This is a genomic window from Niallia sp. Kr1 (assembly GCF_050389805.1).
GTDB lineage: Bacteria > Bacillota > Bacilli > Bacillales > Cytobacillaceae > Bacillus_BD.
This window is the reverse complement of sequence record NZ_CP130945.1, coordinates 1,630,172-1,745,514: the sequence shown is the minus strand read 5'-3', so window position 1 is coordinate 1,745,514 and position 115,343 is coordinate 1,630,172. Positions and strand designations below refer to the sequence as shown.

Here is a 115,343-nt window from a genome sequence, read left to right as displayed (position 1 = left end):
CTGATTCTCTACTTTTTCTGCTAACATGATTACATTCTCTCCTATAAAAATAGTAAATATATTTCTTCTTTTTCATCTAATAGATCTGTTGAATCTTCTCCAGAGGTATGAAAACTTAACAAATCATATCAAAACACAATGCGCTTTATTCTGATAAAGCGGTAAAACAATACAGTCATTGTATCCTATTAAATTTATCTAGACAAGATGTTATTGTAGAAAAACTTTCCAAAGCTGATGTGTTTTCTTTAGATGGGAGATCATTTATAAAAATGAATTTGCTTTTCACCATGCTTTATTTAAATCATTTATTGAATAATCTTGCTCGTTATCTTAAATAAATCTTTTCACATGCTTATTTGATTAATCTGGTTGCCCTATTTTATTATTGTTGACCTTTACGAAAAAGAACGGTTAATATGATGTATAAAAATAGATTTATAGGAAGTAGAGTATTTTTACGGATGTTTAACAGAATTAGAAAGTATGGGATAAAATGAAGAATTACGATATTATATTTTTCGATATAGATGACACGCTTTTTGATTTTACTAAAGCGGAGCAAGAAGCTTTTAATAAAGTCTTTAATCAATACAATTTATTAAATAACTTAAAGCTATACGAGAAGAGTTACCAAGAAATTAGTAACATGTTGTGGAGAGAATTAGAAAATGGAAAAATGAGCCTTGTTGAACTAGGTTCTGAAAGGTTTAGGAGATTATTTATAGCACACGGACTTGACATTGACGGAGATGTATTCAATCAGGATTATTTAACATTACTTAAAGAACTAACGCACCTTGTTCAAGGTGCTGAAAAAGTCATTCGTGCTCTTTCACATAAACGCTTGGGCATTATTACGAACGGGTTTACAGATGTTCAAACATCAAGAATTAACAATTCCCCGTTAAAAGGTCTATTTGAACATATCATTATTTCAGAATCCACTCGTTTCCAAAAACCACAAACCGAAATTTTTGATTTTGCTTTTAGCAAGCTGCGGATCACAGAAAAATCCAACGTATTAATGGTGGGAGATTCCTTAACTTCTGATATTCAAGGCGGAATGAACTATGGAATTGATACCTGTTGGTTCAATCCGAGATACAAGGAAAATCATACATCGTCGATAAAACCTACATACGAAATAAATAAACTAGAAAGCTTACTAGAGATAATAAAATAGTGCATACAGGGACGGTTCTGACATTTCATTTTTGGGTGCTAACAGTAAGTATTTGGGTTTGGATTTTGTGCCATCCCCTATTCACAAAATGAAACACTAGAACCGTCCCCCTTGTTTTCCCCTTGTTTTATAAAGTTTGGGAGATCTTGATTTCTTTGGCTTTCTTTAGCTCCCTTAATATTCCTTTGATAAACTCTTCTTGATCCTCACTGATACTAAAATCCATAAGACGAAACTCAAAATGAGCAATACGTCTATCCAACTCCTCTAAAGAAAGGTTAACGGTATTTTTCATAAAACCTACAACTCCTCTTTTTATCTTATTTATCAACAAACATAAAACATAGATTAACAAAATTGGGCAGTTTCTTCATAGATTTCAAGCACAGAAAGTGACACTAATTCCACTTGTTCTACATCCCGCTTCTTAATTTCACAATTTCCATTGTCATATAGCCATCTAATCGTATATTTTTCTCCATTAAATATCACGGGTGTACCAATCTTCATCAATATTCACCTCTTATATGTACATGTTTTATTTACACATATGTTAAAACAATTTTTAGATTTAAAGATGTAACATTTATCACAAAAAAATATAATAATCAGATTTATATGTAAATTCATTCTTTTTACACAGGACATGCTAACTATGAAGATATAAAGAAAACTTTTACAGGTAGCCTTATATGCCCATTGAAAAGATTGGAAGATTCGGGACCACTGAAAAAGTCTATACTCAAAATAAATGCAAGCACTCAAGTTTTCCCTTCTCCTTTTTCTTTAACTACATACAGTAATGGTTTAACAGTAATCTTATTTAAATCATTAAGGCTATTAACCTTACTACCCTTCTGTATAATTACTTATACTAATTATACATTAGCCGTATTCTCCATCATTCCTATAATATTCGTCTACAAAAAGCGTATGTTTGTTGCATACGCTTTTACTCATAGTACATAAATCCAGTAGATAAATATGGAACTTTCTAATATCTCGCACGATTGTCCATTACAAAAAATTAGGATTTGCATATTGTTATAGTAGGATATCCTCTGGTATCCGTTTTATAAACAGGAGGTGTTAATTATGTCAGATCATGGACATGGAATGGGAATGGGGTTTGCTTTGATTGTAGTATTATTCATTCTCCTTATCATTGTAGGAGTTTCTTTTGTTGGAGGCGGTTATTAATTAATATTGCTTGATAATTACAACATTCTTTCTAAAAGGAAGTGATAAAATAAATGAATCCAATGATGAGATACCGAGGCGAACCGGTTGAAGTAAGAATGCGTAACGGTAGAGTATATCGGGGAGTAATTAGTGGAGATCCACCTCGAGGAGGTTTCTTCTTGATATCAGGCTTCAGAAGAAGATTTGTACCCTTTGTAGCAGTCATTTTCGTCTTTTCATTTCGATTAAGAAGACGTATTTTTTAAATTACCCTCAAAACCCTTCTTTAAGTTTTTCAAGACCTAAATCGTAAAAAGTCAAAAAAATAGAAGTTGATGTATATTAGTTTATCTAATATGTATCAACCTCTTTCTTTTTGTTCAACAAACGCACCCGTTCGTATAAAAAAGATAACCTATAAACCTTCTTTAACTAACACTTGATTAAATTGTTCTTGAAACGCCTCTAATTTTCTTTTGTCTTTTAAGATAATTTCAATTTCCTAATTTTAAATATATTTTCTAAAGGGTTTTATTAAAGATAAATAAATTCTTTTTTAATTCCTTATACCAATCTTTTGACTTAATAACTTGAATTTTATTATTGAATAAACTATTTTTCTTAGAAGGGAGCCAATTCGATTAATCCTTCAAAAAGTCCTAAAAGGACAGCTTTTAATAAATCAATAACTTCCATTTTGTATTCCCTTATGATTTCTAATTACATAAGAATATCAAGGAAGTGTAAAGGTTATAATCGAAGTAACTTACAGAATGAGAACAAATCTTACATTTTTGTCTCAATTACCTATCCATAAATAATAACCATTCCACAATCTTGCTCTGAAAATGAAAAAAGGGCACTATCCTTATTACAGAAAGGTATCCAATTGCAGAAGATCCAAAAGTTTTTTATAAAATATTGTTAGATGATAACTTTTACAAGTTTGAACAAATTGATTGAAAGAACATATCGTTTCGAAGAGCATTCATTCTTAAAATACTTTCCTGCTATAAATACGGATCGAGAACATCCATGAAAGAATGTAGAGACATCCAACCGCTAGCAAGATTCCCACATACAACAGTGAATTTTCAGAAGAAAGGACCATGATCATTCCTTCTCTTACTCTATCATTAAAATTAGGGATAAATGTATTGACCACCACAATATAAAGGACAAACAAAGCCCCGAGAACAAACATTAAATATTGACTTTTAAATAGATAAGAAAATGGAAATGCAAGTGAAATAAACAGCGCAACCATACTGATGATCATCAATAGTGGTTCCCATTGGATGATTTCTCTATGAATGAGTAAATTCCCTAAAAAAATAGTCAGCACAACCAGGAAAGTAAAAACACCTGCACTCATATATTTTGAACTGACGATTTCTTTTCGAGTATAAGGCAAAGAATTCAATAGGAGATGGATAGAGGATTTTTCATCCATTGAAAAGCTTTGCATAATGATGGCCATACAAAATAAAACACCCACGAAGATAGAAGAAGAACCTAAAGATAAATAGATCAATAACAAAGGGATCATAATTATTAATGTATTTTTCTGTAATGCAATATCTTTACGAATGAGATTGAACATATTGATCTTCTCCCTTCTTGGTATATAGCATAATATCTTCAAGGGTTGGCTTCTCCAACATAACCGTATCGCCAAAGACCCTTAACGTACGCTGCTTATTTGTCGTTAATGCTTCAAATCCATGTTTACTTTTTCGAATCCCGATAAATTCTCGTTCTGTATCACGGTCTAATAGATTACTTTCTCCTTTTACAATCGCATATTCTTCTTCAATTTTATAATTTTCTTTTGTAAAAATATGTTCTCCATTATGAATAAAGGTAATATAATCCGCAATTCGATCTAAGTCTGTTGTAATATGCGTCGAGAAGAAAATCGTTCTTTCCCCATCCTGCATGAGATCTCGAAGAACATCTAACAGCTCTCTACGAAAAATGGGGTCTAATCCCGATGTTGGTTCATCCATAATAATTAACTCAGGATGATGAGATAACGCAATGGCTAATGAAGCCTTCATCATCATTCCTTTTGAAAAAGTTTTTAGCTTTTTCTTTAATGGTAGTTCGAACCGATCTACATAATCATTGAATAGAGAATCGTCCCATCTTTTATAGCTTGGTTTTATGATTTTTTTAATATCTGATAAGGAAATAGTTTCATAAAAAACATTATGATCAAACACAAAGCCAATTCGTTGTTTGATTTCTTTTTCATTCTTCTTATAATTCATACCAAAAATGGTAACCTCTCCGCTATCTGGTTGTAATAAATTCATAATCAACTTGATGGTTGTGGATTTTCCTGCTCCATTTCCGCCAATAAATCCTGTAACAAAGCCTTTCTTAACTGAGACTGATAAATCTTTCAGTTCAAATCCTTTGAACGCCTTATTTACATGTTGGAGTTCAATTACGTTTTCCATCATTGGTCCTCCTTATATAGCATAGTAAGTAATTCCTGTAATTCGGTTAATTCTACTCCTATTTCTTTACTATTTTGGATTGCCGCCATTAACTGTTCTTCGATGACTTTCATTTTCCGTTCCAGAATCATTTCATTATTTTGTTCAGACACAAACGACCCTTTTCCGACGATTGAGAAAATAAACCCATTTTTCTCAAGCTCTTCATACGCCCGTTTGGTTGTGATCACACTTATATCTAAGTCTTTGGCTAATTGCCGCATAGAGGGTAACGCCTCTCCTGCTTTTAGTTCATTCGTCAAAATCTGCTTCTTTATTTGCATATAAATCTGCTCATAAAGGGGTTCTTTCGAAGTATTGGAAATGATTATATGCATGCCGCATCCCTCTTCTAATAAATAATGTATATATACTTTATATACATTATACACAGTTTTTATGTGAATGACAATATTTTCTTTGCAATATATATTGTTTTAATAACAATAAAAAACCCTACTCCATTTAGAAGTAGAGGTTTATTAGTGTATTTCATTTTTATACATTGATTTAGGACTTTGATGTTGCTTATATCGTATTGAATCCTTAATTTTGATCATTAAACGGGGAAATATAGCTTAAATTAAAGATTACTTAAAAGTACCCTTCAATCTTGTTTCGTGGCAAATAGAGTGTTTTATTAATCGCGCATGGCTCCTGCTTCACGGGAAGTCATTGCACCTTGTCCTTCGCTTACATCTTTTTGAATTTGCTTTTTTACTTTTTGTGCATCCGTTCCAGCAAATCCTGGTTTCATAATAGAACTTACATTTTCAGTGGATTGATGATCTTCTTGTTGCATACGAATCCGCCTCCATATATTGTTTAACAATCTTATTATTCACAAAATCATTCGATATATCCCTGGTGTCACTTTAGGTGATCATCCCCGCTGATTTTAAAAGGATTTGACTAAATTCTAAGAAAATCACTTAGTTAAATCTATCGTTTAATAGCCCTTTAAAACGCAGTCGTTCCTCTTTATCCCTTAGCAATTTTCTAACCATCTTTCTCGATGAAAAATATTGCCTGATTTCTTTATCTCCATCTATTAATTTAAGTAAATAAGCGCTGATCCTTGCTACAGGAAAGCGCCCTTGGAATGGTTTCCTTATTTTATTTTCCCTTTTAAAGCGTTAAGATCCCTTTGAATGATTCTAATATGATGTGCTTCATGTATAGCTAAAAGTTGAATAGCTTGAATAAGATTTGGATAGTTCGCTACAGGGTCCAAAAAGAAGATATGTCCTGCGATATCTTCATCAATATCCTCCACTAGTTTCCATACTTTTGAAGTTTCATTGATTAGAAGTTGATTCAATTCATTAAAATCCATCGTATGATAAATTTTATTTGGTGGATTCAAAATAAATGGCGACTTCATCCCTCTCCCATGTTTTTCTTTATACTCCTTATAAATATCATGTATATAACAATCGTATGGTTTATTTCTCGTCATTCGTGCATATAACTTGGTACACGGTATGGTAATGATTGCTGCAACTCGCAACATTTTTGTAATAAGAAATAAATGATAAAGGGATTCTCCAATCGACCATTTATTTTCTACAGGTCTTTCCCATAATTGTGCCCTTGATAATGGTTGAAGTGTCGGAAGAAGATTGTCTCTTTGTTGTTTTAGTGTTATAAAGTGGGTTCTCATGATTTGAGATTTCATCGTGTACCTCCCATTTTTCTAAATCTCATGTTTAACTACTACATTCAACCTGTATTAATTCAACCTTCGCCTTACCAGTTCCTTCTTCATTTTGATAATCTGATTCTTATATGAAACAAACGCTTCCTTTATTTAGAAATGCGCCATTAATGGAATAACTAAAATAGGATCTCCATCCTAAAATAACTTAGATCCTTTTTTCACCTACGCTACCTTAGCGTTAAAGTACATTATTTCACTCGATCCTCAATTATAGTATGTATTTTAGTTTTATTAACAAAAAAACTACCTGAGAATTAAGTGATGATTTAATCTTGACTGATATAAACGAATCAATAATATTAGCCTTAATCCATCATACCTTTATAGAAAAAGGTTCACATAGTGAAACAAAATATTGATTTATTGATACAACATTACTTATTAATTAGAAAGAGGGCTTTATCATGACAAAACAAGTACGACTAGGCAAATCAAATTTACATGTGAATCCAATCGGTTTAGGGACAAATGCTGGGGGGGCATAATTTATTTCCAAACGTAGATGAGGAAACAGGCAAACAATTAGTTCGTACTGCCCTTGATAATGGGATCAACTTTTTAGACACAGCCTATTTATATGGTCCTGGTCGCTCAGAAGAACTTTTAGGTGAAGTCGTAAAAGAAAGTGGAAAACGAGGAGACTTCATTATCGCAACGAAGGTCTCTCCAAAATTTGTTGATAAGCAAATGTTGAACGATAATTCTCCTACTTTTTTACGTGCAGAGGTAGAAATTGGTCATATTTTTTCATAAGGAAAGGATGAGAAGGAAAGGTATATCATACTTTTCCTTTTCCTTCACGGATAAAATTTTACCGTTATTGCTATCTTTTAAAAAAGTCCCCTTCAAATCCATTCAGAATTAGACAAGAACATAGAGAGCCGAATGGCTCTTAGTCATTATTTCACAAGCCCTGCTCTCAATTGATTAACGTTTGATTCTAAATAGGCCTTCAAACAAGTTAGCATAAAGACCCATCCTTCTTTATTATCCAAAATTTGGCTTATAAAATCAGCGTCATTTTCATTAAATCCTTCTTCCTTAACTTCAACAATGGTACTAGAATCATCTAACTCAATAAGAGTGATCGTAACGGTATGTCCTTCCCCATTTGCACCCCATTGAAACACAATTCTCCTATTTCGCTCTATTTCTTTTACTTCCATAGGAACCTCAGCATTGTATTCATTATACATTAACGTAATTTTCTTTCCCCGCTCCCAACGTTCAGAACTAGAAGAAAACCAAAAGTTCCCAATTTTTGCAGGATCAACAAAAGCTTCAAACACTTCATTTACAGACTTAGATATTTTCATTTTGGTAAGGTTATTCATATTAGAGTCCCTCTTTCACACATGTTTTTTCTTGTCTAATTATGTGAATTACCTTTCTAAATTGCAAATTTTTAAGTACATTACTTCACAATATCATCTAAATTTAAACATGAATTTTCCGAAGTCGTTATTCAATTATTGCCCAATACAAGTTTTTATTCTCTTCAACCAACCCCGTTAGAATAAATAAGGTCAGTCCCCCAACATGATCATGCATTAATCCAATGGAGATACTGACCTTATTTAAACTAATAACTAAGACCTGTTATTGGAATGAGTCCAAATACATCGAAATGATAGGTCCGAACTCAGTCTTTTCTGTCAGTTCAATTTCAAGGAAGAATAAACAAACCTCTATTTGAACAGAAACACACTTCGTTCATTCTCTACATCCTTAGCGTGACGGTTTTGGTGGTTGGCAAACATCACATTTACGCTGATGGTTATTTTTAAATTTCGTAAATGGTTTTTCAAATTGGTTCCCACATGCACATTTAAATAATAATTTTTGCGAAAAACCGTGATATTCCGTCGTTAGCAACTTACTTTCTGAATTTTTCTCTACAAATTCTCTAATTTTATCGATCGTCCATCGTTTATTCATTTCTTACACCTCTATGTTTTTTTCATTATGGGGCGGCTTACCTTGACACCCTCCTTTAAATGACGAACTAGTCCTCATCATCTTAAGCTCCTCATTATACCACGAAAATAGTTGACGGTTTTGAGCAGTCCATTAATTTAATAAACGGAAAATCTCTATGTGCAACATCCATCATTTTTTTAAAATAGATATCTACATCCTGATCACTCGGATTTCTATTGTATAGTATATAATAGATGAAAATGAATTCAAAAACGAATAACCATAATAAAACCTTTAAAACGGGGAAAGAAGAAGTAGAATTTTCATCATGTGGTTTTGACATACACATGAGAGACAAATAGAATAGTAGAATATAATCGATCAAATACATGTGGACTTCGCCACGACAGAACGAAAGCAGTAACATCTTTACACAAATGTATGTCTTAGCTAGCGGGATGAACCAGAGAGGAGCGGAAAAATATATAATGAAAGAATCTGAACTGTTTGGACCCGTAAAGAAGTTTTTATTAGAACAAGGCTGCACCGATATTTATGGAGAAGTCATGAATTGTGATGTATTGGGAATTAACGGGGACATCAACTATATTGTAGAAATGAAAACATCCTTAACATTTAAATTAATTGACCAAGCCCTTAAACGAGTTCGGTTAGGTCAATATGTGTATATCGCCATTCCTAAGCGGAAACAGGCCATTCCGAGATGTGTGAAGGAAATTTTAACTTCATACAAGATTGGATTGATTCAAGTTGGGAAACGGAAAACGATGATCTCCATCCCTGCTCAATATAATTCCCTCGCCGATAAAAGAAAAGCGTATCAACGTATCCGCAGACAGATACGAGAACACCATGAAACTCAAGTAGGTGGCGTGAAAAAAGGAGAAGGTGTCACTTCCTATTCGATTACCATTGACAAAATAAAAGCGTATATGCGTACCAGAGAGGGAGAGTGGGTGACCGTAGACGAAATACTGGAACATTGTGAAACCCATTATCGAAATCCTAAAGCTAGTGTCATGGCAACGTTAAAGGAAAAATGGAATCAAAACTGGTGTGAAACCAAACTAGAAAACCGAAGAAGGTATTTTCGTATAAAGTGAAACGTGGGGACGGTTCTCACGTTTCACTTTTTATTTAAAGCTATGTATGTCAGGTTTGAGTTTATCAAGTAATTAATTTCTTGAATAATAAATAGATTCCCAAATAGGAGGATTCTTATGCTCAAAGACAAAGATATGTAATTAAGCATCTATCATTCATTTCTTTTCGTATAGCAGGGAAATATCATGCAATAAAGGCACAATTCTATTTCAGAAATGTGCCCGATTTTGGAAAAACCATCCAAACTAAAGGTTCGTTTTAATATTATTAATAAAAAACCAGTTATTCCACAAAGTTTTCCACTTCTTGAAGAGTTGGCAAGGCGCTGATTCCGCCTTTTTTCGTTGTTGTTAAGGCTCCACTTGCATTTGCAAACAACAATAATTCGTTTGCATGCTCTTCTACATATGTTTTAAGATTCATTATACTCACATGATTTCTTAATAAAACAAATAGGAAACCACCGATAAAAGCATCTCCGGCCCCTGTTGTATCTATTACGTTTACTTTGTAACCCTCATGAAAAAACACCTTGTCCTTTGTTAAAACAGATGCCCCTTTTCCTCCCTGGGTATATACAACCACCTCAACATCCCCTTGAAATAAGGATTGCAAAGCTTTCTTTTCATCAGAAATACCTGTTATAAATTCAAGTTCTTCATCCGAAATCTTTACAATATGGGCTGATGGGATAAATTCCAAAATAGTATCACGACATTCCTGTTCTTTTTTCCACAACGGTAAACGCACATTTGGGTCAAAACTGATAATTCCTTGCTTTGATTTGATCAGGTCTATGGCTTTTTTATGTGCATATTTCATTGGAGATTCTACCAAATCAACAGAACAAAAATGGAGATAAGCTCCTTTTTCAAAAATAGTTGAATCCAAATCCTCTGCTTTATAGAGCATATCTGCAGATGGGTTACGGTAAAAAGAAAAATCACGCTCCCCATTTTCTTTAAGGGACACAAATGCTAGAGCAGTATTGGCTTCATCGGTTCGAATAATATGGTCAGTACGAACGCCTGCCTGCTGAAGTTTTTCTACTAAAAAGTCACCGAAAGCATCCTTACCTAATTTTGAAATCATCCATGCTTCCTCACCATATTTGGCAACGGCTGCTGCTACATTTGCCGGAGCACCACCCGGAGCTCTTTCAAAAGAAATAACATCTTTTAAAGCAACCCCCTTTTCATGGGGAATAAAATCAATGAGTACTTCTCCTATGGAAAAAAACTTTCCCATCCCATCACCTCCAACATGATACTACCTTTTGAATAAAATACATTCAATTGTTTGGCAGATTTCCACTAGTCTTTTAATGCATCTTGAGGAGATAAACCAGTATAAGCCATGATAGTGTTCTCTGATCATTTGGATTAGATACTTTGACCCGTATACGTAAAGGGCTTAAGTTCCCACTTGGTTATATTCATTTCAACATGATCTCCAAAAAACTGAATCGTTTCATTCTCTGAATCAGGGAAATAACGGGCCGTAAATACCTCTTCCCCATCATTAATAAAAATTTCTATCGAAGATCGATCCATAAAAACATGGAGTTTATCCAAATCGGAAAGCTTGCATCTTCTTATTTCGTGGCCACCCGTCTTAATATTTCTTCTTTGCAAACGAATTTCTTCCCTTTCCGGTTCATAGGTTAAAACCGCTTCATTACGAAATGAAATCCCAAACTTGTTTCCTTCTATTTTTAAAAAATCAACAATTAATTCCAATGCTTTTCCTTTTATCCCTTGTATTTCGATGTTCTGATTCTCTGTTAAATTTACGTGGTTAACCTTGAGCCTCTCTTTTCGAAGTCCTTTTAATTCTTCCAACGGTTTTTGATAAAGTTTTCCTTTTCTCAGCTCCAACTCTCTCGGAATGGTCAATGCATGAACCCAATGATGGTTAATTGTTGGATGATACGGTTCCATATCATCTGTGATCCCCATCCACCCGTAAAGAATCGTTCTTCCTGATGCATCCTTAAAGGTTTGTGGAGCATAGAAGTCGAATCCGCGATCAAGTTCGACAAAAGGTCCGTGCTGAAATTGAACATGATCATAATCCATTTTTCCCACAAAATATCCCGATTGAAATACATTATGATAGAAGTGTCCAGATGGCTCTAACCCTTGAGGAGAAACCAATAATAAATCCTGACCATTTAGGTGAATCAAATCTGGGCATTCCCACATATAGCCAAAATCATTTAATCCATTCATATCCGCTCCGGCAATTCGTCCGGCTTCCTTCCAGTGATACAAATCCTTGGATTGAAAAATAACGGCAGTTCCTTTTTCATCCAATGTTTGAGCGCCTACAATCATATACCAATCATCATCATGTTTCCAAACCTTTGGATCACGAAAATGGGCTGTATACCCTTCCGGAAGCTCTAAAACTGGCCCCTTTTTTTCAAAATGAATGCCATCATCAGAAATTGCCATACATTGATAGGTTTCCCGATCTCCATTTTCTTTTTTGACATTCCCTGTATAAAAGAGATAAAGTTTCCCAGCCCATTCCACTGCACTTCCAGAATAACAGCCATTTTTTTCATACCATTCGCTTGGGGCCAAAGCGACGGACTCCTTCTTCCAATGAATCAGATCCTTTGATGAGTAATGCCCCCAGAATTTCGAACCATGTGTTGTATCAAATGGATTCCACTGAAAAAACACATGATACACATCGTTGTATTGAATTAAACCGTTGGGGTCGTTCAATAATCCAACAGGAGGCATAAGGTGAAAGGTTAATCGATAAGGATCTTTCTCAACCTGTTCCTCGTATTTTTTCACTTCTTCGTAAGCTTTATGAATCAGGTGAGCTTCTCTTTCTGTCATAATCACACCCCTATGTTGTCAGTTTTGCTATAAAAGGAAAGAAGGTGTCCGAAAATGTCCGGTTCAACTGTACACACAATATCTAGAATGATAAGGTTCTCTAGAAATTTTGTCGTAGTACCTGACTTATTGTTTAGGACACCTCTTTTGAACAAGCTTATTGCTCTATTTCTTTTTTTTCTTTATCGGAAAAACCAAACATCCAAGTTAGAACGAATGCTGATCCAATTGCAATCAGGTTTACTAAAATATACGGTAATAATTGTCCATTTAAATAAAGAAGAGTTCCTGGAATCACGGTTACCGCCATCCCAGTTGCTTTCAGTTGTAGAAGAGAAGCCACAAACCCTCCTGCTGCACCGCCAATAAGCCCCATAATAAATGGTTTTCCGTATCGTAAATTCACTCCAAAAATAGCAGGCTCCGTAATCCCCAAAAATGCTGAAAATGCAGATGGGAAGGAAAGTGCTTTTAATTTAGCTGATTTTGTTTTTAGTGCTACCGCTAAAGTGGCACCGCCTTGTGCAGCAACGGCACAAGTAACAATGGCATTGTAAGGATTGCTTTGATATTGGGCTAACAATTGTATTTCCAACATATTAAACACATGATGAACCCCTGTAATGACAATCAGTTGGTTTAGTCCGCCGATCAAAATCCCACTAATTCCAAACGGCCATGAAAGGACATTGGTTACAACATCTAGCAAGCCATTTTCAACCGCATGGAACACGGGTCCAATCACAAGTAAGGCGACAATGATCATCACAAGTAATGTTAAGAAAGGAGTAACAATTAAGTCCAGTGATTCTGGTACACGTTTTCTAATCGCTCTTTCTAGCTTTGCCCCAAGAATACCCGAAATGAAAGCTGGTAACACAGAAGCTTGGTAACCAACTACCGGAATAAAATCAAAAAAGTAAATCGGTGTTACGTCGCCACCTGCTACAGACCATGCATTTGGCAGCGAAGGACTAACCAGCATTAAGCCAAGAACCAGACCAATAATCGGAGTCCCGCCGAATACCCTGAATGTGGACCAGGCAACTAGAGCAGGAAGGAAAATAAAGGCTGTGTCAGTAAGAACCTGGGTAAACAAGATAAAATTTTGAGATATATCGGCTGGTGTAAGTCCCAATAGAGCCAAGATTTGTTCCTGCATAATTAATCCGCGAAGTCCCATAAATAAACCGGTTGCTACAAGAACAGGGATGATCGGAACAAAGACATCTCCAAATGTACGAATCGCTCGTTGAAATCTGGAACCACTCTTAACCGCTTCTTTTTTCTGATCTGATGTGGACAGGGTACTAAGTCCTAAATTGGAAACTTCCTCATAAATTTTATTTACCGTTCCAGTTCCAAAAATAATCTGGTACTGTCCTGAATTAAAGAAGGCTCCTTTTACTTTTTGGATATTTTCAATTTGTTCCTGATTAATTTTTTCCTTATCGTCCACGATGATTCGAAGACGGGTTGCACAATGGGCAATGGAATGAATGTTTTCTTGCCCACCGACAGCCTCGATGACTTCTTCAGCAATTTTTCGATTTTCGGTCATTTTGTTCACCTCTGTTTTAATGTGGTTGGTTATCCATAGGTATACCCTACTTAACCTTAATAATGAGTAATAATAAAAAGATAGTACTAAAGAATATGGAATCGATTCCCTATCTTCCAAAAAAATATAAGTTCGTTAATATGGAATCGATTACATCTTTTCTTAAATAATTTTGTTAAATCTATGGAATCGATTCCTTACAAGAAAAAATAATATGTAATCGATCCTCTCAATGATGTGGAATCGATTACATAACAAATTATATACGATCTCGTTCAATAAGTCTATATGAAATTGTATGAATCACTTCATCGAAATTTTCCCCATTTATCTGTTCTAAAATGAAAGAAGCTGCCCTTCGTCCTGCATCTTCAATTGAAAAATCAATGGTTGTAATTGCGGGTGTTATAAATCTTGATAACTCGGAAGCTCCCATTCCTGCAACGGCTACCCTTCTAGGAACTTCCACTCCTCTTTCTTTCAAAAACTCGAGGGCGCCTATTGCAAGTCGGTCTGTGACAGCTAGCACGGCTGTTGGTTTGTCAACAGAGGAATCCCAAATATCGTTCATACATGTACTTCCAGATGCTACATCAAAAATTCCTTTTTGGACCCAGCTGTCTTCAACCGTTATATCGTTTTCCTTCATTGCATCAAGATAACCTTTTTTACGAAAATAGCCTACAGAACGGTCCTTTTCATCTACACCGATAAAAGCAATATTTTTATGTCCTTTTTGTATCAAATATTGAACCATTTCCTTTGTGGCATGATAATCATCAAACAGAACATTAACCAAACCTGGAATATACTGTCCAACCGTGACAAATGGGATGTTTAATTGGTTAATCTCCTCCACCAAAGATTGGTTAACATTCGTTGCAGAAAGGATAATTCCATCCACATGTCTGCCTTTTAGCAATCTTAGAAATTCAATCTCCTTTTCGGCTTCCAAATTCGTAATCGTCAAGAGAATTTGATATCCTTGCTTCGCTAAAACATCATCTATTCCATTCACTAAGCGACTGGAGGTTTCTGTACTTATCTTTGGAAGAATCACCCCAATTACTTTTGTCTTTTTCGTTCTTAGCGATTTTGCATTTTCACTTGGTACATATCCCGTTTCTTTAATTATTTTTAATACTCTATTTCTCGCCTCTTCGCTCACGTAACCCGAATTATTGATTACCCTGGATACAGTAGTTCGAGAAACATTCGCTCTTTCAGCAATTTCCTTGATCGTAATCATCATTGACCCCTTTAAAATAAATGAACTTTACTTTCATGTTTTCTAATTTATATATTTACTACTAAATGATTTCCTCGCCTGTATTTTCTATTTTACCATAAATGTAACGTGGATTTGAGGGACAGGTCGAAGCCACTGAAAAAAGCACTTTTTTATGAAGGGTTTTTGGATCTTCAAACACAATTTTTACGGGAAATAATATTTCCTGATAGACATATTATCAAAATGAGAAAAACATTAAAATTAATCCCTTTTAAAGGGATAGTATGGCTGCTATCCTCTTTAAATTTACCGCGAATGCGGTTAGTTTTGCTTGTAACTCCATGCTTAAATGATCGTACCCTTTGGCACGACCTAGCCCGTGGAAATTCTTCATCTCACCTTTTTTCACTCTTGGCAAGACCATTCCTTATATTTTTCTTTAAATTCGTCTGTCTTTTGTTGTTGGCTATACCCGTAGAATTCCGGTGTATTGAGTCCTATCGTTAATATTCTACCAACGGAATTGCCTGACTTTATACATTGGTCTTTAATGGACAATTACTACAGGTTTCCTTTTCAAAATAGTATTTATAATGCTCTTTTCCGTCCTTTCTTTTTTATACACTTTTCTATAAGTTTTATTTCCTTGGCGCAAAACCATTCATCAGAATCTTTATTGTAACTGAATAAATCCTCATCAATCCTATACGCCATCTCACTTACTGGTATGTATGCTTTTGCTTTATTTTCTTTAATTTTATCAAGGATTGTTCTTCTAAAATAGGTTTTATCTCCAAATACTTCTCCTACAGTTAACCCACTTTTCTTAGTTAATTCTAATAATAATGAGGTCTTCCTCAATCCAATTATGTAGAAATTGCTTCATCATCTCACCCATGGTGGTGTACGAACTTTCTTCTAATTTTATCCCTAGTTTGTTTCGGCGGAATTTGGTTAACAGACTTGGATGAGGTAAATCATCCTCAGGATTAATCCCTAATGTAAAAGTAACATCTTCACTATAAGCTCAGGTACTTTAGCTGGTCGACCATATTTACTAGCATAAGTTTCTCGTAAAATGTCATTAATAAAACTAAAATCAAGTCCTTCTTTTAATATTTTAAGAATATGATTTCAGGAATTTTGTTATATAATATTGAATAGAGGGCTCCCTCTCTATCTTAAAAAAAACCCAATACCAAAATACCATTAAGCAAGATTTAACCCACACTCAATCTGATACGGTACCGGTAGAACTAGTCTACGATGGAAAGATCCTACACAAAAACTTTTCAAAACAAAATACCTACGATGATACTTGGTTCATGAATGAAATAAAAAAGGGAACCTTACCGTTTTGGATATCTCGTATGCTGTCGTAGCAACAAAAGGACGTGAAACATGGGGAAACATGGGGACGGTTCTCGCGTTTCATTATTTTCCAAATCTTAGGATGGTTAGTTTGATTGTTGAAGCATTATAGCTTGTCCCCTATTTTCCTATCTTTCTGCTTTTCCCAGAATGAAAACCAGATCCGTCGCGTGTTTTTAGACATCTAAAAAGGAAGTTGATTTACTATATCTAGTAGGGAATCAACTTCCTTTATATTCATATCCTTTTATCTTTGTGACAGTGAACGGTTTATTGTATCAATCCCTTTTCTTGTAGAAAATTCTTCGCTACTTCGGAAGGACTGATTCCTTCAACATTAACTCGATAATTCATCTTTCTCATCTCATCATCCGTCACTTTTCCGGCTAATTGATTTAAGGCTTCCACGATTTCAGGATATTTTTCAACAGTTTCTTTTCTTAACAAGGGAGCTCCTTGGTAGGGTGGGAATAGATTTTTATCATCCTGTAATACGTTAAGGTTATATTGCTGTAACTCGCTATCTGTCGAATAGGCATCCACTAAATTAATTTCACCTGATTCAACTGCTACATAACGTAGTTTAGGTTCCATTGTGATGAGATTGGGAAACTGAATCCCATAAAGAGATTGAATCCCTCGATACCCATCTTCCCGATCTGAAAATTCCAGTGTAAAGCCCGCTTTTACTTCGGATTCAATGCTCTTTAGATCAGATATCTTTTCTAGTTGATATTGATGTGCAAGTTCTTGGGTTACAGCTAATGTATAGGTGTTGTTATATTGCATCGGTTCCAACATGACAAGACTAAACTGTTCCAACAGTCCCTCTTTTGCTTGTTGATAGACTTCTTCACGATCGTTACTTTTCGCTGTTTCCTTTAAAAATTCAGAAATAGCTGTTCCCGTAAATTCTGGATAGAGATCAATACTCCCTGATTGCAAAGCATTGAAAACAAAGGACGTTTTCCCAAGACCTGGTTTTAGTTCCACGTTTAGATCGGTTTCTTCTTCGATCAGTAATTTATACATATTGATTAAGATTTCAGGCTCCGCCCCTAATTTCCCGGCAATGACAATTTCTTTATCTTGATTGGATAATAGAGGAGTGACAATGATGACTAGAGCGAAAAATGCAATGCCTCCGATTGTGAATAAAGCCTTCTTAAAGGATAGATGTTCAAATTTTTTAAGGAGAAAATCAAATACGATCGCTAATATTGCAGCAGGTATCGCTCCTAGCAGAATGAGATTGGTATCATTTCTGTCAATCCCAAGCAATATCAGATCCCCTAATCCACCAGCCCCAATTAATGCTGCAAGAGTGGCTGTCCCAATAATTAAAACCATGGCCGTACGAATTCCGGCCATCATGACCGGCATCGCAAGAGGGATTTCTACTTTTATGAGCCTTCTCTTTGTATTCATTCCCATCGCACGAGCTGCTTCAATTAAGGAAGGGTCTACTTCTTTGATCCCTGTATATGTATTTCTTAAAATCGGGAGCAAGGCATAAGCAACTAGTGCGATGGTAGCTGGAACTTTTCCGATCCCAAAAAGTGGAATGAGGATTCCTAAAAGAGCTAATGAAGGGATCGTTTGCAGTACCGCTGTTATGCCGATAATCCCATCCGCGATCTTTTCTCTTTTTGTCAGAAAAATACCTAGAGGAATCGCGATAAGGGCCGCTAACAAGATCGCAATGAATGAAATTTGGATATGCTCGATGATCGCACCGAATAGTTCCCCTTTTCTTTCTTCGAAAACATTTATGAAGTTACTCATTTGCGATCCCTCTTTTCTGCAGCCTTGTAGACAAATACTGGATAATCCTTTGTCTATTAATCATGCCGATGATTTCACCATCTTGTTCAACGGCTAGTTGATCCTCATCTGATAGTTTTTCGAGTAGTTCTTTTAGTGGAGCGGATACCGAAACGGTTATTGAACTCTCAGTCGTTCTTGTGTCATCAATTGGCAGAAGAAACTTCCCTAGATTCATCTCTTCTCCCCTAAAAGAGTTATCTCCTACAAATTGTTTAACAAATTCGTTAGCAGGTTGATGCATCAGTTCTTGAGGGGTCCCTACTTGAACGATTTTCCCATCCTTCATGATACAAATCCGATCGGCTAGTTTGAGAGCCTCCTGCATATCATGGGTGACAAATACTGTTGTCTTTTTGAGCTCTTTCTTTAAAAATAGCAAATCGTCTTGTAGTTTTTCACGACTAATCGGATCCAAGGCACTAAAAGGTTCGTCCATTAAGATGATCCCTGGATTCGCTGCAAGTGCCCGAATTACGCCGACCCTTTGCTGTTCACCACCCGATAATTGGCTTGGTTTTCTGTCGCTATAAGTATTCGGGTCTAAGCCTACCACTTCCATCAGTTCATGGGCTCTTTGCTTCATCTTCTCTTTTGACCATTTTTTCATTTCAGGAACAACAGTTATGTTCTCCTCAATCGTCATATGCGGAAAAAGAGCAATCTGTTGTAAAACATATCCGATATTCCATCTTAAATCATGGATGTCGTACTCGTTTATTTCTTTGCCATCAATGAAAATCATGCCATCTGATAACGGGAGCAACCTGTTCATCATTTTTAATGTGGTTGTCTTCCCACATCCGCTTGGCCCAATAATGACAAAAAATTCTCCTCTATGAATCTCCAAATCTAATCCTTCAACTGCAACAGTACCGTCATCGTAACGTTTCGTTACCTTTTCAAATTTGATCATCACATGTTACCCCTTACCTTTATTTACCCTGAACAAGCTTGAACGATGTCTGTTGCCAATACGGAATCGTTCCACCCCATCACAGGTTTAAAACCTTATTTAGTTAGAATAACATAGGAGAATGAAAATTTCGTATATTGTGCCTTCAATAAAAAAGGTGTAGGTCTAATTTTGGCAACAAATCTATATAGGTATCTACACAGTCTTTTAGGTAGTACCTACATATATTATAGAAGGGCTTTAGGATCTATCAAAAAACGTTTAACATGAATGAGGACTCCGTTGATTTCCACGCAGCTCAATACAGCCAAACTGAGAAAAAATCATGAGTCCTAACGAATATCGAAAATATGATCGTATGCTATTCATAAAAATTTTTTTTTTTAAAACCATGGAGGTTGGGTATGACTAATTTTTATTCCTTTCGCGGGACTGTCACAATGATTAGTGATTTTTTTTCAGGTCAAAACGGAGAAGGAGAAGGCTGTTATCAATTAATAACCGTGGAGAATGGATCGGGAGCAATCGTAAATTTCGTGGCTTCACCCACTACTTACATTGTAAACCATGAAATGGTATCCGTAGGAGATCTTGTTACTGGATATTACGACGGAGATAAACCTACTATACTTATTTACCCTCCACAATATCAAGCACTCGTTATAGTTAGAGAAAATCAGAATCAGAATGTCAAAGTAGACTTTTTTAATGGTCAGTTAGTGAGTAGCGATGGACAATTACGTTTAAATCTTTCCCCCTATACGAGAACCGTATTAACAAATGGGCAACTCTTTACAAGAAATCCAGCGAACCGAGATCTAATTGTCATCTATGGTCCCACCACTCAAAGTATCCCCGCACAAACCACACCCTATCAAATCATCGTCTTGTGTTCATAATCATCTCCATTTGAAAAGCCTCATTAGTTTCCATCAACACAAAAAACTCGTCCGGTTATTGGCGAGTTTTTTAATGGCTTTTTGGGGACCAGTGACCTTGTATGATCATTGCATCAAAAAAAGGGTATTCACTGACTACAATTTGTCCTTCAGACTTGAACAGTAGGGGTTCCCAAACGGTTTAAATATGGATTTCAATTAACAATTGTGAAAGTTGGGAAAAGAAATAAGTGAAACGCTCAGAACCGTCCCCCTGTTTCATAACAATTACATAACCGATTAACGTGTAGGATGTAAATTTCGTTTTCCATTCATGAACCTCCTTCCATCATCATCGTCACAGGGGTATCCCGAGAGAAATATTCACGCAAACTTCCATAAATGGATCAGGCTTTTCGAAGTGTACGTCGTGAGCGGTGTTTTCGATTATTATTAACTTTTTATAAGGACTGTCGATGATTTCCATATATTCTTCAACTAACGAGTAAGGGGTTATGTAATCAAATTGGCCCGTTAAAAAATAAACGGGGATTTCTACTTTTTTCACTTGCTCTTTAAAGTTTATCTTGACTATTTCGCTCCTAAAATGTTTTGTCAGGTAATGGATCCCTTTTAGCCAATGATAAATATCTTTAATTCTATAATGCTTAGACGTTATCATTTCTTTTATATCATTCCATAAATTCATCCTTTGTTGATAGCGAAAGCCGCCATATTGATCGAGAACTTTTCGAAACTGTGCGGTCTTTTTTAGGGAAGGATAAGGTGGGGAACCAAGTCTTACTAACGTTTGATAATTGGAACGATGATGATATAATTTTGATTGTTGGAGTGCATAATCGTATCCTCTTCCTTCTCCCTCTTCTAAATCAATAACCTGACCAATTCCAAGATAACACTGAAATAACTCTGGATATTTTTCAACCGCCAAAAGACCAATAATGGTCCCCCAAGAATGCCCGACTAAAAAGATTTTATCTTTGTTAAACCGTTTTAATAACAGCTGGGATAATACTTTAATATCTTCCACATATTGATTGATCGTCAACTTCCGATTCAAAGATTTTTTATTGTAGCTTTTTCCTGAACCTCTTTGGTCCCAATCCACCACAATGAAATCCTCTTCTAATTTCTCAAAATAACGATCGACACAATAAATTTGTGCAGCCCCTGGACCACCGTGTAAAAATAGCAGAATCGGTTTATCCTCATTTTTCGTTCGAACATAAATCCACTGTTGGGAACCATTTATGTCAACCGCTTCTAATGTCTTCATTTCATCCATCCCCTATGAATCAATTAATCTTTTTTTATTTTACCATAGGATATACATTCGAGGCATCACAGTGACTGGCATGACCGATACTCTTTCCGATAAAAAGAAGTCAGTCCTCACTTGTTAACCGAAACTGACCTCAAAAAAGTAAATCACCGACTACATATAGATGGTTTGCTTTTAAAAAACATTCTTTATTTAATCCCTTGGAACCTTTTTGGACGTTAATGTTAATAAATTAACTTACTGCCCTTGGCGATACATAGACCGAATTGTTTCTAGATCCCTTATAAACAGGTTAATTTCTTCTTGGCTCAACATGATCGGAATTTGATCATTTAACGTAATGATTTGACCATCTATGTCGTTCCGGTGCTTCATTAAATAATCATAAAGACTTTTTATTTGGCTTTCTTTAATCGTTGATTGGGTGGTAAGTGATTTTACTCCTTGTAATGAAAATTCGTTCATATGTTCATCAAACTCTCCTGAAATAATGTTCCCCGTCAGCAACATGTGATCACTCCTAAACAACATATTCGTGCTGTTAGTTTAACCCAAAATTTAATCGGCAAGTCACAGGGGCTTTTCGATTAACTCATCCCTTTTGAAGATATTCCTTGCAAATAAGAACCCATCAAAAATCACGAATGGGAGCTAATTTTTATTTTTTCATTAGATGAAATTAAAATGTAAATATCATGTAACAACAATGCCGTTGTAGTCAGGGGTTTTTGAGTATAAACTCTAACTATTAGAGGAGTGGATTTATTGAAAACAGTATCCGTCAATAAGCTAAAATTTAAGAAAAAATTATCTATGATTGAGCAATACGTAATCAAAGATTTCCTATATCAATGGATCGGTCAACCATCAGAAGGATTAGATGAGATTCTACCACTTGATTACACAGAAGATGTGTTTGCAAAGATGGAGGCAAGTCTGGAAACACCCTTCCTTGTTAATGGGAATGAACATTTAAGATATGCGACAATAACTGAAGATGATCAATTTGTCTTAGGCGTTTTAAATTGGAATCAAGAGTTAGAGCATCGATTCATTTATTTATAGACAAGCCACAGGGACTTTTTGGTTAGCAACCGCCTATATCGAAGAATGGAGAGATTAGAAGCTTTCCTTTATCCCGCTACCACTTATTTTTTTCTTTCGTTACCAATCAAAATAAACTGTAATGCACAAAAAGGGAACGAATGACTCTCATACGTTCCCTTAGACATGTTTACATTCCTTAAAAATTATACTTACCTCGGCAAATTTGCTCCCAGACTAGACCGTAGTTTGTACAGAAGGGATTATTTTCCATTGACATCTGGGTATCCTCCAAAGGCTTTAAATCCATTGAATTCAGCAAAGCTTTTTATCTAGTGCTTTAATATTACACCAAATACCGAAACCACATTTACAAAATGGTGGGGCCAGCAACCTGTCACTATGTCCATTCTGTTATCATTTCTTTTCCCTGGTCCTCCTTATAATTTGAATATGATATATAACCAAGGAAATGATATGAATACTAAATGGTAAGAAAATCATTCCAAGTATAAACCATCTACATGTTAATACACACGTAAGGAGAATGAAAATGGATATTACGTTAATTTGGCAAGCGATTCTTATCTTTGTGATAGGAACGTTATTTTAAGAATCAGTGGAAGGAGATCGATATCTCAAATGACGATTCCCCAAACTGTTATCATGATAGCGATTGGTACACTTCTTATTCAGCCTGTTACTGGAAAGGGATTTTGGACGACATTTGGTGTAGCCATCACATTGGTACTAAGTCTAATTCTGACGGAATACATTTTATTAAAATTTGATGGAGCTGAGACTGCCATTACTGGTAAAGCTGTTCCGGTTATTGAGAATGGTTTTAAATGAAAAAAATTTAAGAAAACTCCGGCTAACCGTCGATAAATTAGAAGAACGACTCCGCCAAATTGGGATTTCTTCCATTAGTGATGTTGAATTCGCTACACTTGAAACGAGTGGATAATTGGGATATACGTAAAAAAAAAGAAAACAACCTGCAACAAAAGAGGATATTCAAAACCTCATTCAATTGATTGAAAAAGGTCATCTCATGTCGCAAACAATCAAACAACCAAACGGGACAATATCTTCACTGAAACGTTGCGTAAAGATTCTTCTCATATACCCAAACATTTACAATAATGCATAATGTGAAACTTCCATGAATTCCGTATCCATTTATAAATATTCTTGGATCGCTCGTATTGCTTACAATTTTTCATCATTTTTCGGCTTCAAAAATGAGCCTATAGAGTGACCGATACACCATAACAAAACAAGTTACCTTTTTTGGTAACTTGTTTGGAGCTGGTCCATTACGGTTGTTTCTAGGAAGTCCATTCAGAATATCTTATTACTTAAAAAGATAGCATCCCACTATACAATTAACACAATTGAGAAAAGTCGTATGAATTGATTAGAGATAAAGCCGACAATCCCTAATACCCATCTGGATGATCGGCTTTATCTCTATTTCTCTAAATACATTAGATCATAAATATTGTTAAAATTTTAATTACTTTCACTTTCATGTTCGTGTTCATGTTCTTGTTCGTGTTCATGTTCGTGTTCCAAGGATTCTTCTCTAAATCCCCAGAACATGTCCCACGGTCCCCTCCATGGTCCTCGTCTATTCGTTCCATGTTCTATATCGGACTCATGTCTTGTATGTTTGTTTATAATTTTAACTGTGTCAGCGTGTATCACTAAATCCTTCACCTTTATGACCCTTTTTTCATCCTCCACCAAAATCACTCCTTTTATTAAATTTCTTATGAAACTAGAAAATTTTCATTGCTCATTATTATGTCGTTTCATATAAATTGGATGTAAACCCATTTCCATTACCATTTTTATATTTTCGAATCTTTATTTCGTTCCTTAACTTGTGCTGAGTATATATATCACTACAAAAGGTTACTTAAAAGTAACCTTTAAATTACAAAATTTTCCCTTATTTATAAAATCAGTTGAGTTTAACATCAAGCTGTACCAACGATAATGAGAAATAATACGACGGTTAGTGCAATTCAACTGCCTACACGATAACCACCGTAACTGGCTCCATAACCAAATCGTCCAAAGCCCATCATGATCCTCATAACCTAATTTATTAAGAATCTAGTAACCATATCCACCAACCCAAGATGCTCCTACAATAATAAGGAGAATAAATAATACTACTATTAAGGCAAAACCAGCACCGTAGCCACCAACTGCTCCACTCATTTATATTCACCCCCCTTTTACAGTCAATCTATGTTATTTTGTTAATGTTTGAAATGGACAATAACCCACATGATTTTTTGCCATCCTAAGTTTTTTCAAAAAACATCCTAATCAAGAAAGGCAGAGAGAGGTTTCTATTCACAGCATACATGATTAGACCGTTGGGATAAGGCAAACTTTATTTAACAATATTAGCTTAAATACCATACAAATATTTTCTAAAAATAGTGATTTCCCTGTAGTAAAAAAACTTTTCAGTTAGGCTCTTTTGTATAGACCATAAACATAGTCTTCAGTCTTTTTTAAAGGTTCTTTTGATATTGTTCATTTATTTCTAAAAATAACGAGTATATTTCACGGAAAAACAATCCTAGATTGTTTTCCTATAGTAAAATTCCGGGTTTGCCATGGGGGAATGTTTAAAGAGTTCTGGGCAATCAGATATATTTCAATCAACATCAAATGTTGAAGTCATATCATAAGATTCTAAATCATTAACAGTCAGATAAGACTTTTTTAATCCTTCACGTTTTATATTTTTAATTAAATCCGAATAAGTAGCAAAATGGTGTTGGTTCATATATTGACAGTATGAGGTATACTAATTGATTTCTTCGTGAGAAGGTCGAGATCGTACTACTTATATAAACGCAACGAACACCTATTCCACTCCTCGATACAGTCTAGTATAATTTATGCTCTCTCGTCTGGTTGTTAAACTTATTTTAAAAGAAAAAAAGGGAACGAATGACTTCCACTCGTTCCCTAAAATATATTCAACTTTTTAAAATCAATCTGCTCCGTCGACATTACGTGTATATAATCCCCTAGATATGCACAGGTTAAAAATAACGTGGGAATAAGATATTATTCTCCAAGTGAACATGCATAAAGGTATCGCCTTCTAGCATTTCTAAACGCTTATAAACAAGGCGGTATGTGCCGCAACCATCTACAGGTGGTGTAAAATCGTTCGTGATTTCACGGAGTTGCTTTAAAATATCTCCAGCATGATCGTGTTCTTTTTCAAGCTCACGAATTTCTTCAATAATTTCTTCTTTATTCTCTATTTGAGGATTCGCTTCTAATGTCAGAATATGCGGGAAGCTTGTTGCTTCTTCTTTTCCTGTATGCTCTAGTAATTCCTGTTTAAGTTCTTTAAATAATTCTTGGACTTTTAATAATTCTGGATGACCTCCACCATGTACTCTTGCCACTTTGGTTACATAGGGACTTAATGCATGTAATTCCTCATCCAATGGGCGATGGTAACGCTCAATAATATGTTGAATAATCTCTTCAGAAGAGCTGTTTGTCCAAACCGCTACATCATCGCTTTGATCTGCGTTTTCATTGGCATTGTTTAATTCTTGAACAAGCTCATCTAGTTGAACAGGTTTTCCACTAACAGCTGTTGATAATGGAGTATTGCCTCCACAACAAAAATCAATTCTGTATTTTTTAAATATATCACTCGTCTTAGGCGCTATATTGACGATATCCTTAACTAAACTATTGGTTGTAAATGTTACACTCATTTTTATTTTTCCTCCTTTAAAGCTCATTAACTCTATATTCATCATATAAGAATTTTCCAGTGACCATGGTGACATATATCACATTTAAGACATCAATATAAAAAGAAGCAGAACTATATTATGGGATTGCTTTACTCCCATTAGGATTGATTAACCATTTATTTAGCTGGTTTTAGTACTCATAGAAGGATTAATCTAATAAATAATTGGATATTGATATTTTATATAAGATATTTAGGAGGATGAAATGAAAAAACAAATAAAAGTTGTCGCCGCTATTATCGAAAATGAACAAAATGAGATCTTATGTGCACTTCGGTCACCTTCTATGTCGAATCCTAATAGATGGGAATTTCCAGGGGGGAAGGTGAAAAAGGATGAAGATCTTTATTCAGCGATTAAACGAGAAATATCGGAAGAGCTCGGGTGTAAAGTAGAAACACATCATGAAATCTTCCATGATCACATCCACGAGTATGATGAAATTTTGGTCGATCTGATTTGTATTAAATGTAGAGTTGTCGAAGGCTACCCAAAGGTCCATGAACACTCCAAAATCATTTGGCTCAAACGAGAAAACATTGATTCTTTAAAATGGGCACCTGCTGATTTACCTGCAGTAAAACAATTAATAAACGAAAAAGAATGAAACGCCGGAACGGTTCTAGTGTTTCATTTTTTTATAAATTCTAAAATGTTCCGATTTCATGGAAAGTTTTTAGAAGCTTAATCCTTTAATTAGCTGTTTTCTTTTTTTGAGGACTGTTACCTTTCTTGATCCAAAATGAAACACGAGAATTCCTGCATCTCTCTTGACCCAAAATGAAACACGAGAACCGTCCCCCTGTTTCAACGTTGTTCTCTAAACTTGAATTTTCTTCTTCTCATGCCAATATTCTTATACTTTTAACCAGATATTTATCACATAGTTAGTTTTTCTTAAGCCATTATATAAAAGAACTACACATTCAAAAGGAGTGAGTTACATGAAAAAAGGGTTGATGTTGGTAGGTGCAACAGTTTTATCGTTATCCCTTACAGGTTGTGGCGGAGATGATAACGCAGCAGGTATAAACAACAATGGTAATAACCAATCAAACGAAGTTAGACCGATTGCGAACTACAATAATAACAACAATAATAACAATGACCGCAACCTTAGAATTTCGGATCGTGCTGAACGGCAAGTTGAGCGTTTAAATGAAGTCGATGATGCACATGTCATCATTTCAAACAACAATGCCTATGTAACGGTTAGGTTAGCTAACGACAAGAATACGAATAATCGTACAAACAATGCAAATATGAACACAAACAATAACAACACTAGAGGCACAGGAAACTTTTTAGAAAATGGAACAGTTAATCAAAATGGAAATGATGGCATCATAAATGGTCGAGGAGATGCCGGAACTCGTGATAATAGAACATCAGATCCAGGTACGGCTGATAATGCCCGTATTCGTACCAATAATGATAACGATGGATTAGGAACTAGAAACAATATGAATAACACGAATACTAGAGGAAATGGAACGAACTATAGCGAGGTATCTAATTCGTTTGAGCAAAAAATAGCAGACCAGGTGCGTCAAGCAGACAAAAACATTCACAACGTGTATGTTTCTGTAAACCCTGACTTGTACAATCGAATGAATACGTTTGCGGATGATATCCGCACCAATCGAAATCGAGATGGCTTATTTGATGATTTCAGTAATACCATTAATGACTTTTTTGGAAGAGGCAATACTCAATAAAAGCTTCCTCAATGTAGTGGAGATTCAACAAAAAAGCCCCTTTTTACTAGTAGCGTCAGAATCATAAAAATTCTGACGCTTCTATTAATAAAAAGTAAGTCCTTTCGGCATTAAATGAATAAGAAGAAAAACGCCTTAAACTTCCTATTCTCTACGCTTATCTAACTTTTTTTGGTATTCAGGGACAATCCTAATATCCCTATTCATCTAAATTTATGGAGTACGCTGTCCCCTATTTTTTCCATGTTTCCGGAAGAAGCTGTCGGTATGGTTGCTGTAAAAAGCGATCGTCAATGAGGACGATCGTTCCGTGGTCTTTTTCAGAACGAATCAACCTTCCCCCTGCTTGAAGCACCTTATTCATCCCTGGAAAGACGTATGCGTAGTGATAGCCATTTTTCCCTTGCTTGTTAAAATAATCCTTGATCAAATTCCGTTCAAAACCAATTTGCGGTAACCCTACCCCTACAACAATTACGCCATTCAAACGGTCACCAATTAAATCAATCCCCTCCGAAAAGATTCCACCGAGGACCGCAAAGCCCAGTAATGTATCTTTTGAATTTGGCTGAAAGGCAGCTAAAAAGGCTTCTCGTTCTTCTTCGGTCATCCCTGTCTGTTGAATCAGTGTTTGGATTTCAGGATTTTCTTGTTTAAACAAATCGTAGACGGTCAGTAAATACTGATAAGACGGGAAAAAGATTAAATAATGACCAGGACGATGACGAAGCAATGAGGTTATGATCGAAACGATCTTGGCCTTTGTGTGATCTCGATCTCGGTATCGGGTAGACAATGGTTCAATGAACACTTCTGTTTGTTCCGAGGAAAAGGGTGATGGAAGGGAAAGGACATAATCCACCTCTTGTCCACCTAGGATATCTTGATAATACGGAAGAGGCGAAAGCGTTGCTGAGAAAAAAATCTTAGATCGATACCCTTTCCCCATTTTCTTAAGAGGCTCCGCTGGATTGATGCAAAATAATTTAATATGGATATCATTTCGCTCTTTCTCCCCGTATATGAGATAAGAATCATCCAGAAGGTCAGTAATTTTTAAAAAATTCTTCACTTCGTAATATGCATCCAATAACTGAGCGGATGGATCTGTTTTTAAAGCCAGTTCAGTAACCTCCATAAAAGAAAGGAGTAACTGCTTTAGATGGTCGTCTAATTCATCCAAGACAAACTCATGTTGTTCTTTCTCTTTTTTTAAAGCGATGAACCATGCATTGATTCGATGAGCAGAAACATAGATCGATTCATTTGTTCCTTTATAATCTTTCTTTAATTGAAGAAATGTCCTTTTATGTAAGGTAGCAGAGAACATGTCACGACCTCGGTCAACCAAATTATGTGCCTCATCGACCAGTAAAACGGTCGACTTCTTTTGTTCCTCGATTAGCCGTTTCAATGATACACGCGGGTCAAAAATATAATTATAATCACAAATGACTGCATCCACTTCATAGGCAAGGTCAATCGAAAATTCAAACGGACAGATTCTATGCTTTCGGGCATACGTTTCCACCACTTCACGAGTGATTCCCTGTTCATTTTTTAAAATATCGAGAATGGCTTCATTGATTCGATCGTAATAGCCATTTGCATATTCACAAACCTCTTTTTGGCAAATCGTTTCATCCTTAAAACAAACCTTATCCTTAGCTGTTATCGTGATTGTCTTGAAACAAAGACCACTCTGTCGCATTTTCGTGAATGCTTCCTCTGCCGTAGTTCGGGTGATGGTTTTCGCCGTTAGGTAAAAAATACGATTGGAATGACCTTCTCCGATTGCTTTTACAGATGGAAAGAGCGTCGAAATCGTTTTGCCAATTCCAGTTGGAGCTTGAGTAAACAGACTTTTTTCGTCAAGTATGGACTTATACACAACCCCTGCTAATTTCCGCTGCCCAGCACGGTAGGATTCAAACGGAAAAGGAAGTTCTTTTATGCGATCATTTCGCTGGATGAGATGTTCCTGTTTTTGGATCGCAAAAGGTGCATACCCTTCTATCATTTCGAAGGCAAAACGCTCTAACTCTGGAAAAGAGAATGTCTTTTGATAATATATTTTTTCATCTGATTCAACGTGAACATACGTTAGCTGAACCGTCATATCGCTAAATTCATGGTCCTTCGAATAGATATAGGCATACATTTTGGCTTGTGCCCAATGCACGGGATACCCCTCACCCTGTTCGTCGAAAGTTTGTGAAAATGACTTAATTTCATCCACAATGACTTCATCTTCACGAAACAAAAGCCCATCACAGCGACCTTCTATGACGAAGGTAAGTGAATGATAGGGAATTTCAGTCCGCAGGTAAACCTCTTTCTCGTCTGTTTCTTGATACGTTTTTTGGATTTTTTGGTGTATCCTTGTCCCCTCTACTAAAGTGGATGGGGAGTGAAAACGGGAATCAATGCTACCGCTTCGGTATACATATTCAACAAGCGTCCGTACGGAAAGATGTATATCATTTCCCATAAAATCCCCCCTTTCATCTTTTAGCAAACAGGGGGACGGTTCCTTTTGTTCCCCTAATTTTTACCATTTTATTTGAATTTAAAAAAAGTAGAGAAACACAAGAACCGTCCCGGTGTTTCCACTTATTTTTCTAAATACCCCTTTAACGCATCCAAATCTTTTGCACAAGCTTTTTTAAAGGAACCTGCCATCAGCTTTCCGAATAACTTTGTCAAGCCAGTCAGTCCCTTTATCTCACCCTTAAGTGTGATTTCTGAGTATTCTCCTGTTGAAGTGATCAAGTAAGTAAAAATATATTCTCCTTTACCCGTGGTTCCTTTCGTCCCATCACAGCGAAGGACAATCTTTTCTGGTTCATTTAATTCGATTACCTCAAAATGTTCAGTAGCCTTATGTCCGAACATCTTTCTTGTTTCCTTCCACTCGCTACCCTCTTTCATGGGACCCATATCCAATCGTTCTATTCCGACGAACCCTTGCATCCAATGGCTGGCAGCGTCAAGATCTAATAAACTTTCGTAAGCTTTTTGATTGGATACGTGAAGCGTACGTTTCACTTCAAAATCAATACTCATTATGACGTCCTCCTTAACACATATTTCTAAATTATAGCATGAAACAGGAATTTTAGGAGGAAGTCGTCATAATGACAGCCTTTCTGCGGCTTGTAGAGTTATTTTAAGCAATTGGATGGCATCGTTGCGATATTATTCAGACTCATACCATCCAATTTTTGCGACTCTTACTCTCTTGTTTTCATTCTAAAGTGCACCTATGTTTAATAGATTAAACACTTATTAGCTTGTGTAGTCTATTAGTGCCTATTTACTAAACTTTCTTTATAATGAAACGTGAGAAACTTCCTCATATTTCATTTCTTAATATGATCGCCGGGACCGTCCCCATTTTTCATTCAATCCTCTGGATAATGCTAATTACAAATCTCTTCCACATCTTCCCAGTCTGAAAACATACGGACGATATCCGTTTCACTTAATTCGGTTCCCATTTGAATTTCAATCAATTCTAAATCGCTATCTGCTCTAATTCCGTGCCAAGCACCAGTTGGAATTTGCAGAACATCTCCAGCCTTCACCTTACTCATTTTTTGATTGAGTGCAAACCTTCCTTCACCTGATATGATGACCCATATCTCATTTCTATTTTGATGTTTTTGATAACTTATATTTCTGTTCTTGAAAATTTTCAGCCGTTTTGTTAAAATTGTCCGTTCATCTTGCAATGGAAAATGCTCGTAAACCCGGTACCACCCCCATTGTTTTTCTTCATACATGGGTCGTTGTCTCACTTTTTGGAGTAATTCTTTCGTATTTTTTCGGTCGGATAGATTTGTCACCATAATACCGTCTGGACTTACAGCGGCAAGAATATTGGATAAATTTTGGATGACAACCGGGGTGTTCAATTCATTGATAACAAAGGTATTTGTGGAATCATTGCTAATAATTCCATTACCAATAATGTTTGAAGGCAGTTCTTCTATCAAAGTACTCCAGTCTCCAAGATCTTTCCAACTTCCGTGATAAGGGATAACTACCGAATTAGTTAACTCCTCAACAACTTCATAGTCAAAACTTCTTTTTGGCAATTGCCCATATTGCTCATATAAATGGTGATAATCGAGAGAATAATTTTTTTGTTTTAACATGGAAAGGAAATTTCCAAGTCTAAACGCAAACACTCCGCAGTTCCATAAGGCTTGTTTTTGGACTAAGTTTTCGGCTGTTTCCTTGTCCGGCTTTTCTACAAAGTGGCTGACATGGATATATTTTTGGTTTACGGCTGTTTCTGATGTATCCTGTTTTGGAATAATATACCCGTAGTGATCAGATGGAAATTTAGGTGTAACTCCAATCATCGCCAAATCAGCATGGGATGTTGTCAAGATGGTATCCATTTCCTTCATCTTATTTATAAATTCCGGTTCCATATATAAATCTACAGGAAGAACACAAATTACTTCGTCTGGATGGACTTTTTCCTGCGCGTGTAAATAAAGGCATGCTAATGTGATTGCTGGAAAGGTGTCCATCTGCTGTGGTTCGATCAGGGTGGGAATCTGATTGCCAAGTTGATTTTGCAAAATACCAATTTGTTCTTGATTTGTTGTAATATAGGATGAATTGGTGAGTTCAGCCTCTTCTAATTGCCGCCATACCCGCTGAACCATTGATTCTAGGGTACCGTCATCTCTTTTGAGAACTTTCACAAACTGCTTGGACCGAGATGCATTGGATATTGGCCATAATCTCCGACCTGAGCCTCCGGATAATAAAATAAGTTTCATTACAATCACCCTTTTTTTATATTCGGGGTATTTAAAATCTCCACCAATTATGAACATCATATGGATTTTTCGCGTTATGGAAACAGCACCTTGCCTATAGAAGGTTTTTTTATAATCTATCTTCGTTTTAGTTTGCATAAATAGACTTCTACTAACAAGAAATTCTCCTAAGGCGAAACATAATGATTAAAGATTCGCAATATGGTTTCAAGTGGTCATCAGTAAATGAAAGAACCTAAAGGTTTTTAGATAAAATGTGTTCTTGTTTCAAAACATTAGCCCTGTCCTAGAACAAAATTTTACATATAAAGTAGTATTCGAGTTAAAGGAGGTTATATCGTTTGGGTATTCAATTTGAGAATCATAACCAAGTCATTGCTCCAACACATACTGCTGTTTTGGATGTCGAGCAGCCGTGTAATGGCCAGGCGTATGAATATTTTCGGGATGAAACAAAGGACCATAACGCGATCATGATCACCCTGGATAATGATTCAGAGGATTGTGATATGCAGTTAATTGTCAATGGAAAGATGGAAGCAGTTGTTCCAGTGGGAAGATCATTTGCACTCCAAAAGGAAAATGTTAGATCTGTTAAGGTTAAATGTGGTCCTCCTCAACCACCATCAACTACTACCATTACCACTACTGTAACTACTACAGTAACTACTACTGTTACCACTACACTCATACCTACTGAAATGCAAAACGGCAAAAAACAGGCGATTTTGCAACCGGTTGTTCCCGTCTGTACTGGAACGCTGACACTTAATAAAACATTCTGCTTTTCCTGTAAAGACGAGCATGTTAAATCCTATAAAAACTATCGCAAAGAGGATTAAAAATATCCATTGATGAACGTTAGAAGACCATATTCTAGTTTTTATAAGCGTTAAACAGAGAGGTGCTCGTTTCCAACTTTAGATTGGAAAACGGCACCTTCTTTCATTTTTCAGGAATAAAAAAACATAATCTGTAAAAAAGCACAGACTATGTTTTTAGCAATATTAAAATTGGATTAACATAAGATTTTACCAGATGTAGATGTTAATCCCCTGGACGGTTATGAAACGAGACAGAATTGTAGGTCTTTGCCAGTTTATTTAAATCTTCCGGCGTATACTTATGGAATTCCTTTGCTTTAATACCTAGGTTTTTTGCACGTGCAAGATATACGTTTCCTTTAAATTTATTGAGCATAAAATTTCCATAGGTTTCATATTCAGAGAAAGGAACAGTGGATGTAGGATCAATGGTATCTAATATCGCCTCATACCATTTTTTCTTATGAATCGATTCAATCCACTTTTTTAACTCAGCAAGGTGGTATTTTGTGAAAAACATGGAATGATTTACCATACAAACTTTTGCTAGAGGTTCGAGCTTGGTCAATCTCCGGAAATGATCGAATACATATTTATTTCGCCAAGGAACTTCTCCACAATAAAATACCGTTTTGTTTTCGAACATGTAAATATGAGGAGCAATAAAAATGGTATCAGCATCAACAATTAAATAATGATCCATTGTACAAATGGTGTCACAACTTAATTTCAGAAGTTGCTGAAGCATCCAGCCTCTCGCATATATTTTATTTTTATCTACAGGCAGAACGGAGTCTTCGAAAATATAGATACAGTTTTTTTGTTTGCATAGTTCCTTAATTTTGGAACTGTCTGGTGCAACAATATATATATTTTCAATGGGGTGAAGAACATTGTTTCTGATTCCGTCAATAACAGAGGGAAGTACAGGCAAGTCTTTATCGATTGCGGGGATAAGAACATCTATTTTTACAGGGTTGACGGAATAGTGCTCTTCTGTAACCGTAGTACCTGGATGTTTATCATTCATTAGTAAGGTCATCCTTTCAATTCGTGTTATTTTTACTAAATAGAATACGTAACAGAGACTCTTTAAGTATGGATGATTGCATTACTAAAGTGGAAAATCTTTTGTAACGTGCTGATAATGGAATTCTCGCAATCGGAAAAATGGCCGGGGAAGGACAGCTACTTAAAGGATTAAATGAAGGACGATACTGGTTGCATGCCCTGATCACTCCCTTGCTTGTTCTCTTTGCTTGGAAAACGTTAGTAAAAGCCGATCTACAGTGGGCTAAGAATAAAATGATTCAATGGCTCGTAGTCTTATATATGCTTTGCCTGATGATCATTGAACTTGTGACCGTGGTATGGGACATTTCTTTAAAACCAACATGGGAGTACGGTGTCTTAAGCTATGACAATCTAGCAGACGGATCTCCGATCATGATCATAGGGGTATCAGTCATGCTCGTGATCACGTCCATCCTTGTAGGGTGGAAGCAAAAATGGCCCTGGTACTTTTTCGGAATCATGTTCATGGGCATCATCCCTCGCGTCCATCTATTCGTCAAAACAAATGCCGCCCATAATATTGGAGAATTCGTCCTCATGACAGCCCTCCTTGCGACAAAGGCTTATCTTGATCGAAAAACTTTCTGAAACAAGGGGACGGTTCTGCCTGTTTCACTACTATTTTCCATTCAATGTTCGAGAATTTTACCTAGTAGAAAACGGGGCACGGTTCTGCAAACTTAGTGAAACAAGCAGAACCGTCCCCTTGTTTCAGAACACAAAATAGGACAGAGGTTCAAGCCCCCTGTCCATTAAATTCCTAAATAAATTTCTTTGATCTTACTATCGTTCATCAATTCTTGCTGATCGCCTTTATAGACGACTTCCCCGGTTTCGATGACATAGCCGTAGTCCGAAATCGATAAGGCTAGATTTGCATTTTGTTCAATTAGTAAAATCGTTGTGCCCATTTCATTAATCTCTTTAATGATCTTAAAAATTTCTTTCGCCATAATTGGAGCAAGCCCCATGGAAGGTTCATCTAGTAAAAGCAACTGAGGTCTAGCCATTAGGGCACGGGCAATAGAAAGCATTTGCTGTTCCCCACCACTTAGCGTCCCTGCCACTTGGTTTTTTCTTTCAGCTAGACGAGTGAATAAACGATACATGTTCTCCTCATCTGCTTTTATCTCAGCCTTATCCTTACGGGTATAAGCCCCAATTCGAAGGTTTTCATAAACCTTTAATTCGGGGAAAATCCCCCTTCCTTCTGGTACATGTGAAATGCCAGAATGAACAATTTTATGAGTTGGCACTTTATTGATAAGGTTTCCATTAAAGGTAATCTCTCCGCTATCTACCGGTGTGATAGCAGAGATTGCCTTTAAAATCGACGTTTTCCCTGAACCATTTGTCCCAATTAATGCGACAATTTGCCCTTTTTTCACATGAAGACTCACATTTCGAACGGCTGTAATCGCTCCATATTTAATGGTCACATCTGAGAGTTCAAGGATATTATTTCTTTCATTTTGTATATTCATCGTTTACTCACCTAAATAAGCCCTAACAACTTTTTCATCATGCTGTATGACTTCTCCTGGTCCTTCAGCAATTTTTTCTCCATGATCAAGAACCACCACGTTTTTCGCTAAATTCATGACGAGCCTCATATCGTGTTCAATGATCAAAATAGTTTTTTCATATTGTTTCGCAATCGTTTGAATGATCTCGATTAGCTTCTGGCGTTCCACATGATTCATTCCTGCTGCAGGCTCATCCAGCAAAAGAAGCTGACATCCTGTAACCAGCGCTCTGGCAATTTCAACTAATCGTTGCTCCCCGTATGGTAAATTACCCGCCAAAACATCGAGCTTATCTTCCATCCCAACAATCTTCAACACTTCAATACAATCTTTCACATTTTGTTTGCGTTTCGCTTTTGTCTTTTTTCCTGGAAAAAGGACTGTAAAGAATCGTTCCGTATTTACAGCTGGATGTGCATTCAATACATTTTCCAGTACCGTTAAATTCTTAATTAATCGGATATTTTGAAACGTACGTGCAATCCCTTTTCTTACTCGAACATAAGGCTTCATCCGGTTAATGACTTCTCCATTAAAGGTAATCGTCCCTGATGTAGGGGTGTAAATTCCGGTAAACAGATTAAATAATGTTGTCTTCCCTGCCCCATTCGGTCCGATTAAGCCAAGAATTTCACCCTTCTGCAATTGAAAACTCACATTTTGGATTGCTTTAATCCCACCAAAATTAATTGAAACGGAATCCACGTGAAGCAATGCATCCATCCCATTATTCCTTTCCATAAATGTTTTTCCTTCTATATTTTTCACCTAAGAATCCTTCAGGTTTCCAAATCATCATGATCACAATAATGAAACCAATGATAATCATTCGATATTCACTCGTAAATCGTAATAATTCTGGTGAGATTGTTAAAATAAAGGCACCCAGAATCGATCCTGGAATACTACCCGAACCCCCAATTACAACCATTGATAGGATATTGACGGATTCCATATACTGGAACGAATCCGGACTGATGTAAGAAATATAAGATGCCCAAAATCCTCCTGCAATCCCTGCAATCGTAGAAGATACAATAAAAACAAATAATTTCATCTTAAATGGTTTAATTCCTACAGAAGCAGCCACTGTGTTATCTTCTCTTAATGTTAATAAGGAAAGTCCAATTCCCGAATAAACAATCTTACGCATCAACCAAATGGTTGCGATGACGAGAATAATAATGAGAAAATAATAATGAATGGAACTCGAAAATTCAAACCCAAATAGAGAAACAGGTGGAATCCCTGGTATCCCCATTGGTCCTCTTGTTAACGACATCCAGTTTACAAAAATAAGACGAATGATTTCACCGAAACCCAATGTAACGATTCCTAAATAATCCCCACTCGTTCTTAACACCAGTCCACCTAGTATCCAACCAAAAAGCCCAGATATAAGGGCTCCACCAATAATCGCAGGGATGAAGCTCAATTCTAATTCGATCATTAATAGTGCTGTAGCATAAGCCCCGATTCCATAAAAGGCAGCATGTCCTAAAATAAATTGGCCTGAATACCCAACGAGTAAGTTTAGACTTAACGTTAAGATGGTATAGACTCCACACATAATAAGAATATGGAGAAAATAGCTATTCCAGGAATCCAGAAAAAATGGCAAACCAAGAAGGATTGCAAAACCTATGACATAGAGTAATCTTTTGTTTGTCAACTTTCTCACCTAAACTTTTTTAATATCCTTTTTCCCTAATATTCCTGTCGGCCTTAGCACTAACACTAAGATCAAAATGACAAAGGCAATCATATCTTGATATTGCGTTGAAATATAGGTTCCGCCCAAATTTTCAACAACACCTAGTAAAAGGCCCCCAATCATGGCTCCTGGAATACTACCAATTCCCCCAAGTACGGCGGCTGTAAATGCCTTAAGTCCAAACATATAGCCCATCGTTGGATAAACAGCATCATAGTACATACTTACGAGTATTCCAGCTAATGCCGCTAGAACGGATCCAATCCCAAATGTCATCGCAATCACGGAGTTGATGTTAATTCCCATCAAACTCGCATTTTCGATACTTTGAGCCGTTGCCCTCATGGCCACACCCATTCTAGTCTTATTGGTAAAAAGGTAAAGGGCGATCATCAGCACAAACGATGTACCTAAAATGATCAATTGCAAATTTGAAATCGTAATATTCATCACTTCGTAAGTCTTAATGGAAAAGGGGGTTCCGTAATTATGTGTACCAGAACCCCAAATTAATTGAGCTAAATTGGCTAGTATGATTGAAACACCCATCGCACTGATAAGTGAAGCAATCCTTTCATATTTTCGTAACGGCCGATAAGCAAATCGTTCAATGACAATCCCCAATATTGCTGTACAAACAGCTGCAAGGGTAAATGCTACAAGAAAATGCATTTGGAAAGTCTTCATGAACACCAAGCCTAAAAAACTTCCAAACATCATCACATCGCCATGTGCAAAGTTAACAATTCGAAGGATTCCATAAACCATTGTATAGCCTAAGGCTATCAACGAATAGACCGAACCGATAATCAGACCGTTCACGATTAGTTGTGCAAGCATGTTCTTCTACTCCTTTTTAACGTTCGGGCGGTCTTAATAGGCTACAAATTGACCATCTTTAACAATCAACTTTTGAGGCTCGGTTTCAACATCCCCATTTTCATCGAATGTTAAGTTCCCAGTAACTCCCTCAAAATCAGCTAAATCGTATAATTTTTCCTTTACTTCTTCTCTTGTTGTTGCACCTGATTTAAAAGCCTCAATTAAAACAGAAGCAGAGTCAAAAGAGTATGCTGCATAGGCACCAGGGCTTTTACCGTACTCTTCTTTATAAGCATTGATAAAAGCTTGTGTTGCTTCACGGTCACTGTTTGGATCATAAAAACCAGGAAGCAATAGTCCCTCAACACTCTCTCCACCAAGTTCCGTTAAAGTCGCAGAATAAAGACTATCTACACCGATAAATACTGATTCAATTCCAGCATTTCTAGCTTGTTTCGTAATAGTAGCCGCATCATTAGCTAATCCCCCAATAAAAATCACATCAGGGCTATTTTGTTTAATTTTCGTTAAAATTGTACTAAAGTCTTTTGTTTGTCCAGCTACATATGATTCACTATTCACAATATCAAGCCCATTTTCAGCGGCGCGTTCTGTATAGACCTCCTTTAAACCTGTTCCAAAATCAGTTTGATCATAAATGACTGCAGCAGTTTTAAATCCTTCTTCTGAAGACCAATCACTTACAAATTCAGCCTGAAATGCATCGGACGTAATAACACGGAAAATATAATCTCCAGCATCTGTTACGTTTGGTGAACTTGAAGCAGGTGCAACAGTAACCAATTGATTTTTATTATAAGTTGGAGCTGCCGCTAACGTAGCAGAACTATTGAAATGACCAACTACACCTAATACTGATTTTTCGTTTCCAAATGAACTTGCTACCGATGTAGCTTCTTTTGGATCACTTTTATCATCCTTAATCACGGTTTCAATTTCTTTTCCGTCAATACCACCAGCATCATTCGCTAATTTGACGGCTAATTCAGCACCGTTCTTAAGATCTTCCCCATATTCTGCTGATGAACCTGATAGTGGAAGTGCAATTCCGATTGCATATCCATCGCTTGCAGCTTCTTGTCCACTTGAGCAACCTGCTAAAAGGAGTCCTGTTAAACTTGCACCTAATAAAGCTTTATAAAATCTTTTCTTCATTTTTCTTTCCCCCAAAGTATATATTTAAATGATGAACGGCATTGCCGTTGGTTTTTCCAGTTTTTAATGTGAACGATCTAATTTTAGAAGGGTTCGGTATAAGACTTCTGTTCCAAGCACCACATCTTCCTCTGAAGAAAACTCTCTCGGATTATGGCTAAGACCATCCTTGGAGCGGACAAAAATCATCCCGATAGGCCATGTATCCTTAAATTGCATTCCATCATGACCAGCCCCACTCGGCAATGCGACTGTCGGGACTCCCAATTCTTCTATACTACTTTTAATAGCAGTTTGTATTTCTTCAGAACATGGTGCAGGTGAAACCCGTTGAAGGACCTCAATGTTATAGGTTAGTTCACGGTCGGTTGCAATGGTTTCGATGGTTTTCTTAATATCCTGTTCCAATTGGTCACGCATGTTTTCTTGAACATGTCTGATATCAATCGTAAATTCTGTATAACCAGGAATCACATTTGTCCCATTTGGCAGGACTTTTATTGAACCAACGGTTGCAACAGCTTCCGGATACTTTTTAGCCAATTCCTCGATTTGAAGGATCATATGACTCGCTCCAGTTAATGAATCCTTTCGTTGGTTCATCGGTGTAGCACCTGCATGCTCTGCTAGCCCTTCCACTTTTACTCTTAACCAAAGTGGTCCAGCTATTCCTGTTACAACTCCTACTCCTACGTCATGTGATTCGAGTATTTTACCTTGTTCAATGTGTAATTCAAGATACAGTTTGACATCATCCAGTTTTGCATTCTCGATTTGCTGGGATCGGTAACCTGCGTTTTGCATTGCTTCTTTAATACTGATTCCATTTGAATCCGTAGCTTCAAGCATTTGGGATGTCAATGTACCTGCAACAGCGCGACTCCCTAACATGCCGATTCCAAATCTTGATCCTTCTTCATCTTTAAACGCATAAATTTTAATCGTATGATGTAACTCCACCTGATGCTCTTCCATCGATTGCAATACTTCAATAGCAGATAGTACTCCGAGTGCCCCATCATATTTCCCACCATTGGGAACCGTATCAATATGAGAACCAAGAAGGATCGTTGGATAACCCTCTTTTCCTTTTTTCGTACCCACTAAATTTCCGACAGTATCATAGGATGTTTCTAAACCTGCTTTTTCCATATAGGATCTGACAAGTTCATTTGCTTTGGATTCTTCATTTGTATATGAAAAACGCGTCACACCATCATCTGCTGTTCTACCTATTTCTGACAATTGTTCAATACGCTTAGACAGTCGCGAGATATTAATCATTTAATCTTCCTTACTTTCCTTTAATTTAAAGTTAAAATGACAAACGCCTTCTTCTAAAATATATCTGTCATGTTCCACTTCAAATTTAGGATTATAACCTTTTGCAATTGCCGGGTCAATCATCTGACAATACAGGATTCCATATTTATGCATATCATCATCTGCCCACTGCTGACCTAGTGGACATTTCGTAAACGTTTGTTCAATATTCTCTGGCTGAAAAATACTTTCATATTCGAACAGATCACTTCTACCCATATCATAATTAGAAAGATAGTGGTTAATCGTATTATCCTCTCCATTCACACGGGCACGTTGGGCAATCCCCTTTCCACGCTTTTCACCGAAGGCATAGACTCCTGCTTTAATCGCCTCTTCTCCTTCTTTACCGTAGAAATCAACAACCGCTTTTGCTACTTGTGCAAATAATTTTGAAAACAAAGCGAAAGAAGTCAGACCTTGATACTGGTTATTCATGTTATGATTTTTTGGAATATAATCGAATAAGCTATGGTTGACACCTTCTTTTGTCGCTTTAATCGCGATATCTTCTGCATCTTTGTAACCAAACTTTTCAATTCCTTGTTGGAGTAATTCTCTTCCATTATCTTTAAATTTTGAAAGGACAATGGTTTCAATTTCCGTGAAAATATTGGCTGTCATAGCCTCCATGGTAGATACCGGTAAAACATGTTTTTCAATATTCAATCTGAACACTCACTTTCTCGGTTTCTTATTTTCAACGTTTTCAATCTCTACTTATCAACGAATCTATCGTTATGATTCAAGAATAAATTTTATACGTTAGCCAAAATACATAATTCCTATGAATTTACTCTAGATTACTTGTATTATAAATTCACTCTTTATATAAATCAAATGAATATTTATAATACGTTATATGAAAGATATTAATACATGGAGTGAATAAAACATTTATGATGAAATATGAAATTTTTAGAACGATTGTAGAAACAGGCAGTATCTCGAAAGCAGCTGAAGCCATTGGTTTAACCCAATCTGCTGTAAGCCATTCGCTTGCAAGTCTTGAAAAAGAAGTGGGATTTAGTTTGATCACTAGGGGTCGATCGGGGATTAAGTTAACGAGTAATGGTGAACAGCTCCTCATTTACATACGTGAAATATTAAAGTGGAATGAATTAATGGTACAAGAAATTGCAAAAATTAATGGACTCGAAACCGGGGTTGTTCGGATTGGCACTCTACCAAGTGTTTCAATTCAGTGGCTGCCCTCCATCATCTTGCAATTCAATCAAGACTTTCCCCTTATAGATATTAAATTGTTTGAAGGAGACTATGATGATATTGATCAATGGATTTTAGATGGTACGATTGATTTTGGCTTTTTATCCTTACCTGTTTCAAAAGTTTATGAAGTCATTCCACTTAAAAAAGACCCACTTCTATGTATTTTACCCGATGCCCATCCGTTAAGTGATCATAAGAAGATTTCATTGGAACAACTTTGTGATGAAATGTTTATTATGCCTAAATCAAGTATCGATAAAGATGTGAGAAGAATATTAAAAAAACATAAAATGAAGCCAAAAGTCAAATATGAGATATCTGAGGATGCCACCATTATTGCCATGGTTCAAAACGGGCTAGGGATCAGCATCTTACCTGAAATGACCTTACATTTTCTCCCCGAATCCGTTCGCTGCATTCCACTGGAAGGAGATTATTATCGCTCGATTGGGATTGCTGCCACCTCTTTTAAATCGATGTCTCCAGGAGCCAAAAAACTCATTTCATTCATTAAAGAATGGCTAACACAAAAAGGCGAAACGGAGTTACAGTGAAAAATGGGGTTGGTTCTGCCTGTTTCACTACTATTTCCAACAACTCTTCTTTCGAGAATTGTACTTAATAGAAAACGGGGACCGGTTCTGCACATTTAGTGAAACAAAGAGAACCGTCCCCCTGTTTCAATAAATACCACTTTACTTTTCATTGTTACTATAATAATATTAGTATTTGTATTAATCATACTAACTTTATATGTTTAAGAGGTGAATGGATTGTCACAGACTACTTTAGAATCAACATCTAAGCCAAAATTTCAATCCTGGGTTAAGCATCCGACTACTCGTGTTACAAATCTTAGCCCAATGCAAAAAGGATATGTTTCAGTTGGGCTTATTATTGCACTTATCTTGCTGTTCACAATTGTGAATACAGCTGGTTGGATACAAGGATCACTATTTATCATCGGTTTAGCATTAGGAGCAACGTTGCTCTATGCTCGTTTTGGATTTACATCTGCCTTTCGTAGACTGGTATCTGTAGGAAATGTACAGGGACTTCAAGCACATATGCTGATGTTTGCCGTTTCTACTACTCTATTTGCCATCATTCTAAGTACTGGATTTAGTTTTACCGGTGCAACGCCAGCAGGTTATGTCTCACCTGTCGGAATTCCTGTTCTACTCGGTGCTTTTCTTTTCGGAATCGGGATGCAGCTTGGAAATGGCTGTGCTTCAGGGACGTTGTATAATTTAGGCGGAGGTTCATCTTCCATGATCTTAACGCTTATTTTCTTTATTACGGGTTCCACTCTTGGTGCCTACCATTTCAACTTTTGGATGGAGGAAACACCATCTCTGCCGCCGATTTCATTGGCAACATCTACAGACCTTGGATATTTTGGCGCTTGGGTCGTTCAAATGGCATTATTTGCTTTAATATACTGGATTACGATTCAGATTGCGAAAAAGAAAAACCCTCCAATGATGAAGCCACTCGCGACAACAACAGGTTGGAAAAAAGTATTGCGCGGTTCATGGCCATTATTCGTTGCAGGGATTATTCTAGCGCTACTAAATGCTTTAGTCTTAACCGTTAGAGGAACTCCTTGGGGAATTACATCTGCCTTTGCTCTTTGGGGCGGTAAATTCTTGAATACGGCTGGAGTCGATGTAGCCAGCTGGGGTTATTTTGCTGGTCCAAACGGTGCAGCTTTGACAAACTCTGTTTTAGCAGACTCTACAAGCGTACTGAACTTTGGAATTATTTTAGGAGCCTTTATTGCTGCTTCTTTCCAAGGAACATTTAAACCGAAGAAAATAAAGCCAGGTATTGCCGGAGCTTCTATCGTTGGTGGTTTACTGATGGGATATGGCTCCCGTCTTGCTTTCGGTTGTAACATTGGAGCTTATTTTGGCGGAATTTCTTCCTTTAGTCTACATGGATGGGTTTGGGCTATCATGGCCTTACTCGGAACCTTCCTAGCCATCTTTATTCGCCCATTATTCGGCCTTAAAAATCCAAGCTCAAAAGATACATTTTGCTAAACTACCGGGATAAGGGAAAACCTTATCCCTTTTTTATTTAAAATAAAGTTTCCGGTTATTTTGACAATTGTCTACACTTGAAGCCATTGAAACTGCTTTACTTCTATGATTTCCCAAACTTCTCTGTTTAATTAAACCCTTGCTTTTACCCTATTTTTCAAATACCCCACTCCTTCAGCTACCGTGTCATATTTCGCAAATGACACCCCAACGACCTTCACCGAGTATTTCCACATAATAGACAAGCGAGGTAAAGTCTTGGTGTATTAATAAAATATGTTGAAAAACATAATTGTTTCTCATTATTGTTCCTGAAGTAGTAGATCATAAATTATGAGGAACTAATGAAATCTCGTGCTTATGAAAGAATTTTTTTTGATTTCTTTATCTAAAGTAAAAACACCCAGGAAGCGGACAGTTTAGTCCGCTTCTTTCTTCATTACATATTATTTTTCAAATTTAAAATCAACTCTTGATTTGTTTGTAAATTCTGCACGAACATCTGCTTTTGTGATATCTGTTGCTTGAATTCCAAGTATCACTGATACTTGTTCTAATTGCTCGTTCAAAGTTATATTTTTTTGTGTAATAAGTCCTTCCTGAATTCGATTGATTTCAGTTAAGGCCTTCAAATCTTTTAATTTTTCTTCCCCATCCTCTGTCCGTTTCTTCACCATTGCTTGGATGTCACCATTTCCTTTTAAATGGTATTGGATATCATAAAAGCTTCCATCATTCGCTTCCAGTTTTACTTGCAATTGACGAAGTTCATCCGTATCAACAGCTTTAGATTTGTTCCCTTGTTTATAGGAGAAGGAGGACGTTGCATCATTGGTGAACGTAATATCGGCATCTGCTTTATTTACCTCTGAAGGACTTACACCTAAAGTAGCAGATAGACGATTAACTACTTCTTCCTTACTTAAATTCTTTGATGAATTAAGATCTTTTACAAATTTGATGAAACGCTGATTTGCTTCTTCACCTGTTATCTTAATCTCTTCTTTTCCTGTGTCCTTCTTAATGTCCACTGATACCTTACCGTCTTTATCCTTATAAGTTACATTATATCTTCCATCTTCAAGTACGACTGTAGCTTTAAAACTAGAAATGGTTTTCCACAATTCAGAGCCTTCTACATTTTGTACCACTGGAGCGGGCTCCTTAACCTCCTCAGCAAAAACTGGGACAGTTAAATTAACAGTTAGAATGGCTGCCAAAAGAGCAGTTGTTACTTTTTTCATTTACATTCATCCTTTCAATTTAATTTTTTTGACAGTAAACCAGTTGGGGCTAAGATAAAATTGACGCGAGGTTTGTTCGTTTATTTCCTTGTATTTCACCTTGCTTAATCGGTCTCTTCCAATTGACACATTCTCAACTTCATATTTTCTAGCTTCTTCCGTTGTATAACAATTTCGGTTGTCAAAGATGATTGGTTTTTCATAAAAAGCTCAGATAGGAATCATGTTTTTTCTACAATTTTATTCCACTTTGTTAAAAGAAACACAATATCTGCCATATTGATAGCATCTTCCATCTGGTCTACGTACTTCACACAATCTGAAAAAAGTTTTTTAATAAAATTTCGTTACAGAAGGGACATCCTTAATTATATATGTCGCAACACTTGGAAAAGTGCATCTATTATCACCTTATTTTTCCTAACTCGGTGACTAAGGGACAGATTTGAACTGCACCCCAATTTTTAAACACAACAAATGTAGAAGAAGGAATTCTTTTAACTCCTTGTAATTCAATCCATATGTTTTTTGGTACACCGTTTATTATTAAAATTGGAGAAAAATATAAGACGGAACCAAAAAAGAATACTAGAACGCTATAATAACCGGTCACTGACTATTAGGTATTTGGTTCAGTGTCTTTTCTTTTAGGAGTTGGCTATTACCATTTAATGTCCTAATTTTGGATAGTTTGGGAAAGCAAGTAGTTCCGATCATGTGGAGAAAAACTCAAAAAACATTTTATATATCACGTTATTTCACAGCAAAAGTCGCATATCAATTAACCCGTAATAACGCTCAGAGATCATCACTCTGAGCGTTTCTTTTTATGTTGTACTTATTCATTTAGTACACCTTTCATTTGCAAAAAAATTGAAAAGTCATAATCCCTGTGTCATAACATACATTCTTGAAAGAAGAATAACTCTTTGCGTTTAGTTTTTGAATGATAACCCCTTTTCTATTAACGCAGACCTGAGTTTCGGTAAAGAAGCTGGTCCCATACCGTGAAATTGCAATATCTCTTTTTCACTGTATTTTGATAGCTCCTCCAAAGATTTGATTCCATTGTTCTCCAATGCTCGTCTTGCAGGTGCCGAAAGTAATGATAGAAATCCATTTTCAGGTTTGCGTTCTTGCTCACAAGTCGGGCATGTTGGACAATCGCTACTTTTATAGTATTTGTGTCCCTCAACACAAGTTCTTAAAGTCTTTTTTGAAGTTGTCATGTAGTATGTCTCCTAATGATTTGAATTTTTTTCCTTTCAACACTCTACTCGTTATGGAATAGGTTTTTCTTCCGGAATATCTCTCATCTTCCAAAGTTTGCTCTATTGCATATTTCATGTTTCGACATTTCCTTATTCAACATTCCTGTCCAATCCCTTTGGTACAATTTCCCATATTTATTAAATTTTATTTTAACATAGAACTCCATGAACTTTCTTTCATTGAATCCAAGGTTAGGTATGAGACTATCATGAACAATGGATTTAACCATTTAAGTGGTAGATGACACAGTTTGCATAAAAAAAAGAATAGACCAAATCATATGCGATTTGGTCTGTAAATAAATATACTTTTACTATGCTTCTCCATAAAAACGGAACTACCTACATTTATCGTTTCCCTGTTTTTGTGTACCTTTACTTTTTCACTTCATAATGTAATTCAACAAATTGATTGAAGTTCCTTATTCTTTTTAATGAAAGATTTAATTGAGAATCTCCCTCTCTAAATAACGGAATCCCTTTACCTAGTATAGTTGGGGCAACGGTTATAATGAGCTCATCGACCAACTTTTCCTGTATAAACGCTTGTAACAATTCTCCTCCCCCAACCAACCATATGTTTTTCCCACCTTGACTTTTTAGTTTGTTTACAAAATGAGTGACATCGCCATTTACAAATTTTACATCCTCGGTATTTTCTGCTGCAGCCCTTGTAAACACATAACATTCTTTATTTTTATAGGGGAATTCCTCCAGATCTTGGTTCATTACCCAATCGTATGTCCTCTTCCCCATTAAAATCGTATCAACCGTATCATAAAATTCCGAAAATCCATTATCCCCTTCGCCTTCGACCTGAAAAAGCCATTCAAGAGATTCATCCTTTGTCGCAATATATCCGTCTAAACTGGAAGCAATAAATAATACCAAATTTCGTTTACTCATAAAATCCTCCTCTAATCCATCATGAATATTCTACCATCCAATTATTCCTTTAGTTTAATTAGAACTACCATTAAATTTTGACAGTCGTAACCTATCATAAGGATTTATCATTTCAAATACAATGATTAGAATTTTCACCATGTTTTCCTAACTTTCTGTTGCTAATTCCACTCAAGTGTTTAAAATGCATTTGTTTCATGCATTGTACAGCGACTGTATCTAACAAAAATCGCCACCAGAGTCACCCTTCTATTTAACAGATTCACACAGGGAAATGTCCAATATTTTTTCCGGATTTAACAACGTGATCAGTTATCGCGAAGTGCTGTTCTTAAGGCAAAAAACTATGTTAATAGCCGTTTCCGATTGTACAAGCCATTCATAAAATATTGTGGAGTTGATTATGCAATGGGAAATTGTAATTCGGGTGGAAATGTAGATACTTGTAGTTGTGACACTTGTAGACTTGCAAGATTAGAGCGCAGTGTTAACCAGTTAGAACGTAACGTTGCACGTCTTGATCGTGAACTTAGACAGGTAGATCGCGAACTCAGAGTGTTAGATCGCAGAGTTAACAGAATCGAACGTAGGTTAGGGATAGATTCAACAAGTCAACCAATGGATGAGGCTTAAACGTAAGTCCTTTCTATGGTTGCAAGTTGGTGATGAAAAGAATTTAATTAGGAACTATTTTCTAAGTTTCATCCTTTTATAAACCTGGAGAGTAAATTCTTCAGGTTTTTTCTTATTTTAATTACAGATACTAATGGAATGCTAAGGCATTTTTCGATGATTCTTTATTTTTACGTTCTTGAAATGGTTTGTTTGAATGATTAAATCCTTGCATGTTGAGTCCCGTATTAAACTGTTATTAAAAGGAGCTCGCTTTCCTTTGTTCCCCCTAAAATGAATCACGAGAAACCCCGTATCAATTTGAAAAATATTTTATTTAAATATCTCAAATTGCACAAAATAAAAAAAAGGAGTGGTTTTTGGTGGCAGAAACTAAATTTGATTCGAAGGTTCTTTCTATTTTAGAAGATAAAATTCAACTGATCAAAACGGAAAAGGGGGCGATTTATTTAGTAGGTCCTATAAAACTCCCCGTTAATTTGTACGGAGAAACGGTTGAATTTAAATGGTATTGCTGGTTAAATTGCGATGAAGTAACAGAGGATTTTGAAAGAATTATACATAAGTTATCTTCCGTTAATTTAGCCGAATTGCAACAGTCGAGTGTTCTTGCGTATGGCGACTTTGAATACGGCGACGACGCTATTATTCGTATGCATTCGATTTGTCATACAGGAGATATATTCGGAAGCAAGCGCTGTGACTGTGGATTTCAATTGAAACAATCAATGAAAATGATCAAAGAACATGGAACTGGCGCCTTATTTTATTTAGCCAATCATGAAGGAAGAGGCATTGGCTTATTTAGTAAAGCAATGGCCTATCTCCTACAGGAAAATGAGTACGACACGGTAGATGCAAATCGAGCACTCGGTTTTGTTGATGATTCGCGAAATTATAGCGATGCGATCCAGGTTTTAAAAGCATTACGTAAAAAACCGGTTACCCTTATCACCAACAATCCCAAAAAAGTGGAGGCTCTAAAAAACTCTGGCTTACCTGTATCAGGTAGAGAACAGCTATGGGGCGATGTATCAGAGTATAACGAAAAATACCTCGAAACCAAAATAAACCGATCAGGTCACATCAAAGAAGATGATCCCTGTTGCAATGACTGAAACGCCGGGACGGTTCCGGCGTTTCATTTTTCGTACAAATCCAAGTAATTAGTAATCTGAATCCACTATTGAACTGTTATTTTATGGGGCGGTCGTACACCTTAACTTTTCTCAAGATGAAACACGAGAACCGTCCCCCTGTTTCAGAGAAATGCATCAGGGTCGATACGCAAGGCATAACAGATGTTCACGAGATTCAGTTTAAAGCTAGAGTAATCGAAGTCTTCTCCTTTTTTTAATTGGCGAACTCCGTCTTCGATGGTTTTCCAATCTCGTTTTAATCCTGTTGACAATTTTTGTTCATGTGCGCGTACGGATTTAAGGGTGTCGAGGTGACGGTCGATCACGGTTTGGTAATCGATTTTTTCAAGAAGCTCAGGGGGACTATGTATATCTTCTTTCTTAAAATAATACCAACCATCCTGGATCACGTCTTTTGAGGGAATTTCCCTTTGATTCCATAGATACTCTTCAATTCGATCGAGATGTCTATTCAAAAATGGCAATCCAGCTTGATGAAATTGCTGGATCTCCTCGTCGATAAAGCCCTCCGGAAGTTCCCTAAACTCGTTTTCCTCTTTATCCAGCAGTTTAATGATAAGCTCCTGTTGCTCCTTGTTTCTTATTGAGTGAAACAATTCTTTTTGTTTTTCATCCATCAGACCATACGCTTTTTTGAAAAGTTGCTCTTCCTTATACGCTTCAATCAAACGGAGAACTTTTTCTTTTTGCTTATCGGTTAGTGGAAGCCCCAGTCTATCTTGTTCCACGATCTCATTTGGAATGTTTTCTATATGAAGATATGGTTTTATATTCCAATGCTCTCCCTGGGAGAATTTGATTAACACTTCATCCCTTTCTAAATCAATCGTGTGAAATCCCTTTAAAATATCTTTTACAATATCGGGTGATAGATTAGTATGTTGTTCGAAACAGGAAACCCCATATCCATATTCTTTTTGTTCCTTTTTATGTAAAACACGATATTGAAACCGCAAGGATCGACCACATTCACAACGATAATGTCTGTTTCCAAATCCACTATCCAGAACATCAACAAGAACCCAATCATCAACCAATGGTTCGATTTCTTCATAAGGAGTTTCCTCTGTGACAATGATCCCTTTTCTTCTTGCAATCGCCTCAATCCATTTACTTTTCTTACCTTGTTTACCGTACTTTTCGATAAATTCTCGTTGCTCACGGTTCAATAACGACATCAGTCGATGAACCTCACTCTTCGATAATGGCTGTGACACCTAACTCCCCTCCCCTACAACCGTTTTTACTTATCCCCATTATAGCAAATGCAACGTGGGGACGGTTCTGAGTGTTACATTTTTTAAAACGATTAGTTTGTTTTGTTTAAAATTAAATAACAAATTCATGTCCATTCTTTTATCGACCCACTTGCTTCTTATCGTTAGAAACACAATTGGTGTGATGATGCTGACTCAAGTTCTGTTAGTAACGTTAAGTGCAATCATGAATCTATTTATTTAACATGTAATAGGCATTTACATCCATATTCTTGATGTATGTACATACTACTATTTAAACCTTGATGCTATACATACTCTACGAACCAATCAGAATAGTTAAAGAAGAGGTTTACCGTTATAATGTAATCGTCCTTAAATTTATCCGATTATTTTTAAAAAGTGAAAACTACGTAAGCCAAATGATACTTTGGTTTGTCTAATAGATAAGACAAAAAACGAAAGGGTGAATTCCCATTATTAGATTAGTTAAAAAAGCTCAAAAAGGAAATGATAAAGCCTTTTTAAAGCTTTTTCAGCAATATGAAGAGGATATTTATCGAATGGCTTATGTATATGTAAAAAACAAAGACGATGCGTTAGATGTTGTTCAAGAAGTAGCCTACCAATCATTTAAGAAGATACATACATTGAAAATGCCGGAGTATTTCAAAACATGGTTAATGAAAATTACAATGAACTGTGCAACAAATGTAATAAGGAAAAATAAAAAAGTGGTTCATTTAAAACCCGAATATGAGGAATTTATCGGAATAGAGAATGAAGATATACCTCTTTCTTTATCATTAAAGAATTTGATAGAAGTATTAGATGAAAATGAAAAAAGTATTGTTTTACTAAGATTTTATCATGATCATACATTTAAAGAAATATCGGAACTATTAGAAATACCACTTGGAACAGCAAAATCGATTCTTTATCGTGCATTAGATAAACTTCGCAAACAATATAAAGAGGGTGATATTTGTGAACAATAAAATAAATCAAGAGTTACATAAAATTGAAATTCCAAAAGAATTACATGAAAGGTCTAAATTAGGTATAAAAAAAGCGAAAGCAGAGAAGCAAAAAAAACGATTTAAAAATCCATTAGCTGCGGCAGTCATAATTTTGGGATTTTCTACTACATCAGTTGCTTTTGCTTTTCCGTCTATTGCATCTCAAATTCCATTTATGGACAATGTCATTCGTTTTTTTAATGAGGAGGAGAGGGACTACAAAAGTTTTGAAAGCTTCTCGACAGATATTAATCTTGCACAGACGAGCAATGGTACAACTGTTATGATAGACAAGGCGGTATACGACGGAACGAATATTACGATTTCCTACGCACTCGAAACAGAACGAGAAATAAAACAAGAAATGGAAATTCGTGCAATGAATTGGTTTGATGTTGTGGGCGCAAGCGGTATGGGAGGTACTGAAAAAATCACAAAGATTAGTGATAATCGCTATGTCGGATTGGCCTCTTTCACTCCATATTTCAAAGAAAAAGAACATCCAGAAACCATTGAAGTTACTTGGAAACCCGAAGCCTTTAATAGTCTATCAAATGACTTCGAGATAGTAGGTGATTGGTCATTTGCTTTTTCACTAGATCGTTTAGAAGGCGATATAGAATTGTTAAATAAAACAGTAAAGAATGAAGATAGTAGCTTCATGCTTCAATCTATTGAGTTCACTGATGTATCCACTATTATTAGCTATGAACAAGTGGTATCGGATGAACTCCTAAAAGAGTGGCAAAGTGTGACACCTGTTTTCCATATAACGGATGACCTCGGTAATGTGTATATGGATGGAACTGGTGGTGGAGGTGTGTCACCTGATAATGGCAGAACATTCATAGGTACCATCGATTTCGGTCCAATTCAAGATGAGGCTAGTAAACTCATCATTCAACCTGTACAAATTGCAAGTCTTAATAATGGAAAGGGTCATACAAAAATTGAGCTTGAGCCCATTGTCATCGACCTAGAAAAATAATAATGAATTTGTAAAAAGCCGTAACCTAATTATTAATTATCAATTTCTCCTGATTTATCCAGAGTGAAACGCGAGAACCGTCCCCTCTTCCGAAAAACTCCATGCAACTTCCCCTAGCAGCATTTAAGGTGGAAGTTTTTATACAAATGGTAAAAAGGTCAGTCCCTAGTATTCTTTTACGGGACTGACTTTTTTTACACCGATTGAAAGATGACAGGCACCATCCATAATTTACTAGACGATTGAATCCCTTGCAGTCGAAGGTTTCATCTGTTTTTTAATTTCTGTAAGGTGCCTGTCACCTTTTTCTAATTAACTTAAGTCTGTAGAAACACCCGCAGTGATTGATTCTTCCTTTTTTTGATCAGGGGATGAACTAGAGACTTTATCTAATCGTACATTCTTTGTTTCCGGGAATACCCATGCCCATATAGCGAGCATCATAAACAAGGCTGCTCCTCCTAAAATAATCGGACTATACCCGTATACCGGGAATACCGCAGCTGTTATAAGTGGAGGAAACGCGGATAATCCTCGACCAATTTGTAAGGACCACGAAATACCCGTTGATCGGACATCTGTTGGGAAAATTTCACTAAATAACGATCCGAACACAGAGGCACCATTTGAGCCAAAGTATAAGAAAAACATGGGTAGTAAAATCCATAATGAATCAATTAAGCTTGACCAAGTAAAGAAAAGGGCAATACCACCAAGTGCTGCCACAAATCCTAAGTAAGATAATGTAATTCTTCTTCCCCATTTATCTGCCGTGTAACCCGCAATAAATGAACCGACTAATCCAGCGAAAGCTGTAAAGAATAACCACCAACCCGCTGTTCCCATTTCAAACCCTTCGTACTTTACTAAATACGTAGGCAAGAAATTGGTAATTCCGTAGTAAGCAAAATATTGTAATACCGCTGCAATTAAAGCAATTGTAAAGGGTTTCCAAAATCTTCTCAATCCGTATTTTTTCCAAATATTTACTTTTACCTTTGCGGATTTGCCTATTTCTTTTTCCCAAACCTTGGATTCTTCGACATCCTTTCGGAGATAGAGAGCAAAAAGAACGGGCAAAGCTGAAATGACAAATGTCCAACGCCAACCGATTAACGGTAAAATAAATCCCCCTACAGTGGCACCTATGAAAATTCCCATATAAGCGCCGCCATATAGCATAGAGCTCCAAAACCCTCTTTGTTTGGAAGGCACTGTTTCACTTACTAATGCTTGGGCAGCACCATACTCTCCTCCTAACCCAAAACCCGCTATCGCCGTCCAAAAGATTAGCCATTCATAATCAAAAGTGAAGGCACGCATAAAAGTAGCTAAACAGAATATCACTAATGTAGCAATTAGGATTTTCTTTCGCCCAACCTTGTCACCTAAATAACCAAATACCACCCCACCGAGTGCTAAAAAGGCCAATTGTACTGAAAAGACGGAAGCAACTTGTGTAGTCGATAGCGAAAGGGCAGCTGCCATTGGAATGACCAAAAAGCTTAATAAAAAAACTTCATAATAGTCAAAAATCCAGCCTATATAGGCTCCAAAGAATATTTTATATTTTTTCTTATCCATTTTTTCTGATTGGATCCTGATGTCATTTGCAACCATACGCAACACCCCTTTACTAATTGTGAATTATTTTTTCGAATCTTTCTGCAAACCGTATAGCGTTAATCCTTCTTTTTTCACTTTAATGCGCCATACCTCATTTTTTGAGGACTCAGTAATATACAAGTAGCCATTGGAAAACGCTAGATTGGTTGTAAAGGTTCCAGCATCTTCAGGCAGACGAATCGTACCGTATATAAAGCCTCTTGCATCAAGGACAACGATTTCACCTGCTTGGAAGTGTGCGACATATAAATTCCCTTCCGCATCGACCGCTAATCCATCTGGACCAATTCCTCCTTCAAACGAACCGAAAACAAATGGTGTTTCAGGGGATTCTTTTGCATCCCTTGAAGGAATAGAGAGTACTCGGTTTTTGTCAAATTCAGAAATGTAAACACGCTGCCCATCTGCGGAGATCGCGACTCCATTTGGATAAGCAATATTCTCAGCAAACAGTTCAGGTTCCTTGCTACCATCTGGTAAGTAGAAGACTCGACCCACTGGATGAGTCGCACTTGACCCCATTGGCTCCGTAAAATACAAGCCGCCAGATTCATCAAATACGAGATCATTCAATCCATTTAACGATTTACCATCGTAGGTGCTTACAATCGTTTCACTCGTACCGGTTTTAGGGTTATAGACATTAATTTTTCCTGAAAGATCCGTCATAAAAATGCGTCCATCACTGTGAATTTTTGCTCCAACAGGCACTATTCCCTCTTCTACAACTGGAACGACCTTGTCCCCTTCAACAGTTAGGAGTTCTCCTGATAGCGGGCTAACCATCCAAATATTCCCTTTTCTATCGAAGTTAATTCCTTCCATAAATCTGTTTGTCTCGCCTTCACCTGTAACCACCTTTTCCCATTTGGCGTTAGCAGGTATAATCTCTGAAATATTGTGTCTTTCACCTTTTGGAACTGATTTTGTTTCATACTTTGCCTTAGCTCCTACAATGCTGGCGGTAATAAGAAAGATGAAAAGGGATACACCTACCACTAACGTTCTTTTTTTCATTGATTCAATACCTCCATTTTTATAATGAGAAACGATCTTTTGAATCTCCATTCCGGTATATAAAAATTCACTAGATAAAGTAATCCCGCTTATGGCAAATAAACTATTTCCACTCGAATACAATTACCCAACCAATGAACGCTCAACGATTTCAACAATATCCATCGTTGCAACCGTATCTTCAACTTCCTTCGCTTTCGTTCCATCACTTAACATAGTTAAACAGTAAGGACAATTACTACCAAGCATGGTCGGATTAAGCTGTAAAGCTTGTTCTGTGCGTTCCACATTAATCCGTTTCCCTTGCGTTTCTTCCATCCACATCATTCCACCACCGGCACCACAGCACATCGAATCGGATTTATTTCGTGCCATTTCTAACACGTTCACACCTGGAATCGCCTTAAGAATTTGGCGTGGAATATCATAAATATTGTTATAACGTCCGATATAACAAGAATCATGATAGGCAATAGACTCAGAAACGGCCTTCGATGGCTTAATACGGCCTTCTTGGATCCATTTATAAATCAGTTCTGTATGATGATATACTTCAGCTTCCAATCCAAATTCAGGATATTCGTGTTTAAAGGTATTGTAGGCGTGAGGATCAATCGTAACGATTTTCTTGGCATCATATTTTTGAAAATTAGCAATATTTTCTTCGCAAAGCTGTTGGAATAGGAATTCATTCCCCATTCTACGAGCAGTATCGCCAGAATTACGCTCCTCATTGCCAAGAATCGCAAACTCTATTCCTGCTAGATTCATAATTTTAGAGAAAGATTGGACAACCTTTTGGCTACGCTTATCAAAAGAACCCATCGAACCAACCCATAATAAATACTCAAATTCATCTGTTTCCTTTACGGTCTTAACCGTGATATCTTCACGCTCTTCACGCCATTTAATTCGTTCTTTTCGGTTAATTCCCCATGGATTGCTTTGTCTTTCAATATTTTGAAAGTAACGAGTCGCATCACTTGGGATATTGCCTTCAGTCATTACTAAATAACGTCTTAAATCAATAATCTTATCCACATGTTCATTACCAACTGGACATTGATCTTCACAATTTCGGCATGTCGTACAAGCCCATAATTCCTCTTCAGTAATGACATCGCCAATTAAGCTTGGCAGTTCAACAGTAGCTGCTGATTCTTGTTGAGCTGCATCTACTGCTAAGGCAGATGATCCAAAAACATTAGCAGGTAACCACGGACTTCTTGATGTAACACTTGCTCCTTTTTCTGTTAGGTGATCTCTCATCTTGACGATAAGATCCATTGGTGAAAGGGTTTTGCCTGTTCCTGATGCTGGACACATATTCGTGCATCGTCCACATTCCGCACAAGCGTATAAATCAATCAACTGATGCTGAGTGAAATCCTCAATTTTTCCCACACCAAACTCTTCTGCTTCTTCGTCCTCAAAATCGATTTTGCTTAATTTCCCAACAGGTCCCTGTTTTTTGAAAAAGATATTGACCATCGCAAATAATTCATGAAATTGCTTTGACTGTGGAACAAATACGAGAAAAGAAAATACGACGAGCATATGAATCCACCAAAATACGTAAAACAACACCGTTCCTGCCGTTGTTCCGATGCCAGAAAATAATAGCGCAATGATTCCAGAAAACGGAGCATATACTAGATTCGGTTCATGACCAACCATAATGGCCTCAAAACCTAATGTAATCAAAATCGATAAAGTTAGCGTACTTAAAGCGATATAAACAAAAGCTGCCTTCCCATCTCGTCTCCATTGCAATCGTTTTAATTTTTCACCATAACGACGATAAAAACCATATACGACTGCTAAAAACATGAGAAATGTTGCCCATTCCTGCAAAAGACTAAAGTATTTATGGGCTTCGCCTAAAGGATATTCATATCCTGTAATAAAACCTTTAATGATCAATTCGATAAGTCCTATTTGAATGATAAAGAAGGTATAAAATAAGACTAGATGCATGAGACCGCTTTTCTTATCTTTGAATAATTTTTTATGACCTAATGCATTACTAGCTACTGTGCTAATTCGTTCCTTTAGTTTTGGCTGGAACTCACTTTTTTTCCCAAGTTTGATAAACAAATAGCGCGTATATACAAGATTAATAAACAAATAAACGGCATATCCAGATACAGCTAGAAAAAACAATAAATTCACTAATGTCATCATCTTTCTTCAACCTCCCTTGTTGAGTCTTACGTTGAGACTTTGCTGGTCATACAGACGTTGCTGTTTGCATTTTAGTCTGTGTCCATTTTCGTGTCTTTACGAGCAGTTGTTCCTCTAGGAAACTATCGAATAACTTGAGAGAAAGGTCTTACTGCCAGTTAAAACGAAATGGGAGAAATTGAATTCCTCCCATTGTCATCGTTAAACGCCTGTTGCAACCGTCAATTTTTTGAACTCCTCTGTTAACAATGGCACGACTTCGAACAGATCTCCGACAATCCCATAATCTGCTACTGAGAAAATCGGAGCTTCCGGGTCTTTATTAATCGCGACAATGACCTTTGAATTGGACATCCCTGCCAAGTGTTGAATCGCACCAGAAATTCCACAGGCTATGTACAAGTCTGGGGTCACTACTTTTCCTGTTTGCCCGACTTGCATAGAATAATCACAGTACCCTGCATCGCAAGCTCCCCGAGATGCTCCGACCGCACCACCTAAAACTTTAGCCAGTTCATCGAGGAGCTTAAATCCTTCCTCATTTTTTACTCCTCTTCCACCGGAAACGATTACTTTGGCTTCAGTCAGATCGACTCCGCCAACAGACTTTTGAACAATATCTTTTACAACTGTTCGAATATCCGTAATCGTTGGATTGAAGGTAATAGACTCGGCATTTCGGCTAGAATCTGCTTCTACCAATGGAATATTATTTGGACGGATCGTGGCAAATATCGTGCCCGATACGATTTTCTTTTTTTGGAACGCTTTGCCAGCATAAATAGGACGGGTAAAAATAATCTCGTTTTCTTCTAGCTCAATATGCGTGACATCCGAAATCAAGCCGACTCCTAGCTTTGTTGCTAGACGAGGAGACACATCCTTACCCACAGCTGTATGCCCCATCAAAATTACATCCGGCTTCACTTGTTCTACTAATTGAAATAATGCTTGAAGATATCCATCCGGAGTATACTGTTTCAGCCTTTCATCCGGAATCATGTAGACTTTATCGGCACCAAACTCAGCCAAAGAAGAAACAAATTGAGGTTCGGAGCTTCCTAGAATAACGGCGGTAATTTCAGCGCTATCTATATTTTGAGCTGCAGATAATGCTTCAAAAGATACGTTTCTTATTTGATCATCTCTTACTTCTACTAGTACTAACGTTCTTCTCATCTTTCATTCCTCCCTTATATGACTTTGGCTTCTTGATGAAGCAACTGGACTAATTCTTGAGCTTGCCCTGACAATTCCCCTGACAATACTTTTCCGGCTTCCTTCTTTGGGGGAAGAAATTGATCTAAAGTGACGGACTTCGCAGCACTCTCCTCTTGATTTAACTCAAGATCTTCGATACTCAAACGCTCGATCGGCTTCTTTTTCGCCTTCATAATCCCAGGGAGAGAAGGATAACGAGGCTCATTCAAGCCTTGTTGTGCCGTTACAAGTAAAGGAAGTGATGCTTCAATTACTTCTGAATTCCCCTCTACATCCTTAACAACCGTAACCTTGTCTGAATCGATCGTTAATTCTACTGCTGTAGCAACATGAGCTAGATTTAGCTCTTCAGCGACTCTTACGGCCACTTGACTGGCACCGTTATCAACCGACATGCTTCCTGTTAAAACGAGATCATAGTCACGATCTTTGATCGTAGCAGTTAGTATCTTTGAAATGGAGTGTTCATCGAGATTAAGAGATTCGTCATCTTCAATTAGAATCGCTTTGTCTGCACCCATGGCAAGAGCCGTACGTAACGCACTTTCTGCACGTGGCGGACCAAATGTGACCACCGTTACTTGGGCACCTTGAGTTTCCTTCAGCTTAACCGCCTCTTCCACCGCATACTCATCGTATGGATTAATCACATACTCTGGACCGTCTTCTACAATTTGACCGTTCTCTATGACAATCCTTTCTTCTGTATCAAAGGTTTGTTTTAATAAAACAATTATATTCATCGTTTTTCTCCTTTCTATCATTCATACTAAAATTCTCACGTATTAACAGGTCTGCCGCTTCCAAATGCTTCAATCGCAGTCGCAGTAACTGCAACCGATTTAGGCAAGCATAAATCAACAATGATGTTTGCGATATCAATCGGCTTCAGCCAGCCTTCCTTATTCACATTCGGTCCCAAATCATCTGTCATTTTCGTGTCAACCGGACCTGGACATACCGCATTCACTCTCACACGATATGGCTTCAGCTCTTCACCCAGCGCTTTTGTAAATCCCATGACCGCATACTTTGATGTGATATAAGCACTCCGGTCTGGACCTCCCTTTGTTCCCCAAATCGAAGAAATATTGATGATGACCCCATCTTGTTTTTCCTTCATACTTGGAACAACCTCACGAGCAAAAAGAAAAGGCGCTCTACTATTAATATTCTGGACAAAGTCCCATTCTTCGATCGATGTTTCATCAAATGGCTTTAAAAGCATAGTGCCTGCATTATTTACGAGGATATCAACGCTCCCTAACAGGTATCTCGTCTGTTGGATCGCCCTTTTTACATCCTCTTCTACACAGGCATCTCCTGTTACAAAAATCGCTTCACCACTTAATACTTCATTTATATAGTTAGCGGTTTCTGCAACTTCAGCTTGACTTCTAGAAAAAACAGCCACTTTCGCACCATGTTTGGCTAATAAAATACAAGTCTCTCGGCCAATTCCTCTACCACCACCTGTTACGAAAGCCACTTTTCCTTGTAACTCCACCTAAATCACCCTTTTCATTAATCAAATTCGCTCCGTCGAATTTTCGCCCGGATCTAATACCTGAGCTCGCTCGATAAAAATCCCCTAAAAAATCCGTGGCATCCGCCGGAGGCTTAACTTTATTCAGCTGATTTACAATACCTATTAATTAGTGAATCCATTTGCATTCATCCCATAACTTTAAAAGCGGATTACACTTGCTAAATAAAGTTAACTAGTAATCTAGCATTTTATGAAAAAGCAAAAATGGTAGGGAAACTCCTTCATTTTTGCTTTTTCATGTTCGTTATTTTTATCGTTTTCTAGTTATCAGCTGTCTTTATACACCCATTTTCTCAGCATTGGACACATATGAAACCGCATGTTCACCAGCTCGGCGTCCAAATACAAGTCCCCTTAAAACAGACGTCCCACCAGGGTATTTTCCATAATAAAGACCAGCTGTTTCACCGGCAGCATATAATCCAGGGATGACGTCATCATCCTGTGAAAGAACAGAGCCGTTCGTATCTGTTGCTAACCCACCATTTGTAAACACGTTCGAACATACAACTGGATACGCAATAAACGGACCCTGATCAATGGTGATTGCCCAATTTGATTTCGGTGGTGTAATCCCAACCGCTTGCTTGCCATCTTTTTTATCATATTGGAATTCTCCCGGCTGTACTGCCGCATTGAATTCTTGAACAGTCGCTGCCAGTTGCTGGGCTGGTACTCCAATTTTCTCTGCTAACTCCTCAAGTGTACCTGCTGTAATTGGTGGTTTATCTGTTTCCAATGCCTGTTCATAATTAGGAATGTCATACATCTTTTGATCAGTAATCATATAGGCAATATGATCAGGAAGATCGTAGAAAATCGTACGTGCTACTTGTTCATACTGCTCATCTACCGTGGATTTCCCTTCATCCACAAAGCGCTTACCGTTTTTATCAACGAGAATCGCGTAAGGATAGACCATGACACCCGCTTCTTCACGATTACTCCTCGGATCAACTGGTTCAGCATGAAAGGCATCAAACTGTCCAGCAGGTTTTGCCCCGATATCCATTGCCATTCGAATGGCTTCCCCTTTGTTAAATAATCCGCCTTCACAAACAGTCCGGATTCTATGAGCGTCCCTGCCAATATATTGAGCCATCATTTCCTGATTTCCTTGGAAACCGCCTGAAGCAAGCACAACAGCGCCAACTTTCAATTGAACAGAAGTTCCTCCTTTTACTCGAATCATGAGGCCGTCAACAACCCCTTCCTCATCAAGGAGTAATTTCCATGCTGTTGCTTCATAGATAATTTCTACGCCAAGACCTGCTGCACGTTGAGATATTGTGTCAATAATGGCACGACCGCCACCAACCGGCAGTAAACGCGGTTTGTTAGATGTTAAAAACATTGTTGGTAAGTAGTCGAATTCAACCCCTTTCTCCTCCACCCAACGCAGAGTGCTTCCTGCATTTTCTGCGAGCGTCTCAATATATTTTCGGTCCGAGTAATTATCGGAAAAGTCCATCATATCTTCGACAAAATGGTCGGCAATTTCATCAATATTCTTCATGCGCATGTAAGATGCTGTCCATCTGGAATTCCCGCCTCTATGATCAAAATCAGAACGTTCCAAAATCGCAATTTTTAATTTCTTTCCTTGCTTTTTAGCTGTTTCTGCTGCAGATAGAGCCGCTGATGTCCCTGCAACCCCACAACCAATTACAACAATGTCATAGTCCACTTCTCTTCCCATATTTATAACCTCCGTGTTTTGTAAAATTATTAAATGCACCCGCCGAATTTGCGTCCGGATTCAATACCTGAGCTCGCTCGATAATATACCTTTAAAAAATCCGCCCCATTCGCCGGAGGCTTAACTACATTCAGTCGGGTTTGAACCCTCACAGAATCGGAAAAACATTTTGCATTCAGCTTTCGTTCGGTACAAAAACATTTTCTGAATGTAGTTAAACTTAAAAGCTAGCACTATAAGATAAACGTTTTAGCCGATCTTCTGCCTTAGGGCTTCCGTTAGAGCAGGGATGACCGTCTTATAGTCAGCCACGATCCCCAAGTTTGCCCTTTTAAAAATAGGAGCCTCAGCGTCATTGTTAATGGCTACCACTGTTTTAGCGTTGGTAATTCCTGAAAGGTGCTGACTTGCCCCTGATATGCCAATCGCAATATACAAATCTGGTGCGACAACCGCACCTGTTTGGCCGACTTGATATTGAGATGGCACCCATCCTGCATCACAGGCAGCTCTTGATGCACCGACTGCACCCTTTAAGACGTCCGCTAATTCTTGGAGTTCACCAAAAGCTTCGGAACTGCCAAGTCCTCTCCCACCAGAAACAATGACACGTGCATCTTCTAGGCGAATTCCAGATAAACTGGACTCGATTTTTTCAACCAGTTTTGTCACAACCATCTCTTCTGATAATTCACAATCGATAGCGGTAATGGTTCCCGTTCTGTTTTCATCCGCTACTATTTTTTCGCAGGATTTCGGACGAAGACCTACAACGACCTTTTTACGATTGGCTTTATATTCACCATAAGCTTTGTCCCCGTAAATCGGACGGATCCAGTTTATTTCGTCAGCCTCTGATCTAAAATCAACGACTTCGGTGATGGCAGCTGCAGAAACACGTGTTGCGATGCGTCCGAGCAAATCCTTGCCTTTTTTATCAAAAGGAAGAATGAATGTATCGGCTTCAGACTGCTGAAAAGCGGTGGTTATTGCATAGGAATACAACTCAGTCTGATAATCATCTAATAAAGGATTTTCGATTGTATAAACTTGCTGTGCTCCGTAGGATATGGCTTCTTTACTACCTTCCTTTGCACCTGTACCGACAAGAAGCGCCTCCATTTCAATTGAAGTGGCTTCAGCCAAGCGTGCGCCAAAGGATAACGCTTCGATTGCATTGGAATCCAATTTCCCTTCTTGTTGGGCTGCATAAATGAGCACTTTGACCATCTGGATCACCTCCTACAAAACTTTTAATTCTTGCAACTTATGAGTCAGACCACTAGCGATTTGAACGTCATCACTGCCAGTTAGGATTTCACAATTCACTTCCCGATCGGGAACAAAAACCTTCTGGAGTGTAACAGCCGGCTGACAAAGTTCTGAATTCAAGCCGTCAAAGTCATCGATCCCAAGTTCTTTAATCGGTTTACTTCTCGCCAAACGAATATCCTTTACCTTTGGAAGGCGTGGTACATTATTTTCAGAGCTAACGATCGTAATCACGGCAGGCATTGGGACATCCTTTACCGCATGGCTGGTTTCTGTTTCACAGACTGCTTTGATGCTGCTGCCTTCTGTCTCAAACTTGGAGACAAGTGTCACACTTGGAATGTTAAGTTCCTCTGCAATTATAGTCCCAACTAGACCCTCTTCTATGTCACTTGCTTGGTAACCGGTCAAAACTAAATCCACGTCACCGAATCTTTTAATGGCCTGAGCAAGGATATACCCAACCGCTTGTCCGTCTAAATTTTCCCATTCATCATCCCAAACGCGAACTGCCTGATCAGCAGTGAAGGCTAGTGCTCTGCGAAGAACATCCTCCGATTCTTCATCCCCAAGACAAAGGGCTGTCACCGTTGCTCCATCGATCTTGTCTCTGAGTTGAATCGCTGCTTCAAGAGCATTTTCGGCGTAGGAATCCATTACCATATCTCCGCTTCCTTCCTCAGGTCGGTTTGTTGCAGGATCGATTTTGAAATAACGCGGTGGGATCTCCGGATCAACGACCTGCTTTAGACATACAACGATATGCATGTATGGTTCACCTCTCAATATGTGTTTATGGATTGCGAATATTGCAAATCTTTAACGCGGGCTATATAGACGCTTTTTGTCCACCTCTAACTGGGAGTCCGTGATCATTTTTCGGATCTGGAACAGGTTCTAATCCATATAATTCCCGAAGCCTTGCGACCGCATCACGAGGTGGCTTGGCATTATAGTATCCCTGACGTGTCATATACACCCCAGAGTTTTCTTTCAAATCAACTAAGGCTTCACACATTTTAATTCCTGACGCAAACGAGTCAACAATTGGAACATCCCCAATTCGAGAAACTCCATGTGTTGCTAAAAATACATTCATAGGTCCTTCACCTGGAACGATGACATCGGCTCCTTGGGAAATCGCCTTCTGCGCTGCCTTTTTAAAAGCTTCGATAACCGGTTCTGGATTTTGGAACCCACCTAGAATGTCATTAAAACCAACTTCTGTTTGAACAATCGGTCCTAGTTTTCCACCTAGTCCATAGCGTTCGGCATTTTGACGAAGTTCATCAGCAAGCGGTGCCAAGAAATTGACAACGCCAATGTGATCACCCAGCATGGATGCCATATGAAAGGATGCCTGACCATATCCCACAACAGGAATATCGACAAGTGTGCGCGCTTCAAGCAACCCCACATCTGGGATCGTTCCGATAAACATGGCATCATATCCTGCACTTTCAGCCATTAAAGCGGCACGGACAAATTGCTCTCGGTGAAGATTTTGCAGATAGGAATACGTAATAAAGTGACCCGGATATTGGCTAGGATACGTACCCTTTGACATTCCGTGTAGCACAACCTCTACGCCTGGACGTGCTACACGATCAATATGTTTGATGACTGCGTCCCGGTATGGAACTACTTCTTCAATACTTGTTAAACTTTGATGCCAAATTTTCACTGCTTTTTCCCTCCTTCTTTCAGGTTTCTATCGATTTTTGTAAACGGTCTACTCTATATCTTTCTATCAAACTTTGATTTCCTTTTTTAATGCGTTACGAACAGCCAATCTTCCGAATACAGCACATTTGCCAAGAGATGAACCTGTTACATAACCAGCACCATGGAATCCGCCTGTTACTTCTCCTGCTGCATAAAGACCTGAAATCGGCTCATTGAAAGCGTTGAGGACTTGTCCTTTGGAATTTACAGCTACCCCAGCATAAGTGGCTAACATCGCAACGGTTGATTCAAACGCGTAAAATGGTGCTTTTTCGATCGGAGTTGGAGTTCCATAATTATGTGTAAGTGATTTACGACCAAATTCAGGTTCTGCCCCGTTTTGAATACCGTTATTATAAGTTGTAATCGTTTCTGATAATACCTCAACCGGTACATCAATGCAGTCAGCTAGTTCCTCTAATGTATCTACTTGGTAAAGGAGACGACGACGTTTTAATAATTGAAAATCATATAGCGGATCATCATGGACCGCTTGATCCATCACCGTCTGATCCCAGATTTGATAAGTGATGCCTTCAGGTTGCTGCAGCGCGGCATTCCCTAGTAATTTATAAGAGAGGGATTCATCAATAAAGCGCTTTCCATTTTGATTTACGATAATACCACCCTTATAAAAAGCTAGTCCTTGCGACTTTACTGCACTATTGGCCGATGGGTGAAATCCGTATGTTCCACTTAAGTATTGACGGTCAAGGATAGTGGCTCCATGTTCCCATGCCATTTTTAAGCCTTCTCCAACATTTCCTTCCCCACCTATTCTTAAAGCGCCCTCAAGATGTGGAGCAAACTTTTGGAGAAGTTCTTCACTATTAGCAAAACCACCAGAAGATAGCAAAACACCTTTTGTTGCAGCAACAATTACGCTTTCACCTTCTGTTTCGTACAAAACACGATCAATGATGTCTTCACTGTTCTTTAATAGCCTCTTTGCAGGGGCATTAAAGCGGATCGTTACATTTGGAAGCTCCTTCACTCGTTTATATAATGCCTGGATTCCTTGATGCGGATCAATCGTATGCCCGCGCGGTACACTGTGTCCGCTTACCGCTTGCAGCGTTCGAAATTCTACCCCATGGTCTTTAAGCCATCGATACGTTTCGAATTGATACTGTCCATAAGTTTTAATCAACTCGGGGTTATTTACGCCTCCTCCGACTTCAATCAAATCGTTCATGAGTGATTCGACTGTATCGGTAATTCCAGCATTCTCTTGCATATCTGTACCAGCAAAAGCCATATATCCTGAGCTAAGAACGGTGCTGCCGCCTAACTCATCCTGTTTTTCGAGAAGAAGGACGCTAGCGCCCTCTTCCCCTGCCTCAACAGCTGCACACATTCCAGCTAATCCGCCACCCAATATAATTAAGTCATATGTTTCCATGATTTCTCATCTTCCTTATTCTAGGTTTTTTAACACTTCTAATGCCGCTTCACATACTTGCATATCATGTGTGTAATGACCGCCGCTAACGCCAATTCCACCGATTAGCTCTCCATTGATTTTAATTGGATAGCCTCCGCCAAAGATGACCAATCTTTCTGTATGAACGATTCCGTGTAGCAATGGCGGATCATCCTTAATTCTGTCATACCATTCATGCGTTGCTCTGTTGTATACGGCTGCTGAGAACGCTTTATTTTGGGCGACTTCTATACTTAAAGGAAGAGCACCATCCATTGCTGCAAACGCTCTTAAATTTCCTGGTTTATCAACAATTGTAATGCTAAATGGCATTCCAAGTTCTTTTCCTTTTGCTACTGCTGCTTCAATCATTTTATTTGCTAAATCAAGACTAATGCTTTTCGATTGTACTGTTGTTACCAAGTTTTCCATTCCTTTTACCACCTTTTCCATTTTTTAATAACCACCTTTGACTCTTGTCATTAGAAATGTGATCTTAACTATGTGAATACTCTTTTTCCCATTGCTTAATTTGATCGAGTTTGAAAAGGGATTGTCTTTCTTCCCAAGTACAAATCAAGTCATGAACATTCTCATGAGATCCTTCTTCTTTTAAAACTCTTAAAGAATCGGTAACCCCTTTTATGGCTGAGCGAAGAGCTGTATTTGCACATAACATAATCTTAAATCCTAACTCCTCAGCTTCATTTAATGAAACAAGTGGCGTTTTCCCACCCTCTACTAAATTAAGAACTTGTGGAATTCCTTTTAATGAACTTGTGATTTGCTTTAATTGTTCAATCGTGGTTGGAGCTTCAACAAAGATGATATCCGCCCCTGCTTCCGCATATGCATGAGCTCTTTCAATCGCCTCTTCCATTCCATAGACGGCTAATGCATCGGTTCTTGCGATTATCGCCAAGTTTTCATCCTGTCTGGTATCCAGTGCAGCCTTAATTTTGCCCACCATTTCTTCTTTTGAAATCACATCTTTTCCATTAAAATGCCCACATTTCTTCGGCGAAACTTGATCTTCCAGTTGAATCGCAGCAACTCCCGCTCTTTCAAATTCTCTTACTGTTCGCATTACGTTAATCGCATTTCCAAACCCCGTATCCGCGTCTACCACAATCGGGATGGATGTTACGTCCGCCATACGAGTGACGATATCAACCACTTCTTTTAAGCTTGTTAAACCTACATCCGCCCATCCTAATTGAGCATTTGAGATCCCTGCACCTGTCGCATAGATTGCCTTATATCCAATTTCTTCAATTAGTCTAGCTGACATCGCATCATAAGCACCTGGCAGGATAAAAGCACCTGGTTCTGTTATAAGTTTCTGAAATTCTTTTGTTTTTGACATGATTGATAACCACCTATTTACAAAATTTTAGTTTCAACTGTATTTTTGAATTCTTAGATAATATGAATCAACTTCTTTTCAACCATGGCGGTTTCTTCATATATTTGTTGATGCCATTTGATTGTAAGTGGGCCACGATAACTAGAAAGAAATGTAGTCATAATATCTAGTGGGATTAACTGTTTTTGATCATTTACGATCACTTCGAACTCTTGATTACTAGAGTCCCCTATTAACATTACGGTATATCTGCCTGGACGAGGCAATGTATAGTAAGGTTTAACCTTAAGGGAAGCACCGTTCCATTCACACTCCACTTCATAGGGGCGTCCCAGTAATTTACTTACCTCCTCCACTTTTCCTTGTGCTAATTTCTCACGAAGAGAGGTTGAACTAATTTTTTCTCCTTGGCACTCTACTTTGGATACTTTTGTCACTTCTAGAAGACCACCGGAATCGGCTTTCAGCCGGTCCATATTGCCAATGCCCTTTGATCCGTACGTATAATCGAAGCCTGCAACTGCATGGGTGACACCAAGTCCCAATAAATATTGGGCTGTAAACATTTCTGGTGAAAGTGTTGCAAATTCTTTCGTGAATTGAACAATATAGAATCTGTCCACACCTAAATCACTCAGCAGTTTCTCCTTTGAAGAAAGAGGCATTAAATAATCAATCGTTTTTCTTCCGTTGGATAAAACGGATTTTGGATGAGGAAAAAAACTCATCACAGTCAGTAGCTGATTTTTTTCTCTGGCTATTTGATCGGCCGTCTCAATAACTTTTAAATGACCTTTATGAACTCCGTCAAAAAATCCTAACGCCATGACGCTCAGGTCTGCCTTTTTCTGCCAAAGTATTAGATTGTCTTGATTCAGATAAATCGTTTCCATGCAGTTGCAGCCCTCCTTTTTTATTTTTCCTTTCGTGACCTTGATTAAATATTAGAAAATTCCGTATATTTTTTCTAGAGGAAAAAACCGTTAACTTCTCTCTATGTTTTCAATGATTTTTATTGGTTTTTACTAGACTAGCACTCGGAAAATATTTAATTACTATCAATATTTCATGATTTATAGCCCAAATTTCCCGAAAACATAGAAATGGGTCCTACAAACCTGGACCCATCATGATTGATTATTTTCTTTTTACAAGAAATAGATAGGATATCACAGCGATCATTTCACATAATAAGATCACGATCGCCATTGGCCAAGCTGAATGTCCGTTTCCGATACCTGCTAATGGAGCTGTCATTGCACCTAAAACGAAAGGCATGAGTCCTAAAAAAGCGGCAGCACTTCCTGCCGATTTCCCTTGACTTTCCATCGCTAAGGAAAAAACGGAAGTCCCGACAATTCCTACACTAGAGACAACAAAAAATAAGGCAAAAAGCACACCAATAAGCCCAATTTCTAATAACAGCATGATAGAGAGTAGCAACCCGCCAAATGTGGCGGTACTCAATCCAATCTTAAGAAGAGTTGCTTCTTTTACCCGCCCAGCAAGCCGACCCGTAGTCTGACCTGCGATAATAATCCCTAATCCATTTAAGGCAAAAATAAAACTGAACATCTGCGGAGAGGTTCCATAAATATTTTGGATTACAAATGGAGATCCAGAAATGTAAGAAAACATGGCTGCAGTGACAAATCCTTGTGTAAAGACATACCCCATGAATATTCGGTCCTTAAGAAGACCTTTGATCGTAAGGAGTGTATTCTTAAATCCAGCGGCAATACGGTTTTCAGTGGAAAGAGTCTCCTGTATGCTAAAAATTGCACCCAAGATCATCAGAATTCCTAAAAACCCTAATACCACAAAAATCCCACGCCAAGAGGTAAACTGCAGAAGCTGCCCACCAATGACTGGTGCCACGATCGGTCCTGCCCCATTAATCAGCATCAATAGTGCAAAAAACTTCGTTAACTCACTGCCGCTATATAAATCCCGAACAATGGCTCGAGAAATAACCATTCCCCCGGCCCCTGAAACCCCTTGAATAAAACGAAAAATGATGAGCAGATCAATAGAGGGGGCAATCGTACACAAAAAAGAGGATAGGCAATACACGGTCAATGAAATGATCAGAGGCATCCGTCTTCCTCTTTGATCACTCAACGTACCTAGCCATAGTTGACCCAGTCCTAAACCGAGTAAATTTGCCGTTAACGTAAGTTGTGCGACCGAGGTATTACTTTGTAGATCTTCTGCTAATGCTGGTAATGAAGGTAGATACATATCTGTTGACAAAGGAGCAATTGCAGCAAAGGACCCTAATAATAGGGCCAACCACAATCGTCTTGATTTGTCTATTTTTAATGGCATCATGCTTAATTGACTTTGACTCATTTTCAATATCCACCTTCGTTTTTTCAAATTTAAAGCCTATGAGAAATCTCCATCTAAAAATTAAAATTCCATCAGTGGGGGCTATACTACACATCGAACACCACGATGTTAGCCTTCTTCTACCCCCACTGATGGTTTATATTAAAATATCATTCCTCAAATTTTTATTTTCGGTTCAGTGATGCCCCCTGATGCGTCAATGGTTGGATTATTTTCTGGAATCGTATCGGTTTGATCACCCCAGAATGTAAAGCCCACATCCATTTCATCAAGTGTCCACTCAATTGGCTCCCAATCTGGTTCAAAGATTAAATAGCCATTTGTAAATAACTCAACACGTAGACCGCTTCCCGGGTCACAAACGTAGACATACATCGCTTGAGAAATTCCATGTTTACCAGGTCCTTTAAATGTGAGTCCATGCTCTTTTAAGATATCTGCTGCACGAATTAAATCTTGCGCATTATCCAACCAGTAAGAAATATGGTGAATCTGATGCGTTGTTGGTGAATGCGGGTCCCCACTGACGGCAATATCGTGCACAAGCGGAGTTACACTCATCCATCCTGCTAAATAGGAATTATCAGGCGCCTTAATATATTCACGCATTTTAAATCCTAATTTTTCATGTAAGAAGTCTGTAATGATCTTTACATCCATTGATGTCATCACATTCACGTGATCAATTCTTCGTGGTGATACACCGCGTGCCCATGCCTTATACGTTTGATTCTTTAACACTGAACGTCTTGCAGGATCCGCTAAAGTTTTTTCCATATCATAATAAATTTCAAAACGGTGTTGACTTGGCAAGTGGAAGCGAATTGCTTTCCCTTGACCAGCTTCGACTCCAGCTTCGACCCATTCTACTTCGGTACCAGCTTCTTCTAGTAACTTAGCAAACTCTGCTACATCTTCCCGACGTTTTGTTCTCCAAGCAATGTGATCCACATAAGCACGGTCGCCTGCTGTTAAGGATAGGGTATGATGTTCAAAGTCCCCCCAAGCCCGTAAATAGACCGTACCATTTACGGTTTCAGTTTCTTCTAAACCAATTAATTCTTTAAAGAACCATAAAGACTTCTCAAGATCTGGTGTCACCAATGCAACGTGTCCTAATTTAGCGATTTCTGGTAATATCATTTTTTATTCCCCCATTTTATATGAAATTTTAATATTTAGAAAATTTAACAACTCTTATTTCTCTTCTTAAACAAAATACGTATTTGGCTCTTGATCGCACAGCACTCTCCCGTATGTTTCAATTAAGCTAGACGGTGTGATAAATCCATGTAAATGCATGGTTGTGAAGTCCCGATACACTCTTTGGAATGCATTGTTTTCATACGTAAATACAGATCCAGCTCCTGCTAACAACAGTTCAATGGCTTCTTTACATAATTGGTTCACATAACCAAAGTCAGCTTTCATTTGGACAATTTCTTCCATTGTCATCTTGTGTCCTGCTTCTGAGAATGCATCAAGCCTATCAACTGCGCGATATAAATGAAGTTCGGCAGAATCAATTTTTAACTGAGCTTGTGCAATTTGTAAGTGAGTAATAGGTGCCTCACTCATCTTTGTATAGAAGGTATTCCCAATGCCAGCTCGTTTCACTCGTTCCATATGAAGATCCATGGCAGCTTGTGCAAGCCCTAACGCTGGACCGACAATTGACAACGTCAGTGATGGAACAAATGGTGTTTGATATAATGGAACCGATTGAAGGGGTTCAATCATGTAATGTCCTTTCGTTGCCAGCCTGTCCAAAGAAACGCGATGTTCTGGTACAAACGCATCTTTGATTCTTACACTGTTACTTCCAGAGCCTTTTAATCCCATTACATGCCAATCGTCAAGGATTTCGATATCTTCTTTTGGGACAACCATGATCGCCATTTCCATTCCACCATTGCCGTCATCGACGGGGAATCCAAAATAGCACCAATGGGCATGTGGTCCACCAGAAACAAACGGCCACTGAGCTTCGTCAATATAATATCCGCCCTCTACTTTTCTAATTTCACATTTAATTGGTTTAAAATTTCCAGCCAACACAATTTCTTTGCCAGGTTCATAGATTTCATTTAATGCTTTTTCACCAAATGCGTAGGAAACCATATAATCCCGGATGTTACTAAGAGAAACGAACCATCCAGCCGATCCATCTCCACGTGAAATTTCTGTTACAACCTCTGTATAGGTACGCATATTGGTTTGGTGCCCACCAAACATTTTCGGCCGCAATACTTTTAACAAACCATTATCCTTTAACTCCTGTATAGTTGCTTCTGGAATACGGTTGTATTTTTCTGTTTCTTCTCCCCGTTCACGTAAAGCCGGAATTAACGATCGCGCTCTATCCACCAATTCCTTGTTTATTTCCAAAACACTTTGACTCATAGTAAATCCCCCTTTGCTAAAATATAATTAGAATGCATTTCTAGGAAACTTATCAAATTCGCCCGTCGAATTTGCGTCCGGATTGTTCTCGAGCTCGCTCGAGAAATTACCCTTAAAAAATCCGAGACATCCGCCGGAGTCTTTAACTTCCTTCAGCCAGGGTTTGAATCCCCACTGAGGACAGCGTATGCTGGTCATGCAGACATTGCCAAGGGCGTATTTAGTCTGCATTCATCTCGCCACTTATAGAAGTGGGTGACTTCTGTACCTGCCGCAAGCTTTCGGTACAAAAACATTTGCTGAAGGAAATTAATATCTCATTGCATTTGACTGCAATCCGGATAAAATTCTGCCGTAATTTTCTTTTGTAATGGATGGTGATAGTGAACGGTGTGAATAAAGTGTCCAGAAATCACGGAATATTCGTTGAAGCGGGTGGCCGTCATAAGCGAAACCAGAACCGCTAGCAAGCATTAAAATGTCAAGCGCTTCTTTACACAATTGATTGGCAAAACCAATATCGCCTAAGGCTTTAACACGTGCAGGGCGATCCATGTATTCGCCGCTTTCTGCCCACTTGTCAAGCTCATCAGCAACTCTAAAGTAGTGCATTTCGGCTGAATCGATCTTTAAGGCAGCTTCAGCGAGTTGTACATGTAAACTTGGAGAATCCTTTAAATACTCAACCCCAATATGAGCAGCCCTTTTGTTCGGAAGGAACTCTTGAAAGAACGATAATGCCGCTTTTACAAGTCCTAATCCTGGTAGACCTAACGATAAAATCAGCGCTGGGAAAAGAGCAGTATTGTATAATGGAATATTGCGCAAATGTTCGGATTGGAAGTTTCCATTTAGGGCTTCATCAAACGATACAACTCGGTGTTCTGGGATAAACACATTATGCATTTTCACGCTATTGCTTCCAGTTCCTCGTAGTCCTAACGTGTGCCAATCATCGATAATTTCCATCTCATCAAACGGCACAGTCATTAAAGCCTGGTCGACCAGTTTTCCTTCCTCATCCACGATCGCCATCCCGAAATAGCCCCAATTTGCGTGCAGGGAACCTGAACAAAAACCCCAGTACCCTTCTTCGATTAAATAGCCGCCATCCACTTTTTTGGCAATACACTTTCTTGGCTCATATACGCCCGCAAATATAACATCTTCTCCACTACCAAAAATTTCTTGATGGGCTTTTTCTGTAAAGGATTCTGCGACCATTAATTCTCGGATACTGCATAGTGCTAAGATCCATCCTGTGGAAGCACAGCCCTTGGAAATCTCGACAATAACGTCTGAATACGTTCTCATATTTGTTTCATAACCACCATACTGTTTTGGGCGAAGCATTGAAATCAACCCTGCTTCTTTTAATTCCTTCATGGTTGCCTCAGGTATACGGCGAATTTTTTCTGTTTCTGGTGCGCGTTCCCATAGTTTCGGGACTAACTCGCGGGCTTTTTCTAGAAAAACAGATTCTTCTTGAGCCACTTTAACCATTTTTATCTCTCCCTTTTCATCCATTTTTTGTTTTCTTAATCTTCTGATAATATTTTCACGATTTATACTATTTATTTCTATTAAGCTATTGATTAATTAAATTGCGTTTCACATATTGGGCTGCATTTTCTCCAGCAATTTTTCCAAACACTGATCCTGCCATTAATCCGGAGCCACCAGGATAGTTAAAATAGAATAGCCCGCCAACCAATTCACCTGCTGCATAAAGACCTGGAATCGATTGAGAAATTAAATCCTGAACTTCCGTTTGCGAGTTGATCTTTAAACCACCAAAAGTAAACGTAATTCCGCACGTCACGGCATAAGCCTCAAATGGTCCTTCATCTAGCGGATTTGCCCAGTTAGACTTATTTATAGCCAAGCCCTCTGTTTTGCGGCCATCTTTAATATTTGGATTAAATGGGACATCTTGACGAACGGCTTCATTGTATTCCTTTACTGTTTGTAAAAACTTCTCTGGATCGACCCCTTCTAATTTGGAGGCCAACTCTTCTAATGTATTGGCTTTTACTTTTGTCACCGTTCTCAATTTGTACTCATCACGCAATAAATGAGTCACCTTTGAATCAAAAATTTGCCAAGCAAATTGATTTGGCTGTTCAAGGATCAATCTTCCTAATTTTGCATATGTGTAATTCCGGAAATCTTCTCCTTCATCAACGAACCGTTTTCCATCCCCATTAACGATAATTCCAAACGGATAGCTCAGTTTTTGGAAACCTTCCCCTAATGATTCAGCATAACGGTCACCGCCGACAGCATGCGCTCCAGACCAATTTCCATGTGGCATGGCCCCTATATTTAACGCCATTTGAATTCCTTCACCTGTGTTAAAGCGGCTCCCCCTTGGTCTTGCCAAATCCCATTTCGGACCTAAATAACGAGTCCTCATTTCCGTGTTCGCATGAAAACCACCTGATGCAATGATCACCGATTTTGCATGTACTTCCGTTGTTTTGCCTTTATGCTTAAAAATCACTCCATGTACACCTTCATCATCATGGATGAGTTCGGTCGCCATCGCATCATATAATACGGTGACACCTAAATCTTTCGCTTCTTGGTGTAAGGAATCGATTAAACCGTGACCGCCCCCGACAGATTCAACAATCATTCCACCCCAAAATTTAAATTTCCCATCGATTTTGAAGGCTTGTCGCCCATAAATCGGTACAAACCTTACCTTATGATTTCTTAGCCATTTCATGGTTTCAAAGCTTTTACCTGTTAAAATAGAAGCTAATTCTGGATCTGTTCGATAATCGGTAAGCTTGCACATGTCTTCAAAAAAGTCTTCCTCTGTATAAGAGCCAAAATCAGACATATCTAGCTCCTCTTGGGTCAATTCGGGCATAATTTGCTTTAAATCTTCCACCCCGTTATAGGCGAAACGAATTGATCCATGTGTATACGTACTATTTCCACCTTTTTCCGCTTCTGGGGATTTTTCTAAAACCATTACATTGGCCCCATTTTCCCTTGCTGCTATCGCTGCACACATTGCTGCATTTCCAGCCCCGACGACAACGATGTCGGTTTCATAATGACTACTCAATATAAATCCTCCTTTCATACAGAAACTTATACGTTTTACTTGTTCTTAGCCCTTTATCCCTGTAGCGGTCGCATTTTTGGGATTGTTTAACTTGACAGGTTGTTTGAACTGAACAATTCCCATACCTGTTACCCATTCTGGAATCGGCTCATAGTAAACAACTTCAGCCTCTAAGTCTTGTGCGGCTCCAAGCAATGCAATCCAGTTTCGGATTTCCTGTCCGCCATTTCCGCCATTTTCTTCAATCTCTTCTGAACTCCAGTTTCTCAATGTTTCATAATCGCGATTTTTAATAAGCTGCAAGAATTCACGATCCCATTGCTCATTTACAGGTCCTGATTGAATTTTCGTGACTCGTTCAATTCTACCTTGATAGAATTCTTCAATTGGCACGTCTACAACACTTAGACCATTTTTCATTAAATGAATCATTTCCTGCTCTTCAGGTTTTTCACTATCCACCTTTGGAACGGGAACCCAATGGGATAATCCACCAGAAGCTGCAATCGCGACCTTTTTATCGGCATCCCACGATCCTATTGCTTTTTTTAACAGCTCTCCTAACTGGAAACAACGGTCCATTGTCGGTAGCGGTGGGGCAACCGTATTGATCGCAATGGGAACAACTGGAATGTCTAGATCTGGGTTTAAAAAGTAAATTCCTTGTGTGTGGCCATGATCCACTTTCATCGACATCGTGAATGAAAAATCAATATTATTTTTCAGCCCTGTATGAAGAATATGTTTGGCTAAATCTTTCTCAACAGGAACCTTGTATTTTGGTAGCAGCCAATCCCCTAAGCCATCGCACTGATCAATTCCAATCGTAAAGGTTGGCATATGATTATAGAAATATTCGTTAAAGTGGTCATCCGAAATGAGTACTAATACATCTGCTCCCACCTCTTCTAACCATTCCTTCATTTCCCTCGATTTTTGTAAAAACCTTTGTCCCTTCTCTCCACCCCTTTCCTCATTCGACATAATTAAGGGGCTATGTGAAATTGCCACACCAGCAACGATTTCAGCCATTAATGCTCCACTCCTTTTTAGGTATGTTTTTAAATCAAATTCGCTCGACGAATTTGCACACGGATTTTTATCGAGTTTGCTCTATCAAATACATTTAAAAATCCGTGGCATCTGCCGTAGGCTTAACTTCATTCAGTCAAAATTTGCACCCTACTTTATCTGAGAACCTACTTTTATATCCATCCCTTCGCTTAAATAGTGAAGGGCTTTTGCTGAATGAAGTTAAATGGAATTGTTAAAGTAATTAAGAATTAATGAATTAAAACTGTCTTTATTTTCGATTTGTGTCCAATGACCACATTGTCCGTATACATGCATTTGAACATTTTGCAGATGCGACAAGAGGTAATAACTGGACTCAACCGAACAAACCATATCGTCACGTCCATGAATTAACAAAACAGGTTGTTTAATTCGTTTAAGTGCTGTCACAGGAACCGGAACAGCCGCAGTAGCAAAAATGGAATTATTAGAAGCTTGGATTTCGGGACGCATCGCTGTTTCATAACGTGTTTCTGCTAACGCATCGATTTCCGGTGCGAGCTTTTCATCATCATAGACAAACCAGCTCATAATTTGACGCATCTTCTTTTCAGTAGGATTGTCATAAAAGCCTTTAGCGCGACCAAGTTCTAAGCTTAGTTTTGTGTTTGGTGTCCCACCAGGCCCCATTAATACCACTTTTTCAAACCGTTCGGGGTGTTCTAGTAAAAGCTCTAGTGCGATTGAGCATCCTAGTGAATTTCCTACAAGGTGGGCCTTTTGAATTCCTAGTTCATCGAGAAGTTCAATCATTTGAGCGACCCAATGATCCATCCACCCTTGTCTATTCTTCGGTAGTGTTTCTGGGTGACTACTTTTACCAAACCCTGCCAAGTCTGGAGCCAAACAATCATATTGCACACCGCAGTCATCTAGCGCATAACGCCAGTTTGCCCAAGCAAAAACTCCTGGTCCAGAACCATGTAGAAACAAAATAGTCTCTGAATTTCCTTTACCAGCACGATTTAAAAATGTTTCATACTTTCCTGTGTTAATTAGTTGTTGTGTAATTTCAGCCATTTGTAAATCTTCTCCTCCCTTTATATCCAAAGTTGATTTTCTATTAAACTCTTTCTTTGGAAACCTTTTCATAACTAAATTTTAGAAAATTCAAGCTATTAATACTAGAGGAAAAATTGTTTGACTATTCTGTTCATTTTCAATGATATTTATTGGTTTTTTTATTCATGAGGAAAAAAGGAGCAATTTCTTCCTATTTATAAATTTGATTTACAGAAATGAAAAAGAGCATTCCAGTCACGAAATACTCTTAAAGGGGTTTCTTATATTTTCAGTTCACCCATCGCGATCATCGAATCTAAAATAAGGAGTAGCTGATAGCTTTGGGAGGAATCTCGCAAATCTTTTTTCAGGAGATTTTCTAGTTTATTGATTCGATAGGTTAGTCCGCTCATCGATAATGAAAGATCCTCCATCGTCTTATGCAGTTTCCCACCATTATTCAAAAATACATATAAGGTCTTAATTAGTTCCTTCGTTTTTGCATCATTCGAATGATATAAAGGACCGAGTTCTTGTTTAACAATTTTTCTGATTCCATTGATATTTTTGGAATTTATCAGAACACCAACAATTCCTAGATCACTAAAGTGGATTATTTTTTTGTCCGTAGACATCCGTAGTGAAATTAGACACTCATCCACATGTTCTGATATATTAGCAATATCATTCGATTCATCACTTTTCCCTATTTTATAACTGTAGGAAGGGTTTGTATTTTCGATATGCTTAAGGATTTTCCTCAAATCTACCTGTTGACTTGCTACTGACGGAATATACATAATGATCCGCCCTTCATATGAACAAAAAAGGGTTTTATAGCCTTGAATATCCATATATTTCGTTATGGATTCTAACAATTGTAAGTTAAAATCCTTCTTCTGGGTTTTCACACCTTTTTTGACATATTCAATGACAGCAATTCGATAAGGAGATCTGAAGTCATACCCCATAAAACTACCGCGTTTTATTATCTCTTCTTTTGAGGGAAATTCGCCTTTTAAAATGAGTTCTAAAAAATGACCCTTCATTTTCTCAAGTGCTTCATAACTCATCTTTTCATTCAAAAGATAAAGCGAGGCTGCGTTTGCCACTCTCTCAATAAACATCGTGTCATTGTCTGTAGTATCATATTCATTTTTGTAGTAAAGGAATGTACAATATCCAATAATCTTCTTTTGAACCATGATAGGGGTGATTAATCGCACTTGATTTTCCGTGACTAGCTTTGTTGTTTGATCGTAGTCCGGTAGCAAATGTTTATTTCCCTGTGTGCAATTTTCTTCTATATCAGCATTGAGCCCAAGGTACTCCTCTTCAGATACTCCTGAAATCGCGATTTTTTGAAAGCCCAAATCCTCTATCGCAATGGGAATCTGAAGGAACTTATAGGTGGTATCGGCAATATCCTGTAAATTACTACCGTTTGAAATGCTATCAGTCAATTTCTTTTGAAAGGTTGAGAGCTTTTCTATATAGTTGCGTTGTTCTAGAAGCTGCTCATAAGTGCCCTCTAACTCTTCAATAATATTCATATCATGATACATCTGCAGTTGTTCCTGAACTTCCTTTCCCCAATCCTCTTGTAATCTCACCTCAAAACAACACTCGGGATCTCCCTTGGCAATGCAGCTAATTTCCTTTGCAAATACTGGTCTTTGACAAATGGTCGTCATATACCCTGTAGCATAGCCTGTTAATGTTAGACATTCTGGGGTATCTGATTTACCAAGATGTTTTACATGTTCATTCGCTTCAATCGAGTCAATCCATTTACCTGTTGCTCGAATATAGGTCACTTTTCCGAAATCGTCCATTTCTATATGTCTCTCAGACTCTATATCTGATATATGCCCTGTACTTAAATGAAGTGTAGACGCCTTATTAATAAGATCATCAACAGAAGAACTTGTTTTCATTGCTTCTGTTGCATCATTTACACCTAAATTCCACCCGTAACGCAGGAGAAAACCTGTAGCCCTTCTTTTTCCTAAGTTTTTAATTAACCCATTTCTTAAAACACCAAAAGCAACTGTATTTGTTAGGATCTTTTTACTATTCTCTGCTATAACGTCTTGGATTTCCATCCTTTTCACCTCACGAATAAGGGATTCGATACTTCTACTCGCTTCTGAAACTCTCCTCTACCGATTCGGAAATTCGGCGGACATGTTTCTCCATAAGTATTTTGGCTAAATGACTATCCCGGTCTTTAATCGCTTGATAGATCATCCAGTGCTCCCTCTGAGAGCGCTTTCTTTTCTCGCTTGAAAAAAGTATGTCTGGATTTCCAATATATTGTAAATAATCCCAAATTTGTCTCGTTAATTCCATGGTGTATGTAAGCTCTGAAGCAGCATAAATGACTGAATGAAATTCAATATTGAGAATGGAATAGTCTTGCGTTGATAATTCTGAACAATCCATCTTAATTAATAATTCTTCCAGATCGTGTATGGTTTCTTCACTTATTCTTGGTACAGCTTGTTCTGCCAAAAGTACGTCTAAATTGGAACACACCAATATGCGCTCCATTACTTCTGATTTCTTCGGTTTTTTAACAAAAACTCCGACTTGTGGAATGATTGTTAGAAACCCCTCTTGTTGTAATTGTGTTAGAGCCTTATGGATAGGTGTCCGGCTCATTTGAAGATGTTCCGTAATTTCATTGACATTAATGGGTTCTTCCACATCCCATTTTCCATCCATAATTAGTCTTTTAATATAGGCATATGCCTTTTCTTTTTTCAATCCATGCACCCCGGCTCTCTTATTTTAATAATCTAATAATATGATAGTTATTCGTGAAATTCTAATAGGAAGCTTTATCGATAAAACCAATAAGAGAACCGAATGTGAATGGAGAAGTTATCGTTTTGTCAGCTTAAATTTCACCAGTGAAGAAATCTCTTGTTAGTTTTAGAAATCTTTCTTTTTGTTCGATCTGCGCCCAATGTCCACAATTTTTAAATACGTGAAGCTGTGCATTCGGTAAATAATCCATCACATAAAGGCTACTTTGAAGCGGTACAAAACGGTCCTCATGTCCGTGAATAAGAAGAAATGGATTGTCCATTCTTTTTAGTGCAGAAGGTGGTACGAGCATATCGGATAAATGGGACACGGAAAAATTCGCCTCATATGACCTGCGAACTTCTGGTCTACTAAATGCTTCCAATCTTTCTTGAACAATTTGATCAAGTTCATGTTCTACAACACTTTCATCTGCTACAAACCATCTCAACAAGTTTTTAAAATTAACCGGATCTGGATCTCTATGAAAATTTGCTAGTTTCGCCAATTCTGGTGTTGGTTCTTTTAAACCACCGCCCGCTCCCATAAGTACTACTCGGTCAAAACGCTCCGGTGCATACATCACTAAAAAGAGTGATATAACCCCTCCAAGCGAATTCCCTACTAAATGAGCTTTCTCAATTTCTAAATTGTCCATCAATGTTAGAATTTGTTTGACCCTTTCATTCATCCATTGCGCTCCGTTTTTCGGAGGATCGTCAGGATGATCCGTTTCCCCAAATCCATAAATATCTGGTGCGATTACACGGAATTTATCCTGAAAATGCGGCAAAATTTTACGCCAGTTTGTTTGTGCACTAACCCCTGGGCCACTTCCATGAAGAAAAATAATCGTTTCAGAAGAGCGATCACCGCCTTCATTAATAAATGTTTGATAATTTCCTGTTTGAACTTTACGAGTACTAATACCTGTCATCACATATCCCTCACTTTTTATTAATAACTATTCCAACGATCCTTTAACTGAAATTCTAGTAGCTTAATTTTTTCCATGTATTTCGTAAAAAGCCTGTAATTATAACGCTATAATTACACATCTATAATTCTAGTATTTGTTTTTTAAAAAGTCAATATTTTTAGAAAATTAATAAAAGTTATAGATTTATATGCTCTACTGAAGAGTTCAAAAGCATGACTCCCTTATTTAATCATTGATATTTTCCTGATGACTGCCTTGACCAAAACCTATCACAAAAAAACGCTGTCGCAAATGCTCGCTACAGCGTTTCCTCTACTCTTTTGTATCCAATATTGGTAACTTATTAATGATATCGTAATCCAAATGATCACTTAATAACTCCCATTGCCTCTCGGGATCTCCCACATTTCCAAACTGCATGCATTCGATGAATTTCTGCTTCACTTCATTAACGGAGGTTTCAGAGTCTATCCGTTTAATCTTTCTTTTTGTGCCACGGGTACCGATCACTTTGAGATCCCCTAATGGAATTCCAGGTGCATCCTCTTGCGTTTGTTCAATTTTAATCCGGTCTGTAAATGCTAAAATTAGCGGATCCTTTAAGGACTCCTCGGTTAAATTATTCAAATTCACCCTTCCGTGAATAAAAGAAAAGGCGACCATATATGGAATGCTGAACTTAGCATCTTGTATGGTTGTTGGGCGGCAGCGTTGTTCAAGGGGCTGACATAGCATATTTGCTGTATGATTTATCCCAATAACGATCTCCTTAATTTCATCCAACCTAAACTGTTTTCTAAGTTCCAGAGCTGATTGGATAAAAGGATGAGAATAACGACAACTAGGGAAAAGCTTGATTGATGTATGAGAGAATGCCCATGTTTCTGTGTTCAATAATACGCTGTGATGTTCTTCCGTTAAATTTTCACCAAGATAATTTCTAAAAAAACCCGTTTTTCCATCTAAGCAACTTGCGGGTGCTGTTATTCCGGCATGAGCTAATAACGCGGCTTGCACCCCTCCCATTGAGGAAAAGGCTGGATAAATGGCTCTCGCTTGCGAACCAGTCCCCACCCCCGACTCTTTCCCCCCTGCAGCCTGCATATAGGCTAGTCCAAGTGCATGTATCAATTCATCATCATTTAACCCAAGAATAAGTCCGGCAGTAATGGCTGCACCCAAATAACCGAACAGTTGACTTAAAAACCATTTGGAATCTGCACCAGTCCCACAAGGTTTAATCGCATGTCCAAGCCGACACAGCAACTCATTGCCTAATCCAACAGCCGTTATAAGATCCGTTCCTCTCGAAGGTCCCGCATCAGCAGCTGCTAATGCAGCGGCTAAAGTTACAGGCGTTGGATGAATTCGTGCTAAATCATTGATGTCATCATAATCTAAAGCATGAGCTAAAGCGGTGTTTGCAAAAGAAGCATAAGCCGGCGGCAAGCAACGTGCACTTCCGATCACTCTCCCCATGCCACCCTCAACTCCAAATGAAATCCCCTGGATTGCACGTAAAGCGACCGGTGCGCCTTTATAAGCAGCCAAGGAAATCCCAATCGTATCCATAATGTGAAGAATAACCTTACTGCGGATATCCTCTGACAACCCTTGGCTCTGTCTTTGTCGTACAGCACGTACGATCTCATTGCTTAATGACAAAATTGTTTCCTCCTTATGAATACGGGCTTTGTTTAAAAGACTTCCAATTAAATAGAAATCTAGTTTTCAGAACGACGTTCTACGCAGGGTGGATTCATTCATTAATTTTTGCTATAAATTACTCGGCAGAAACAACACAATCTCAGGGATGACATAAATCAGAACAATTAAGGCAAGAATCGGAATACAGAAGATTACTCCTCCCTTATAGATATTGCTTAGCTTTAACTGGGGTGCTACACCATTTAATACAAATGTACTCATTCCAATTGGCGGTGTAATGAGTGCCAATTCCATTAAAATACACATCACAACACCAAACCAGATTAGGTCGTATCCTAATGTTTCCACTAACGGCAATACAATTGGAAATGTAACCAGCATTGCTGCCATGGAATCCATAAAAGCGCCTAAAATAAGGTACATGATCACAATTAAAATAAAAATAAAAACTGGTGCTAATGTTAAACCTGTCAAAAATTCATTAAGATAGGTTGGCAAACCTGACTGAACAATGAAACTATTTAAAAGCAGTGCAGATAATAAAATTCCAAACAAAGTCCCTACTGTTTTTAATGTTTTTTCCAATACTTCTCCTATTACTCTTAGTGTAAGTTTTCTTCTAATCATCGCAATGATGGCCGCACCAAATGCACCCATACTTGCTGCTTCCGTTGGTCCGAATAGGCCGATGAATAGACCACCAATCACAAACACAAAAAGAACCACGATAGGAACCGTACTTGATAAACTCTTAAATCGTTTACCCCAGGAATGGCCTTCACCTTTTTCCGCTGCGTCTGGTTTTATTCTCACATAAATAACGACTGTTAAAATATAGAGAAGGGTTAGCAAAAGTCCTGGCATGAGCCCGGCGATTAATAGCTTCCCTATATGCTGCTGAGCTAACACACCGTACATGACCATAAAGGTACTAGGCGGAATCAAAATACCCAAGGAACCACCTGCAATGATTGATCCGCTAGTAAGAGCTTTACTATAGTTGCTTTTCATCATTTCTTTCGATGCAACGGTGCCAAGCGATGCTGTTGTAGCAATACTTGATCCTGAAGAAGCCGCAAACATCGCACCTGCAGTAACCGTTGCCAGCGCCAACCCACCGCGAATTTTTCCAAACCATATTTTAAAAGAACTAAATAAATTACTACTGATTCCTGAGGAGTTCATTAATTCCCCCATCAGAACAAACATCGCGATGGTGGTCATCGTATAACTGAGCGAGTTATTCATAATCGTTTGATCAACCACATTCACTAAAACATTCCAGTTCCGTAAATACAAGATCCCTACTATCGCCGGAACTGCCATTGCAATAGCTACGGGGACCCTAATAGCCAACAACACAAACATGATGATAATAAAAATAATTCCAATCATTGCACTAGACATCTGTTGTCACTCCCTTCTTTTCTAAAGGAGTTTTGAAGCGTATTTGGCTGAGGGATACCAGTCCCCAAACAAAAAAACCAATTGTAACAATGATTTTCAAGATTCGGAAAGGAAAGTCAAATAATAAAGTCCTTTTCGTTTCTTCCATTGAAATCGTAAAAAACACGTAACTTATGACCATGCAAACAGAAACGGTTAACAAATAAGCAATATTGTCAAAGATCATCTGAACTTTTGGTGAAAATCGATCAACTAACAGACCAATCGAAATATGCTCCTTTTTGGATTGTGTATACGCAAAGGCAAAAAGGATCACAACAAAATGGATAATTTCAGCTAACTCAACGACACCTAATAATGGATGACCCACTAATCGTGAAATAACCCCAACAGTGACGATCAGCATTACTAAACCCAAACAAATCATTCCAATCATTTTTAAGATGTTCATAATATAGAACACCCCTTTTGAAAATACATTCATACAATCACCCTTAAAAATAAGTTTTAGTTCTATTAGTTTGCTAGAAAAAAAGAGATTTGATTTCTAAGAAGAAGGTGCATGTACAGATTTGACATACACCTTCATTTGCTAATTATTATTTTAGGAACTCTAATTCCACACCATGTTTTTTAGAAATTTCAATATAACGCTCTAGCATTTCATCTCCTGGATAGCCTCTCTTATTAGCATTCTTTGCCCACTGCTCCCAAACAGGTTTAGCATAGCGTTGGAATTCTAGTAACTCTCTTTCAGAAAATTTCGTCACACTTCCACCTGCATCTTTAGCCATTTTTTCAATTTCAGGATCGTTTTCCATGATTTTTCGAGCATTTTCTTCGAACAACTCTTCCCATTTTGGATTCAAATCTTCAACAAATAAGGTTTGTACATCTTCAGGCAAAGAGTTAAAGAAGTCTTCATTCATAACCGCTGTACCCACAACAAATTTCATTGGATCGCCCATAAAATATGGGGATACCTCCACTAACTGTAAATTTGAATACACATCGTGTGTACTAAAGAAGGAGTTGATCATCCCTTTATCAAGAGAGTTATAGAGTTCTTCAAAAGTTACTTGTGTAGGAGTCCCTCCCATACTCTTAACGAGCAAGGCCTCGAGTTCTGTTGAAACGCGAGCAGATTTTCCTTTCAAGTAATCAATACTTTCAATGGGTTCAGTTGAATAAATATAGTTCGGCGGTGGCGAGCCTACTCCAACTTTAACAACTCCGTCCCAAATCTCATCTGCATATTCTGCAGAGAATTCCTGCATGATCTGGGCTGCTTTATCAGGATCACCACTTGCGGTAAACGGCAGCTCCCCAATTGATAATGGGAACAATTGAGAGTCTTCGTAATAGAGTGCTAATGCCATTCCGACATCAAATAATCCACTTTGCACCCCTTCTAGGACTTCGTTCGATGAGGCAAGCGCCCCATTATAATGAATGGTTACTTTCACTCTTCCATCTGTTTTTTCTTCCACATATTTTGCCCAAGGTTTCCAAACATTGTTTGGAACGTCAGCATCACTTGAAAACCAACTATTTACCACTAATTCGATGACATCACCTTCAGACCCCCCTGCTTTAGATGAACTCTTGTTTGAGCCCCCGCAAGCAGCAAGTAATACAACTAAACTTGTCATCACAATTAATAATATGGACCATTTTTTCCTTACAGCTTTCACTTTAACCCCCCTCAGTTTTGTAAAAAATATTACACGTCTGATTATTCCGAATTTAAATAATCAACTTTCTTCTTTGCCTATTCAACTATTTTGGAACCTGCCATTGTTCCTCCATTAGTTAAATTCACTTCGAGCAATCGATTCCATTCTACTAAAGTAATTTTAGACATTATCGTCTCTTTATGAATTCCTGCATTATTCACGAGAATATCAATTTTCCCAAAGACTTCCTTCGACTGTTCCATCACAATTTTCCAATTTTCTTCTGAGGCTATATCGAGGTTAAGTGCTATTGCAGTTCCATATTTTGCTTGGTTCTCTGGGCAACTTTTACTGCTTGTCCAACATCAATATCAGTAACGACAACAGCCGCACCCTCTTTAGCAAAGAGGTCCGCTTCAAAAGCTCCTTGCCCATTGCCAGCACCTGTTATATTAGCGACCTTATTCTTCAATCTAGAAATTTCATCGATCTTTTCTCAAAACTAGCAGTCTTGATCCCTATCAAAAAGCTAAACCGAAGAAATTTCCGCATCTACCTACTTAAATAATCTATTGATTTTATCGATTTAAGGTAACTTCTAAATCCTGCTTTGGTGCTTTTGTTCCACTTAATACCCAAACAATGGCCAATAAAATTAAACCGATGGAACTTACAGCTAATGGGAAACGACCAATGCCCTGATTGAAGATATTTTGAACAACTTGGAAACCAAATGGTCCTAAAATTCCGCCAACACCTTGAGCGGCAACCACCAAACCAACACCAGCAGAAGTAATGGCGGCAGGAGTAATATCAGAAACCCTTGCAAAGATTCCTGGAAGCCCAATTCCCATTCCAGCTCCCCCGATAATGCTTCCTAAAAAAATAAGCGTTAAATTTGGTGAGACATAGCAGATGGCCATTCCAATTCCCGTAATTAGAATCCCAACAGGCATATACATTCTTGGCAGCATATGCTTAAATCTTCCAAAAACAAATCCTGCAAGTAAGGTACCAAATGTAAAGACAGAAATTGCCATTCCGGCTTCGGTTGCATTTCCTAGGTTATCTGCTTGAATCACAACAGAGATATTTGTAACGTAGCCAAAAATTAAAGCAGAATAGAACACTTGAGCCAAAACAGTCCAGTAAACCGCTTTTGGCATTTTAACCTTTTTCTGTCCTTCAACATTTGATGTATTCGAATGCTCTTTCTTCTCAGGCTCTGGAAGATAAAGGAAAGTAACCGCCAAAATCCAAATAGGAAATAAGTAAGTTAGGAAACCATATTGCCATCCGTAAGCATCAGCAAGCATTCCGCCTCCTAGTTGGAAGAAAATGGCCCCGATACAAGCAATCGTTGAAGTTCCAAAACCAATTAAGAAGTCTTTCTCCCTTCCTTCAAAGAATTCCGTGATGATATCAACGGAAAGCGGCATTGTTATCCCAACACCGAGACCTAATATCCCACGTGCCGCGATAATCAAAGGCAAGCTATCAATGAAAGTTGGAAGAGTTCCACCAATAATAAACAGCGTTAAACCTGTAAATAACAAGGTTCTCTTATTAAATCTTTTCGATAGTTTCCCATAAAATAGTGCTGGAATGATTTGGATTAATCCAGGAAACGTAGCAACCATCATGACAATGGTCGGATCATAATTTGGATAAGCATTAATGATATCAGCCAAGATTGACCCAGCTACACCTGCTGCAACATCCTGAAACGCGATTATGACAACCAGAAACATAAGCATTTTTTTCCCAACACTTCTTCTCAAACCTTTTCCCCCTCGTATTAAGATAAATCTGAAATACTTCCTTATCCTTTTGTTTCGTTATTCTTCTCCTGTATTTTTTGTTGGCCATCAAAAAATACAGTTTCGAATCACTACTAAAATTTTACTATCACATTTCTGATCAATTAGTTCTCGTTGTTAAAAGCGCTTTCTTCAACTAACTGTAATATTAATTGCAGAGTTCATATTTGTCAATATTTTCTGAAAATTAATAATTAAAACTTTTAGGAGACTTTTATAATATTATTTCAATAAAAAATCTATCTCGGTGACAAAATAATTTTATCAAGAAACAGCACCCATAATAACCCCTTATGACATAGTTATATTCTCTTTTCGGTTGTCGTAACGTGTAAATCAAATTTTCAAACCAACGAAAGAAAGAAAGTTATTAATATAATTTATTGCATGGTATATATTTATTTTTCTCCACTCGATTATTTTATTATTCAAAATTTATCGACATATCGGAACCCAACAACTAGAATTATAGCTAGGATTTCAGAATAAAATCTAGCTCATTATCAAAAACGAAAAAGGCAGAAGTAAAATTATAGTTTCGCAAATTGATGATAGTTAAATACAACAATCACGAAAGCTATTAAGGATTTAGTTAATGCACGATTTCAGAATTTGGGAAGTATGACATTTTAATAAAGTGTGCGGGTGGTACATTTGGTGCATATGGCACGAGTGACCACATTAATATGGAGGATTGGGATCGAACATTGACTTAAACCTTAATGACACACTACATCCAAGCCAGAAATTTTACCACAATCAAAAAACAAAAATATGGAAAAATCATCAACTTCACTTCAATGGGAGCATTTGATGCCTACACAGTTGTCTTACATTACCATGCTGTTAAGGCAGCCGTTTGAGAGCCTCACTCACAACCTTACATTCGAATTAGCACTGCAATGTAAAATCATCTGGACCGGAGCGTGTTCAATTTTACGGAAACCTTAGCTAAGAAAGAAATGCTAATACAGCGGATGGGCACAGCTAGAGATTGCCGGAGTCTGTTTATTTTTAGCTTTTGGTTTATCTGATTATGTAACAGGTCAAAAATTTGTCGGTGGCGGGATGAGAAATATCCTTTCACAAAACTCCACATTCCTCGCTTCCAATGATAACAAACTAGTAAACCAATAGACTATTTTGACCAAAACTCAAAAAAATCGGTTTCCAGTGTTATAACGGAACCGATTTTCTATGCTATCAGCTTCACTTTGTCATTCCTTTCCGGTAACTACCTCATATATTGGACGATAGAAAACTTAATACAGAAAGGAATCCTTTTTAGCCTAAATATAATACATCGCTTGTATATTAGGCTCTCTTTTCATTCATATAGATATTACCTAATAGCATTTATTGATTGCCAAATATAGGTTTGAGGAAAAGAACCCCTGCCTACTTGAACCAAAATGAAACAGGAGAACCGTCCCCCTGTTTCACTACTTGGCAAAGACGTGGTTTCCGATTGATGTTACGACTTCACGGCTGCGAATCCAATTGTCTGTTGCAATTTCTGGATTGTAAAAGTAAATGGAGTCATGTAAACGATCGTCTCTTGTCAATGCTTCGTCTACTGCTTGTTTTGACTCTTCTGATGCCGGTTTATTGATTTCACCGTTTTGTACAGGTGAAAAGGCATAGGCGTTGCCTACCACTTCAGTAATAACATTTCTCACCGTATCTGGAAATTCAGGAGACTCCACTCGGTTTAAAACAACCGTTGCAACAGCTTCTTTTCCCTCAAAGGGTTCGCCTTTTGCTTCCGCTTCTACTAATCTAGCCAGCAAGTCTTTTTCTTCAGTTGTAAGAGAAATCGCTGGTTCTGCTGGTTCCTCTTTTTTTATTTCTACTTTCGGCTCAATCGGTTGATCTTCATCCACCTGTATTAGTGTAGACAGCGGTAAGGCTGCGTTTTTTTGTTCTAATATCTGCATGGTTTCATCGATAAGAATCACATTGTCTGTCAGATCATTTTTTACGACATCAATAGTGCCTCTCTCTTCTATTGCGGCCTTGACCGTAACCGTAGGATGATTTACCCCTATAAATGCAATTACAGCTGCACAAGCAGTAATGAATGTTTTCATGTATAAATTTTTCATAAGTGCAATAACCTCCTCGTAAACACGAATGTTATAACACTAACATGAGCTTGTATACCTTTGACAGAACGATAAGGTTACATTTCTTTAGGGTTTCATGAATAACATTACAGCTAAGGTATGAACATGATATACTGCCTATAGAACTGTAACATTAGAACCATATTTAGATAACAGAGGAACATTTTGACATTCTTTTTACCTACAATTCCCAGTTTTATTTAAAGGCTTTATCTTATCTTTCATTTAACACATTCTTAACATGTTTCCCATACCATGTTAAACATCATTTGCGAATATATGATTTACTTTTTTTGTTCTACACTCACCCAGTCGACAAGTCACAGGGGCTTGTCCCCAAATTTCTCCTTGAGAAAACGCCTCATGGACTTTTTTCGCTACTTTTCCCAATTTTTGTCCTTGAGAACCTGCTCAGCTCATAGACCTTTTTTCACCGCTGCACTCCCAACCTTTCATCCACAACTCCATCACATAAAACCTTTCGAGGTGTTTCAATATTTAAGAACAAAGACAGGTTGATTGGGTGTCCATTCAGCATACAGAACGGTTTTAGGATCCTTAATATTTTGCGCAGTTAATTGCTCCTTTAACCATTGATGATGAAGGCCATATTCTTGTAGATTTTCATGAACAATCTTTCCATCAAGTATTAACGTGATCGGTAAATGGACTGGCTTTACAGGCACATTTAAATCACTTGCTTTTGGTGTATCGTATTCGAATTTTGGAAGCACACTGACCATACCATTTGTTTCTAGTATGGCATATTCGATTTCCTGAATGGAAAAGTAGCCTTGTTGTCTTATAAGACTTAACAGTTGATTGATATCCATTTTACTTTTCTTTAATGAGTCATGTAGGATTTTCCCCTTATGGATTATAATATTCGGTTCACCTTCTAGAAACTTTCTTGTAGATTTAAACTTGAGCGTAATAATTCCCATTAAATAAATAAGGATCCCCCATACGAGAGCTGCAAAAATGATTTCACGAAGTCTTGTCTCGTGGTCATATATGGCGTTCCCGACTAATTCCCCTAATATAAGCGCCGAAATAAAGTCGAAAGGCGTAATCTGTGAAAATTGCGTTTTCCCTAATACTTTAAGAACCAAAAATAAAATAACTAACCCTGAAACTAGCTCAATTGCAACAGAAACATAATGATTCATATCAAAAATACCTTCCTCTTTTTCTCCTCCCCATTATGGAATCATTCTCCTGCATTTATACTTGAAACAGGGGGGACGGTTCTCCCGTTTCATTTTGTACAAATCTTAAAATGTTGAGTGTGCTTGTGAAGCCATTAATAGCTTAAATTCCTTATTGGAAATTTTTATGATGATACATAACCCAACGTGAAACAGGAGAACCGTCCCCATGTTTCATCCCTTCATCACCTGCTCGTACCAATGATTCTTATATTCTTCCTTTTTTAAATTCCATAATGTTCCATAAATCACTTGGTAAAAATAGCCTTCAAATGTGGATTTGATTTTCCCCATTTTATACATAAAAATGACCTTTTTAAAATCAGTCAGAATCCGTTCCATTATGTCTTCTAGACTCGCCATTAAACTCACTTTTTTATGGGCTAAATGTATTTTTGCCCAAAGCTTATAAATATCGTTCGTATGAAAATAAGGCTGTGCTGCTTGGATAAAGTCTTTGTTCACGTAGTTTGGTAGAAAACTAGAATCAAAGTTTTTTTCATAGTTTGGCTTAAACGTAACTTGAACTTGTTGATCGATCTCCTGGCTTAAAGATAGATTTTGATCTTCCTTTTCATTCGAATTTGATTGAGTATGTATATTTTGACTTAGATCCTCTTTTGTTACGATTGTTTCGTTACTCGTAACAGGATGACATAAAGGCTGTCTTTGCTTCTTTTCGATAATACGACTTTGTTTATTCTCACAGAGTGAACTTTGTTTACTCTCTGCTTTATTAGGAGTGACAATTGCAGTGACATCCTGGGGTGACACCGGCTGTAAAAAGGAATCAATCTTTTCAAAAGGTTGAATCACACAAAGATTAACCCCCTGCTTCCCATTCATTCGAACGGTTGGAATTTTTGTAATAAACCCAAGATCCTCTAGCGTTTTAACAGCACGAATCACCGTTCTGCGACTTATACCAATCGCTTCAGCAATCGTTTCGTATTTGGCAAATGACACCCCAACGACTTTCACGGAGTATCTCCAAATAAAATTCAAAACCTTCACCGCTCCATCAGACAAGGTCGATTTGAATCTATATAAAAATCCACGAACCGCCTGATCCATGTCCTCAACGCTTTTAAATGATTGATACGTTTTGATCGTGTCATAGTTTAGCTTTTCCATTATTTATATTCCTCCTGCTGGAATCCCATTGTCGTTGTAAAAAGGCATACTTCTACAACCCAATGTATAAAAAGACACAGGATTTGTACATTTACCTAATAACGCGAAAGCAGCGTGAAAAACACCAAATGGCGGGCGAATTTGCTCATTTGCCCCGCGAATTTGTGCATTTGTACGCTACAAAAGCAAATTTGGTATTAATTTTAAAAAAGGTACCAGCGTATAAAGGTAAATGAGTAAATGAATCAAGAACTCATTTACCACCCTTATACGCTGGCACCTCATGTCATTTTCTCTCCAGTGATTTTTTCATGACCAAAGCCTCTCCGTCTACGACCTTTTCGTTAAGCTGATTCCATACCTCTGTTTTCAATCTGATGAATTTCTTATCATCTTGTTTGTCAATCACTTTGACGGTGGCGTTTATCGTATCCCCAATTTTCACAGGTGCTGTAAATGTAAAGCTTTGTGATAAGTAAATGGAGTTTGGTCCCGGAAGTTTCATCCCAAGAACGGTTGAAATAAAGCTGCCTGTTAAAAGGCCATGGGCAATCCGATCCTCAAAAAAGGTCTTAGATGCAAATTCTTCATTGATATGCATCGGGTTAAAATCACCAGTCAATCCTGCAAACTGATAAATATCAAATTCAGAAATTGTTTTAGAAAAATTCGCTGTATCTCCAATCTGAATATCCTCATAGCTCAACTCTTTTTGCATCACTGCCATCTCCTTTAACACTATATCCAGCATCCACATAAATGGTTTGACCCGTGATCCCGGTACTCATGTCACTTAATAGAAAAAGAGAGGCATTTGCAATTTCTTCCCGTGTTGCGTTTCTTTTTAAAAGGGAATGCTGACTGGAGTAATCATATAACTGATCAAATTCACCAATTCCACTAGCAGCTCGTGTTTTTACCGTTCCTGGTGAAAGAGCATTGATCCGAATTCCATATTCGCCTAAATCTGCAGCCAAATATCGGACACTACTTTCAAGCGCTGCTTTTGCCACGCCCATGACATTATAGTTTTTGACTACTTTCTCCGAGCCATAATAGGACAGCGTCATAATCGAAGCATGACGATCTTTCAACATGTGATGTGTTCTTTTCACGATATCGGTTAGTGAATAGACGCTGATCAACATGGAATGTAGAAATCCTTCCTGCGATACATCCATATATTTACCTGATAGTTCGCCTTTTTTCGGACCTCCCGCAACCGCATGGACAATGAAATCAAGCTCGCCATTGAAATGACGATCTAGTTTCTCAATCATCGTCAAAACTTCTTCCGGATTCGTTACATCCACCCTTTCATAAAATAGACTTTCGATGGATTGGAACAAAGGAATAACATATGATCCTGTTTTTTCATTTTGATACGTAAAAGCAAGTTGTGCGCCCTCATCCGCTAAGCGTTTAGAAATGTCCCATGCAATACTCTGCTCATTTGAAACCCCAAGAACTAATCCTTTTTTTCCTTCCATTAACCTCTGCATAGCAACCTCTTTTCTTTCATGAAGAATTTAATTTTCCAAACCCATTCAATACACCGCTCATTTTTCACAAATCTTAATCTAAGATGAATGTATTCCTTAGAAAATGGAGGATATCAAAAGCTAGTTATGTACCTAAATTCACGAAAGAGACAGATTAAATGGTTTTAAAAATCAATACATCTAAATATATAAAAAATCATTCTATTTATGCTTTTTTTAATCAAAAAGAAAATGGCGCCAGGCACCTTCCATTTTTTGGAAGTAACCAGTCACCTATTAATTTTCAAGATAATCAAGCTTGCTTTTTTCTTCATTTCTTTGTATCGTTGATGTTGAAAATTTATATTTTTTATATTTTCGGAATATTAAATGAATCGATTTGGTATCTATCTGCCCTTGGTCACTTAGCTAGAAACAATAGGCTGCTAAGGTAATAGAAATCTATTTTAGATAAGGATGGTTTTATATGTCTACTATTCAAAATAAAGTTGTAATAATTACTGGAGCATCTAGCGGAATAGGCGAAGCTGTTGCAAAAGAACTTGCTTCTAAAGGAGCTAAGTTGGTGTTGGCTGCTCGTCGTGAAGACCGGTTATTGAAATTACAGAGTGAGATTAATCGAAATAACGGACAAGCTATTTATAAAGTGACAGACGTGACTTCTCCTATTAGTATGGAAGAACTTGCTGAGGTAGCTCTTAAGGAGTACGGAAAGATTGACGTACTGATTAATAACGCGGGGGTTATGCCACAATCAAAGCTATATAAGAAAAAAATTGATGAGTGGGACAGAATGATTGATGTCAATATTAAAGGTGTCCTATACGGGATTGCAGCTGTCCTACCATTCATGAGGGAACAAAAATCAGGGCATATTATTTCTCTTTCTTCTCTTGCCGGATACGGAGTGTGGCCAGCCAGTTCCGTTTACAGTGCAACCAAATTTGCCGTACGTGCCATTATGGAGGGGCTTCGAAAAGAAGAGTTTAAAAATAATATTCGAACTACTATTATCTCTCCCGGAGCTGTTAATACTGAATTAACCGAAACTATTACAGACACACATCTTAAAGAAGCATTTGATAAAATTTATCAGGGTGCCATTGAAGCAGACAACATCGCCCGTGCCATTGCCTTTTCCATTGAACAACCCCATGATGTTGCGATTGGTGAATTGATTATTCGACCAACAAGCTCAGAGCTATAGGCATTAGGCGGATTATCACTTTATTGCTATAGTGACGATAAATAGGGACTTTCAAAATCAAAGGACATTCGAGAAAGCCCCCACTTTTAATTTATTCCTAATTGTTATAAGGACTTTTTCAAAGCCATAACAGGATACTATCAGGGTCCAACGGTCCCCCAATTAATAGCGCATGGACTGAGCAAAGCGATTCAGACAATCGAACCTTTTGAAATAATGACAGAAGGTACAGATATTCCGGTGTTAACATGGCTACTAAAAGAAGACTTAACATCAAACTAGTTCCTGCACAACATTCGCCATTAATTTTGAAAATTGGAGAAGACATCTAGGACTGAGACTTATTGATCAGTCTTTTTTTATTAGCCAAGATGCTTAGCGTTGTTTATTCTATGGGTAGCTAAATTGTCCTTTCACCTATTTTCCATGATACGTCAGAACCGCCGCTGTGTTTCAAAGTGGAAGATAAGTTTTCCATTGCATATCAGAAAGAAAACTTATATACTTGCAACAGTCACGTATTGATTGAACTATTGAGGTGAAATGATTGTTAGAACTATTGTTAGACTTAGTTAACGGTCAAACTGATTACTCGATGATGATCGGGTTATTGATTGGCTTTTCCTTTCAATTTATTTGGGTCTTTAAAACTGAATACAAATTAGTTCAACACATTCATTCCCCATCAGCTATACAAATGGCAAAAAATTCGCCTAAAAGGTTGAATACATGGATCTATGTGGATAAACGAATCATGTGGATCGTTAAAATTATACGAAGAAAAGAAAATCCAGGTGAAGAGTCAGATTTATCTATTTCCAAACCAATTTTTTAACTATTACAATCAAAATTGGAGGAAATAGACATATGCTGAAAAAGAAAAATAGGATTATCTTTATATTTATTACGTTTACTATATTGTTATTATCTGCATGTTCTTCTGAAAGTGGTCAAAGTAGTGACTTTTTTAATCATTATTTTGTTGGTCCATTCACTTCTTTAATTATTTGGACTGCCCATCTTTTTCATGATAATTATGGGATTGGGATTATTTTAGTCACGCTTCTTATCCGTTTTGCTTTATTCCCATTCATGCTTAAACAGTATAAAACCCAATCTACAATGAAAGTAAAAATGGATAGCTTGAAACCGGAAATGGAACAAATTCAGAAAAAGTTAAAACAAACAAAAGATCCAAAAGAACAGCAAAATCTTCAAAGAGAATTAATGGGTCTATATCAAAAACATGGTGTTAATCCTTTAAACATGGGGTGTCTCCCTTTACTGATTCAAATGCCCATTTTAATGGCCTTTTATCAAGCGATTCGTAACTCCCATGAAATAGCGACACACTCATTTTTATGGTTTAATCTTGGACAGCCTGATCTTTGGTTAACTTTACTAGCGGGTATCGTTTATTTTGTACAATTTAAGATATCTCAAACGAATCTTCCATCAGCTCAACAAGAGCAAATGAAATTCATGGGACTTCTATCTCCCATTATGATTATGGTCGTTTCGTTTAATGCACCTGCTGCACTCCCCCTATATTGGGTTGTGGGTGGACTGTTTATTATTTTTCAAACCTACATTGGTCGCAAAATGTATTCTATACCCGAATCAAAAGCGCTGATAAAATTATAATGTACAAAAAAACCTGTCAAAAGATATTTTGACAGGTTTTTCTAGCATCCAAAATTCTTAACTTGTCTTTTTATTACCTGACAGAAATTCGTCTATCCAAAAACCGATAAATATTCAAACTATTTAACATATCGATCCGAGTATTAGGATCATCTAAATCAATTCGAAAGAGCTCCTTTATTTTGTCAAGCCGATAAACACAAGTATTTCGATGAATATATAGCTGTGTAGAGGTTTTGCTAATATTACCATTATTTAAAATATAAGCTTCTATTGTTTGTAGAAAAAAAGTTCGATTTCTTTCATCATATTCTTTTATTTCCTTTAGAAAAGAGTCAGCATATTCCTTTATTTCATCGAAGTCTAACGCATTCAAAAGCAAACGAGGAAAACCAAGTTCTTCGTAATCAATAATTCTTTTTTCCTTCGTGCAAAGAGGAATGGACTTGACGGACTTCAAATAGCTGCAGTGGACATCCGATAAAGAGGTGCACGTATTGCCAATTCCCATGTATAACATATCCGGATATTTTTCACTTAACATAGAAAATACAGATTTCATTAACTTTTTTGCTTTTTTAATAGAACTAGGAACAGCAAAGGTCAACGTGATGATGTATGGACTAAAAATCATGGTCAGAAAATGAATATGGGGATCTCCCAAATTCAATTGTAACGAAACCTCTATCTGTTCAAGTTTCGAGGGATCCTCTGAATATAAGGTCGTAATAAAACAGTTATCATCCTCATGGATGCCAATATGTATCATATACTCTTCAAAACCTTTTTGACTAGGGTTTTCAGAGAATAGGATATTATAGAAGAAATGATTGATATAATCCACTTTCTCTTGTTTATGAATAATATAAGTGCTGATATCTTTTGTTATATCCAATATTTTTGTACGATAGTCCATCTCGAACAAAGGAAGCTGTTCTTTATTGGAAAGATTGATGATTTCTTCATTTAAGAGGGATTCATTTTGCTCATTTTTAAGGACCACAACAGCGGACAAATGTTTTGTTGCAGCCTCTTCAACAATTTGCAATACATTTTGATGATTGACCACAAACATTATTTCCCCACCATGGACCCAATCTTCTAAAAATGGTGTGGTTAACACATATACCCACGTTACTTGCCGGCCCAAGCCAGCTTCACCGGAAACTAAGTGAATATTTTTAAATGATGGAATTTTCATAAGCTCGTAACATTGTACCAGCATAAAAACACCTCCCTATTTATACTATTCTACCATAGGGAGGTGATGAAGCTCATATGACTATTTTTTGAAATAGACTGACATTTATCACAATTAATAAGCAGGAGTTAAAATTTTTCCTACATTACTTTGACTAACTTTTAAATAGTTAAGATTTGTGTCAATCACTTCTGGTGCGCGACGGAAAAGGAAGTCTCCATTACGAACAGAGGCTGCTACACTTACACGACGTACCACGGCATCAAAAGGAGTTTTTGCATTCAGAACAATAAAGTTGGCCGGTTTTCCTACTTCAATGCCATATTTATCAGTAAGCATCATTGTTTTTGCACCATTTACAGTAATCAAGTCAAGAGCATTGTCCATTTCTTCAAATGTCATCATCTGTGCGGCATGAATTCCGTTGTCAAGCACATTCATCAAATTGCCGCTTCCTGCTGGATACCATGGATCTTCGATACTATCCTGTGCAAAGCAAATGTTCATACCCGCTTCGTTAATTTCCTTTACTCTGGTTATCCCACGACGTTTAGGATATGTATCATAGCGACCTTGCAAATATAGATTTTCTGTTGGACAAACGATGAAATTAATATTAGAAAGACCTAATACTTTCATTAATTTAAATGCATATGCATTATTGTAGGAACCCATTGCACATGTATGAGAAGCAGCTGTTTTTTCACCAATTCCTTCCATATAGGCTAAAGTTGCAAGCAACTCTAAATAACGTGATTGTTCATCATCGGTTTCATCACAGTGAACATCAATCATTTTGTCATATTTAAGGGCAAGATCGATGGTTGTATGGACACTCTTTTCACCAAACTCACGGGCAAATTCAAAGTGCGGAATTCCACCGACACAATCAGCACCCATTTTAAGCCCTTCTTCTACCAGTTCAGCCCCACCTTTATAGGCGTACATCCCCTCTTGCGGGAAAGAGACAATTTGGATAGTGACAATGTCTTTTAACTCTTCTCTTAATTCCAATAACGCCTTTAATGCTGTTAAATTTGGATCTGTCACATCCGCATGAGTACGAATAAATTGCACCCCCTGCAATACTTCTGCTTTAATTGCCCTCTTCGCTCTTTCTTTAATTTCTTCAACGGTCAGGTCATTTTTTGTTTCACTCCAGCGCTGGATCCCTTCAAATAAAGTACCAGTATCGTTCGTAGCACCTTCTTTACGAGCAGTGTATACATAATCTAAATGAATATGAGGATCTACATATGGAGGAACCGCTAAATGGCCGTCCATATCAATAACTTCTTCGCATTCTACCTGAAGATTCGGGCCTATTTCTTTAAAAACTCCATTTTCCACATAAAGATCCACTGCTTCTTTTTTGCCTTTTAAGTGTACGTTTTTGTAAAGCTTTTTCATTGTTTGAACCTCCCGATTAAGTAGTTTGGTGAAACTTGATCCGTTTTTAAAGTGAAATAAATAACGGTATGACTACACTTTAATTTTTTTTCATCCCACTGTCATTGGCAGAAACTATAAAAAAGAATGGAGTTCGTTGTGTATAAAAAATCCAATGAAAAGCCAAAACAGTTGTCTATTTTACACATTGTTTTCAAAAATTCCTGGGGATAAAATAAAGAATAAGTGAAATAAATATATCGGTAAAAAACAAATTCCCTCTTATGTAGATCTGTTACATAATCTGTGGTAGGTAGGAGGAAGAAATATGGAACAAGGAAAAGAAAAATTTCCATGGTTGATATTAATGCTAATGTCCAGCGTTACCTTTATGGGAATATTATCGGAGTTAGTACCATCGGGAATCTTACCGCAAATGAGTGAAGGTTTGGGTGTATCTTACTCATCTATTGGGTTATTAGTAAGCGTTTATGCCATTGCGTCAGCAGTCGGAACGATTCCGTTAATTACTTGGACGATGCCGATGAATAGAAAGAAACTATTACAGATCTTAATGATCATATTCGGCGTTTCAAATTTAGTAATCGCAATTAGTTCTTCTTATTATGTGGTAGCTGTGGCTAGACTTGCCGGGGGAATTAGTGCGGGTGTGCTGTGGCCAATGGTTTCTGCCTATGCCATGCGACTTGTTCCTTCTAAACAACATGGGAAAGCCATTGCGGTTACCATGTCCGGATCTACCTTTGGGCTTGGGATTGGAATGCCGATTATGACAGCAATCGGTACACAAATTGGGTGGAGAATTGAATTTGGCGTTCTTTCAGCTGTTATTTTTATTATTGCCATTTTAGGGCATTTCATTTTACCATCTGTTGAAGGAGAAAAACGAACAAAAACGAATTCACCCTTTTATATTATTCGTAATAAATCCGTTGTGATTTGTTTGGTCGTGACCCTCCTAACCATCATGGCACATTATGGTTTGTATACGTATATTGCACCCCTTGTAGAACATTTTGAATTTGCCGGCGGAATTAATATGGCTTCCATCCTGTTCGGGATTGGAACGATTATATCTGTTGTAATAGCGGGTAAAGTAATCGACGACCATCTTGGTGCTCTAACCGTATTCATGTTAACTTTAGCTTTTGGAACGATGCTATTGTTTGTAGGCTTTAAAGGAATGTTGATTATCTCACATATTGGTTTCCTGTTATGGGGCGTATCATTCGGGGCACTTGTTACCCTATTCCAAGCCGCAGTAACGCGGCAAGTGGAAACGGGAAAAGATGTCGCCACTTCACTACAGTCTAGTACCTTTAATTTTGGAATTGTGATTGGAAGTGCAGTAGGTGGTACGATATTAGATTACTTTTCGGTATTCCATATTGTATTTTTAACCATTGCCTTACTAATGGTTCCGATCATCCTAAGTATATTTTCCAAAAAAACGTTTTGGCAGTCTAACACCGATTCCGTTATACCAGATCAACAAAAAGTAGCAAATGAATTGTAAGTAGAAAGGCGTCCTTCCCGGACGCCCTTCTTTATTTCTGCTTCACTTCATTGTAAAGAGCTACAATAAGATCAATATTATTATCGATAAAGTTGAGTCGTTCTCTTGAAACCTGCGACCACTCACTTGATAAATGCTTAGCCGATATGATATGTCTAAGGCTAAAGGTATAGGTGTGATGCAATTCTGAAATCAGAAAACTAACACCTGCATATTCTTCCTTGCTCACGATGCTTTCAACATCATTCTTCAACCAATCTGGTGCTGCTTCTACCGCTTTTTTTAAGAGTAATTCATATTCTGTATTAGACACTATATGTTCTCCCTTTCTTACTGAAGATAACTTATTTCCTTTTATAAGTTTATTGTGCTTTTTATATTACACTTTTTATTCACAAAAGCAACCTTATCCCCTAAAAACACATCGCTATAGTTGATCATGTTCCACTTTTGAGATCCGAAATCTTTGACCATCAAAATACTTTCTTCCTATGTACTAAAAAAAATTATAATAGTCAAAGCGGATCACCCTCAATTTAGTCGAATGATCACGGCCCCATACCATCTCATCAACATCTGCACCACAGTTTTCTACGGACATAGACAGGTTTTACATTTTTCACCCCCTTCTCTCTTATCCAAATTTTTTTCAATTCCTTCGACCCAAACATCATATTTATTAATAGGTCTTCATACACATTACAGGTAGTCAAATGGGGAGGTGTTGTCGTTTGCTTTATACTATTCTATTGTTAATTCATGTATTAGCAGCGATTATTGGGATTGGAGCAACCTTTGCTTTTCCAGTAATCTCAAATTCTGCTAAAAATTTACCACAATTAAAGCACATACTTGTCTTAGTGAAAAAATTAGAATTGTACCCAAAGATTGGCGGAGCTTTATTAATTATTACCGGTCTCATGATGGGATTTATTTCTCCAGGATATTTCAAGGAGATTTGGTTCATGGGTTCTATTGCTCTTTACATCATTATTGAAATATTAATTTATGGTGTGATCGGTTCGAAAATGAAAAAGATTGTTCCCGTTGTCATGACTTCTGTGGGTGAAAAAATCCCAGAGGAGTACCAATTGGTCGCCAAATCAACGGCCCCCATTCATATGGTTGCCTCACTTCTAGCAATCGTCATCATTATCCTCATGTCAGTTAAACCTTTTTAACCCATATAGAAATAGGAGCTGTCGCTAAGACATCTCCTATTAAAACTCTTGCCCCTATTCCCTATTCTTATTTCCATAAACTCGTAAGGAAATTTTTCCCAATTAACTCTTCAAGAAAGGTTGATTCACGATTCCCCTGATTATATCTGTTTTTGATCGTTTCTATTAATCTAAGTGGAACTGGTTTCCCTTCAATGATCGGATAATATTGATGGTATGCTTTTTTTAAATGCTCCCATCTTAAATCATCTCCGGGTTGAAGATATTCGGAAACATCAATGATTTTGGCTCTTCCATTTTGTAGAAAGATGTTTTTCAAATGAATGTCACGTGGATTTAATCCTCTTTGACGCGCATACTGTCTTGCATGGTCCACATCTTCAATCACCTGTCTTGGAATCGGAATCCCTTGAAGTAAACAATCATATAAAGTGGGACCTTCTTCAAAACTTAGAACAAGATAATGATCTTTATAACCAAAACAAGTTGAAAAATAAGGGGAATCCCCTAATAATTCATAAACTCTTTTCTCTCTGGGAATCTTCGATATTTTATCATCTGCATACACTTTAAAAGCATAGCCTGGGTTTTCAAGGGATTGAAAAACAGCCGCATCCGTCCCTCTTCCAATACATCTTAATGAATCAGACGATCCTTGGATTGTAACCGGCTCATTGTTTGGGTTTGATAAAATCGTGATTTTTGACAATTCTTTATCAGCAAACATCCAATCCTCTTTCATGAAAACGTTTCCCCCTATAAAGATTAATTTTTTATCGATCGGATCAAAATGTGTGTACCCCACTTTTTCTTCATTTCACCTAAAAAAGTTGATCATTTTTATTGAGATATTTCCACTTTCTCATTAGTTCTTTTAGTAAGTTTATGTCTATTTCCTTTATAAAAATAGATAATTTCTAGAAAAGAGATACAGATTACTAGCCATACAATTCCAGCTATAAATCCTGCCAACACATCAGAAGGGTAATGCACTCCTAAATAAATACGACTGATCCCAATTCCTAAAATAACGAGACCAAGCAGAATCCCCAAACCTACCTTTGTTAGGGGCTTTTGTTTACTTCGTAAAACTAGATAGATTAAAAATCCGTAATACGTCATACTGCCCATGGAATGCCCACTTGGAAAACTGAATCCATCCTCCTCAATGATTCGATTAACGTTGGGACGTTCTCTCTCAAAATAGCTCTTTAACAAAAGATTTACTAAACCTCCACCTGCTACCGTAAGGAAGTATAAGCGCACTCCCCATTTATCTTTACGTTTCACGTATAGCCATATCATACTAATGACGAGAAGAAGTCCAAGCATGAACTTGGAGCCCATTTCCGTCATAACTAACATGATTCCGTCCATGGCTGGTGAAGAATAAGATCGGACATTATCAATCACGATCCCATCAAAATGAAATGGCTTCTTTTCTATTAAAATAGTGGATAAACGAATAAACAGGTATATACCAATAATAGAAAATGAAAGACCCGTAATGGTCCACATCGTCAAGTGAGGCGAGATAGACAGAGCCTCTTTCCGTTTTCGATACAATGTAATTCACTCCTATCTAGTAACATATTTTATTAAATGCGTCTTGGCGTCTTGGCACCCTATCCTCATAAGCTTGCTTGAAACATTTCCTTTGAAAAAGATCAACGAATAACTTCCCCAATAGTAAAAAGACCTTCACTACTGTAGTAAAGGTCTCTAAAAATAAAAAGAGACCTTTACCAACTATACTGGTAAAGGTCTCGCTAGCAATGGATATTGCCAACAAAGCCGAGGACTCTCATCCCGGAATGACGACTTTGTTATTAAAGCTACTCCCCTTTAAAGGATCACGTTCAATTAAATTACTATTATTTTACCCTTAAAATAGTAAAAAGTCAAAAGATCCATATACCTAATTACGGACGAAGTTGTTTATGTTTGAAAGGTCAGAAGTCACAAATTTAAGTATTAAACAGGTTATTAATTAAGTTTTAACATGAAGATATGTTAGACTAATAAAATACAAAAAATCAATTAGAAATGAGGTAAATGATGTTTAGGAAAATACTAAAACAAATTCAGCAGCTTTCTCAGGGCAGCAGTGAGCGAAGACATAAACATTATCGCCGAGGCTCAAGTAGTGACCGAAGAAATCGTTATTATCACCGAAGTAGTAGTAGCAGTAACCGACATTATAAACGATCCCCGATGAGTGGAAGTAACTACTACAAACGGAGAGGTCGAAGCAGTAGTTAATCCTCTTCTATGGTGCTAATCTTTATCATTTGCTCTAATGGCTGCCTGAAGATCGGCTGAAATTTCACTAGTATTTGAATAAGGTTCCTTAATCTGTAGTAGTCTTTTTAGCAAATAAACGGTTTCCTTTTCTAAAGAAAGTTCTTCTGTCCAAGGAAGAGCTTTTTTGTTTTTAGAAGAGTACGTCGTATAAAGTAAATATAAAAGGATTTCCCCTAAATCATAGTAATCCTGGTGTTTCATCTCTAGAATACTATATGGTTTGTTAGACGTTGAATGAGATGGAAAGTGTAATGAGTCAACTGCGGCTCGATGCTCTGATAAGCCAAAATCTATTAAAAAAATCTCCTTATTTTTTAGCAAAAGGTTTGGAATTCGTAAGTCTCGATGGTAAATGTCCTTTTCGTGAAGATAATGGATTAATTCAAGTAGCTGAGCAAGAATGTGCAATGACTCTTTCTCGTTGAACATTTTTTTATTGTAAAAAATCTGATCCTCCAGATTATCACCTTCAATGAAGCTCATTGCATAAAAAGGGCAACTATCACTGGAAAAGGTTTCATATAGCCTTGGGATATTTGGGTGGTTCAGCATATGCAAAACAGAGATTTCCTTTTCAAACATCTCAACCTCTTTTTTGTTACGGCGCTTACTTGGACGAAGTTGTTTGACCACTATATTCTCTTTGGTAGTTAACTCCTTGCAAAGATAGACAATGCCATAACTACCAGTCCCTATCACCCTCAAAACCTTGTAGCGATCGTTTAAGACCATCCCTTTTTTCACTGGTTTATCTACAAAAAACTGATAAATTTTTCGAATTGTACGCAAAACGGTAAATACCCTCTCCTCTTCTGAATTTAACATGATGCTTTTATTTTAATTAAAAAAACTTCTATTATAATAAGATATCATAGGAAGTCTAAGGTATGAAACAGAGGGACGGTTCTTTCTGTTTCAAGGAAGCGGCTTTCCCTTTCCTTCCGTCCCTATTAAGAGGAAAAACATTTAAAAAAATATAGTGAAAAATTTGAAGGATGAAATCGCTAGCGTTGTTATTAAAAGCAATAACCCTAAAACACAAAACAGCACATCGAGCAGGTAACACTGCTGAATATGCTGCTTTTGCGCAAAACTTCCGACTATCCGCAATAAAACCGTATCCGAAACAAATACTTTTCCTATTCTCGAATGAAGTCAAGTTTGTAATAGGCTACTGCTCTATTTTCCATAAGAAATTAAGAATAAAGTCTATTTGATATCAACTATGCTGAAATTAATGCTGATACTTCTGTTTCAAGGACTTTTTCATCTTTATGATTGTAAGTGGATAATAGTAACGTGATAATCCCAGCTTCTTCGTTCTTTTTAATTTTTTCAGTGGCTTCGGCGAAAACATGTAACTCATCACCTGGATAAACGGGTTTGATAAATTTCACCTGTTTCATTCCTACTCCTGCAATAAGATCCTCACCAAATACATCACATTCAATCCAAAGTTTCATAGAAATACTTAGCGTATGGGTTCCTGGAGCAATAATATCTTTAAATCTACCTTTTTTCGCTTTTTCTTCATCTAAATGTAAATATTGCGGATCAAATTCTTTAGCAAATTCAATTACTTTTTCTCTTGTCACTTTATAAGATTTTGTTTTATATATATTGCCAAGCTTCATTTCATCAAACTTCATTTTTACACCCCATCTATAAATCAATGAAATAATCACTTTTAAAGTCTAAGTTCTCATATAAAAACGATAAACTGAATATCAAAAAGATAATTATCTATATGAACTACTTACCTCATTCAGTTAATACCCATCTTAATTCATTACTGATAAACCAGCCTCAATAGAAAAGTGAGCATTTGTTTTTTCAGCAACTTCCTTAACGGATACGCCATCCATTAATTCGACTAAAACCATCTCGTTATCTGTAAACTCAAACACTGCAAGGTCTGTAATTAATTTGTGTACGACCCCTTTTCCTGTCAACGGCAAGGTACATTCTCGTTTAATTTTTGATTCACCATATTTATTCACGTGTTCCATGACAACGACTACTCTTTTGGCTCCGTTAACCAAGTCCATTGCTCCACCCATACCTTTTACCATTTTCCCTGGTATCATCCAATTTGCCAGATCACCCTTTTCCGATACTTCCATTCCTCCTAAAATTGCAAGGTCGATATGACCTCCACGAATCATCGAAAAGGATTCTGCACTATCAAAGAATGCTGAGCCAGGAACGGTTGTAATCGTTTCTTTTCCTGCATTGATTAGATCTGGATCTTCCTCTCCTTCAAATGGATAAGGTCCGATTCCTAGTAGTCCATTTTCCGATTGCAATAAGACATTCAAGTTTTCTGGGATTTCATTGGCGACAAGTGTTGGCATCCCAATTCCGAGATTTACATTCATCCCATCTTTTATTTCCTGAACCGTACGTTTTATGATCGTTAGACGTGTATCCTTCATGAAAATCACTCCCTTTACACTTGAACGACTGTACGGCGTTCAATTCGTTTTTGATAATCTGTTCCAACTAGTAATCTCTGTACATAAATGCCAGGTGTATGGATTTCATCGGGGTTAAGCTGCCCTGGTTCAACGATTTCTTCAACTTCAGCTATCGTAATTTTTCCTGCCATAGCTGCTAGCGGATTAAAGTTTCTTGATGTTTTTCGATAAACTAGATTTCCAAGTGTATCAGCCTTCCAAGCCTTCACAAGAGCAAAGTCTCCTACAATCCCTTCTTCCAGCAAGTATGGTTTTCCGTTAAATAGTTTCGTTTCTTTTCCTTCTGCAACAGGGGTACCGACACCTGTTGCCGTATAAAATCCTGGAATCCCTGATCCACCTGCTCTCATCCGTTCAGCAAGAGTCCCCTGTGGAACAAGTTCAACTTCCAATTCTCCTGATAAATATTGCTGCTCAAAAATTTTATTTTCACCCACATAGGAGGAAACCATTTTTTTAATCTGTTTATTGGCTAATAAGAGACCTAGTCCCCAATCATCAATACCGCAATTATTACTATAAACCGTTAGATTTTTTGTACCTTGATGGCAAAGTGCCTCAATCGACTTCTCAGGGATGCCACACACCCCAAAACCTCCGACAATAAGCGTAGCACCGTCTTTAATATCGGATACTGCTTCTGAAAAAGAACTCATGACTTTTCCCACACTCATTCACTCCTCTCATTTTTCTCCTCGTACATTTAGGTTCTCAATTTCATTAATTCTAAGAACTGTTCGTCACGCTTCCGAACTTTTTCTATTCCTGCATCTCCATCGTAAGTATAAAAACCTTTTCCCGATTTCATTCCAAGATGTCCCGCTCGGATCATTTTATTTAAGAATTCAGGTGGTTCTTTCGAAGCTGATAGCACTGGAAATAAGCTTTCGCTCACAAAGTTAGCTGTATCCAGTCCAGTTAAATCTGCTCCCTCAAATGGTCCTTGAAAGGCATATCTAAACCCTAAACTTTCTTTCATAACAATATCTATGTCTTCAGCTGTTGCAACCCCATTTTCCAAAAGCCAGAATACTTCACGGACAACCGCTAATTGAATTCGATTAGCAATAAAGCCTGGAACTTCTTTTTGAAGCACAACTGGTCGTTTTCCAATTAACTCCATTAATTCGAAAGTGGTTTGTATCACCTTTTCATCTGTATGGTGGGATTTAATGATTTCCACAAGCGGAACAAGCTGTGGTGGATTAAAAAAATGTGTGATGATAAATCTTTCTGGATGCTTTGTTTTCTCTATTAATCTTGTTAACGGTATAGCAGAAGTATTTGATGCAATAATGGAATCTTTTGAGACGATCCTTTCAATCTTTAAATAGGTTTCCCATTTTAGAGTCAGAACTTCTGGTACAACTTCAACGATGAATTCCGCATTTTCTAATGATTCCTCTATATCTATCGAATAAACTAGTTTTTTGGTTGCTAATTCAAAACTTTCTTCCGTTAATAGCCCTTTTTCAACTAGTCTTTTCATACTGTTTTGGATCATCAGTTTCGCCTTATCAAGTGAAGCTTGATTTGTATCATAAAGGCGAACATTTTTCCCCACTTGTGCAAATAATTGCGCAATTCCATGGCCCATAATTCCTGCACCAATAACTGTAATATTTTTCATCGTGTTCACCCCAAATCTCGCTACTATTCAGAAAACTACAATGGTCCAAAACCATCCGTTCATGAAGATAAAATAAATCCATCTTATTAGAGCGGTGCGTATTAGATTCCTCCTGAGACACTCATCGCATCTCCAGTTATAGCAGCTGCACCCTCAGATGCCAAAAACACAGCGACTGCCCCTATTTCAGATGGCTCTAGCAAACGTTTCATCGGTTGTTTATCTAAGAAATGTTTATCGAGCACTTCTTGGTTGCTAATGCCATCTACTTCTGCCAGCTTGGCTACTTGATTTTCAATCAGTTCTGTACGCACCGGTCCAGGCATGATCGTATTACAAGTAATCCCTAATTCTGCTGTTTCTAAAGCTACTGTTCGTGTAAGTCCAACTACTCCATGTTTGGCTGAAATATAAGCTGACTTAAATGGTGAAGCCATTTTTCCATGAACGGAAGATACATTAATAATCCGTCCATATGATTGTCCCTTCATATAAGGTAGTGTGTGCTTAATCATTAGGAATGGTCCTGTTAGCATAATATCAATCACTAATCTCCATTTATCCACCGGAAAGTCTTCTACTTTATCTACGTGCTGTATTCCTGCATTGTTGACAACAACATCTATTGATCCACGCTCTTTGACAAGCTCGTCCACAAAGTTTTTTACGCTTTCTTCATTCGAAACATCTACTTGATAGCTTTTTGCATTTTCAAGTTTTTCTGCAGCATGATTAGCTGCCTCTATATTAATGTCACAAATCGCAACAAAATCTCCGTTCTTTACGAAAGCTTCTGCGATCCCATATCCGATTCCTTGAGCAGCCCCTGTAATAACGACTGTACGTTCTTTAAAATTGCTCACCCTAAATCCCCCTATCAATGATGAAAGTCTATAACTTTCTTTTAGCTAGTAAACGAATAATATGATCTCTTAAATCGAATTTTGTTGTAATTCTACTGTATGATTATTCGTAGCAATTCTTTGTTTGAAAGTGAGTAATAACACGCTTGCTAGTAGTATTAAGAAGGCGATTAAGTACATTCCATTCGTAAAACTCAGTACTCCCAATAAGGCTGGTCCAACAAAACCACCTAAGCTTCCTAATGTATTAACCGTTGCAATACCAACAGGTGCTGTAGATTCAGTAAATGCCATCGTAACGTAAGAAAAAAAGACTCCTATAAATCCATTCAATCCAATAGCTGCAATCGAAATTAACAGAATCGTCAACCCTGCACCTTCCACAAAACCACTAAGTGTAAATCCAAAAGTAACTAACAAACAAGCAACAATCAAATGGTTTCTATGTTCATTATGTTTGTCAGAACTCCATGCCCAAATCAACATTGAAGGAATTCCTATTAACGAAGGAATGATCGATAACCAGCCTATATCCGTATTACTTAAGCCACCCGATAGTGATTTGATAATGCTTGGTAACCAAAAGGCTAAAGCATAATTGGCACAATAAACGGCGAAATAAATAAACGATAGTTTCCAGATTTTTGAATCCTTAAACATAGCTAGTTTCGACGTTTTATTCACAGTACGACTTTCAGTTCTTTCAACCTCTAACTCATTTTCAATCCAATTTCTCTCTTCCTCTGTTAACCACTTTGCATTTTTAGGGCGATTCTCTAGGTAAAAGATTGTAATGATCCCTAAAATAATGGCTGGTAATCCCTCAAGGATAAACATCCATCTCCAACCAGCTATTCCAGCCCAATTGATATTATCCATAATCCAAACGGATAGTGGCGCCCCAATGATGGCACATACTGGCATGGCGAGCATAAACGCTGCAGATGCACGTGCTCTTTCTTTACTTCTAAACCAATACGTTAAATAAAGGACAATCCCAGGGAAAAATCCCGCTTCCGCTACTCCGAGTAAAAATCGTACAATATAGAGATGTGTAGCGCTCTGTACAAAAGCTGTAAATAAAGAGATAATCCCCCAAGTAATCATAATTCTTGCAATCCAGAACTTCGCTCCGACTTTTTGCATAATCATATTACTTGGAATTTCAAAGATAATATATCCAATAAAGAAAATTCCTGATAATAATCCAAAAACTTCGGCGGATATGGCTAAATCAGCATTCATCTCTAAGGCAGCAAAACCTAAATTGATTCGATCTAAATATGCAACAACATAACAAATGAATATAAAAGGTAAAATTCTCAACATAATTTTTTTCACTGTTGTCTTTTCAATTGATTGATTTATTGAATTCATCTCATCATCCCCATACTTTTCATTTTCCAAAAAGACATTGTTGAAGCTTAAATACTTTTACTTCTTACGCTAGTTCACCTAACGATCATGTTAGAAGACTCTAAATCACACTTGAGGCTAACATTTACAAGTTACTAGTTTGATAATTGACCTAGTTTTTCATTATCTTTAGTCTGACTCCCTGCTTTCTTTAAACCTAATATCTCTCTTGCTTCATCAGGTGTGGCAATTTCTCGCCCTAAAGTTCTGGATAAGTTAACAATTCGTTCAACAAATTGGGCATTGGTTTTCGCTAGCTCTCCTTTGCGATAATAGACGCTGTCCTCCATCCCAACGCGTACATGACCCCCTAATAAAATAGACATCGTATTAATCGCTAATTGATCCTTGCTTGCTCCTACGGCTGACCATATTGATCCTTCTGGAATACTATTTTTAAAAAATAGTAAGTTTTCTGGTGTAGCTGGCATTCCACCCGGTACGCCTAAAACAAATTGGAAGAAATATGGGGGCTTGATTAGCCCCTTTTTTGCCACACTCATAGCATTTTGAATCATTCCAATATCAAATACTTCTATTTCTGGTTTTACCTGATATTCCTTCATGCTTCCTGCTAAACGCTCTAAAAATTCAGGAGAATTCAAAAAAACATTAGGACCAAAATTTAATGATCCCGCATCATAAGAGGCCAGTTCAGGACTTAATTCGCATACTCTGTATCGATCTTCATCACTCGTTAGATTAGGACCACCTGCTGTTGTTAAGTTGATAATGATATCACAGTTTTTTTCCTTTAAACGATCCAAGACCTCACGATATGTATCTAAGTCCAATGTAGATTCACCATACTCATCTCTTACATGAATATGTGCAACAGCTGCTCCTGCTTTCCACGCTTCATATACTGAATCAGCAATCTCTTCAGGTGTAATTGGTACGTATGGAGTATGCTCTCTACTAGTAAACCCACCTGTTGTTGCAACTGAAATGATCAATTTTTCCAAAATAAACACACCTTTCTACATATGAATATCTACTTTTTGCCACAAACTTTTCTTGTCAACTGACATAGTCAACCCATGTTCGATCATTACTTGTGTTATTGAATGAAATATTATGATAGCGCTATCTTTAAACCAATTGTATATTTAATATTCAGAATTGTGAAACACATAAAATGAATTACTGTTATTCCAAATTTGCTTTAGTTGAAAACTTGCAATGGGGATGGTAATATTCTATTATTATAATTTTCTAAAATATTTTAATGGTTTTATATTAGGGAGTTGTTACTTTGGATAGTATCCGATTAAAATATTTTCTTGAAGTTGCCAAACACTTGAATTTTAGCGAAGCAAGTAAACAACTTTATGTATCACAATCCACCATCAGCAAACAAATTGCTCTACTAGAAGAAGAGTTGCAGGTAAAATTATTTATAAGGGATAAACGATCTGTCGAGTTAACGCCACCTGGTGCCGTTTTTTTAAAAAAGGCAAAAGAATTACTTGACCACTATAACGAAGCCATTATTTTGACACAGAAAGCGCATAAAGGAATTGTAGGAACTTTAAATATAGGGGTTATTTCGTATATGGAGTTTCTCCCAGAATTCCTAATGGATTTTCAAAAAGCATATCCATTAATAGAAGTGAATCTTAAACATTTAAATCCAGCCGGAATTATTCAATCGATCAACAAGAGAGAGATAGATCTTGGTTTTACGGTTTCACACGGAGTACAAAACAATACAAATCTAATGTGGGAAAGCTTTCGTACGGATAAAATGATGTTAATTGTGAGTAAGCATCATCACCTAGCCACCCAACGAACTGTTCCCATTTCCGTATTATCAGACGAACCGATTGTCATTATGTCCCCATCTGTAGTACCTGAAAACTATGAACAGTTTATAACATTATGTAAAAGTGAAGGTTTTAATCCTAAAATTTCCTATGAAGTAGAACGAATAGAAACTCTCTATCTCCTTGTTGAATCGGGTATGGGGATTTCAGTGCTCCCTAAATACATTAGTTCTATTCGAATGGGTAACACCAAAATGATCCCCTTTGCTGGACAAAATGCAACATATGAACTGGGAATTACGATGCTCAAAGAACAGACGAACCCTTCACTTCGTATTTTTTTAGAGGAATTTAGGAGCAATACATCCATGAAGAGATAATGCTAAAAAAATGCTAAGCTCCATCCAATTTATGGATTTTGCTTAGCATCTATTTCCCTAAATATAATTCTATTTTTACCAAATCAATTTTTTAAATCACTGGGTAGCATAACACCCTTTGTACTTAATAAAAGGTCAGTCCAACCATCGTTCATGTAGAGAAGACCTAGATACCGTCCCTTCTTAACAAATCGTCATAAAAAGTACAAGGGTATCCCAACCGAGGCGGAATTCATGCACGTTGAAACGCCCAGAACCGTCCCCGTGTTTCACTCTCCCTGATAAATCCGAAACGCCGGTACAATGGTATCCGATACGATTTCTTTGCCTTTTTCTCGAATGAAGTCGAGTTTGTAATAGGCTTCGAATCGTTGGCTGATTTCGGTTTTGACTAGTTCCGGTGGAGTGACGACGATGAATTGGAACTTGAGTTTTTCCGCAACCGCGAAGATCGGGTCAAGGACATGGGCTGAGGCTGCTTGTCCAAATGGATTATCACAGACTAGTGGCACCCAGCTCTGATCGGTTTCACTCTTGACCGATAGGAGCATCATCATCATAACCATGCGGGCGGATAACTTCTGACCACCACTTCCATCCGATTTTGTCTTCGAACCTTGATTGATCGTCTGCCATGTGGAATAATGCTCTCTTTGTGGTTTCCCATACATAAAGGCATTATCTGTTCGCATGTTATAAACAAGCAGTTCCGGATAACGATTTCGAAGTGCGACAAATAATATTTGCTCATCACTGATTAGTTTTCTAATTTCCTCATCTAACGTGCGATTTTGCTCATCAATTCGATCAAATTGGTTCGTGATTTTGTTTATGGCCGTGATAAAATGCTGCTTCAACAGTGGCTCTACCTCTTCTGCCTTTTTCGGCAGGATATCTTCTTTGAGCATGACGAGTGGAAAAGACCCTCGTTCATTTTTCAGCTTCATTTTTGCAATCATCGAACGAATCGCCTCTGAGATACTCATAACCTTCATACTCGCTCGGCTCGCCCAGAAATTCTGTGCCTTTTCTGCTCTTTCTTTATCTCGCTCTAATTGTTCTAAGCCGCTTTGCGAAAATCGCTTCATATTTTTCACAACACTTTGAATATGACTATAATGCCTTGTATCCATATGGTCTAGCGTGGTTAAGACTTCATTTTTGAAACGAACCTCCCAATCCTTCCCTTCAATCGTCAGCTTTAAATTCCGTAGGGATTGTTCGATTTTCGCATGCTTTTCCTTGCCTTCTTCTTCGATTCTCTGATGTTTTTCACACCAAGATAAGATGCAGGCTTTGCCTTGACTCTTAATTTTTTCAATATCCTCGTCTGTAAAAGCTGCCGCTTCTTCTTTGAGGATCATCGACAACGTCAACATATCCCCATCATATCCGGTAATATTCGCCTCTGTTTCCTTTTGACGTTTTTCGGTCTTCTTGACTTCCGCTTTTGCGATTTTCGTTTGGTCTTTAATTTCGACTTCCTTTACTTCTAAGTCAAGGTCTGCCCATTCTTCAGGCTCTTTTTCATGCTTGGCAACTTTTTTTCCAGCCTTTTCTCGTTGATCAGAAGCATGCTTTAAAGAGGTTTCAGCTGCGGTGATCGCCTTATCTTGTTCACGTTCTTCTTTTTCTGCTGCCTTGAGTTCTTTCTGCGCTGTTTGCAGCATATTTTCCAAGATACTGATCGGTTCATCCGGCTCCTGTGTCTCTTTCCATTCTTGGTTATGCGTCTTTAGTTTTTTCTCCAATTTCGTTTGTTGCTTTTGTTCCGATTCTCTTTTTGCTTGTAAAACAAGTAATTCTCCTGCCTGTTCTTCCTTAGATTTCTGAAGCTGTTTTAACTCTTCCATCTTCCCATTGATCTCTTCTAATAAATGAGAAGATAGACGTGGAACCTCTTCACTAGACTCTGCCTTTTCGGAAGGTGGAAAAACGGCTTC

General features: G+C 37.5%; 113 protein-coding genes and 2 pseudogenes (2 of these 115 running past the window's edge). 27 read left to right on the top strand and 88 right to left on the bottom strand.

Translation table 11 applies throughout. The annotated features are described in order from the left end of the window. Positions 1 to 27 carry the beginning of a YfcC family protein gene (locus tag Q5760_RS08705; RefSeq protein WP_428911797.1) on the bottom strand. The gene continues 1,395 nt to the left of window position 1, outside the view, so the window shows 27 of its 1,422 coding nt (coding positions 1-27); the start codon lies at positions 25 to 27; its stop codon lies beyond the left edge, outside the window. 469 nt (positions 28 to 496) lie between these two features. Between Q5760_RS08705 and Q5760_RS08700 the strand changes: the two genes are divergently transcribed. After that, positions 497 to 1,186: a YjjG family noncanonical pyrimidine nucleotidase gene (locus Q5760_RS08700; protein WP_428911796.1), complete on the top strand. Its 690-nt coding sequence runs from the start codon at positions 497 to 499 to the stop codon at positions 1,184 to 1,186. 127 nt (positions 1,187 to 1,313) lie between these two features. Here the strand turns inward: Q5760_RS08700 and Q5760_RS08695 are convergent, their stop codons facing one another. Further along, positions 1,314 to 1,481, bottom strand: a complete 168-nt coding sequence (locus Q5760_RS08695; protein ID WP_428911795.1) for a hypothetical protein — start codon at positions 1,479 to 1,481, stop codon at positions 1,314 to 1,316. Between the two features lie 53 nt (positions 1,482 to 1,534). Next, positions 1,535 to 1,696 (bottom strand): hypothetical protein, encoded by a 162-nt coding sequence (locus tag Q5760_RS08690; protein WP_428911794.1) that lies wholly within the window; start codon positions 1,694 to 1,696, stop codon positions 1,535 to 1,537. A gap of 612 nt (positions 1,697 to 2,308) precedes the next feature. On the opposite strand from Q5760_RS08690, the gene Q5760_RS08685 reads away from it, so the two are divergent. Further along, positions 2,309 to 2,386, top strand: coding sequence for a YjcZ family sporulation protein (locus tag Q5760_RS08685; protein ID WP_428912533.1), 78 nt, complete (start codon positions 2,309 to 2,311; stop codon positions 2,384 to 2,386). Between the two features lie 976 nt (positions 2,387 to 3,362). Here the strand turns inward: Q5760_RS08685 and Q5760_RS08680 are convergent. The 5 genes from Q5760_RS08680 to Q5760_RS08660 form a co-directional block, all read right to left on the bottom strand. Continuing rightward, positions 3,363 to 3,971, bottom strand: a complete 609-nt coding sequence (locus tag Q5760_RS08680; protein ID WP_428911793.1) for an ABC-2 transporter permease — start codon at positions 3,969 to 3,971, stop codon at positions 3,363 to 3,365. Further along, complete coding sequence (locus tag Q5760_RS08675) at positions 3,952 to 4,833, bottom strand: ABC transporter ATP-binding protein (RefSeq protein ID WP_428911792.1); 882 nt, start codon at positions 4,831 to 4,833, stop codon at positions 3,952 to 3,954. Before Q5760_RS08675 ends, Q5760_RS08680 begins: the two co-directional genes overlap by 20 nt. Next, positions 4,833 to 5,210 carry a GntR family transcriptional regulator gene (locus tag Q5760_RS08670; RefSeq protein ID WP_428911791.1) on the bottom strand — a complete coding sequence of 126 codons (378 nt, stop codon included), beginning with the start codon at positions 5,208 to 5,210 and terminating at the stop codon, positions 4,833 to 4,835. The genes Q5760_RS08675 and Q5760_RS08670 overlap by 1 nt, the downstream gene beginning before the upstream one ends. 302 nt (positions 5,211 to 5,512) lie before the next feature. After that, positions 5,513 to 5,674 carry a hypothetical protein gene (locus Q5760_RS08665; RefSeq protein ID WP_428911790.1) on the bottom strand — a complete coding sequence of 54 codons (162 nt, stop codon included), beginning with the start codon at positions 5,672 to 5,674 and terminating at the stop codon, positions 5,513 to 5,515. Positions 5,675 to 5,983: 309 nt separating this feature from the next. Then, positions 5,984 to 6,550: a DinB family protein gene (locus Q5760_RS08660; protein ID WP_428911789.1), complete on the bottom strand. Its 567-nt coding sequence runs from the start codon at positions 6,548 to 6,550 to the stop codon at positions 5,984 to 5,986. A 446-nt stretch (positions 6,551 to 6,996) separates the two neighbouring features. Between Q5760_RS08660 and Q5760_RS08655 the strand changes: the two are divergent. Beyond that, positions 6,997 to 7,324: pseudogene (locus Q5760_RS08655) on the top strand (aldo/keto reductase); the annotation flags it as partial. 167 nt (positions 7,325 to 7,491) lie between these two features. On the opposite strand, the gene Q5760_RS08650 reads toward Q5760_RS08655, so the two are convergent. Then, the gene (locus Q5760_RS08650) at positions 7,492 to 7,926 is read right to left on the bottom strand and encodes an SRPBCC family protein (protein WP_428911788.1); all 435 of its coding nucleotides are present in this window, start codon (positions 7,924 to 7,926) and stop codon (positions 7,492 to 7,494) included. A gap of 394 nt (positions 7,927 to 8,320) precedes the next feature. Then, positions 8,321 to 8,530, bottom strand: coding sequence for a hypothetical protein (locus Q5760_RS08645; protein ID WP_428911787.1), 210 nt, complete (start codon positions 8,528 to 8,530; stop codon positions 8,321 to 8,323). Between the two features lie 470 nt (positions 8,531 to 9,000). Here Q5760_RS08645 and Q5760_RS08640 point away from each other — a divergent pair, with 470 nt between their 5' ends. Continuing rightward, positions 9,001 to 9,636: a hypothetical protein gene (locus Q5760_RS08640; RefSeq protein ID WP_428911786.1), complete on the top strand. Its 636-nt coding sequence runs from the start codon at positions 9,001 to 9,003 to the stop codon at positions 9,634 to 9,636. 283 nt (positions 9,637 to 9,919) lie between these two features. On the opposite strand, the gene Q5760_RS08635 is transcribed toward Q5760_RS08640, so the two are convergent. From Q5760_RS08635 to Q5760_RS08615, 5 genes and pseudogenes are all read right to left on the bottom strand, one after another. Continuing rightward, positions 9,920 to 10,885, bottom strand: a complete 966-nt coding sequence (locus Q5760_RS08635) for a carbohydrate kinase family protein (RefSeq protein WP_428911785.1) — start codon at positions 10,883 to 10,885, stop codon at positions 9,920 to 9,922. Positions 10,886 to 11,019: 134 nt separating this feature from the next. Beyond that, a complete protein-coding gene (locus tag Q5760_RS08630) occupies positions 11,020 to 12,495 on the bottom strand; it encodes a glycoside hydrolase family 32 protein (RefSeq protein ID WP_428912532.1) in 1,476 nt (491 codons plus the stop codon). A gap of 154 nt (positions 12,496 to 12,649) precedes the next feature. Continuing rightward, on the bottom strand, positions 12,650 to 14,053 hold the full coding sequence (locus tag Q5760_RS08625) for a sucrose-specific PTS transporter subunit IIBC (protein WP_428911784.1): 1,404 nt from the start codon (positions 14,051 to 14,053) through the stop codon (positions 12,650 to 12,652). A gap of 259 nt (positions 14,054 to 14,312) precedes the next feature. Continuing rightward, positions 14,313 to 15,302: a LacI family DNA-binding transcriptional regulator gene (locus Q5760_RS08620; RefSeq protein WP_428911783.1), complete on the bottom strand. Its 990-nt coding sequence runs from the start codon at positions 15,300 to 15,302 to the stop codon at positions 14,313 to 14,315. Positions 15,303 to 15,561: 259 nt separating this feature from the next. Then, positions 15,562 to 16,441, bottom strand: a pseudogene (locus Q5760_RS08615) (transposase); the annotation flags it as partial. A 3-nt stretch (positions 16,442 to 16,444) separates the two neighbouring features. On the opposite strand from Q5760_RS08615, the gene Q5760_RS08610 reads away from it, so the two are divergent. Together Q5760_RS08610 and Q5760_RS08605 are read left to right on the top strand one after the other, a co-directional pair. Further along, complete coding sequence (locus Q5760_RS08610) at positions 16,445 to 16,666, top strand: YetF domain-containing protein (RefSeq protein WP_428912531.1); 222 nt, start codon at positions 16,445 to 16,447, stop codon at positions 16,664 to 16,666. Continuing rightward, complete coding sequence (locus tag Q5760_RS08605) at positions 16,642 to 16,767, top strand: hypothetical protein (RefSeq protein ID WP_428911782.1); 126 nt, start codon at positions 16,642 to 16,644, stop codon at positions 16,765 to 16,767. The genes Q5760_RS08610 and Q5760_RS08605 overlap by 25 nt, the downstream gene beginning before the upstream one ends. Positions 16,768 to 16,925: 158 nt before the next feature. On the opposite strand, the gene opuFB is transcribed toward Q5760_RS08605, so the two are convergent. Then, positions 16,926 to 18,440, bottom strand: coding sequence for an osmoprotectant update ABC transporter permease/substrate-binding subunit OpuFB (gene opuFB / locus Q5760_RS08600; protein WP_428911781.1), 1,515 nt, complete (start codon positions 18,438 to 18,440; stop codon positions 16,926 to 16,928). Next, positions 18,433 to 19,395: an ABC transporter ATP-binding protein gene (locus Q5760_RS08595; RefSeq protein WP_428911780.1), complete on the bottom strand. Its 963-nt coding sequence runs from the start codon at positions 19,393 to 19,395 to the stop codon at positions 18,433 to 18,435. Before Q5760_RS08595 ends, opuFB begins: the two co-directional genes overlap by 8 nt. Before the next feature lie 404 nt (positions 19,396 to 19,799). On the opposite strand from Q5760_RS08595, the gene Q5760_RS08590 reads away from it, so the two are divergent. Then, positions 19,800 to 20,294 carry a hypothetical protein gene (locus Q5760_RS08590; protein WP_428911779.1) on the top strand — a complete coding sequence of 165 codons (495 nt, stop codon included), beginning with the start codon at positions 19,800 to 19,802 and terminating at the stop codon, positions 20,292 to 20,294. Between the two features lie 337 nt (positions 20,295 to 20,631). Here the strand turns inward: Q5760_RS08590 and Q5760_RS08585 are convergent, their stop codons facing one another. Then, positions 20,632 to 21,570, bottom strand: a complete 939-nt coding sequence (locus tag Q5760_RS08585) for an alpha/beta fold hydrolase (protein WP_428911778.1) — start codon at positions 21,568 to 21,570, stop codon at positions 20,632 to 20,634. A gap of 243 nt (positions 21,571 to 21,813) precedes the next feature. Continuing rightward, complete coding sequence (locus tag Q5760_RS08580; RefSeq protein WP_428911777.1) at positions 21,814 to 22,086, bottom strand: hypothetical protein; 273 nt, start codon at positions 22,084 to 22,086, stop codon at positions 21,814 to 21,816. 255 nt (positions 22,087 to 22,341) lie between these two features. Between Q5760_RS08580 and Q5760_RS08575 the strand changes: the two genes are divergently transcribed. From Q5760_RS08575 to Q5760_RS08565, 3 genes are all read left to right on the top strand, one after another. Continuing rightward, positions 22,342 to 22,641: a hypothetical protein gene (locus Q5760_RS08575; RefSeq protein WP_428911776.1), complete on the top strand. Its 300-nt coding sequence runs from the start codon at positions 22,342 to 22,344 to the stop codon at positions 22,639 to 22,641. 621 nt (positions 22,642 to 23,262) lie between these two features. After that, the gene (locus Q5760_RS08570) at positions 23,263 to 23,472 is read left to right on the top strand and encodes a hypothetical protein (RefSeq protein WP_428911775.1); all 210 of its coding nucleotides are present in this window, start codon (positions 23,263 to 23,265) and stop codon (positions 23,470 to 23,472) included. Beyond that, a complete protein-coding gene (locus Q5760_RS08565) occupies positions 23,459 to 23,587 on the top strand; it encodes a YetF domain-containing protein (protein WP_428911774.1) in 129 nt (42 codons plus the stop codon). Before Q5760_RS08570 ends, Q5760_RS08565 begins: the two co-directional genes overlap by 14 nt. Positions 23,588 to 24,135: 548 nt before the next feature. On the opposite strand, the gene Q5760_RS08560 is transcribed toward Q5760_RS08565, so the two are convergent. The 4 genes from Q5760_RS08560 to ric form a co-directional block, all read right to left on the bottom strand. Continuing rightward, positions 24,136 to 24,369: a hypothetical protein gene (locus Q5760_RS08560; protein ID WP_428911773.1), complete on the bottom strand. Its 234-nt coding sequence runs from the start codon at positions 24,367 to 24,369 to the stop codon at positions 24,136 to 24,138. A 375-nt stretch (positions 24,370 to 24,744) separates the two neighbouring features. Next, on the bottom strand, positions 24,745 to 24,852 hold the full coding sequence (locus Q5760_RS08555) for a YjcZ family sporulation protein (RefSeq protein WP_428911772.1): 108 nt from the start codon (positions 24,850 to 24,852) through the stop codon (positions 24,745 to 24,747). A 448-nt stretch (positions 24,853 to 25,300) separates the two neighbouring features. After that, positions 25,301 to 25,432, bottom strand: coding sequence for a hypothetical protein (locus tag Q5760_RS08550; protein ID WP_428911771.1), 132 nt, complete (start codon positions 25,430 to 25,432; stop codon positions 25,301 to 25,303). Positions 25,433 to 25,694: 262 nt separating this feature from the next. Further along, complete coding sequence (gene ric, locus Q5760_RS08545; protein ID WP_428911770.1) at positions 25,695 to 26,390, bottom strand: iron-sulfur cluster repair di-iron protein; 696 nt, start codon at positions 26,388 to 26,390, stop codon at positions 25,695 to 25,697. Positions 26,391 to 26,637: 247 nt separating this feature from the next. Between ric and Q5760_RS08540 the strand changes: the two genes are divergently transcribed. Next, positions 26,638 to 27,039, top strand: coding sequence for a (deoxy)nucleoside triphosphate pyrophosphohydrolase (locus Q5760_RS08540; protein WP_428911769.1), 402 nt, complete (start codon positions 26,638 to 26,640; stop codon positions 27,037 to 27,039). Positions 27,040 to 27,376: 337 nt separating this feature from the next. Next, positions 27,377 to 28,150 carry a YhcN/YlaJ family sporulation lipoprotein gene (locus tag Q5760_RS08535; protein ID WP_428911768.1) on the top strand — a complete coding sequence of 258 codons (774 nt, stop codon included), beginning with the start codon at positions 27,377 to 27,379 and terminating at the stop codon, positions 28,148 to 28,150. Between the two features lie 232 nt (positions 28,151 to 28,382). On the opposite strand, the gene Q5760_RS08530 is transcribed toward Q5760_RS08535, so the two are convergent. The 3 genes from Q5760_RS08530 to Q5760_RS08520 form a co-directional block, all read right to left on the bottom strand. Continuing rightward, entirely contained in the window at positions 28,383 to 30,641 is a 2,259-nt protein-coding gene (locus Q5760_RS08530) for an ATP-dependent DNA helicase (protein ID WP_428911767.1), read from the bottom strand. 122 nt (positions 30,642 to 30,763) lie between these two features. After that, positions 30,764 to 31,216 (bottom strand): SRPBCC family protein, encoded by a 453-nt coding sequence (locus tag Q5760_RS08525; protein WP_428911766.1) that lies wholly within the window; start codon positions 31,214 to 31,216, stop codon positions 30,764 to 30,766. A gap of 356 nt (positions 31,217 to 31,572) precedes the next feature. Beyond that, positions 31,573 to 32,949, bottom strand: coding sequence for a sugar phosphate nucleotidyltransferase (locus Q5760_RS08520; protein ID WP_428911765.1), 1,377 nt, complete (start codon positions 32,947 to 32,949; stop codon positions 31,573 to 31,575). Positions 32,950 to 33,290: 341 nt separating this feature from the next. Between Q5760_RS08520 and Q5760_RS08515 the strand changes: the two genes are divergently transcribed. Then, the gene (locus Q5760_RS08515; protein WP_428911764.1) at positions 33,291 to 33,791 is read left to right on the top strand and encodes a hypothetical protein; all 501 of its coding nucleotides are present in this window, start codon (positions 33,291 to 33,293) and stop codon (positions 33,789 to 33,791) included. Positions 33,792 to 33,996: 205 nt separating this feature from the next. Here Q5760_RS08515 and Q5760_RS08510 read toward each other — a convergent pair whose 3' ends face one another. Beyond that, complete coding sequence (locus Q5760_RS08510; RefSeq protein WP_428911763.1) at positions 33,997 to 34,803, bottom strand: DUF6492 family protein; 807 nt, start codon at positions 34,801 to 34,803, stop codon at positions 33,997 to 33,999. A gap of 140 nt (positions 34,804 to 34,943) precedes the next feature. Between Q5760_RS08510 and Q5760_RS08505 the strand changes: the two genes are divergently transcribed. After that, positions 34,944 to 35,435, top strand: coding sequence for a hypothetical protein (locus Q5760_RS08505; RefSeq protein WP_428911762.1), 492 nt, complete (start codon positions 34,944 to 34,946; stop codon positions 35,433 to 35,435). A gap of 164 nt (positions 35,436 to 35,599) precedes the next feature. Here Q5760_RS08505 and Q5760_RS08500 read toward each other — a convergent pair whose 3' ends face one another. From Q5760_RS08500 to Q5760_RS08470, 7 genes are all read right to left on the bottom strand, one after another. Further along, positions 35,600 to 36,331 carry an ABC transporter ATP-binding protein gene (locus Q5760_RS08500; RefSeq protein ID WP_428911761.1) on the bottom strand — a complete coding sequence of 244 codons (732 nt, stop codon included), beginning with the start codon at positions 36,329 to 36,331 and terminating at the stop codon, positions 35,600 to 35,602. Between the two features lie 3 nt (positions 36,332 to 36,334). Then, complete coding sequence (locus Q5760_RS08495) at positions 36,335 to 37,114, bottom strand: ABC transporter ATP-binding protein (protein ID WP_428911760.1); 780 nt, start codon at positions 37,112 to 37,114, stop codon at positions 36,335 to 36,337. Continuing rightward, the gene (locus Q5760_RS08490) at positions 37,101 to 38,045 is read right to left on the bottom strand and encodes a branched-chain amino acid ABC transporter permease (RefSeq protein ID WP_428911759.1); all 945 of its coding nucleotides are present in this window, start codon (positions 38,043 to 38,045) and stop codon (positions 37,101 to 37,103) included. Before Q5760_RS08490 ends, Q5760_RS08495 begins: the two co-directional genes overlap by 14 nt. Before the next feature lie 9 nt (positions 38,046 to 38,054). Next, positions 38,055 to 38,927, bottom strand: a complete 873-nt coding sequence (locus Q5760_RS08485) for a branched-chain amino acid ABC transporter permease (RefSeq protein ID WP_428911758.1) — start codon at positions 38,925 to 38,927, stop codon at positions 38,055 to 38,057. A 33-nt stretch (positions 38,928 to 38,960) separates the two neighbouring features. Beyond that, on the bottom strand, positions 38,961 to 40,085 hold the full coding sequence (locus tag Q5760_RS08480; protein WP_428911757.1) for an ABC transporter substrate-binding protein: 1,125 nt from the start codon (positions 40,083 to 40,085) through the stop codon (positions 38,961 to 38,963). Between the two features lie 63 nt (positions 40,086 to 40,148). Beyond that, on the bottom strand, positions 40,149 to 41,369 hold the full coding sequence (locus Q5760_RS08475) for a Zn-dependent hydrolase (protein ID WP_428911756.1): 1,221 nt from the start codon (positions 41,367 to 41,369) through the stop codon (positions 40,149 to 40,151). Then, the gene (locus Q5760_RS08470) at positions 41,370 to 42,077 is read right to left on the bottom strand and encodes an L-2-amino-thiazoline-4-carboxylic acid hydrolase (RefSeq protein WP_428911755.1); all 708 of its coding nucleotides are present in this window, start codon (positions 42,075 to 42,077) and stop codon (positions 41,370 to 41,372) included. Positions 42,078 to 42,307: 230 nt separating this feature from the next. Between Q5760_RS08470 and Q5760_RS08465 the strand changes: the two genes are divergently transcribed. Both Q5760_RS08465 and Q5760_RS08460 read left to right on the top strand, forming a co-directional pair. Beyond that, positions 42,308 to 43,192: a LysR family transcriptional regulator gene (locus Q5760_RS08465; protein ID WP_428911754.1), complete on the top strand. Its 885-nt coding sequence runs from the start codon at positions 42,308 to 42,310 to the stop codon at positions 43,190 to 43,192. Positions 43,193 to 43,501: 309 nt separating this feature from the next. Further along, positions 43,502 to 44,683: a YeeE/YedE family protein gene (locus Q5760_RS08460; protein WP_428912530.1), complete on the top strand. Its 1,182-nt coding sequence runs from the start codon at positions 43,502 to 43,504 to the stop codon at positions 44,681 to 44,683. A 446-nt stretch (positions 44,684 to 45,129) separates the two neighbouring features. On the opposite strand, the gene Q5760_RS08455 is transcribed toward Q5760_RS08460, so the two are convergent. The 3 genes from Q5760_RS08455 to Q5760_RS08445 all read right to left on the bottom strand — a co-directional run bounded on the left by Q5760_RS08455 (position 45,130) and on the right by Q5760_RS08445 (position 48,104). After that, the gene (locus Q5760_RS08455) at positions 45,130 to 45,927 is read right to left on the bottom strand and encodes a YusW family protein (RefSeq protein ID WP_428911753.1); all 798 of its coding nucleotides are present in this window, start codon (positions 45,925 to 45,927) and stop codon (positions 45,130 to 45,132) included. 935 nt (positions 45,928 to 46,862) lie between these two features. Further along, positions 46,863 to 47,156, bottom strand: coding sequence for an RNA polymerase alpha subunit C-terminal domain-containing protein (locus Q5760_RS08450; RefSeq protein ID WP_428911752.1), 294 nt, complete (start codon positions 47,154 to 47,156; stop codon positions 46,863 to 46,865). Between the two features lie 417 nt (positions 47,157 to 47,573). Then, the gene (locus Q5760_RS08445) at positions 47,574 to 48,104 is read right to left on the bottom strand and encodes a dihydrofolate reductase family protein (protein WP_428911751.1); all 531 of its coding nucleotides are present in this window, start codon (positions 48,102 to 48,104) and stop codon (positions 47,574 to 47,576) included. A 408-nt stretch (positions 48,105 to 48,512) separates the two neighbouring features. On the opposite strand from Q5760_RS08445, the gene Q5760_RS08440 reads away from it, so the two are divergent. Both Q5760_RS08440 and Q5760_RS08435 read left to right on the top strand, forming a co-directional pair. Next, positions 48,513 to 48,737 carry a hypothetical protein gene (locus Q5760_RS08440; protein ID WP_428911750.1) on the top strand — a complete coding sequence of 75 codons (225 nt, stop codon included), beginning with the start codon at positions 48,513 to 48,515 and terminating at the stop codon, positions 48,735 to 48,737. A gap of 362 nt (positions 48,738 to 49,099) precedes the next feature. Beyond that, positions 49,100 to 49,855, top strand: a complete 756-nt coding sequence (locus tag Q5760_RS08435) for a GTP cyclohydrolase II (protein WP_428911749.1) — start codon at positions 49,100 to 49,102, stop codon at positions 49,853 to 49,855. A 143-nt stretch (positions 49,856 to 49,998) separates the two neighbouring features. On the opposite strand, the gene Q5760_RS08430 is transcribed toward Q5760_RS08435, so the two are convergent. Further along, positions 49,999 to 51,114 (bottom strand): hypothetical protein, encoded by a 1,116-nt coding sequence (locus Q5760_RS08430; protein ID WP_428911748.1) that lies wholly within the window; start codon positions 51,112 to 51,114, stop codon positions 49,999 to 50,001. Positions 51,115 to 51,584: 470 nt separating this feature from the next. Here Q5760_RS08430 and Q5760_RS08425 point away from each other — a divergent pair, with 470 nt between their 5' ends. Beyond that, on the top strand, positions 51,585 to 52,112 hold the full coding sequence (locus tag Q5760_RS08425) for a sigma-70 family RNA polymerase sigma factor (RefSeq protein ID WP_428912529.1): 528 nt from the start codon (positions 51,585 to 51,587) through the stop codon (positions 52,110 to 52,112). Continuing rightward, positions 52,102 to 53,121, top strand: a complete 1,020-nt coding sequence (locus tag Q5760_RS08420) for a DUF4179 domain-containing protein (protein ID WP_428911747.1) — start codon at positions 52,102 to 52,104, stop codon at positions 53,119 to 53,121. The genes Q5760_RS08425 and Q5760_RS08420 overlap by 11 nt, the downstream gene beginning before the upstream one ends. Positions 53,122 to 53,433: 312 nt before the next feature. Here the strand turns inward: Q5760_RS08420 and Q5760_RS08415 are convergent, their stop codons facing one another. The 31 genes from Q5760_RS08415 to Q5760_RS08265 form a co-directional block, all read right to left on the bottom strand. Next, a complete protein-coding gene (locus Q5760_RS08415; RefSeq protein ID WP_428911746.1) occupies positions 53,434 to 54,741 on the bottom strand; it encodes an MFS transporter in 1,308 nt (435 codons plus the stop codon). 27 nt (positions 54,742 to 54,768) lie between these two features. Further along, complete coding sequence (locus tag Q5760_RS08410) at positions 54,769 to 55,764, bottom strand: SMP-30/gluconolactonase/LRE family protein (protein WP_428911745.1); 996 nt, start codon at positions 55,762 to 55,764, stop codon at positions 54,769 to 54,771. Positions 55,765 to 55,887: 123 nt separating this feature from the next. Continuing rightward, complete coding sequence (locus tag Q5760_RS08405) at positions 55,888 to 57,948, bottom strand: (Fe-S)-binding protein (protein WP_428911744.1); 2,061 nt, start codon at positions 57,946 to 57,948, stop codon at positions 55,888 to 55,890. 201 nt (positions 57,949 to 58,149) lie between these two features. Further along, on the bottom strand, positions 58,150 to 59,127 hold the full coding sequence (locus Q5760_RS08400) for an electron transfer flavoprotein subunit alpha/FixB family protein (RefSeq protein WP_428911743.1): 978 nt from the start codon (positions 59,125 to 59,127) through the stop codon (positions 58,150 to 58,152). A 14-nt stretch (positions 59,128 to 59,141) separates the two neighbouring features. Further along, positions 59,142 to 59,912, bottom strand: a complete 771-nt coding sequence (locus Q5760_RS08395) for an electron transfer flavoprotein subunit beta/FixA family protein (protein ID WP_428911742.1) — start codon at positions 59,910 to 59,912, stop codon at positions 59,142 to 59,144. A gap of 35 nt (positions 59,913 to 59,947) precedes the next feature. After that, positions 59,948 to 60,676, bottom strand: coding sequence for an SDR family NAD(P)-dependent oxidoreductase (locus Q5760_RS08390; protein WP_428911741.1), 729 nt, complete (start codon positions 60,674 to 60,676; stop codon positions 59,948 to 59,950). 319 nt (positions 60,677 to 60,995) lie between these two features. Next, on the bottom strand, positions 60,996 to 62,417 hold the full coding sequence (locus tag Q5760_RS08385; RefSeq protein WP_428911740.1) for an FAD-binding protein: 1,422 nt from the start codon (positions 62,415 to 62,417) through the stop codon (positions 60,996 to 60,998). A 249-nt stretch (positions 62,418 to 62,666) separates the two neighbouring features. After that, the gene (locus Q5760_RS08380; protein WP_428911739.1) at positions 62,667 to 63,647 is read right to left on the bottom strand and encodes an electron transfer flavoprotein subunit alpha/FixB family protein; all 981 of its coding nucleotides are present in this window, start codon (positions 63,645 to 63,647) and stop codon (positions 62,667 to 62,669) included. A 12-nt stretch (positions 63,648 to 63,659) separates the two neighbouring features. Further along, positions 63,660 to 64,457, bottom strand: coding sequence for an electron transfer flavoprotein subunit beta/FixA family protein (locus tag Q5760_RS08375; protein WP_428911738.1), 798 nt, complete (start codon positions 64,455 to 64,457; stop codon positions 63,660 to 63,662). A gap of 61 nt (positions 64,458 to 64,518) precedes the next feature. Further along, positions 64,519 to 65,373, bottom strand: coding sequence for an aspartate/glutamate racemase family protein (locus Q5760_RS08370; RefSeq protein ID WP_428911737.1), 855 nt, complete (start codon positions 65,371 to 65,373; stop codon positions 64,519 to 64,521). Between the two features lie 66 nt (positions 65,374 to 65,439). Beyond that, on the bottom strand, positions 65,440 to 66,816 hold the full coding sequence (locus tag Q5760_RS08365) for an FAD-dependent oxidoreductase (RefSeq protein WP_428911736.1): 1,377 nt from the start codon (positions 66,814 to 66,816) through the stop codon (positions 65,440 to 65,442). 15 nt (positions 66,817 to 66,831) lie between these two features. Then, complete coding sequence (locus Q5760_RS08360; protein ID WP_428911735.1) at positions 66,832 to 67,290, bottom strand: GlcG/HbpS family heme-binding protein; 459 nt, start codon at positions 67,288 to 67,290, stop codon at positions 66,832 to 66,834. Positions 67,291 to 67,333: 43 nt separating this feature from the next. Next, positions 67,334 to 68,203, bottom strand: coding sequence for an isocitrate lyase/PEP mutase family protein (locus Q5760_RS08355; RefSeq protein ID WP_428911734.1), 870 nt, complete (start codon positions 68,201 to 68,203; stop codon positions 67,334 to 67,336). A 53-nt stretch (positions 68,204 to 68,256) separates the two neighbouring features. Further along, entirely contained in the window at positions 68,257 to 69,096 is an 840-nt protein-coding gene (locus tag Q5760_RS08350; protein WP_428911733.1) for an FAD synthetase family protein, read from the bottom strand. Positions 69,097 to 69,340: 244 nt separating this feature from the next. Continuing rightward, positions 69,341 to 70,555 carry a multidrug effflux MFS transporter gene (locus Q5760_RS08345; RefSeq protein WP_428911732.1) on the bottom strand — a complete coding sequence of 405 codons (1,215 nt, stop codon included), beginning with the start codon at positions 70,553 to 70,555 and terminating at the stop codon, positions 69,341 to 69,343. 156 nt (positions 70,556 to 70,711) lie between these two features. Next, complete coding sequence (locus Q5760_RS08340; RefSeq protein ID WP_428911731.1) at positions 70,712 to 71,698, bottom strand: VOC family protein; 987 nt, start codon at positions 71,696 to 71,698, stop codon at positions 70,712 to 70,714. A 66-nt stretch (positions 71,699 to 71,764) separates the two neighbouring features. Beyond that, positions 71,765 to 72,958: an acyl-CoA dehydrogenase family protein gene (locus Q5760_RS08335; RefSeq protein WP_428911730.1), complete on the bottom strand. Its 1,194-nt coding sequence runs from the start codon at positions 72,956 to 72,958 to the stop codon at positions 71,765 to 71,767. A gap of 309 nt (positions 72,959 to 73,267) precedes the next feature. Next, the gene (locus Q5760_RS08330) at positions 73,268 to 74,461 is read right to left on the bottom strand and encodes an acyl-CoA dehydrogenase family protein (protein WP_428911729.1); all 1,194 of its coding nucleotides are present in this window, start codon (positions 74,459 to 74,461) and stop codon (positions 73,268 to 73,270) included. Positions 74,462 to 74,546: 85 nt separating this feature from the next. Next, complete coding sequence (gene tcuA / locus Q5760_RS08325) at positions 74,547 to 76,037, bottom strand: FAD-dependent tricarballylate dehydrogenase TcuA (protein WP_428911728.1); 1,491 nt, start codon at positions 76,035 to 76,037, stop codon at positions 74,547 to 74,549. Between the two features lie 45 nt (positions 76,038 to 76,082). Continuing rightward, positions 76,083 to 77,069: a hypothetical protein gene (locus tag Q5760_RS08320; RefSeq protein WP_428911727.1), complete on the bottom strand. Its 987-nt coding sequence runs from the start codon at positions 77,067 to 77,069 to the stop codon at positions 76,083 to 76,085. Between the two features lie 222 nt (positions 77,070 to 77,291). Beyond that, the gene (locus Q5760_RS08315) at positions 77,292 to 78,161 is read right to left on the bottom strand and encodes an alpha/beta fold hydrolase (RefSeq protein ID WP_428911726.1); all 870 of its coding nucleotides are present in this window, start codon (positions 78,159 to 78,161) and stop codon (positions 77,292 to 77,294) included. 233 nt (positions 78,162 to 78,394) lie between these two features. After that, positions 78,395 to 80,218 (bottom strand): XylR N-terminal domain-containing protein, encoded by a 1,824-nt coding sequence (locus Q5760_RS08310; RefSeq protein WP_428911725.1) that lies wholly within the window; start codon positions 80,216 to 80,218, stop codon positions 78,395 to 78,397. 34 nt (positions 80,219 to 80,252) lie between these two features. After that, positions 80,253 to 80,882 (bottom strand): GntR family transcriptional regulator, encoded by a 630-nt coding sequence (locus tag Q5760_RS08305; RefSeq protein WP_428911724.1) that lies wholly within the window; start codon positions 80,880 to 80,882, stop codon positions 80,253 to 80,255. Between the two features lie 133 nt (positions 80,883 to 81,015). Next, positions 81,016 to 81,861, bottom strand: a complete 846-nt coding sequence (locus Q5760_RS08300; protein ID WP_428911723.1) for an alpha/beta fold hydrolase — start codon at positions 81,859 to 81,861, stop codon at positions 81,016 to 81,018. A 315-nt stretch (positions 81,862 to 82,176) separates the two neighbouring features. Beyond that, positions 82,177 to 83,529 carry an MmgE/PrpD family protein gene (locus Q5760_RS08295; RefSeq protein ID WP_428911722.1) on the bottom strand — a complete coding sequence of 451 codons (1,353 nt, stop codon included), beginning with the start codon at positions 83,527 to 83,529 and terminating at the stop codon, positions 82,177 to 82,179. Between the two features lie 111 nt (positions 83,530 to 83,640). After that, on the bottom strand, positions 83,641 to 84,939 hold the full coding sequence (locus tag Q5760_RS08290) for a TRAP transporter large permease (RefSeq protein WP_428911721.1): 1,299 nt from the start codon (positions 84,937 to 84,939) through the stop codon (positions 83,641 to 83,643). Then, entirely contained in the window at positions 84,932 to 85,390 is a 459-nt protein-coding gene (locus Q5760_RS08285; protein ID WP_428911720.1) for a TRAP transporter small permease, read from the bottom strand. The genes Q5760_RS08290 and Q5760_RS08285 overlap by 8 nt, the downstream gene beginning before the upstream one ends. 148 nt (positions 85,391 to 85,538) lie before the next feature. After that, the gene (locus Q5760_RS08280) at positions 85,539 to 86,633 is read right to left on the bottom strand and encodes a TRAP transporter substrate-binding protein (RefSeq protein WP_428911719.1); all 1,095 of its coding nucleotides are present in this window, start codon (positions 86,631 to 86,633) and stop codon (positions 85,539 to 85,541) included. Between the two features lie 77 nt (positions 86,634 to 86,710). Continuing rightward, the gene (locus Q5760_RS08275) at positions 86,711 to 86,908 is read right to left on the bottom strand and encodes an SDR family NAD(P)-dependent oxidoreductase (RefSeq protein WP_428912528.1); all 198 of its coding nucleotides are present in this window, start codon (positions 86,906 to 86,908) and stop codon (positions 86,711 to 86,713) included. Between the two features lie 14 nt (positions 86,909 to 86,922). Further along, entirely contained in the window at positions 86,923 to 87,087 is a 165-nt protein-coding gene (locus tag Q5760_RS08270; RefSeq protein ID WP_428911718.1) for a hypothetical protein, read from the bottom strand. Positions 87,088 to 87,193: 106 nt separating this feature from the next. Continuing rightward, positions 87,194 to 88,396 carry an MFS transporter gene (locus Q5760_RS08265; RefSeq protein ID WP_428911717.1) on the bottom strand — a complete coding sequence of 401 codons (1,203 nt, stop codon included), beginning with the start codon at positions 88,394 to 88,396 and terminating at the stop codon, positions 87,194 to 87,196. A 761-nt stretch (positions 88,397 to 89,157) separates the two neighbouring features. Between Q5760_RS08265 and Q5760_RS08260 the strand changes: the two genes are divergently transcribed. Further along, positions 89,158 to 89,298, top strand: a complete 141-nt coding sequence (locus Q5760_RS08260) for a hypothetical protein (protein ID WP_428911716.1) — start codon at positions 89,158 to 89,160, stop codon at positions 89,296 to 89,298. A gap of 579 nt (positions 89,299 to 89,877) precedes the next feature. Here the strand turns inward: Q5760_RS08260 and Q5760_RS08255 are convergent. The 5 genes from Q5760_RS08255 to Q5760_RS08235 all read right to left on the bottom strand — a co-directional run bounded on the left by Q5760_RS08255 (position 89,878) and on the right by Q5760_RS08235 (position 94,393). Beyond that, the gene (locus Q5760_RS08255; RefSeq protein ID WP_428911715.1) at positions 89,878 to 90,540 is read right to left on the bottom strand and encodes a cell wall hydrolase; all 663 of its coding nucleotides are present in this window, start codon (positions 90,538 to 90,540) and stop codon (positions 89,878 to 89,880) included. A 512-nt stretch (positions 90,541 to 91,052) separates the two neighbouring features. Beyond that, positions 91,053 to 91,730 carry a DUF421 domain-containing protein gene (locus Q5760_RS08250; protein WP_428911714.1) on the bottom strand — a complete coding sequence of 226 codons (678 nt, stop codon included), beginning with the start codon at positions 91,728 to 91,730 and terminating at the stop codon, positions 91,053 to 91,055. Positions 91,731 to 91,943: 213 nt separating this feature from the next. Then, positions 91,944 to 92,903, bottom strand: a complete 960-nt coding sequence (locus Q5760_RS08245; RefSeq protein ID WP_428911713.1) for a helix-turn-helix domain-containing protein — start codon at positions 92,901 to 92,903, stop codon at positions 91,944 to 91,946. A gap of 286 nt (positions 92,904 to 93,189) precedes the next feature. Next, positions 93,190 to 93,621 (bottom strand): MaoC family dehydratase, encoded by a 432-nt coding sequence (locus Q5760_RS08240; protein WP_428911712.1) that lies wholly within the window; start codon positions 93,619 to 93,621, stop codon positions 93,190 to 93,192. Beyond that, a complete protein-coding gene (locus Q5760_RS08235; RefSeq protein ID WP_428911711.1) occupies positions 93,599 to 94,393 on the bottom strand; it encodes an enoyl-ACP reductase FabI in 795 nt (264 codons plus the stop codon). The genes Q5760_RS08240 and Q5760_RS08235 overlap by 23 nt, the downstream gene beginning before the upstream one ends. A gap of 478 nt (positions 94,394 to 94,871) precedes the next feature. Here Q5760_RS08235 and Q5760_RS08230 point away from each other — a divergent pair, with 478 nt between their 5' ends. The 3 genes from Q5760_RS08230 to yidC all read left to right on the top strand — a co-directional run bounded on the left by Q5760_RS08230 (position 94,872) and on the right by yidC (position 97,256). Further along, entirely contained in the window at positions 94,872 to 95,612 is a 741-nt protein-coding gene (locus Q5760_RS08230) for an SDR family oxidoreductase (protein WP_428911710.1), read from the top strand. A 547-nt stretch (positions 95,613 to 96,159) separates the two neighbouring features. Further along, entirely contained in the window at positions 96,160 to 96,447 is a 288-nt protein-coding gene (locus Q5760_RS08225; RefSeq protein WP_428911709.1) for a hypothetical protein, read from the top strand. Positions 96,448 to 96,479: 32 nt separating this feature from the next. Beyond that, the gene (yidC, locus tag Q5760_RS08220) at positions 96,480 to 97,256 is read left to right on the top strand and encodes a membrane protein insertase YidC (protein ID WP_428911708.1); all 777 of its coding nucleotides are present in this window, start codon (positions 96,480 to 96,482) and stop codon (positions 97,254 to 97,256) included. Between the two features lie 73 nt (positions 97,257 to 97,329). Here the strand turns inward: yidC and Q5760_RS08215 are convergent, their stop codons facing one another. Beyond that, a complete protein-coding gene (locus tag Q5760_RS08215; protein WP_428911707.1) occupies positions 97,330 to 98,481 on the bottom strand; it encodes a PucR family transcriptional regulator in 1,152 nt (383 codons plus the stop codon). A 90-nt stretch (positions 98,482 to 98,571) separates the two neighbouring features. After that, entirely contained in the window at positions 98,572 to 99,867 is a 1,296-nt protein-coding gene (gene codA, locus Q5760_RS08210) for a cytosine deaminase (protein WP_428911706.1), read from the bottom strand. A 307-nt stretch (positions 99,868 to 100,174) separates the two neighbouring features. Between codA and Q5760_RS08205 the strand changes: the two genes are divergently transcribed. Further along, the gene (locus tag Q5760_RS08205; RefSeq protein ID WP_428911705.1) at positions 100,175 to 101,383 is read left to right on the top strand and encodes an MFS transporter; all 1,209 of its coding nucleotides are present in this window, start codon (positions 100,175 to 100,177) and stop codon (positions 101,381 to 101,383) included. A 31-nt stretch (positions 101,384 to 101,414) separates the two neighbouring features. Here Q5760_RS08205 and Q5760_RS08200 read toward each other — a convergent pair whose 3' ends face one another. After that, complete coding sequence (locus Q5760_RS08200) at positions 101,415 to 101,696, bottom strand: hypothetical protein (protein ID WP_428911704.1); 282 nt, start codon at positions 101,694 to 101,696, stop codon at positions 101,415 to 101,417. A gap of 418 nt (positions 101,697 to 102,114) precedes the next feature. On the opposite strand from Q5760_RS08200, the gene Q5760_RS08195 reads away from it, so the two are divergent. Next, positions 102,115 to 102,564: a DUF2269 family protein gene (locus tag Q5760_RS08195; protein WP_428911703.1), complete on the top strand. Its 450-nt coding sequence runs from the start codon at positions 102,115 to 102,117 to the stop codon at positions 102,562 to 102,564. A 67-nt stretch (positions 102,565 to 102,631) separates the two neighbouring features. On the opposite strand, the gene Q5760_RS08190 is transcribed toward Q5760_RS08195, so the two are convergent. The 10 genes from Q5760_RS08190 to Q5760_RS08145 all read right to left on the bottom strand — a co-directional run bounded on the left by Q5760_RS08190 (position 102,632) and on the right by Q5760_RS08145 (position 112,228). After that, positions 102,632 to 103,306 (bottom strand): serine/threonine protein kinase, encoded by a 675-nt coding sequence (locus Q5760_RS08190; protein WP_428911702.1) that lies wholly within the window; start codon positions 103,304 to 103,306, stop codon positions 102,632 to 102,634. Positions 103,307 to 103,404: 98 nt separating this feature from the next. Beyond that, complete coding sequence (locus Q5760_RS08185) at positions 103,405 to 104,130, bottom strand: phosphatase PAP2 family protein (RefSeq protein WP_428911701.1); 726 nt, start codon at positions 104,128 to 104,130, stop codon at positions 103,405 to 103,407. Positions 104,131 to 104,841: 711 nt separating this feature from the next. Then, positions 104,842 to 105,693 carry a serine/threonine protein kinase gene (locus Q5760_RS08180; RefSeq protein ID WP_428911700.1) on the bottom strand — a complete coding sequence of 284 codons (852 nt, stop codon included), beginning with the start codon at positions 105,691 to 105,693 and terminating at the stop codon, positions 104,842 to 104,844. A 398-nt stretch (positions 105,694 to 106,091) separates the two neighbouring features. Continuing rightward, entirely contained in the window at positions 106,092 to 106,517 is a 426-nt protein-coding gene (locus tag Q5760_RS08175) for a MaoC/PaaZ C-terminal domain-containing protein (protein WP_428911699.1), read from the bottom strand. A 132-nt stretch (positions 106,518 to 106,649) separates the two neighbouring features. Next, the gene (locus tag Q5760_RS08170) at positions 106,650 to 107,303 is read right to left on the bottom strand and encodes a 3-oxoacid CoA-transferase subunit B (RefSeq protein WP_428911698.1); all 654 of its coding nucleotides are present in this window, start codon (positions 107,301 to 107,303) and stop codon (positions 106,650 to 106,652) included. A 14-nt stretch (positions 107,304 to 107,317) separates the two neighbouring features. Beyond that, positions 107,318 to 108,019, bottom strand: coding sequence for a CoA transferase subunit A (locus tag Q5760_RS08165; protein WP_428911697.1), 702 nt, complete (start codon positions 108,017 to 108,019; stop codon positions 107,318 to 107,320). 29 nt (positions 108,020 to 108,048) lie between these two features. Beyond that, the gene (locus Q5760_RS08160; protein WP_428911696.1) at positions 108,049 to 108,975 is read right to left on the bottom strand and encodes a 3-hydroxyacyl-CoA dehydrogenase family protein; all 927 of its coding nucleotides are present in this window, start codon (positions 108,973 to 108,975) and stop codon (positions 108,049 to 108,051) included. 101 nt (positions 108,976 to 109,076) lie between these two features. Next, entirely contained in the window at positions 109,077 to 109,838 is a 762-nt protein-coding gene (locus Q5760_RS08155; protein WP_428911695.1) for a 3-hydroxybutyrate dehydrogenase, read from the bottom strand. 69 nt (positions 109,839 to 109,907) lie between these two features. Next, a complete protein-coding gene (locus tag Q5760_RS08150; protein WP_428911694.1) occupies positions 109,908 to 111,215 on the bottom strand; it encodes an MFS transporter in 1,308 nt (435 codons plus the stop codon). Between the two features lie 134 nt (positions 111,216 to 111,349). Beyond that, complete coding sequence (locus Q5760_RS08145) at positions 111,350 to 112,228, bottom strand: 3-keto-5-aminohexanoate cleavage protein (RefSeq protein WP_428911693.1); 879 nt, start codon at positions 112,226 to 112,228, stop codon at positions 111,350 to 111,352. Positions 112,229 to 112,509: 281 nt separating this feature from the next. Between Q5760_RS08145 and Q5760_RS08140 the strand changes: the two genes are divergently transcribed. Beyond that, entirely contained in the window at positions 112,510 to 113,400 is an 891-nt protein-coding gene (locus Q5760_RS08140; RefSeq protein ID WP_428911692.1) for a LysR family transcriptional regulator, read from the top strand. A gap of 269 nt (positions 113,401 to 113,669) precedes the next feature. On the opposite strand, the gene Q5760_RS08135 is transcribed toward Q5760_RS08140, so the two are convergent. Continuing rightward, a protein-coding gene (locus Q5760_RS08135) for a hypothetical protein (protein WP_428911691.1) crosses the window boundary here: on the bottom strand, positions 113,670 to 115,343 show its final stretch. Its footprint extends 2,778 nt past the window's final position; 1,674 of the gene's 4,452 nt are visible here — the last part of the coding sequence; its start codon lies beyond the right edge, outside the window; its stop codon occupies positions 113,670 to 113,672.

Excerpts from the sequence above, each read along its gene's own strand:
- Q5760_RS08700 (WP_428911796.1), top strand. The coding sequence starts at position 497 with ATGAAGAATTACGATATTATATTTTTCGATATAGATGACACGCTTTTT.
- Q5760_RS08695 (WP_428911795.1), bottom strand. The coding sequence starts at position 1,481 with ATGAAAAATACCGTTAACCTTTCTTTAGAGGAGTTGGATAGACGTATT.
- Q5760_RS08690 (WP_428911794.1), bottom strand. The coding sequence starts at position 1,696 with ATGAAGATTGGTACACCCGTGATATTTAATGGAGAAAAATATACGATT.
- Q5760_RS08685 (WP_428912533.1), top strand. The coding sequence starts at position 2,309 with ATGGGGTTTGCTTTGATTGTAGTATTATTCATTCTCCTTATCATTGTA.
- Q5760_RS08680 (WP_428911793.1), bottom strand. The coding sequence starts at position 3,971 with ATGTTCAATCTCATTCGTAAAGATATTGCATTACAGAAAAATACATTA.
- Q5760_RS08675 (WP_428911792.1), bottom strand. The coding sequence starts at position 4,833 with ATGGAAAACGTAATTGAACTCCAACATGTAAATAAGGCGTTCAAAGGA.
- Q5760_RS08670 (WP_428911791.1), bottom strand. The coding sequence starts at position 5,210 with ATGCATATAATCATTTCCAATACTTCGAAAGAACCCCTTTATGAGCAG.
- Q5760_RS08665 (WP_428911790.1), bottom strand. The coding sequence starts at position 5,674 with ATGCAACAAGAAGATCATCAATCCACTGAAAATGTAAGTTCTATTATG.
- Q5760_RS08660 (WP_428911789.1), bottom strand. The coding sequence starts at position 6,550 with ATGAAATCTCAAATCATGAGAACCCACTTTATAACACTAAAACAACAA.
- Q5760_RS08650 (WP_428911788.1), bottom strand. The coding sequence starts at position 7,926 with ATGAATAACCTTACCAAAATGAAAATATCTAAGTCTGTAAATGAAGTG.
- Q5760_RS08645 (WP_428911787.1), bottom strand. The coding sequence starts at position 8,530 with ATGAATAAACGATGGACGATCGATAAAATTAGAGAATTTGTAGAGAAA.
- Q5760_RS08640 (WP_428911786.1), top strand. The coding sequence starts at position 9,001 with ATGAAAGAATCTGAACTGTTTGGACCCGTAAAGAAGTTTTTATTAGAA.
- Q5760_RS08635 (WP_428911785.1), bottom strand. The coding sequence starts at position 10,885 with ATGGGAAAGTTTTTTTCCATAGGAGAAGTACTCATTGATTTTATTCCC.
- Q5760_RS08625 (WP_428911784.1), bottom strand. The coding sequence starts at position 14,053 with ATGACCGAAAATCGAAAAATTGCTGAAGAAGTCATCGAGGCTGTCGGT.
- Q5760_RS08620 (WP_428911783.1), bottom strand. The coding sequence starts at position 15,302 with ATGATTACGATCAAGGAAATTGCTGAAAGAGCGAATGTTTCTCGAACT.
- opuFB (WP_428911781.1), bottom strand. The coding sequence starts at position 18,440 with ATGAGTAACTTCATAAATGTTTTCGAAGAAAGAAAAGGGGAACTATTC.
- Q5760_RS08595 (WP_428911780.1), bottom strand. The coding sequence starts at position 19,395 with ATGATCAAATTTGAAAAGGTAACGAAACGTTACGATGACGGTACTGTT.
- Q5760_RS08590 (WP_428911779.1), top strand. The coding sequence starts at position 19,800 with ATGACTAATTTTTATTCCTTTCGCGGGACTGTCACAATGATTAGTGAT.
- Q5760_RS08585 (WP_428911778.1), bottom strand. The coding sequence starts at position 21,570 with ATGAAGACATTAGAAGCGGTTGACATAAATGGTTCCCAACAGTGGATT.
- Q5760_RS08580 (WP_428911777.1), bottom strand. The coding sequence starts at position 22,086 with ATGTTGCTGACGGGGAACATTATTTCAGGAGAGTTTGATGAACATATG.
- Q5760_RS08570 (WP_428911775.1), top strand. The coding sequence starts at position 23,263 with ATGACGATTCCCCAAACTGTTATCATGATAGCGATTGGTACACTTCTT.
- Q5760_RS08565 (WP_428911774.1), top strand. The coding sequence starts at position 23,459 with ATGGTTTTAAATGAAAAAAATTTAAGAAAACTCCGGCTAACCGTCGAT.
- Q5760_RS08555 (WP_428911772.1), bottom strand. The coding sequence starts at position 24,852 with ATGAGTGGAGCAGTTGGTGGCTACGGTGCTGGTTTTGCCTTAATAGTA.
- Q5760_RS08550 (WP_428911771.1), bottom strand. The coding sequence starts at position 25,432 with ATGAACCAACACCATTTTGCTACTTATTCGGATTTAATTAAAAATATA.
- ric (WP_428911770.1), bottom strand. The coding sequence starts at position 26,390 with ATGAGTGTAACATTTACAACCAATAGTTTAGTTAAGGATATCGTCAAT.
- Q5760_RS08540 (WP_428911769.1), top strand. The coding sequence starts at position 26,638 with ATGAAAAAACAAATAAAAGTTGTCGCCGCTATTATCGAAAATGAACAA.
- Q5760_RS08535 (WP_428911768.1), top strand. The coding sequence starts at position 27,377 with ATGAAAAAAGGGTTGATGTTGGTAGGTGCAACAGTTTTATCGTTATCC.
- Q5760_RS08530 (WP_428911767.1), bottom strand. The coding sequence starts at position 30,641 with ATGGGAAATGATATACATCTTTCCGTACGGACGCTTGTTGAATATGTA.
- Q5760_RS08525 (WP_428911766.1), bottom strand. The coding sequence starts at position 31,216 with ATGAGTATTGATTTTGAAGTGAAACGTACGCTTCACGTATCCAATCAA.
- Q5760_RS08520 (WP_428911765.1), bottom strand. The coding sequence starts at position 32,949 with ATGAAACTTATTTTATTATCCGGAGGCTCAGGTCGGAGATTATGGCCA.
- Q5760_RS08510 (WP_428911763.1), bottom strand. The coding sequence starts at position 34,803 with ATGAATGATAAACATCCAGGTACTACGGTTACAGAAGAGCACTATTCC.
- Q5760_RS08505 (WP_428911762.1), top strand. The coding sequence starts at position 34,944 with ATGGCCGGGGAAGGACAGCTACTTAAAGGATTAAATGAAGGACGATAC.
- Q5760_RS08500 (WP_428911761.1), bottom strand. The coding sequence starts at position 36,331 with ATGAATATACAAAATGAAAGAAATAATATCCTTGAACTCTCAGATGTG.
- Q5760_RS08495 (WP_428911760.1), bottom strand. The coding sequence starts at position 37,114 with ATGGAAAGGAATAATGGGATGGATGCATTGCTTCACGTGGATTCCGTT.
- Q5760_RS08485 (WP_428911758.1), bottom strand. The coding sequence starts at position 38,927 with ATGCTTGCACAACTAATCGTGAACGGTCTGATTATCGGTTCGGTCTAT.
- Q5760_RS08480 (WP_428911757.1), bottom strand. The coding sequence starts at position 40,085 with ATGAAGAAAAGATTTTATAAAGCTTTATTAGGTGCAAGTTTAACAGGA.
- Q5760_RS08475 (WP_428911756.1), bottom strand. The coding sequence starts at position 41,369 with ATGATTAATATCTCGCGACTGTCTAAGCGTATTGAACAATTGTCAGAA.
- Q5760_RS08465 (WP_428911754.1), top strand. The coding sequence starts at position 42,308 with ATGATGAAATATGAAATTTTTAGAACGATTGTAGAAACAGGCAGTATC.
- Q5760_RS08460 (WP_428912530.1), top strand. The coding sequence starts at position 43,502 with ATGCAAAAAGGATATGTTTCAGTTGGGCTTATTATTGCACTTATCTTG.
- Q5760_RS08455 (WP_428911753.1), bottom strand. The coding sequence starts at position 45,927 with ATGAAAAAAGTAACAACTGCTCTTTTGGCAGCCATTCTAACTGTTAAT.
- Q5760_RS08450 (WP_428911752.1), bottom strand. The coding sequence starts at position 47,156 with ATGACAACTTCAAAAAAGACTTTAAGAACTTGTGTTGAGGGACACAAA.
- Q5760_RS08445 (WP_428911751.1), bottom strand. The coding sequence starts at position 48,104 with ATGAGTAAACGAAATTTGGTATTATTTATTGCTTCCAGTTTAGACGGA.
- Q5760_RS08440 (WP_428911750.1), top strand. The coding sequence starts at position 48,513 with ATGGGAAATTGTAATTCGGGTGGAAATGTAGATACTTGTAGTTGTGAC.
- Q5760_RS08415 (WP_428911746.1), bottom strand. The coding sequence starts at position 54,741 with ATGGTTGCAAATGACATCAGGATCCAATCAGAAAAAATGGATAAGAAA.
- Q5760_RS08410 (WP_428911745.1), bottom strand. The coding sequence starts at position 55,764 with ATGAAAAAAAGAACGTTAGTGGTAGGTGTATCCCTTTTCATCTTTCTT.
- Q5760_RS08405 (WP_428911744.1), bottom strand. The coding sequence starts at position 57,948 with ATGATGACATTAGTGAATTTATTGTTTTTTCTAGCTGTATCTGGATAT.
- Q5760_RS08400 (WP_428911743.1), bottom strand. The coding sequence starts at position 59,127 with ATGAGAAGAACGTTAGTACTAGTAGAAGTAAGAGATGATCAAATAAGA.
- Q5760_RS08395 (WP_428911742.1), bottom strand. The coding sequence starts at position 59,912 with ATGAATATAATTGTTTTATTAAAACAAACCTTTGATACAGAAGAAAGG.
- Q5760_RS08385 (WP_428911740.1), bottom strand. The coding sequence starts at position 62,417 with ATGGGAAGAGAAGTGGACTATGACATTGTTGTAATTGGTTGTGGGGTT.
- Q5760_RS08380 (WP_428911739.1), bottom strand. The coding sequence starts at position 63,647 with ATGGTCAAAGTGCTCATTTATGCAGCCCAACAAGAAGGGAAATTGGAT.
- Q5760_RS08375 (WP_428911738.1), bottom strand. The coding sequence starts at position 64,457 with ATGCATATCGTTGTATGTCTAAAGCAGGTCGTTGATCCGGAGATCCCA.
- Q5760_RS08365 (WP_428911736.1), bottom strand. The coding sequence starts at position 66,816 with ATGGAAACATATGACTTAATTATATTGGGTGGCGGATTAGCTGGAATG.
- Q5760_RS08360 (WP_428911735.1), bottom strand. The coding sequence starts at position 67,290 with ATGGAAAAGGTGGTAAAAGGAATGGAAAACTTGGTAACAACAGTACAA.
- Q5760_RS08355 (WP_428911734.1), bottom strand. The coding sequence starts at position 68,203 with ATGTCAAAAACAAAAGAATTTCAGAAACTTATAACAGAACCAGGTGCT.
- Q5760_RS08350 (WP_428911733.1), bottom strand. The coding sequence starts at position 69,096 with ATGGAAACGATTTATCTGAATCAAGACAATCTAATACTTTGGCAGAAA.
- Q5760_RS08345 (WP_428911732.1), bottom strand. The coding sequence starts at position 70,555 with ATGAGTCAAAGTCAATTAAGCATGATGCCATTAAAAATAGACAAATCA.
- Q5760_RS08340 (WP_428911731.1), bottom strand. The coding sequence starts at position 71,698 with ATGATATTACCAGAAATCGCTAAATTAGGACACGTTGCATTGGTGACA.
- Q5760_RS08335 (WP_428911730.1), bottom strand. The coding sequence starts at position 72,958 with ATGAGTCAAAGTGTTTTGGAAATAAACAAGGAATTGGTGGATAGAGCG.
- Q5760_RS08330 (WP_428911729.1), bottom strand. The coding sequence starts at position 74,461 with ATGGTTAAAGTGGCTCAAGAAGAATCTGTTTTTCTAGAAAAAGCCCGC.
- Q5760_RS08320 (WP_428911727.1), bottom strand. The coding sequence starts at position 77,069 with ATGGCTGAAATCGTTGCTGGTGTGGCAATTTCACATAGCCCCTTAATT.
- Q5760_RS08310 (WP_428911725.1), bottom strand. The coding sequence starts at position 80,218 with ATGGAAATCCAAGACGTTATAGCAGAGAATAGTAAAAAGATCCTAACA.
- Q5760_RS08300 (WP_428911723.1), bottom strand. The coding sequence starts at position 81,861 with ATGACAGGTATTAGTACTCGTAAAGTTCAAACAGGAAATTATCAAACA.
- Q5760_RS08290 (WP_428911721.1), bottom strand. The coding sequence starts at position 84,939 with ATGTCTAGTGCAATGATTGGAATTATTTTTATTATCATCATGTTTGTG.
- Q5760_RS08285 (WP_428911720.1), bottom strand. The coding sequence starts at position 85,390 with ATGAACATCTTAAAAATGATTGGAATGATTTGTTTGGGTTTAGTAATG.
- Q5760_RS08260 (WP_428911716.1), top strand. The coding sequence starts at position 89,158 with ATGACACACTACATCCAAGCCAGAAATTTTACCACAATCAAAAAACAA.
- Q5760_RS08255 (WP_428911715.1), bottom strand. The coding sequence starts at position 90,540 with ATGAAAAATTTATACATGAAAACATTCATTACTGCTTGTGCAGCTGTA.
- Q5760_RS08250 (WP_428911714.1), bottom strand. The coding sequence starts at position 91,730 with ATGAATCATTATGTTTCTGTTGCAATTGAGCTAGTTTCAGGGTTAGTT.
- Q5760_RS08245 (WP_428911713.1), bottom strand. The coding sequence starts at position 92,903 with ATGGAAAAGCTAAACTATGACACGATCAAAACGTATCAATCATTTAAA.
- Q5760_RS08240 (WP_428911712.1), bottom strand. The coding sequence starts at position 93,621 with ATGCAAAAAGAGTTGAGCTATGAGGATATTCAGATTGGAGATACAGCG.
- Q5760_RS08235 (WP_428911711.1), bottom strand. The coding sequence starts at position 94,393 with ATGGAAGGAAAAAAAGGATTAGTTCTTGGGGTTTCAAATGAGCAGAGT.
- Q5760_RS08230 (WP_428911710.1), top strand. The coding sequence starts at position 94,872 with ATGTCTACTATTCAAAATAAAGTTGTAATAATTACTGGAGCATCTAGC.
- yidC (WP_428911708.1), top strand. The coding sequence starts at position 96,480 with ATGCTGAAAAAGAAAAATAGGATTATCTTTATATTTATTACGTTTACT.
- Q5760_RS08215 (WP_428911707.1), bottom strand. The coding sequence starts at position 98,481 with ATGCTGGTACAATGTTACGAGCTTATGAAAATTCCATCATTTAAAAAT.
- codA (WP_428911706.1), bottom strand. The coding sequence starts at position 99,867 with ATGAAAAAGCTTTACAAAAACGTACACTTAAAAGGCAAAAAAGAAGCA.
- Q5760_RS08205 (WP_428911705.1), top strand. The coding sequence starts at position 100,175 with ATGGAACAAGGAAAAGAAAAATTTCCATGGTTGATATTAATGCTAATG.
- Q5760_RS08190 (WP_428911702.1), bottom strand. The coding sequence starts at position 103,306 with ATGAAAGAGGATTGGATGTTTGCTGATAAAGAATTGTCAAAAATCACG.
- Q5760_RS08180 (WP_428911700.1), bottom strand. The coding sequence starts at position 105,693 with ATGTTAAATTCAGAAGAGGAGAGGGTATTTACCGTTTTGCGTACAATT.
- Q5760_RS08175 (WP_428911699.1), bottom strand. The coding sequence starts at position 106,517 with ATGAAGTTTGATGAAATGAAGCTTGGCAATATATATAAAACAAAATCT.
- Q5760_RS08170 (WP_428911698.1), bottom strand. The coding sequence starts at position 107,303 with ATGAAGGATACACGTCTAACGATCATAAAACGTACGGTTCAGGAAATA.
- Q5760_RS08165 (WP_428911697.1), bottom strand. The coding sequence starts at position 108,019 with ATGAGTGTGGGAAAAGTCATGAGTTCTTTTTCAGAAGCAGTATCCGAT.
- Q5760_RS08160 (WP_428911696.1), bottom strand. The coding sequence starts at position 108,975 with ATGAAAAATATTACAGTTATTGGTGCAGGAATTATGGGCCATGGAATT.
- Q5760_RS08150 (WP_428911694.1), bottom strand. The coding sequence starts at position 111,215 with ATGAATTCAATAAATCAATCAATTGAAAAGACAACAGTGAAAAAAATT.